The organism is Mesorhizobium sp. WSM3862 (assembly GCF_002294985.1).
GTDB lineage: Bacteria > Pseudomonadota > Alphaproteobacteria > Rhizobiales > Rhizobiaceae > Mesorhizobium.
Genome location: NZ_NSGE01000002.1, coordinates 514234 through 628398, shown reverse-complemented (window position 1 = coordinate 628398; position 114165 = coordinate 514234). Strand labels below are relative to the sequence as shown.

General features: G+C 63.3%; 102 protein-coding genes, 1 tRNA gene and 1 pseudogene (2 of these 104 cut by a window edge). 52 read left to right on the top strand and 52 right to left on the bottom strand.

Features of this window, described 5'->3' with window-relative positions; genetic code table 11:
- The 3 genes in view from CK224_RS07255 to CK224_RS07245 are tightly spaced (each overlapping or abutting the next) and all read right to left on the bottom strand, a layout consistent with a single transcriptional unit that may run on beyond the window.
- Positions 1-743 carry the 5' portion of a CCA tRNA nucleotidyltransferase gene (locus CK224_RS07255; RefSeq protein ID WP_066994305.1) on the bottom strand. It extends 526 nt beyond the left edge of the window, so the window shows 743 of its 1269 coding nt (coding positions 1-743); it begins with the start codon at positions 741-743; its stop codon lies off the left edge, out of view.
- Complete coding sequence (locus CK224_RS07250) at positions 740-1372, bottom strand: CoA pyrophosphatase (RefSeq protein ID WP_095781271.1); 633 nt, start codon at positions 1370-1372, stop codon at positions 740-742. Before CK224_RS07250 ends, CK224_RS07255 begins: the two co-directional genes overlap by 4 nt.
- On the bottom strand, positions 1372-2001 hold the full coding sequence (locus tag CK224_RS07245; RefSeq protein WP_066994892.1) for a DUF1285 domain-containing protein: 630 nt from the start codon (positions 1999-2001) through the stop codon (positions 1372-1374). Before CK224_RS07245 ends, CK224_RS07250 begins: the two co-directional genes overlap by 1 nt.
- Before the next feature lie 153 nt (positions 2002-2154).
- On the opposite strand from CK224_RS07245, the gene CK224_RS07240 reads away from it, so the two are divergent.
- The 4 genes from CK224_RS07240 to CK224_RS07225 are packed head-to-tail and all read left to right on the top strand — an operon-like array spanning position 2155 to position 9022.
- Positions 2155-3159 carry a MoxR family ATPase gene (locus tag CK224_RS07240; protein WP_095781270.1) on the top strand — a complete coding sequence of 335 codons (1005 nt, stop codon included), beginning with the start codon at positions 2155-2157 and terminating at the stop codon, positions 3157-3159.
- On the top strand, positions 3159-4118 hold the full coding sequence (locus tag CK224_RS07235) for a DUF58 domain-containing protein (protein ID WP_095781269.1): 960 nt from the start codon (positions 3159-3161) through the stop codon (positions 4116-4118). The genes CK224_RS07240 and CK224_RS07235 overlap by 1 nt, the downstream gene beginning before the upstream one ends.
- Positions 4115-6931, top strand: coding sequence for a DUF4159 domain-containing protein (locus CK224_RS07230; protein WP_095781268.1), 2817 nt, complete (start codon positions 4115-4117; stop codon positions 6929-6931). The genes CK224_RS07235 and CK224_RS07230 overlap by 4 nt, the downstream gene beginning before the upstream one ends.
- A gap of 3 nt (positions 6932-6934) precedes the next feature.
- Positions 6935-9022, top strand: coding sequence for a hypothetical protein (locus tag CK224_RS07225; protein WP_095781267.1), 2088 nt, complete (start codon positions 6935-6937; stop codon positions 9020-9022).
- Positions 9023-9176: 154 nt separating this feature from the next.
- On the opposite strand, the gene clpS is transcribed toward CK224_RS07225, so the two are convergent.
- Positions 9177-9482, bottom strand: coding sequence for an ATP-dependent Clp protease adapter ClpS (gene clpS, locus CK224_RS07220; protein WP_040989718.1), 306 nt, complete (start codon positions 9480-9482; stop codon positions 9177-9179).
- A gap of 105 nt (positions 9483-9587) precedes the next feature.
- The gene (locus tag CK224_RS07215; RefSeq protein WP_245425763.1) at positions 9588-9908 is read right to left on the bottom strand and encodes a hypothetical protein; all 321 of its coding nucleotides are present in this window, start codon (positions 9906-9908) and stop codon (positions 9588-9590) included.
- On the opposite strand from CK224_RS07215, the gene CK224_RS31200 reads away from it, so the two are divergent.
- Positions 9907-10077, top strand: a complete 171-nt coding sequence (locus CK224_RS31200) for a hypothetical protein (protein ID WP_170950257.1) — start codon at positions 9907-9909, stop codon at positions 10075-10077. The two genes, CK224_RS07215 and CK224_RS31200, sit on opposite strands and share 2 nt — an antisense overlap.
- On the opposite strand, the gene CK224_RS07210 is transcribed toward CK224_RS31200, so the two are convergent.
- Together CK224_RS07210 and CK224_RS07205 are read right to left on the bottom strand one after the other, a co-directional pair.
- Positions 10074-10322 (bottom strand): hypothetical protein, encoded by a 249-nt coding sequence (locus CK224_RS07210; RefSeq protein ID WP_066994288.1) that lies wholly within the window; start codon positions 10320-10322, stop codon positions 10074-10076. The two genes, CK224_RS31200 and CK224_RS07210, sit on opposite strands and share 4 nt — an antisense overlap.
- 40 nt (positions 10323-10362) lie before the next feature.
- Positions 10363-10665: a hypothetical protein gene (locus tag CK224_RS07205; protein ID WP_066994286.1), complete on the bottom strand. Its 303-nt coding sequence runs from the start codon at positions 10663-10665 to the stop codon at positions 10363-10365.
- Positions 10666-10903: 238 nt separating this feature from the next.
- On the opposite strand from CK224_RS07205, the gene CK224_RS07200 reads away from it, so the two are divergent.
- The 3 genes and pseudogenes from CK224_RS07200 to CK224_RS07190 all read left to right on the top strand — a co-directional run bounded on the left by CK224_RS07200 (position 10904) and on the right by CK224_RS07190 (position 13602).
- Positions 10904-11620: a response regulator transcription factor gene (locus tag CK224_RS07200; protein WP_066994281.1), complete on the top strand. Its 717-nt coding sequence runs from the start codon at positions 10904-10906 to the stop codon at positions 11618-11620.
- Complete coding sequence (locus CK224_RS07195; RefSeq protein WP_095781266.1) at positions 11617-13026, top strand: ATP-binding protein; 1410 nt, start codon at positions 11617-11619, stop codon at positions 13024-13026. The genes CK224_RS07200 and CK224_RS07195 overlap by 4 nt, the downstream gene beginning before the upstream one ends.
- Before the next feature lie 206 nt (positions 13027-13232).
- Positions 13233-13602 (top strand): annotated as a pseudogene (locus CK224_RS07190) (YciI family protein).
- A gap of 21 nt (positions 13603-13623) precedes the next feature.
- Here the strand turns inward: CK224_RS07190 and CK224_RS07185 are convergent.
- The gene (locus CK224_RS07185) at positions 13624-13860 is read right to left on the bottom strand and encodes a hypothetical protein (protein ID WP_040996927.1); all 237 of its coding nucleotides are present in this window, start codon (positions 13858-13860) and stop codon (positions 13624-13626) included.
- A 160-nt stretch (positions 13861-14020) separates the two neighbouring features.
- Here CK224_RS07185 and CK224_RS07180 point away from each other — a divergent pair, with 160 nt between their 5' ends.
- Positions 14021-16033 carry a BTAD domain-containing putative transcriptional regulator gene (locus CK224_RS07180; RefSeq protein WP_095781265.1) on the top strand — a complete coding sequence of 671 codons (2013 nt, stop codon included), beginning with the start codon at positions 14021-14023 and terminating at the stop codon, positions 16031-16033.
- 20 nt (positions 16034-16053) lie between these two features.
- Here CK224_RS07180 and CK224_RS07175 read toward each other — a convergent pair whose 3' ends face one another.
- Together CK224_RS07175 and CK224_RS07170 are read right to left on the bottom strand one after the other, a co-directional pair.
- Positions 16054-17535, bottom strand: a complete 1482-nt coding sequence (locus CK224_RS07175) for an aspartate aminotransferase family protein (RefSeq protein WP_095781264.1) — start codon at positions 17533-17535, stop codon at positions 16054-16056.
- Positions 17536-17624: 89 nt separating this feature from the next.
- Positions 17625-18710: a pyridoxal-phosphate dependent enzyme gene (locus CK224_RS07170; RefSeq protein ID WP_095781263.1), complete on the bottom strand. Its 1086-nt coding sequence runs from the start codon at positions 18708-18710 to the stop codon at positions 17625-17627.
- Between the two features lie 171 nt (positions 18711-18881).
- On the opposite strand from CK224_RS07170, the gene CK224_RS07165 reads away from it, so the two are divergent.
- Positions 18882-20948 carry a BTAD domain-containing putative transcriptional regulator gene (locus CK224_RS07165; RefSeq protein ID WP_095781262.1) on the top strand — a complete coding sequence of 689 codons (2067 nt, stop codon included), beginning with the start codon at positions 18882-18884 and terminating at the stop codon, positions 20946-20948.
- A 146-nt stretch (positions 20949-21094) separates the two neighbouring features.
- On the opposite strand, the gene CK224_RS07160 is transcribed toward CK224_RS07165, so the two are convergent.
- The 5 genes from CK224_RS07160 to CK224_RS32315 form a co-directional block, all read right to left on the bottom strand.
- Positions 21095-22132, bottom strand: a complete 1038-nt coding sequence (locus CK224_RS07160; RefSeq protein ID WP_066994883.1) for an MBL fold metallo-hydrolase — start codon at positions 22130-22132, stop codon at positions 21095-21097.
- Positions 22133-22239: 107 nt separating this feature from the next.
- Complete coding sequence (gene choV / locus CK224_RS07155; RefSeq protein WP_095777280.1) at positions 22240-23421, bottom strand: choline ABC transporter ATP-binding protein; 1182 nt, start codon at positions 23419-23421, stop codon at positions 22240-22242.
- On the bottom strand, positions 23418-24272 hold the full coding sequence (gene choW / locus CK224_RS07150) for a choline ABC transporter permease subunit (RefSeq protein WP_066994259.1): 855 nt from the start codon (positions 24270-24272) through the stop codon (positions 23418-23420). The genes choV and choW overlap by 4 nt, the downstream gene beginning before the upstream one ends.
- A gap of 121 nt (positions 24273-24393) precedes the next feature.
- Complete coding sequence (locus CK224_RS07145) at positions 24394-25329, bottom strand: choline ABC transporter substrate-binding protein (RefSeq protein WP_066994256.1); 936 nt, start codon at positions 25327-25329, stop codon at positions 24394-24396.
- 23 nt (positions 25330-25352) lie between these two features.
- Positions 25353-25475 carry a hypothetical protein gene (locus tag CK224_RS32315; RefSeq protein ID WP_259979959.1) on the bottom strand — a complete coding sequence of 41 codons (123 nt, stop codon included), beginning with the start codon at positions 25473-25475 and terminating at the stop codon, positions 25353-25355.
- A gap of 87 nt (positions 25476-25562) precedes the next feature.
- Between CK224_RS32315 and CK224_RS07140 the strand changes: the two genes are divergently transcribed.
- The 8 genes from CK224_RS07140 to CK224_RS07110 all read left to right on the top strand — a co-directional run bounded on the left by CK224_RS07140 (position 25563) and on the right by CK224_RS07110 (position 35436).
- Positions 25563-26174, top strand: a complete 612-nt coding sequence (locus CK224_RS07140) for a thymidine kinase (protein ID WP_066994253.1) — start codon at positions 25563-25565, stop codon at positions 26172-26174.
- A gap of 64 nt (positions 26175-26238) precedes the next feature.
- A complete protein-coding gene (locus CK224_RS30665; protein WP_141245784.1) occupies positions 26239-26448 on the top strand; it encodes a hypothetical protein in 210 nt (69 codons plus the stop codon).
- 60 nt (positions 26449-26508) lie between these two features.
- Positions 26509-27597 carry a hypothetical protein gene (locus CK224_RS07135; RefSeq protein ID WP_095781261.1) on the top strand — a complete coding sequence of 363 codons (1089 nt, stop codon included), beginning with the start codon at positions 26509-26511 and terminating at the stop codon, positions 27595-27597.
- 34 nt (positions 27598-27631) lie between these two features.
- Positions 27632-28777: a hypothetical protein gene (locus CK224_RS07130; protein WP_095781260.1), complete on the top strand. Its 1146-nt coding sequence runs from the start codon at positions 27632-27634 to the stop codon at positions 28775-28777.
- 24 nt (positions 28778-28801) lie between these two features.
- On the top strand, positions 28802-30712 hold the full coding sequence (locus tag CK224_RS07125; protein ID WP_095781259.1) for an ATP-binding protein: 1911 nt from the start codon (positions 28802-28804) through the stop codon (positions 30710-30712).
- A 220-nt stretch (positions 30713-30932) separates the two neighbouring features.
- Positions 30933-32240, top strand: coding sequence for a DUF6638 family protein (locus CK224_RS07120; protein ID WP_095781258.1), 1308 nt, complete (start codon positions 30933-30935; stop codon positions 32238-32240).
- Between the two features lie 15 nt (positions 32241-32255).
- Positions 32256-33380, top strand: a complete 1125-nt coding sequence (locus CK224_RS07115) for a DUF2333 family protein (RefSeq protein WP_095781257.1) — start codon at positions 32256-32258, stop codon at positions 33378-33380.
- Positions 33381-33756: 376 nt separating this feature from the next.
- Positions 33757-35436, top strand: coding sequence for a formate--tetrahydrofolate ligase (locus tag CK224_RS07110; RefSeq protein WP_095781256.1), 1680 nt, complete (start codon positions 33757-33759; stop codon positions 35434-35436).
- A 174-nt stretch (positions 35437-35610) separates the two neighbouring features.
- On the opposite strand, the gene CK224_RS07105 is transcribed toward CK224_RS07110, so the two are convergent.
- Positions 35611-36246 carry a cysteine hydrolase family protein gene (locus CK224_RS07105; protein WP_095781255.1) on the bottom strand — a complete coding sequence of 212 codons (636 nt, stop codon included), beginning with the start codon at positions 36244-36246 and terminating at the stop codon, positions 35611-35613.
- A 128-nt stretch (positions 36247-36374) separates the two neighbouring features.
- Here CK224_RS07105 and CK224_RS07100 point away from each other — a divergent pair, with 128 nt between their 5' ends.
- Complete coding sequence (locus CK224_RS07100; protein ID WP_095781464.1) at positions 36375-37358, top strand: helix-turn-helix domain-containing protein; 984 nt, start codon at positions 36375-36377, stop codon at positions 37356-37358.
- Here CK224_RS07100 and CK224_RS07095 read toward each other — a convergent pair.
- The gene (locus CK224_RS07095; RefSeq protein WP_095781254.1) at positions 37345-37902 is read right to left on the bottom strand and encodes a sugar O-acetyltransferase; all 558 of its coding nucleotides are present in this window, start codon (positions 37900-37902) and stop codon (positions 37345-37347) included. The two genes, CK224_RS07100 and CK224_RS07095, sit on opposite strands and share 14 nt — an antisense overlap.
- A gap of 133 nt (positions 37903-38035) precedes the next feature.
- On the opposite strand from CK224_RS07095, the gene CK224_RS07090 reads away from it, so the two are divergent.
- From CK224_RS07090 to CK224_RS07070, 5 genes are all read left to right on the top strand, one after another.
- On the top strand, positions 38036-38497 hold the full coding sequence (locus tag CK224_RS07090) for a DUF4126 family protein (RefSeq protein ID WP_095781463.1): 462 nt from the start codon (positions 38036-38038) through the stop codon (positions 38495-38497).
- A complete protein-coding gene (locus tag CK224_RS07085; RefSeq protein ID WP_095781253.1) occupies positions 38494-39870 on the top strand; it encodes an FAD-containing oxidoreductase in 1377 nt (458 codons plus the stop codon). The genes CK224_RS07090 and CK224_RS07085 overlap by 4 nt, the downstream gene beginning before the upstream one ends.
- Positions 39871-40023: 153 nt before the next feature.
- On the top strand, positions 40024-41079 hold the full coding sequence (locus CK224_RS07080; protein ID WP_095781252.1) for a succinylglutamate desuccinylase/aspartoacylase family protein: 1056 nt from the start codon (positions 40024-40026) through the stop codon (positions 41077-41079).
- A 235-nt stretch (positions 41080-41314) separates the two neighbouring features.
- Complete coding sequence (locus CK224_RS07075; RefSeq protein ID WP_095781251.1) at positions 41315-43504, top strand: anthranilate synthase; 2190 nt, start codon at positions 41315-41317, stop codon at positions 43502-43504.
- A 5-nt stretch (positions 43505-43509) separates the two neighbouring features.
- Positions 43510-44457, top strand: a complete 948-nt coding sequence (locus CK224_RS07070; RefSeq protein WP_095781250.1) for a cation diffusion facilitator family transporter — start codon at positions 43510-43512, stop codon at positions 44455-44457.
- Positions 44458-44722: 265 nt separating this feature from the next.
- Here the strand turns inward: CK224_RS07070 and CK224_RS07065 are convergent, their stop codons facing one another.
- Positions 44723-45805 carry a hypothetical protein gene (locus tag CK224_RS07065; RefSeq protein ID WP_095781249.1) on the bottom strand — a complete coding sequence of 361 codons (1083 nt, stop codon included), beginning with the start codon at positions 45803-45805 and terminating at the stop codon, positions 44723-44725.
- A gap of 107 nt (positions 45806-45912) precedes the next feature.
- Here CK224_RS07065 and CK224_RS07060 point away from each other — a divergent pair, with 107 nt between their 5' ends.
- The 5 genes from CK224_RS07060 to CK224_RS07040 all read left to right on the top strand — a co-directional run bounded on the left by CK224_RS07060 (position 45913) and on the right by CK224_RS07040 (position 49565).
- Entirely contained in the window at positions 45913-46347 is a 435-nt protein-coding gene (locus tag CK224_RS07060; RefSeq protein ID WP_095781248.1) for a DsrE family protein, read from the top strand.
- Positions 46348-46430: 83 nt separating this feature from the next.
- Positions 46431-47216, top strand: coding sequence for an SDR family oxidoreductase (locus CK224_RS07055; protein WP_095781247.1), 786 nt, complete (start codon positions 46431-46433; stop codon positions 47214-47216).
- Between the two features lie 52 nt (positions 47217-47268).
- On the top strand, positions 47269-47580 hold the full coding sequence (locus CK224_RS07050; protein ID WP_095781246.1) for a putative quinol monooxygenase: 312 nt from the start codon (positions 47269-47271) through the stop codon (positions 47578-47580).
- Positions 47581-47656: 76 nt separating this feature from the next.
- Entirely contained in the window at positions 47657-48760 is a 1104-nt protein-coding gene (locus tag CK224_RS07045; RefSeq protein ID WP_095781245.1) for an AbrB family transcriptional regulator, read from the top strand.
- Between the two features lie 52 nt (positions 48761-48812).
- Entirely contained in the window at positions 48813-49565 is a 753-nt protein-coding gene (locus CK224_RS07040) for an SDR family NAD(P)-dependent oxidoreductase (RefSeq protein WP_066994875.1), read from the top strand.
- Here CK224_RS07040 and CK224_RS31195 read toward each other — a convergent pair.
- From CK224_RS31195 to CK224_RS07025, 3 genes are read right to left on the bottom strand one after another with little or no spacing between them, the layout of a single operon-like run.
- Positions 49559-49816: a hypothetical protein gene (locus CK224_RS31195; RefSeq protein WP_176477868.1), complete on the bottom strand. Its 258-nt coding sequence runs from the start codon at positions 49814-49816 to the stop codon at positions 49559-49561. The two genes, CK224_RS07040 and CK224_RS31195, sit on opposite strands and share 7 nt — an antisense overlap.
- Positions 49816-50592: an alpha/beta hydrolase-fold protein gene (locus CK224_RS07030; RefSeq protein WP_095781244.1), complete on the bottom strand. Its 777-nt coding sequence runs from the start codon at positions 50590-50592 to the stop codon at positions 49816-49818. Before CK224_RS07030 ends, CK224_RS31195 begins: the two co-directional genes overlap by 1 nt.
- 4 nt (positions 50593-50596) lie before the next feature.
- Positions 50597-51763 carry an ATP-grasp domain-containing protein gene (locus CK224_RS07025; protein WP_095781243.1) on the bottom strand — a complete coding sequence of 389 codons (1167 nt, stop codon included), beginning with the start codon at positions 51761-51763 and terminating at the stop codon, positions 50597-50599.
- A gap of 525 nt (positions 51764-52288) precedes the next feature.
- Here CK224_RS07025 and leuA point away from each other — a divergent pair.
- From leuA to CK224_RS07000, 4 genes are all read left to right on the top strand, one after another.
- A complete protein-coding gene (gene leuA, locus CK224_RS07015; RefSeq protein WP_066994872.1) occupies positions 52289-53965 on the top strand; it encodes a 2-isopropylmalate synthase in 1677 nt (558 codons plus the stop codon).
- Between the two features lie 197 nt (positions 53966-54162).
- The gene (locus CK224_RS07010) at positions 54163-55950 is read left to right on the top strand and encodes a tetratricopeptide repeat protein (protein WP_095781242.1); all 1788 of its coding nucleotides are present in this window, start codon (positions 54163-54165) and stop codon (positions 55948-55950) included.
- A gap of 227 nt (positions 55951-56177) precedes the next feature.
- Entirely contained in the window at positions 56178-56978 is an 801-nt protein-coding gene (locus tag CK224_RS07005; protein ID WP_095781241.1) for an alpha/beta fold hydrolase, read from the top strand.
- A 68-nt stretch (positions 56979-57046) separates the two neighbouring features.
- Positions 57047-57664 carry a hypothetical protein gene (locus tag CK224_RS07000; protein WP_095781240.1) on the top strand — a complete coding sequence of 206 codons (618 nt, stop codon included), beginning with the start codon at positions 57047-57049 and terminating at the stop codon, positions 57662-57664.
- On the opposite strand, the gene CK224_RS06995 is transcribed toward CK224_RS07000, so the two are convergent.
- The gene (locus CK224_RS06995; protein ID WP_095781239.1) at positions 57654-58592 is read right to left on the bottom strand and encodes a metallophosphoesterase; all 939 of its coding nucleotides are present in this window, start codon (positions 58590-58592) and stop codon (positions 57654-57656) included. The two genes, CK224_RS07000 and CK224_RS06995, sit on opposite strands and share 11 nt — an antisense overlap.
- A 68-nt stretch (positions 58593-58660) precedes the next feature.
- Here CK224_RS06995 and CK224_RS06990 point away from each other — a divergent pair, with 68 nt between their 5' ends.
- The gene (locus CK224_RS06990; RefSeq protein WP_095781238.1) at positions 58661-59161 is read left to right on the top strand and encodes an NUDIX domain-containing protein; all 501 of its coding nucleotides are present in this window, start codon (positions 58661-58663) and stop codon (positions 59159-59161) included.
- 1 nt (position 59162) lies between these two features.
- On the opposite strand, the gene CK224_RS06985 is transcribed toward CK224_RS06990, so the two are convergent.
- On the bottom strand, positions 59163-60149 hold the full coding sequence (locus CK224_RS06985; RefSeq protein WP_095777265.1) for a glutathione S-transferase family protein: 987 nt from the start codon (positions 60147-60149) through the stop codon (positions 59163-59165).
- A gap of 273 nt (positions 60150-60422) precedes the next feature.
- Here CK224_RS06985 and CK224_RS06980 point away from each other — a divergent pair, with 273 nt between their 5' ends.
- From CK224_RS06980 to CK224_RS06955, 6 genes are all read left to right on the top strand, one after another.
- Positions 60423-61028 carry an N-acetyltransferase gene (locus CK224_RS06980; RefSeq protein ID WP_095777264.1) on the top strand — a complete coding sequence of 202 codons (606 nt, stop codon included), beginning with the start codon at positions 60423-60425 and terminating at the stop codon, positions 61026-61028.
- A gap of 30 nt (positions 61029-61058) precedes the next feature.
- Positions 61059-61820: a 3-hydroxyacyl-CoA dehydrogenase gene (locus tag CK224_RS06975; protein ID WP_095781237.1), complete on the top strand. Its 762-nt coding sequence runs from the start codon at positions 61059-61061 to the stop codon at positions 61818-61820.
- Between the two features lie 6 nt (positions 61821-61826).
- The gene (locus CK224_RS06970; protein WP_095781236.1) at positions 61827-63002 is read left to right on the top strand and encodes a CaiB/BaiF CoA-transferase family protein; all 1176 of its coding nucleotides are present in this window, start codon (positions 61827-61829) and stop codon (positions 63000-63002) included.
- Positions 63003-63038: 36 nt separating this feature from the next.
- On the top strand, positions 63039-63809 hold the full coding sequence (locus CK224_RS06965) for a HugZ family protein (protein WP_095781235.1): 771 nt from the start codon (positions 63039-63041) through the stop codon (positions 63807-63809).
- A 165-nt stretch (positions 63810-63974) separates the two neighbouring features.
- Entirely contained in the window at positions 63975-64313 is a 339-nt protein-coding gene (locus tag CK224_RS06960; RefSeq protein ID WP_066994170.1) for a metalloregulator ArsR/SmtB family transcription factor, read from the top strand.
- A 56-nt stretch (positions 64314-64369) separates the two neighbouring features.
- Entirely contained in the window at positions 64370-65167 is a 798-nt protein-coding gene (locus CK224_RS06955; protein WP_095781234.1) for an RNA methyltransferase, read from the top strand.
- A gap of 42 nt (positions 65168-65209) precedes the next feature.
- Here the strand turns inward: CK224_RS06955 and CK224_RS06950 are convergent, their stop codons facing one another.
- Positions 65210-66355, bottom strand: coding sequence for a hypothetical protein (locus CK224_RS06950; protein WP_095777259.1), 1146 nt, complete (start codon positions 66353-66355; stop codon positions 65210-65212).
- Positions 66356-66492: 137 nt separating this feature from the next.
- On the bottom strand, positions 66493-67029 hold the full coding sequence (locus tag CK224_RS06945; RefSeq protein WP_245299591.1) for an EipA family protein: 537 nt from the start codon (positions 67027-67029) through the stop codon (positions 66493-66495).
- A gap of 386 nt (positions 67030-67415) precedes the next feature.
- On the opposite strand from CK224_RS06945, the gene CK224_RS06940 reads away from it, so the two are divergent.
- Both CK224_RS06940 and CK224_RS06935 read left to right on the top strand, forming a co-directional pair.
- Positions 67416-68045, top strand: coding sequence for a histidine phosphotransferase family protein (locus tag CK224_RS06940; protein WP_067326376.1), 630 nt, complete (start codon positions 67416-67418; stop codon positions 68043-68045).
- 232 nt (positions 68046-68277) lie between these two features.
- A complete protein-coding gene (locus CK224_RS06935; RefSeq protein ID WP_095781233.1) occupies positions 68278-68646 on the top strand; it encodes a response regulator in 369 nt (122 codons plus the stop codon).
- Between the two features lie 62 nt (positions 68647-68708).
- Here CK224_RS06935 and ctrA read toward each other — a convergent pair whose 3' ends face one another.
- Positions 68709-69404: a cell cycle two-component system response regulator CtrA gene (gene ctrA / locus CK224_RS06930; protein ID WP_006203583.1), complete on the bottom strand. Its 696-nt coding sequence runs from the start codon at positions 69402-69404 to the stop codon at positions 68709-68711.
- Between the two features lie 449 nt (positions 69405-69853).
- Here ctrA and CK224_RS06925 point away from each other — a divergent pair, with 449 nt between their 5' ends.
- A complete protein-coding gene (locus tag CK224_RS06925; RefSeq protein WP_095777257.1) occupies positions 69854-70231 on the top strand; it encodes a flagellar export protein FliJ in 378 nt (125 codons plus the stop codon).
- A 79-nt stretch (positions 70232-70310) separates the two neighbouring features.
- On the opposite strand, the gene CK224_RS06920 is transcribed toward CK224_RS06925, so the two are convergent.
- Positions 70311-70718 carry a helix-turn-helix domain-containing protein gene (locus tag CK224_RS06920; protein ID WP_095781232.1) on the bottom strand — a complete coding sequence of 136 codons (408 nt, stop codon included), beginning with the start codon at positions 70716-70718 and terminating at the stop codon, positions 70311-70313.
- A 90-nt stretch (positions 70719-70808) separates the two neighbouring features.
- On the opposite strand from CK224_RS06920, the gene CK224_RS06915 reads away from it, so the two are divergent.
- Positions 70809-71735, top strand: a complete 927-nt coding sequence (locus CK224_RS06915; protein ID WP_095781231.1) for an NADP-dependent oxidoreductase — start codon at positions 70809-70811, stop codon at positions 71733-71735.
- A gap of 69 nt (positions 71736-71804) precedes the next feature.
- On the opposite strand, the gene CK224_RS06910 is transcribed toward CK224_RS06915, so the two are convergent.
- The gene (locus CK224_RS06910; RefSeq protein WP_006203587.1) at positions 71805-72080 is read right to left on the bottom strand and encodes a DUF1153 domain-containing protein; all 276 of its coding nucleotides are present in this window, start codon (positions 72078-72080) and stop codon (positions 71805-71807) included.
- A gap of 85 nt (positions 72081-72165) precedes the next feature.
- Positions 72166-72351: a hypothetical protein gene (locus CK224_RS30660; protein WP_127246013.1), complete on the bottom strand. Its 186-nt coding sequence runs from the start codon at positions 72349-72351 to the stop codon at positions 72166-72168.
- Between CK224_RS30660 and mnmA the strand changes: the two genes are divergently transcribed.
- Positions 72350-73540 carry a tRNA 2-thiouridine(34) synthase MnmA gene (gene mnmA / locus CK224_RS06905; RefSeq protein ID WP_095781230.1) on the top strand — a complete coding sequence of 397 codons (1191 nt, stop codon included), beginning with the start codon at positions 72350-72352 and terminating at the stop codon, positions 73538-73540. The two genes, CK224_RS30660 and mnmA, sit on opposite strands and share 2 nt — an antisense overlap.
- Before the next feature lie 53 nt (positions 73541-73593).
- Here the strand turns inward: mnmA and CK224_RS06900 are convergent, their stop codons facing one another.
- Positions 73594-74559, bottom strand: a complete 966-nt coding sequence (locus CK224_RS06900; RefSeq protein WP_095777253.1) for a Gfo/Idh/MocA family oxidoreductase — start codon at positions 74557-74559, stop codon at positions 73594-73596.
- A gap of 229 nt (positions 74560-74788) precedes the next feature.
- On the opposite strand from CK224_RS06900, the gene CK224_RS06895 reads away from it, so the two are divergent.
- Positions 74789-74865: transfer RNA gene (locus CK224_RS06895), tRNA-Met, on the top strand.
- 88 nt (positions 74866-74953) lie between these two features.
- Here the strand turns inward: CK224_RS06895 and CK224_RS06890 are convergent.
- Positions 74954-77419, bottom strand: a complete 2466-nt coding sequence (locus tag CK224_RS06890) for an adenylate/guanylate cyclase domain-containing protein (RefSeq protein ID WP_095781229.1) — start codon at positions 77417-77419, stop codon at positions 74954-74956.
- 80 nt (positions 77420-77499) lie between these two features.
- Positions 77500-78594 carry a branched-chain amino acid ABC transporter substrate-binding protein gene (locus CK224_RS06885; RefSeq protein WP_095781228.1) on the bottom strand — a complete coding sequence of 365 codons (1095 nt, stop codon included), beginning with the start codon at positions 78592-78594 and terminating at the stop codon, positions 77500-77502.
- A gap of 245 nt (positions 78595-78839) precedes the next feature.
- On the opposite strand from CK224_RS06885, the gene CK224_RS06880 reads away from it, so the two are divergent.
- Positions 78840-81737, top strand: a complete 2898-nt coding sequence (locus tag CK224_RS06880) for a trifunctional glycosyltransferase/class I SAM-dependent methyltransferase/polysaccharide deacetylase (RefSeq protein WP_095781227.1) — start codon at positions 78840-78842, stop codon at positions 81735-81737.
- Between the two features lie 63 nt (positions 81738-81800).
- Here the strand turns inward: CK224_RS06880 and CK224_RS06875 are convergent, their stop codons facing one another.
- Both CK224_RS06875 and CK224_RS06870 read right to left on the bottom strand, forming a co-directional pair.
- Entirely contained in the window at positions 81801-82481 is a 681-nt protein-coding gene (locus tag CK224_RS06875; protein WP_066994127.1) for a redoxin domain-containing protein, read from the bottom strand.
- A 19-nt stretch (positions 82482-82500) separates the two neighbouring features.
- Positions 82501-85803 carry an adenylate/guanylate cyclase domain-containing protein gene (locus CK224_RS06870; protein ID WP_176477867.1) on the bottom strand — a complete coding sequence of 1101 codons (3303 nt, stop codon included), beginning with the start codon at positions 85801-85803 and terminating at the stop codon, positions 82501-82503.
- A gap of 244 nt (positions 85804-86047) precedes the next feature.
- Between CK224_RS06870 and CK224_RS06865 the strand changes: the two genes are divergently transcribed.
- Complete coding sequence (locus CK224_RS06865; protein ID WP_095781225.1) at positions 86048-87820, top strand: adenylate/guanylate cyclase domain-containing protein; 1773 nt, start codon at positions 86048-86050, stop codon at positions 87818-87820.
- Positions 87821-87899: 79 nt separating this feature from the next.
- Here the strand turns inward: CK224_RS06865 and CK224_RS06860 are convergent, their stop codons facing one another.
- The 3 genes from CK224_RS06860 to CK224_RS06850 all read right to left on the bottom strand — a co-directional run bounded on the left by CK224_RS06860 (position 87900) and on the right by CK224_RS06850 (position 90907).
- Entirely contained in the window at positions 87900-89285 is a 1386-nt protein-coding gene (locus CK224_RS06860) for a hypothetical protein (protein ID WP_095781224.1), read from the bottom strand.
- Positions 89286-89483: 198 nt separating this feature from the next.
- Entirely contained in the window at positions 89484-90008 is a 525-nt protein-coding gene (locus CK224_RS06855) for a GNAT family N-acetyltransferase (protein ID WP_095781223.1), read from the bottom strand.
- A 74-nt stretch (positions 90009-90082) separates the two neighbouring features.
- The gene (locus CK224_RS06850; RefSeq protein WP_095781222.1) at positions 90083-90907 is read right to left on the bottom strand and encodes a hypothetical protein; all 825 of its coding nucleotides are present in this window, start codon (positions 90905-90907) and stop codon (positions 90083-90085) included.
- A gap of 203 nt (positions 90908-91110) precedes the next feature.
- Between CK224_RS06850 and CK224_RS06845 the strand changes: the two genes are divergently transcribed.
- Positions 91111-92526: an adenylate/guanylate cyclase domain-containing protein gene (locus CK224_RS06845; protein WP_095781221.1), complete on the top strand. Its 1416-nt coding sequence runs from the start codon at positions 91111-91113 to the stop codon at positions 92524-92526.
- 21 nt (positions 92527-92547) lie between these two features.
- Here the strand turns inward: CK224_RS06845 and CK224_RS06840 are convergent, their stop codons facing one another.
- The 8 genes from CK224_RS06840 to CK224_RS06805 all read right to left on the bottom strand — a co-directional run bounded on the left by CK224_RS06840 (position 92548) and on the right by CK224_RS06805 (position 103565).
- Entirely contained in the window at positions 92548-93027 is a 480-nt protein-coding gene (locus CK224_RS06840) for a class I SAM-dependent methyltransferase (protein WP_095781220.1), read from the bottom strand.
- Between the two features lie 188 nt (positions 93028-93215).
- Positions 93216-94397, bottom strand: a complete 1182-nt coding sequence (locus tag CK224_RS06835; protein ID WP_095781219.1) for an ABC transporter permease — start codon at positions 94395-94397, stop codon at positions 93216-93218.
- Positions 94394-95392 (bottom strand): ABC transporter permease, encoded by a 999-nt coding sequence (locus CK224_RS06830; protein ID WP_066994096.1) that lies wholly within the window; start codon positions 95390-95392, stop codon positions 94394-94396. The genes CK224_RS06835 and CK224_RS06830 overlap by 4 nt, the downstream gene beginning before the upstream one ends.
- Before the next feature lie 2 nt (positions 95393-95394).
- Positions 95395-97293: an ABC transporter substrate-binding protein gene (locus CK224_RS06825; protein WP_095781218.1), complete on the bottom strand. Its 1899-nt coding sequence runs from the start codon at positions 97291-97293 to the stop codon at positions 95395-95397.
- Positions 97290-99185 carry an ABC transporter ATP-binding protein gene (locus CK224_RS06820; RefSeq protein ID WP_066994090.1) on the bottom strand — a complete coding sequence of 632 codons (1896 nt, stop codon included), beginning with the start codon at positions 99183-99185 and terminating at the stop codon, positions 97290-97292. Before CK224_RS06820 ends, CK224_RS06825 begins: the two co-directional genes overlap by 4 nt.
- Before the next feature lie 141 nt (positions 99186-99326).
- Positions 99327-100667: an adenylate/guanylate cyclase domain-containing protein gene (locus tag CK224_RS06815; protein ID WP_095781217.1), complete on the bottom strand. Its 1341-nt coding sequence runs from the start codon at positions 100665-100667 to the stop codon at positions 99327-99329.
- 267 nt (positions 100668-100934) lie between these two features.
- A complete protein-coding gene (locus CK224_RS06810) occupies positions 100935-102278 on the bottom strand; it encodes a nucleotide sugar dehydrogenase (protein WP_066994083.1) in 1344 nt (447 codons plus the stop codon).
- Positions 102279-102386: 108 nt separating this feature from the next.
- On the bottom strand, positions 102387-103565 hold the full coding sequence (locus CK224_RS06805) for a DUF3095 domain-containing protein (RefSeq protein ID WP_066994080.1): 1179 nt from the start codon (positions 103563-103565) through the stop codon (positions 102387-102389).
- A 75-nt stretch (positions 103566-103640) separates the two neighbouring features.
- Here CK224_RS06805 and CK224_RS06800 point away from each other — a divergent pair, with 75 nt between their 5' ends.
- Complete coding sequence (locus tag CK224_RS06800) at positions 103641-104729, top strand: glycosyltransferase family 4 protein (RefSeq protein WP_095781216.1); 1089 nt, start codon at positions 103641-103643, stop codon at positions 104727-104729.
- A complete protein-coding gene (locus tag CK224_RS06795) occupies positions 104726-105502 on the top strand; it encodes a polysaccharide deacetylase family protein (protein WP_095781215.1) in 777 nt (258 codons plus the stop codon). Before CK224_RS06800 ends, CK224_RS06795 begins: the two co-directional genes overlap by 4 nt.
- 51 nt (positions 105503-105553) lie before the next feature.
- Here the strand turns inward: CK224_RS06795 and CK224_RS06790 are convergent, their stop codons facing one another.
- The 4 genes from CK224_RS06790 to CK224_RS06775 all read right to left on the bottom strand — a co-directional run bounded on the left by CK224_RS06790 (position 105554) and on the right by CK224_RS06775 (position 110067).
- Positions 105554-106399 (bottom strand): MBL fold metallo-hydrolase, encoded by an 846-nt coding sequence (locus tag CK224_RS06790; protein ID WP_095781214.1) that lies wholly within the window; start codon positions 106397-106399, stop codon positions 105554-105556.
- Positions 106400-106434: 35 nt separating this feature from the next.
- The gene (locus CK224_RS06785) at positions 106435-106881 is read right to left on the bottom strand and encodes a cyclic nucleotide-binding domain-containing protein (RefSeq protein WP_066994067.1); all 447 of its coding nucleotides are present in this window, start codon (positions 106879-106881) and stop codon (positions 106435-106437) included.
- A gap of 102 nt (positions 106882-106983) precedes the next feature.
- Positions 106984-109698 carry an ABC transporter ATP-binding protein gene (locus CK224_RS06780; RefSeq protein ID WP_095781213.1) on the bottom strand — a complete coding sequence of 905 codons (2715 nt, stop codon included), beginning with the start codon at positions 109696-109698 and terminating at the stop codon, positions 106984-106986.
- A gap of 15 nt (positions 109699-109713) precedes the next feature.
- Entirely contained in the window at positions 109714-110067 is a 354-nt protein-coding gene (locus CK224_RS06775) for a hypothetical protein (RefSeq protein ID WP_095800379.1), read from the bottom strand.
- Positions 110068-110150: 83 nt separating this feature from the next.
- Here CK224_RS06775 and CK224_RS06770 point away from each other — a divergent pair, with 83 nt between their 5' ends.
- Positions 110151-110822 carry an SAM-dependent methyltransferase gene (locus CK224_RS06770; RefSeq protein ID WP_095781462.1) on the top strand — a complete coding sequence of 224 codons (672 nt, stop codon included), beginning with the start codon at positions 110151-110153 and terminating at the stop codon, positions 110820-110822.
- A gap of 73 nt (positions 110823-110895) precedes the next feature.
- Here the strand turns inward: CK224_RS06770 and CK224_RS06765 are convergent, their stop codons facing one another.
- The 3 genes in view from CK224_RS06765 to CK224_RS06755 are tightly spaced (at most 1 nt apart) and all read right to left on the bottom strand, a layout consistent with a single transcriptional unit that may run on beyond the window.
- The gene (locus CK224_RS06765) at positions 110896-112053 is read right to left on the bottom strand and encodes a glycosyltransferase family protein (RefSeq protein WP_095781212.1); all 1158 of its coding nucleotides are present in this window, start codon (positions 112051-112053) and stop codon (positions 110896-110898) included.
- The gene (locus tag CK224_RS06760) at positions 112050-113294 is read right to left on the bottom strand and encodes a glycosyltransferase (protein ID WP_095781211.1); all 1245 of its coding nucleotides are present in this window, start codon (positions 113292-113294) and stop codon (positions 112050-112052) included. The genes CK224_RS06765 and CK224_RS06760 overlap by 4 nt, the downstream gene beginning before the upstream one ends.
- A gap of 1 nt (position 113295) precedes the next feature.
- A protein-coding gene (locus CK224_RS06755; RefSeq protein ID WP_066994049.1) for a glycosyltransferase family protein crosses the window boundary here: on the bottom strand, positions 113296-114165 show its 3' portion. 345 nt of this gene lie beyond the right edge of the window; only the last 870 of its 1215 coding nucleotides appear in the window; its start codon lies off the right edge, out of view; the stop codon is at positions 113296-113298.

Genomic DNA, 114165 nt, shown 5'->3' with positions numbered 1-114165 from the left:
TCGATGCCCCATTTCTCGCTCTCCGGCAGCACGGCGGTGAGGACGCCGGCCTGGCGCATCCACAGCAGGGCGCGCGAGGGGTCGGGCGCCGAAAGCAGCTTCTTCAGTTCGGACCACACGCGTTCGGCCGAAAGCCTGCCGAGCCCGTCCTTCAGCCTGGCGCAGGCCTTCAAGCCCTCGGCGTCCGGCCGGCCGTCGCCATACCAGGCGAAGAAGCGGAAGAAGCGCAGGATACGAAGATAATCCTCGCGGATGCGCGCTTCCGGATCGCCGATGAAGCGCAGCCGCCGCGCCTCGATATCGGCGACGCCGCCGACAAGGTCGACGATGGCGCCGTCGGCTTCGGCATAAAGCGCATTGATGGTGAAGTCGCGCCGCGCGGCGTCGGCTTTCCAGTCGCGCCCGAAGATGACTTTCGCCCGCCGACCGTCGGTCTCGATGTCGGCCCTGAGCGTCGTGACCTCATAGGCCTTGCCGCCGGCGATTGCCGTGACGGTGCCGTGCTCGATCCCTGTCGGCACGGTCTTGAAGCCGGCGGCCTGCGCGCGGTGGATCGTGTCCTCGGGCACCGTCGTGGTGGCAATGTCAATGTCGGCGACCGGCTGGCCGATCAGCGCATTGCGCACCGCTCCACCGGCCACCCGCGCCTCCTCGCCGCCCTCCTTCAGCGCGGCAAGCAGCTTCTGCAGATGCTTTTCGCCCAGCCAATCGGCCCTGCCCGAGAGAGACACCTCAGCGCTCACGCATAGAGCCTTTCATAGAGTGTGCGGATGATACCGGCGGTGACGCCCCAGATCCGCTGGCCGCCATAGGGCATCTCGTAGAAGAACCATTCGAGGTCGTTCCACATGCGGCTGTCGCGCGCGTGGTTGACAGGGTCCATCAGGAAGCGCAGCGGCACCTCGAAGGCGGCGTCGACCTCGTCGGCGTTGAGCATCAGCGAAAAGCCGGGCCGCACCACCGAAAGCACCGGCACGATGCGGTAGCCGCTGCCGGAGACATAGTCGGGCATGCGGCCGACAATTTCGATGTGATCGCGGTCGAGGCCGATCTCCTCGAATGTCTCCCGCAGCGCTGTGGCCTCAGGACTGGGATCGGTCGGATCGATGGTGCCGCCGGGAAAGGCGACCTGGCCGGAATGGCTGCGCAGCTTCTCGGCCCGCTTGGTGAGCAGCACCGTGGCGCCGTCGGCGTGATCGACGACCGGGATCAGCACCGCGGCGTCGCGCAGCGGTTCTATATGCTTCAGCCTGGGATGCCCTGGATTGAAGCGGTGGTCGCCGAACTCGTCGCCGGATTGCACCTCGGCCTGCGCCGCTGCGCGGGCGCGAAAATCCGCGATCGAGAACGGCACCGGAGCCACCTGGTCCATCACGCGCTTAGCCGCTCGAGCTTTTCGGCCGGCATGATCGGATAGACTTCGCCGCCGGAGCGGACGGCGAACATTGCCCTGCCGCCGACGTCGATCACCTCTCCATGCTCGACCAATTCGTACATCACCGGCCGCGCCACCAAGGCTTCCAGCCGCCCGCGCACCAGCACATAAGGCTTGAGCCCGCCGGTGGCGTCCTCGTCGACGAAGCGCAGCGGATGGCCGGGCCCGGCGGTGACCACGTCCCCGACATTGGTGCGGAACGTGATGAGCTGGCCGTTGCCGGTCCCGGACACGTTCATCTCGACGGCGATGAAAGGCGCGTCGGCGACGCGGATGCCGACGCGCTCCACCGGCGTCACCAGATAGGTCTTGCCGTCGGCGTCCTTGCGCAACACGCTGGAAAAGAGCTGCACCAGCGGCATGCGCCCGATCGGCGTGCCGAGGTAGAACCAGGTGCCGTCGGCCCTGATCTCCATATCGAGGTCGCCGCAGAAGTCCGGATTCCAGCGCTCCACCGGAGCCGGCCCCTTGCCGGCGCGCGCCGCGCGCGAGATCAGCGCCTCCAGCCCGCGCGCCTCGGTGGCGCTGGTCAGGCCCTTTTCACCGGATTCTGTGCGATGCGTCATGGTCACGAAATAGTCACTGTTGTCCGGATTGTCAGCCTTGTCAGCCCAAGCCTGTGATTTAAGTTCAATCGCAGGCGCCGGGCGAGGCCGAATCGCGGCATTCTGCGAATCGAGAATGCAAGCCGGTATTTCCAACCACAAGGATCGAACGGCATGAGCGTGATGATCAAGGAAAGCCCGTTGAGCGACAAGGCGATGATCGAGCAGGCCGAGAAGGCGCTGTCCGACATCTCCAAGGTCCGCGACGCCGTAGGCCGCGTGATCTTCGGCCAGGAAGCCGTTGTCGAGCGCACGCTGGTTGCGCTGCTTGCCGGCGGGCATGCGCTCCTCGTCGGCGTGCCAGGCCTCGCCAAGACCAAGCTGGTCGAGACACTGGGCATCGTGCTCGGCCTCGATTCCCGCCGCATCCAGTTCACGCCCGACCTGATGCCGTCCGACATCCTCGGCTCCGAAGTCATGGAGCAGGATGAGCTTGGCAAACGATCCTTCCGCTTCCTCCGCGGGCCTATCTTTTCGCAGCTTTTGATGGCCGACGAGATCAACCGTGCCTCGCCGCGCACCCAGTCGGCGCTGCTGCAGGCGATGCAGGAATATCACGTCACCATCGCCGGCGTTCGCCACGACCTGCCCTCGCCCTTCCACGTGCTGGCGACGCAGAACCCGCTGGAGCAGGAAGGCACCTATCCGCTGCCGGAAGCGCAGCTCGATCGTTTCCTGATGCAGGTCGACATCCTCTATCCGGAGATCGAGGCCGAACGCCGCATCCTGCTCGAAACCACCGGCGTCGAGGAGGCCAGGGCCGACAATGTGCTGCAGCCAGCCAGGCTGAGGGAGATTCAGACGCTGATCCGCCGCATGCCGGTGCCCGAAAGCGTCGTCGAAGCGATCCTCAAGCTGGTGCGCTCGGCTCGTCCCGGTCAGGGGATTGCCGACACCGACAAGCATGTCGCCTGGGGCCCTGGTCCGCGCGCCAGCCAGGCGCTGACCCTGTGCGCCCGAGCACGCGCTCTATATGATGGCAGGCTGGCGCCGTCGGTCGACGACATCCGTGCCCTCGCCGAGCCGGTGCTGCAGCACCGCATGGCGCTGACCTTCGCCGCCCGCGCCGAAGGCACATCCGTGCGCGACGTGGTGTCGAAACTGGCAAAAGGCATCTGATGGGTCGAATAGGCGAGGTCCAGGCACCGGTTGCGACGCGCGACGCGCTCGCCCGTGGCCGGTTGCGGGCCTCTCTGGTGCCGGATCTGCTGGTCGAGGCGCGCCGCATCGTCAACACGGTGATCGCCGGCTGGCATGGCCGCCGCAAGCGCGGCATCGGCGAGAATTTCTGGCAGTTCCGCCCCTATGTCGAAGGCGATGCCTCACGCATCGACTGGCGCCGCTCGGCCCGCGACGACCACACCTATGTGCGCGACCGCGAGTGGGAGGCGGCCCATACCGTCTGGCTCTGGTCGGATCCCTCCCCGTCCATGCTCTACAAATCCTCGGGAGCCGGCGTTTCCAAGGAATCGCGCGCGCTGGTGCTGGCGCTTGGGTTGGCCGAGCTCCTGTCGCGCAGCGGCGAGCGCATCGCCTGGCCGGGCCTCACCGACCCGTTCACCGCCCGCAACGGCGCCGAACGCATCGCGGCCCAGCTCAGCCATGCCGGCAACCTTGCGGCGAAGCCCGATCTCTCCACCATCCGCCGCTTCTGCGACATCGTCATCGTCAGCGACTTTCTCGATCCGGTCGAGGAGACCATGGCCTGGCTCGACGTGCTCGCCCGTCACGGCGTGCGCGCGCATCTGATCGAGGTCGCCGACCCGGCCGAGGAGACCTTCCCCTATGCCGGCCGCACCGAATTCACCGATCCCGAGACCGGCGACAAGCTGACCGCCGGCCGCGCCGAAACGCTCAAAGACGAATACCGCCTGCTCTATATCGCTCGCCGCCAGGAACTCGCCGGCTGGTGCAAGCGCCTCGGCTGGAGCTTTACCGTCAATCATACCGACCGCCTCGCCTCCGAGGCGCTCGTGCGCGTCCACATGGCGATGACCGCCGACAGCAGCCGTCCGGGTCTGACCTCGGGTCATGCAGGGCTGACCGCTGGCGGTGATGCCGGAAAGGCGGTCGCATGAGTTGGCTGCCGCTTTCCTTCGGCGCGCCGATGGTGCTGTGGGGGCTGCTGGCCCTGCCGGTGATCTGGTACCTGCTGAGGCTGACGCCGCCCAGGCCGCGGACTGAGGTCTTTCCGCCGCTGAGGATCCTCGCCCGCGTCCTGAGGCGCGAAGAGACGCCGCATCAAAGCCCCTGGTGGCTGACGCTGCTCCGCCTGCTGATGGCCGCCCTTGTCGTCACGGCGCTCGCCGAGCCGATCTTCAATCCGCGCGAAAAGCTGCCGGCCGAGGGCTCGGCTCTCGCGCTGGTCGTCGACAATGACTGGGCAAGCGCCGTCGACTGGGGCAAGCGCGTCGCCACCGCCGAGCGGCTGATTGCCGACGCCGGCTCGAACGGCGTGCCGGTCGTCATCGCCTTTACCGCCGAGAAGCCGAATGCCGAGATCGGCCCCTTCGATGCATCGGCCGCGCTCGACCGCCTGCGCGCGGCAAAGCCGCGCCCGATCCCGACCGACCGCCCCGCCGTCTATGCCCGCGTCGCAGCCACTTTGGAGCGCCTGCCCGGCGCGAGCGTTGCCGTGCTTGCCGATGGCCTTGCCGCCACCGGCGACGAAGCGGCGTTCAAGACGCTCCTGGAAAAGAATGCCGCGAGGCTGGTCTGGGTCACCTCGGACCGGCTTTCGCTCACCGGCCTGACCGGCGCCGACAATCAGGTCGACGGCTTCACGCTGACCGCCATCCGCGCGCCGGGCGACCCGGCGCCGGCGCAGGTCACCGCGGGCGCCTTCGACGACAAGGGCCGCCGCATCGCCGACGCGACTCTGACCTTCGCGCCGGGTCAGGCCACCGCCACCGGAACGATGAAGGTGCCGTTCGAATTGCGCAACGACTTCGCCTCGATAGCACTCGATGGCGAGCACCAGGCCGGTGCCGTTCGCGTGCTGGACGAGAGCTCCAAGCGCCGCCGCGTCGGTCTGCTTTCGCAGGCCGAGGCAGACCAGGCGCAGCCGCTGCTGTCGCCGCTCTATTACATTCGCCGCGCCCTGCAGCCTTTCGCCGATCTGGTGGAGCCGTCGAGCGCCGATCTGGCCGATGCCATTCCGCAGCTTCTCGACCAGAAGCCGGCGATGATCATCATGGCCGATGTCGGCACCATCCCTGCGCAGGTCCGGCAACGGCTGGTCGACTGGGTGAACAATGGCGGCACGCTGGTGCGTTTTGCCGGTTCAAGGCTGGCTGCCGCCGGCAACGACGATGATCTCTTGCCGGTCCGGCTGCGCAGCGGCGAGCGCGCGCTGGGCGGCGCGCTTTCGTGGACGACGCCGCAACCGGTCACCGAATTCCCGAAGAACGGCCCGTTCGCCGACCTCGCGCCGCCGACGGAGGTGACGGTCAGCCGGCAGGTGCTGGCCGAGCCGACGCCCGACATCGTCGAGCGCACCTGGGCGACGCTTGCCGACGGCACGCCGCTGGTCACGGGCATGAAGAAGGACAAGGGAACGCTGGTACTCTTCCACGTGACACCGGAGGCGACCTGGTCGAACCTGCCGATCTCCGGCAGCTTCGTCGAGATGCTGAGACGCATAGTGCAATTGTCGCGCAACCAGGGCGCCGCGGTCGCCAATGCCGAGGCGGCCGCAGCATCGCTGGCGCCCTATCGCATGATCGGCGCCGACGGCGCGCTGGTGCCGCCGACACCCGATGCGCGGCCGCTCGTGCCCGCCGCCGGCCCGCTTCCGGTGACGCTGGAAAACCCGCCCGGCCTCTACGGTTCGGAAACCGGCGTTTTCGCGCATAACCTGCTCAACGCCTCGAGCACATTCACGCCGCTTGCTCGGCCACAGGTCTCGCTGCCGGTGACGGCCATCCCTTACGCCTTCGACGAATCGGAGAACCTGAAAGGCCCGCTGGTCACATTGGCCCTCTTGCTGATGGTGCTCGACACGCTTGCCGTGTTCTGGATGGGTGGGCTGTTCTCGCGCCGGCCGCGCCGCGCCGCGGCGACCGCCGCTGCCCTGCTGATCGTGTTCGGCGGGCTCTTCGGCCACGCCGACTTTGCCCGCGCCGATGATTCGAAGCCGGGCGATGCCCAGGCCATCGAGGACATTTCGAAAACTCGCATCGCCTATGTCATCACCGGCGAGCCCGGCGTCGATTCAATCAGCCGCGCCGGCCTTGAGGGCCTCACCCGCTTCCTCATCGAGAAGACCGCGCTGGAACCCGGCCCGCCGGCGGGTGTCGACATCTCCAAGGACGAACTGACCTTCTATCCGCTGATCTACTGGCCAATCGACGCTACCGCGCCGATGCCCAGCGAAGCCGCGATCGCCCGCATCGACGCCTATATGCAGCAGGGCGGCACGGTTCTCTTCGACACGCGCGACCAGTTCTCCAACGGCATCGGCGGCGGCTCGGCAAGCCCGGCCACCGAGCGGCTGCGCGATATTCTCGGCAATCTGAACGTGCCGCCGCTGGAGCCGGTGCCCTCGGACCATGTGCTGACGAAGTCCTTCTTCATCCTTCCCGAGTTTCCCGGCCGCTTCAACGGCAGTCCGCTCTGGGTCGAAGCCTCGCTCGATGCCAGCAACACCGAGAACCGTCCCGTGCGCACCGGCGACGGCGTCTCCCCGATCATGATCACCGGTAATGATTTCGCCGGCGCCTGGGCGGTCGACGAGAACGGCGATCCGATGCTGCCGACCGTGCCGCCGGATCCGATGCAGCGCGTCTACGCGCTGCGCGCCGGCGTCAACATCATGATGTACATGCTGACCGGCAACTACAAATCCGACCAGGTGCATGTGCCCGTCCTGCTCGAACGGCTGGGACAGTAGTTCATGAACTGGTCGATCTCCTTCGAGCCGCTCGTTTCCTGGCCGCTGTTCTGGGTCGTCATCGTGCCGCTCGCGCTGCTCGCGCTGGCCGGCCTGTGGTTCCGTCAGCGCGGCTCTGTCCTGCGCTTCATCGCCCTGCTGGCGCTGGGCGCGGCACTGCTCAATCCCGTTTTCCTCGACGAGGAACGCGAGGCATTGAAGAGCGTCGTCGCGGTCATCGTCGATCGCAGCCAGAGCCAGGACATCGGCGACCGCACCAAGCAGACCGACGAAGCGCTGACGGGCCTTCAGCAGCGCCTCGGCCGTTTCAAGCAATTCGACGTCCGCGTCGTCGAGGCCGGCAAATCCGAGGCCGCCGATGAGCGCACGGAAACCAGGCTGTTCGGCGCGCTGGAAAGCGCTTTCCGCGATGTGCCGCCCTCGCGCATCGGCGGCGCCATCATGATCACCGATGGCGAGGTGCATGACGCGCCGGCCGGCGCTCCGGAATTCAACGCGCCGCTCCATGCGCTGATCACCGGCAACGAGCACGAGAAGGACCGCCGCATCCGCTTCGAGAACGCGCCGCGCTTTGGCCTCGTCGGCAAGCCGCTCGACATGAGCTATCGGGTGCTTTCCATGGAAGGCCAGGGCGGCCCGGTCGACGTGCGGGTCTCGGTCAATGGCGAGCAGGTCTCTGTCGAGCATGCGACCATCGGTCAGCCGATGAAGCTTGAAGTCACCATTCCCAACGCGGGCCGCAACATCGTCCAGCTTTCGATCGACCACGAGCCGGGCGAGTTGACCGACACCAACAACCGCGCCATCGCGCTGGTCGACGGCATTCGCGATCATCTGCGCGTGCTTCTGGTCTCCGGCGAGCCGCATGCCGGCGAGCGCACCTGGCGCAACCTGTTGAAATCCGACGCTTCGGTCGACCTCGTCCACTTCACCATTCTGCGACCGCCGGAAAAGCAGGACGGCACCCCGATCAACGAGCTGTCGCTGATCGCCTTCCCGACGCGCGAGCTGTTCGTCGAGAAAATCAAGGATTTCGATCTGATCATCTTCGACCGCTATCAGCACCGCGACGTGCTGCCGATCCTGTATTACGACTACATCTCCGAATATGTCGAAAAGGGCGGCGCGCTGCTGATTGCCGCCGGGCCCGAATATGCCGGCGAAAGCTCCATCGCCCGAACGCCGCTGATGTCGGCCCTGCCCGCGATGCCGAGCGGCGAGGTCGTCGATAAGGCCTTCTATCCGCGTCTCACCGATCTCGGCCAGCGCCACCCGGTCACGCGCGGGCTCGACGGCTCCGCCGCCGATCCGCCGCGCTGGAGCCGCTGGTTCCGCACCATCGGCGTCAAGAACCCCGAGGGCGCGGTGGTGATGAAAGGGGCCGACGACCGCCCCCTGCTTGTGCTCGACCGCAAGGGCGAAGGCCGGGTCGGCATGCTGCTTTCCGATCAGGGCTGGCTGTGGGCGCGCGGCTTCGAAGGCGGCGGGCCGCATGTCCAGCTCTATCGGCGCATCGCCCATTGGCTGATGAAGGAACCCGAACTTGAAGAAGAACGGCTAACCGCCGACGGTCGCGGCATGGTGCTGGAAATCCGCCGCCAGACGATGAGCGACGATCCCGGCCCCGCTCAGGTGATCACGCCTTCCGGCAAGACGATGACCGTCAAGCTGGAAAAAGCCGAACCAGGGATTTTCACGGGCAGCCTGCAGACCAGCGAGATCGGCCTCTATCAGGTCGGCAACGGCGACCTCTCCGCGCTTGCCCATGTCGGCCCGATCAATGCGCCTGAATTCGCCGATGTCGTTTCCACCGAGGACAGGCTGAAGGCGCCGGCCGAGGCGACCGGCGGCAGCGTGCGCCGGCTCGCGCCATCCTCCATGCTTGGCGATCTTGCCGGCGGTGTGGCATTGCCTTCGATCGTACCGGTCCGCTCCTCGGGGGCGGCATCGGGGAACGATTGGATCGGGCTGCGCACCACCGACGACAGCACGCTGAAGGCCGTCTCGCGCGTGCCGCTGTTCGGCGGCTTCCTCGGCCTCGGCTTGCTGCTCCTGGCCATCGGCTCCATGTGGTATCGAGAAGGAAGGTAGAGCCTTTTCCGTCTCCCCCTTCCGGGGAAAGGTGCCCGAAGCGCCGATGAGGGGCGTCGTCCACCAATCGAATATGGCGGCTTGGTCCCACCCTCACCCTGCTCGGCCGGCGGCCTCGCTTTCCCTCTCAGTACACGGGCGAGGCAGAGCTGCCCTACTCTTCCGGCTCGGTCGTGAACAGCAGCGGATAGCCCTTGGCCTTACCGGCGTCGGTTGCTCGCGCGGCCTTGGTCTCGGCAACGTCGCGCGTGAAGACGGCGACCACGCAGACGCCGCGTGTATGCGCGGTGATCATCACGCGATGCGCCTGATCCTCGCTGAGCTTGAACTCGCCTTTAAGCACCGTCACCACGAACTCCCGCGGCGTGAAGTCGTCATTGACCAGGATGACCTTGTAGAGCTTCGGCCGCTCGGTCTTCGGCTGCGTCTTGGTACGCGGTTTGAGGACGGTCTCAGGCATTGGAATTCACCAGTTGGAAACTGGGTCTGGCTTGCACTTCCTCAGGCAGGGAAGCATTTGTCCATTTGTCCGCTGGAGGGCGGAGAATCGAGGGACGATGAAGGCTTATGTGGGATAGCGTTGTTTGCGCTTCAACGCCCCTGCCGACCGATCGTGCGACGCACCGTCGTCCATGTTGGAACCGCGCTCCATGAACGCGCCAATCATCCAGGCGACGAAGCCGATCAGCGTCGCGCCCGTCAGCACTATCAGGACCCAGCTCTGTGCCGGCGTGATGTAGTCGAAGCTCGATGAGATGGCCGGCGCGAAAAGTTCCGGCTCGGTCCTGCCGCTGGCGGGATCCGGCACTGGGCTGGCTGTCAAGATGATCAGCGCTCTTGCTGCCGCGGTGGCAACCAAGCCGCCGAGAGCCAGCGAGCGCATCATGGACGAAAGCCGCTTCTTCATGCGGATTGTCCTACGGCACCGGCATTGCGATCGGGTTAAGGAAGTGGCGCGGCGCAAGCTGCCGGTGTCAGGATTCGGCCGCTGGAAGCCGCCCCGGCCGGTTTCGGCCGGAGCGGTCTTGAAAGATCAGGATCGAAGCCTGGATTAGGACTTCTTCGCGTCCTTCTTCGGGGCCTTCTTGACCGGGCACTTGTGGGTCTTGGTCACCTTGCAGGCCTTCTTGGCGGCGACCTTCTTCGGAGCGGTCTTCGCCGTAGCGTCAGCGGCCGGAGCCGTGGTCGTGGTCGAGGCGGCCGGAGCGGCGGTCGTCGTGGCGGCGGCGTTGCTGACAGCCGGCATCGAGAAAGCGAGAGCAACAGCGAGGCCGAGGGCGGAGAGGAGGGACTTTGTCATGGCTTCATTTCCTTTTTCATGCGGGTCGAGGAGTTGAGCGTCACTGAACCGGGTCGATCGGTGTCACTCCAAGGAGCTTCAAAGCGTTTGCGAGCATCCGGATGCCCTGCGCCTGTTTCTTGGCAGCGCAGAACCGGTTTCCCTTTCTTTGAAGCGCCTTCGCCGCGGTGACCTGCGTTGCCGCGGCATGGGTTTCGAGGGCTTCGTCAACTTGACGGTTGAGATTGGTGCAGCGCTCGGTCCGGGTCAGCGGCGTTACCTTTGCGTTGGAGGCCCCGACTGCGGCTGTGATGAGGGACATGCTGAGCAAAGCACCCATCACGCTGATCCAGAACCTCTGCATCGGTCTTGCCCGTTACTCCGGAAACTTGCGTCGCAGCCGATGACCTGACCGCCACGGCAGCAGTTATGCCCTTGAAATTTTTCACGAGTTTTTCCCGACTGTAGAATTTTGTTTCTGAATTGTTTCTGGGGAAGCCATTCCGTCCCACGTCGCCGCCACTGGCCAAGATATGGCCCGAATTCTATCGTGTTGGTGCTCACCGAAGGGCGGCTTGGCTACAGCAAATCGCGGGGTTCTCGTGAAATCCGACTCGCACATATTGATCGTCGATGACGACAAGGGCATACGCGACCTGCTTCAGGAATTTTTCCAGAAGCGGGGGCTGCGCACGACGGTGGCCGCCGACGGCACCGAGATGGAGTCGATTCTCCGCCGGGCGCAGGTCGACCTGATCGTGCTCGATGTGATGCTTCCCGGTAAAAGCGGGCTGGAACTGTGCCGCGAGATCCGCGCCAATCACACCACACCGATCATCATGCTGACCGCGGTGACCGAGACGACGGATCGCGTCGTCGGCCTCGAGATGGGGGCTGATGACTATGTGCCGAAACCCTTCGATCCGCGCGAATTGCTCGCCCGCATCCGAGCGGTGCTGAGGCGCAACGGCACGGCCGAGCCGCGCCGGCCCACAGCCAAGCAGATCTACCGCTTTGCCGGCTGGACCATGGATTGCTCGCGCCGCCGGCTGACGGCGCCCGACGACGTGCGGGTGGAACTGACGATGGCGGAGTTCAACCTGCTGCAGACCTTCGTCAAGAGCGCGCAACGCGTTCTCACCCGCGAGCAGCTCATCGAGTTGTCCGGCGGCGACACCGGTTACAGCTTCGATCGCAGCGTCGACATCCTGGTCAGCCGCCTGCGCCGCAAGATGGAGGACGATCCCAAGACGCCGAAGCTGATCTTGACGGTGCGCAGCGGCGGCTATCAGTTTCTGCCCGAAACGACCTCCGAATGAGACGCTTGCTGCCGCAAACCCTGCCTGTCTGGGTTCTGCTCATCGTCATTGCCGGCCTGATGATCAGCCAGGTCGCGACGCTTTATATCGTGGCGCGCGACCGCGCCGCTGCCAACGATGTGGTTGATCTCTACCGGCTGAACGACCGCGCCTATTCGCTGGTGCAGCTGATGCATGACGCCACGCCTGAAGAACGCAAGACGACCGCGTCCGGCCTGTTCAATGCCACCTACGCATTGACCGTTTCGGACACCCCCGCCGTCACTTCCTCGATCGCCGGCGATGACCAGCTAGCCGAGCTGGAGGACATCCTGGTCGGCCGCCTGTCCAAGTTCGGCATCACCGACGCGCGTGTGCGGCGCGATCCGGCAACGCAGGAAGCCGATGTCCCGGACGGTCAGGTGATGAACAAGGATGTCGGCCAGGTCGAGCGCGATCTGCTGGTGCTGGCCGCGGATTTCGCCCAGAGCGACAAGCTGACGGCATCGCTGCGCTTTTCCGACGGCCAGTGGCTGAACTTCACCGAGCCGATCACGCCGGCTGGGCCGATCCTGAGTTGGGATAGCCTGCCGCTCTATTCGCTGATAGCGGGACTGATCATCGTGATGTCGATCTGGTCGCTGCGCCGGCTGACCGCACCCTATCGCATGATGGAGACCGCGGTGAACCGCATCGGCAAGGACCTCAAAAGCCCGCCCATCGCCGAGACCGGCAGCCGCGAGATCCGCGCCGCGGCAAAGGCGGTCAACGCCATGCAGATGCGCCTGCGCGACTATGTCGAGGACCGCGAGCACCTGGCGGCGGCACTGGCGCATGATCTGCGCACGCCGCTGACCAGGATGCGATTGCGTCTCGAGCTGCTGCGCAAATCGCCGGCCCGTGAAGCGCTGGCGCATGACCTTGCCGACATCGAGAGCATCGCAAGCTCGGTGATCGACTTCGCCAAATTCGAGGTCACCGAGGAAAAGGCCGAGCGGATCGACTTCTGGTCGCTGGTGGAGGCGGTCGCCGACATGTTCGAGGACGCTTCGTTCGACGAGGACGCCACGCCTTCGCGCGGCCTGGTCTGCATCGCGCGGCCGGTGGCGCTGCGCCGCTGCATCACCAATCTAGTCCAGAACGCCGTCACCTATGGCAAGAAGGCGCATATCGGCGTGCAGCGCTCTGGCGACACAATCACGCTCAGCATCCGCGATGAAGGGCCGGGCATTCCGCAGGCAAAGCTGGATCAGGTGTTCGGTTCCTTCGTGCGCCTCGAACAGTCGCGCAACCGCGAGACCGGCGGGCTTGGCCTCGGCTTGACCATCGCCCGCAACATCGCCCGCGGCGCCGGCGGCGAGATCAGCCTTTCCAACCATCCCGGCGGCGGCCTGCTGACGGAGCTGCGCCTGCCGCTGGCAGCTTGAGTCAGCAAGCGCTTTCCCGGCTGCTCCAGAGGACTGGATCAGCCGCGCCATCCTTGTGATAGTGCAGCCCGCCCTAAAGCGCCGTGCGTCCTCCAGGACGCGGGATGCCGTAGCACTTCAATTTGGTGCATGACCCTTACCGAACCGAAGGTCAGCGACGCAAAAATCGATTCTGATTTTCGGATCCCCGCACGAGGAACCGAACCATGTTCTACGCAATCCTTGCCTATCACGTCGAAGAGACCGTCCAGTCCTGGACGCCCGACGAGGATGCAGCCGTCATGAAAGACCTGCTCGAGATCAACGACAGGCTGACCCGCGCCGGCAAGCTGGGCCCGGCGGCAAGGCTGGGCGAGACGGCGAAAGCCGTCACGCTGCGCGGTCCGGGCGACGGCATGGTGATCGACGGCCCCTTTGCCGAGACCAAGGAGCAGTTGCTGGGCCTCTATGTGCTGGATTGCGCCAACCAGGACGAGGCGATAGCGGTGGGCGCGCGATCTCAGGCGCGTCAATCCCACCGCCGTCTACGAGATCCGGCCGATTGCGCTTTATCTGCCGGGCGCGCCGCTGGCCTGAATTCCGGGAGAAGCGACGGATTCACCGCAGCGGGCGGCGCCCGGCGGTGCGGCTGCGCGCCGCAGCATCCGCGGGGGCTTCATCGGCCGGATAGCCGAAATCCTTCAGCTCCGAAATGGACAGACCGGCCAAAGCCCTGCGCTGCATGGCGTCCTGATACCGGCGCTGGAACCCGGCGAAGATTAACGCGATCTTGGCGGCGAGCGTGCCGGCAACTCGGGTGCTCGGCTGGCAGGTTCTGATATTGATGTAGGTCATTGTCATTCTCCCTCGTTCGAACTCACGAGGGCAGTGTCTCATCGGCGCGCTTTGGCAACGTTCGTCCAGGCGTGAAACCGCAGGAAAAACCCCGCAAAATCGTCGTTAAGTCGGCGGCGGGACATGGTATTCTGCTTAACGCTGTTTCACGGGGCCCCGGATGCACATTCGATTGCTTGGCGGCATCGAGGTTGTCTCCGCAGGCGGGCAACCTCTGCACTTCGCGACGCGCAAGACGTCGCTGCTCTTTGCCGCGCTGGTTCTGGCCGGCCCGAAAGGGCTTCGCCGCGAGAAGGTGGGGGCGATGCTGTGGACCGACAGCGGCGAGCAGCAGGCGCGAAACAGCCTGCGCCAGGCCCTGGTCGACATCAGGCGGCTGTTTCCGTCCACCGGCAACGAGGCCATTCGCATCGAAGGCAATGCCGACACCATCTGGCTGGTGGCGAATGACAACGAGGCCGACATCTGGATTTTCGACCGGAACAGCCAGGCCGATGACGGCGCGAGCCTCGCTGCAGCTGCCGACCTGTACCGGGGCGACCTGCTCGACGGACTGCCATCCCCCGGCGAAATCGACGAATGGCTTGCGCCGCTTCGGGCGAACTACACCCGCAAGGCGTCGGACCTGGCCGAACGGCTGAGCCTCCTGCCGGAACTCGGTGAACGCGAGGAGCAGGCCTGCGAAAGACTGGCTGAGCGGCTAGTGACGTCCGACCCATGCGCCGAGCAGGCCCACCGCGCCCTGATCCGCGTCTTCCGCCGCCACGGCCGGACCAACGACGCCTTTCGTCAGTTCCTGGCCTGTAAGGAAGCGCTCAAGCGCGAGCTCGGCGTCGAGCCTGAGGAAGCGACGCGGGCGCTGATCGAACGCATCGAGGCGCCAATGGCGCTGAAGGGTTCGATAGCCGACTATGGCCAGCCCGAGGCCGAACTGTCCCGCCCGGAAGCGAAGGCGCCTCGTCCTGTCGTTTCGGTGCCGGAAAAGCCGTCGATCGCGGTCCTGCCGTTCCAGAACATGAGCGGCGATGCCGAGCAGGAATACTTCACTGACGGCGTTGTCGAGGAGATCACGACGGCGCTGTCGCATGTCAGCTGGCTGTTCGTGATCGCGCGGAATTCCGCCTTCGCCTACAAGGGCCAGGCGGTCGACGTCACCCGCGTGGCACGCGAGCTCGGGGTGCGCTATGTGCTGGAGGGCAGTGTCCGCAAGGCCGGCAGCCGGCTTCGGGTGGCAGGTCAGCTTATCGAGGCGTCGGCGGGAGTAAATCTCTGGGCCGACCGCTTCGAAGGCGATGTCTCGGAGGTGTTCGAACTGCAGGACCTCGTTGCCTCCAGTGTCATCGGCGCAATTTCACCAAGACTCGAACAGGCCGAGATGGCGCGCGCCAAGCGCAAGCCGACCGAGAGCCTCGACGCTTATGACCACTATCTGCGCGGCATGGCGAGCCTTTACCGCTGGACGAGAGAAGGGCTGGAGGAGGCGTTGCCACAGTTCTACAGGGCCATCCAGCTCGACCCCGATTTTGCCGCCGCGGAAGGCGCTGCCGCCTGGTGCTATTTCTGGCGCATGGCGAATGGCTGGATGACCGACCGGCAGAAGGAAACAGCCGAGGTATCCAGGCTGGTCGGCGACGTGGCTATCGCCGGCAAGGACGATGCGGTGGCGCTGGCTTTCAGCGGCCTGGCGCTGGGTTATGTCACCGGCGATTACGAGGCCGGATCGGCACTGGCCGACCGCGCGCTCGTGCTCAACCCGAACTGCGCAGCCGCCTGGAGCGCCAGCGGCTGCCTCAAGGCCTGCCATGGCGACCCGGACATCGCAATCGAGCACATGTCGCGGGCAAGGCGGCTGAGCCCGCTCGATCCGCTGACCTTCTTCATGCAGACCTTCACTGCCTTCGCTCACTTCGTGGCCGGCCGCTACGACGCCGCCTGGCCGCTCGCCGAGGCGGCGTCGCGCGCGCAGCCCTATTATCTCACCGGCCTGCGTGTGGCGGCCGCCAGCAACGCCATGGCCGGCAGGCTGGATGCCGCGAGCAGGCACATCGCGCGCTCGCTGGAGCTCGACCCGCAACTGAAGCTTTCCAACCTCAAGCATCGGGTAGGGCAGATCAGGCCAGAATATTTCGCCAAATATGTTGAGGCGCTACGGCTGGCCGGCCTCCCGGAATGACATGTCTTGGCGCTCTCTCGTCAGTCTGGTAGCGCCGCGGTCTTGATTTCCAATCCGATGCGAAGCGTCTCACGCAGCAGGAGGTCGAGGTCGTCGCGGCGGGTGCGGTGGTTGGTGATCGCGACCCGCAGGCAATGCTGCCCGTGCACCGTGGTGTCGGACACGGCTGCAATGCCTTCTTCCTGCAGCCTGAGCATGATTTCGGTGTTGAACGCCTTGAGCCGTTCCTCGGAGGCGCCGTCCAGGCGATGGCGGAAGCAGACGATGTTGATGGTGGTCGGCGCCGTCAGCTCGAGCGCCGGCTCGGCCCGGATCAGCTCGGTCAGATAACCGGCCTGGGCGATGTTCTGGTCGATCAGCCGCCCGAATTTCTCGACGCCTTGCTCCTTGAGCGCCATCCAGATCTTGAGCGCGCGAAAACCGCGCGATGTCTGCAGGCCGTAGTCGTGCAGCCATTGCCCGGAAGCGAGGCCGCGCGGCGTCGATTCCAGATATTCCGGCGTGACGGCGAAGGTGTTGCGGTGGGCGACGGCGTCGCGAACCAGCGCACAGCCCGCTTCGAAGGGCGCGTGCAGCCATTTGTGCGGGTCGAGCGCGATGGAATGGGCGCGTTCGATGCCGGCAACGAGCGATCTGTTTTCAGGCGCGATGGCGATCAGGGCGCCGATGCAGCCATCGACATGAAACCAGAGGTCTTCCTCTGCCGCCAACACGGCCAGCGCCCTCAAGTCGTCGATCGCGCCCGTGTTGACGGTTCCTGCGGTGCCGATGATGCAAGCCGGCTTGAAACCTGCCGCGCGGTCTCCCGCGATGGCGGTCTTGAGCGCATCGACATCGATGCGCAGATCGGCGTCGGTCGCGACCCGCCGCAGCGCCCGGTTGCCGAGGCCGAGCGCTTCCATGGCCTTGCGGTGGCAGGAATGGACCTGGTCCGAGGCGTAGAAGCGCAACGGTTTTGGGATCGCCCCGACACCCCTTTCGCGCACGTCGACGCCTGCTTTGGCATTGCGCGCGACGGTCAGACCGATGAGGTTGGCCATCGAGCCGCCGCTGACAAGCGTGCCGCTGGCCGAAGCCGGGAAGCCCACCATCTCCTTGCACCAGTCGACCACCTGGCTGTCCATCAGCCCGGCGGCGTGATTGCCGCCGCCGAGGTTCGAGCCCTGGATCGCCGCCAGGAAATCGCCCAGCGCGCCCGTGAAATTGCTTGAGCCCATATACCAGGACCAGAAGCGCGGATGGATGTTGCCCATCGGATAGGCCATGACGTTGCGGGCGACATCGCCATAGACGTCGGCTATCGGCGCCGGCGAGCGCGGCAGCGGCGCCGAAAAGAAGGCGCGAACCTCGGCCGGCATTTGGCGCCACACCGGACGATCCCGGACATCCTTGAGATAAGCGACGGCATCCTCGACGATCCGATGCGACAGGGCCTGCATCTCGGCCCAGTCTGGCGGGTCGAGCGTCTCATCCATCACCGCTGTTTCCTGCAAAGTGTCCATACGCTCCTCCCCCCAAAAGGCACGCCATAATTTCCTGGATCGTCGCGCGGCGCCGCCATCCGAGTGGACGGCAGCGCCGCGATTTGTCTTCAGGCGTCGAACCGGCAGCTTGGTGTCGAGCGCGACAGTGCCATCTCCTCGGCATCCATCTCAGCCTCGATGCCGTCGAAGAGCGGGGTCGACATGTAGCGCTCGCCGGTGTCGGGCAGCATGCACAAGATCACCGAGCCAGCCGGAGCGGTGCCCGCGATCTGGCGCGCGACGGCGAAGGTGGCGCCGCCTGAAATGCCGGTGAAGATGCCTTCCTGCTGCGCCAGGGCCTTGGCCCATTTAATGCCTTCCGGGCCGGCGATCGGCACCACATCGTCATAGTAGCGCTTGTCGATCGCCTCCTGCAGCACGTTGGGGATGAAGTCCGGCGTCCAGCCCTGGATCGGATGCGGCTCGAAGGCCGGATGGCTGGCGGACGGCGCACCGCCCTGGCCACGCTCCTGCGGCTTGCCGCTGCCGATAAGCTGCGCGTTCGCCGGTTCGGCAAGCACGATGCGGACATCCGGCCGCTCGCGGCGCAGCACCCGGCCGACGCCGGCGACGGTCCCGCCGGTGCCGTAGCCGGTGACCAGCACGTCGAGGCGCGACCCTGCGAAATCGTTGATGATCTCGCGCGCCGTGGTCGCCTCGTGGATGGCGGCATTGGCTTCCGTCTCGAACTGGCGCGCCAGGAACCAGCCGTTGGCGTCGGCGAGTTCCACCGCCTTCTTGTACATCCCGAAACCCTTCTGGGCGCGCGGCGTCAGCACCACCTTGGCGCCAAGCATGCGCATCAGCTTGCGGCGCTCGATCGAGAAGCTGTCGGCCATCGTCACCACCAGCGGGTAGCCCTTCTGCGCGCAGACCATGGCAAGGCCGATGCCGGTGTTGCCACTGGTCGCCTCGACGACGGTCTGGCCCGGCTTCAGCTTGCCGCTGCGCTCGCCTTCCTCGATGATGTTGAGCGCCAGCCGGTCCTTCACCGAGGCCGCCGGATTGAAGAACTCGGCCTTCACATAGATGGTCGCGTGGCCGGGGCCGAGATTGTTGATACGGATGACCGGCGTGTCGCCGACGGTGTCGAGAATGCTGTCGAACAGCCGGCCGCGACCGGCAGTGGTCCTGATTTTCAACTTCTGCAACATGGGCTTTGCTCCTCGCGATCTCACGCGCCGGTTACAGACCGGCGACTTGGGCGGCGCGGTTTCGACACCTTGCCGCGTTAGGTTGCTTGACCTGCCGCGAATGCGGCAACGGCGGCATTCCGGCATGGAATTGGGCTGCCGGATGCTTCCTGTCGTCTTTGGTGATAGAACATGGACCAACTGGTGAGCGTTGGAGAAAGCGTGGGAACATACGTGGAATCCAGCCGATCGAGCCCGAACGACACTGCCGCCGCCCTGTCCTTGCGACTGCTTGGGCAACTGACGATCGCGCGTGGCGGCGAGCCGGTTAAATTGCCCTCTTCGCGCAAGTTGCGCGCGCTGCTGGCCTATCTGGCGCTCGCGCCACATCCCGTCAGCCGCAGCCGGCTTTGCGAGCTTCTGTGGGATGTGCCGAACGATCCGCGCGGCGAGCTTCGCTGGTGCCTGAGCAAGCTTCGCGGCGCGCTGGACCAACCGGGCCTGCACCGGATCGAGACCGAGGGCGACACCGTGGCGCTTCGTCTTGCCGATACGAACGTCGATGCCGTCGAAGCCGCCGCAGCGGTCGCCGAAGGGATCGAGACGCTCAGCCTCGGGCGTCTTCGGACGCTTGCGCAGCTCTTCGCCGGCGATTTCCTTGACGGGCTGGAGCTCGATCGGAGCCCGCATTTCACCAGTTGGCTGACCGCGCAACGCCGCCGTTTCAGCTCGTGCCACGTCGCCGTTCTGGAGCACATCATCGGCCTGCTCCCCCAGGGAGCCGATGAAGCGGGCGCCTATCTGGACAGATGGCTGGAACTCGCGCCCTTCGATGGCCGCGCCCATGTGGCGCTGCTGGAAAACCTTGCGCGGCGGGGACAGATCGGCGCCGGTGAGGAGCATATTGCAACCGCGGCGGAACTCTTCCGCTCCGAGGAGCTGGATGTCGCTCCGTTGCGGGAAGCATGGCACGAGATCAAGGCACGCCATTCCAGCGCAACGCCATGCGCGCGATCCGGACTAGCTCTTCCGGCCCCGCAAGCACCGATCGTTGCCGTCGAATCCGAACCCGCATCGGTGCGCCGGGCCTCGTTGGCGGTGATGCCGTTCGCGGAAAGCGCCGTCAATTTCCGTGGCGGGCTTGCCGACGGCCTGACCCACGACATCATAACGCGGCTCGCCAAGCTTCGCGATTTCTTCGTCATTGCCCGCGGATCGGTCTTCGCGCTTGCCGAGAAGGACATCGCACCGGAGGACGCCGGTCGCCGGCTGAATGTCGATTATGTGGCGACGGGCTCGGTCCGCAGCCTTTCAGGCAGGGTCATCGTCTCGGTCGAGCTCGTCGAGGTCCGCACCGCGAGGATCGTGTGGGCCGAGACCTTCGAGCACAGGCCGGACGAGATCTTCACGGTGATAGACGACATCGGCAACAGCATCGTTTCTTCGATCGCCGCCGAGATCGCGACCGTCGAGCGAAACCGGGCAATGCTGAAGGCGCCGAATTCGCTGAATGCGTGGGAAGCCTATCATCGCGGGCTCTGGCACATGTACCGCTTCACCCGCCAGGAAAACGAACTGGCGCAGCAGTTCTTCAATGACGCCCTGAAGCTCGACCCGACCTTCGCCCGAGCCTATGCAGGCCTCTCCTTCACGCATTGGCAGAATGCCTTTCAGCGTTGGGGCGATCGCGACCGTGAGGCGTCGCTGGCTTTCGCAACTGCCGGTCACAGCCTCCTGGTCGATGACCGCAATCCGGCCGCGCACTGGGCGATGGGCCGCGCCTTGTGGCTGCGCGGCGAGCAGGACGGCTCGCTGCTCGAACTGGCAAAGGCCGTCGACCTCAGCCCGAACTTCGCGCTCGGCCACTATGCCCTGTCCTTTGTCCATTCGCAGTCGGGCGATCCGCAATCGGCGATCGGCTCCTCCGATCACTCGCGCCATCTCAGCCCCTTTGACCCACTGCTGTTCGGTATGATGGGCGCGCGGGCCATGGCCCATGCGCGGCTGGGCGAATACGATGAAGCCGCCGAATGGGCGCTGAAAGCTGCGGCCAGGCCCAACGCCCATGTCATCATCCTGGCGATCGCCGCGCATTGCTTGGCGCTGGCCGGCCGCCAGGACGAGGCACGAAACTTCGCCGCCGCGATCCGCACCACGTGGCCCGACTATCGGGCGGACGATTTCATCGCCACCTTCCGCTTCGACCGGGACGGCGAGGCCCTGTTCCGCAGAGGCGCGAAGCTGATCGGATTGAATTGATTTCTGGCACGTCCAAAGGCGTATTGCGATTGAGGTCAGGCCGAGCCGAGAATTGCGGGTTCCGAGAACCTGAGCGGAGCGTAGTTGAAGTACACGAGCACCAGGAAACGCGCGTTCGCAGGCCGGCGCCTGAATATCAACAGGTCTCAGTGCATCAGCGGACCGCTGGCCTTCCGCCACGCATCGATGCCGCCCTGGATGTGGCGGGCGCTCGATATCCCGCGATCCTGCGCCGCCTGCACGGCCATCGCCGAGCGCTCGCCGAAGGCGCAATAGAACAGGATCTGCTTGGCTGTCGATTTCGCCAGCTCGTGCAGCATGCCGCCGGCGGCGATATTCTCCTGCAGCCGCGCATAGGGCAGATGGATCGCGCCGGGGATGACGCCGTGACGATCCCGTTCGGATTGCTCGCGCAGGTCGATCAGCGCCACGTCGGGCCGACCGACCAGTGCCAGCGCCTGTTCGGCGGTCACTGCCCAGCCGCGGCTGGCGATGTCGTCCTGATGCAGCCCCACCCGCATGTTGGCCGGCACGGCCACGTCCATCATCTTCGGATTGGACAGCTTCAGGTTGTTCATGATGTTCACGTATTCGTCCGCCGACTTCACTTGCAGGCGCGGATTGAAGGCCTTTTCCTCGCCGATCGTCGACACGGTTTCGCCCTTGTAGTCGTGTGCCGGAAAGATCAGCGTCTCGTCGGGAAGCTTGAGCAGTCGGCCGAAGATCGAGTCATATTGCTGGCGCGGATCGCCGTTCTGGAAGTCGGTGCGGCCGGTGCCGCGAATGAGCAGCGTGTCGCCGGTGAAGACGCGGTCCGGCAGGACGAAGCTGTAGGAATCGTCGGTGTGGCCGGGCGTATAGACGACGTCCAGCGCCAGGCCCTCGATGGCAAGCTTGTCGCCGTCGGCAAGCCGCATCGACACGACGTCGGCCTTGGTCTGCTCACCCATCACGGTGACGCAATGCGTCCTGTCGCGCAACGCGCCGAGCCCGGTGATGTGGTCGGCATGAAGATGTGTGTCGACCGCTTTGACCAGTCTGAGGTCGAGCTCGTTGACCAGCTGCAGGTAGCGTTCGACCTTCTCCAGCACCGGATCGATGATCAGTGCCTCGCCGCCGCGGCGGCTGGCGAGGAGATAGGAATAAGTGCCCGAAACGGAATCGAAAAGCTGACGGAAGATCATTTTGTCGGCCCCATGCGCGAGCGGCCCACCCCGGCTGCCGACCAAGTCTAGATCAAGCATGAGGTGCCCGCCAGCGAACACTTCATGCTTGAGCTAAGGCCGAGCTCCTACCGCCTGAGCACCGCGCTCAGCACGTCGCGGATGCCGATCGCGCCGACGAAGCGCGAGCCTTCGTCGAACAGCGCCACCGGTGCCGTCTGCGAGCGGTGCATGGCGAGCATCACCGTCTTCAGCGACGTGCCGGGATTGGCCCAGAACACCTGCGCACCCTCCTCCGGCTGCCTCTCGACCTCGGCGCAGGATACCCACACCGCCGGCTTGCCGTCGCGTTCGGCCGCCGCCACCAGGCCATGCTCGTCGATCTTGAAGCGCGTTGTCTTGCGCCGGTCGAGCCAGACCCAGCCATTCTCGCCCTGCTCGAGATCGCGGCGGTCGCGCATCACGTTCCAGGCGGTAAGCACCGAGAGCGGATTCACATTGGCGATGAAGTCGCGGACATAGTCGTTGGCCGGCCTGAGCACGATGTCTTCCGGCGCGCCGGTCTGGACGATGCGCCCGCCTTCCATGATGGTGATGTGGCTGCCGATCTTCAGCGCCTCCTCGAGGTCGTGGCTGACGAAGATGATGGTCTTCTTCAGTGCCGCCTGGAGCTGCAGGAGCTCGTCCTGCAGCTTGGTGCGGATCAGCGGATCGAGGGCCGAGAACGGCTCGTCCATCAACAGGATCGGCGCCTCGGTGGCGAAGGCGCGGGCGAGGCCGACGCGCTGCTGCATGCCGCCCGAAAGTTCATGCGCGTATTTCTTCGACCACTGGTCGAGATGGACCAGCTGGAGCTGCTTCTGCACCCGTGCCTTGCGCTCGGCCTCCGGCACGCCGGCGAGCTCCAGACCGAAGCCGACATTCTCCTCGACCGTTCGCCACGGTAGCAGGCCGAACTGTTGGAACACCATCGCCACCTGCTTCTGCCGCAGGCGTCTCAGCGTCGGCTCATCGCAGGTGACCACGTCGACCGTGCGGTCGCCGTCATTGACCAGCACCTGGCCGCGCGACACCACGTTCAACCGGTTGACGGCTCTCAGCAGCGTCGACTTGCCGGAGCCGGAAAGCCCCATCAGCACCGAGATCTCGCCCTCATGCACGGTGAGGTTGGCGCCGGCGCAGCCCAGCACGTTGCCGGTCTTTTCGAGGATTTCGGCGCGGGTTGCGCCCTGGTCGATCAGCGCGAGGGATTGCGCCTGGTCGGCACCGAAGACGATATCGACATTCTTGAAATCGACGGCGACGGTCATTTCTTGCCTCCAACGCCGATGCGGGTCATGCGATCGAGCACGATGGCGAGCACGACGATGGCAAGGCCTGCTTCAAGCCCGAGGTCGATCTTGCGGGAGCCCAGCGCGCGGTTGATTTCGGTGCCCAGACCGCCGGCGCCGATCAGCGCCGCGAACACCACCATCGACAGCGACAGCATGATCGACTGGGTCAGCCCCGCCATGATCGTGGGCAGCGCCGAGGGCAATTCGACCTTCCACAGAAGCTGGTTCTTGGTGGCGCCGAAGGACTCGCCCGCCTCGATGATCGCCTTGGGCACCGAGACGATGCCAAGATGGGTGAGACGCACCGCCGTCGGGATGACGAAGATGATGGTGACGATGAGGCCGGGCGCGTTGCCCAGCCCGAACAGCGTCAGCACCGGGATCAGGTAGACGAAGGTCGGCAGCGTCTGCATCAGGTCAAGGACCGGCAGCATCACGCGGTAGACCTTCGGCTTGTGCGCCGCCCAGATGCCGAGCGGCACGCCGATCGCCATTGCCATGGCGGCGGCGGCCACCACCAGCACCAGTGTCTGCACCGTCTGCTTCCAGAGGTTCTGGTTGATGATGAAGATGAGGCCGATGAAGACCCCGATGGCGAGCGGCCGGGAGCGTTGCAGGAACCAGGCGATGACGGCGACGACCAGCGCCAGCAGCACCGGCGGCAGCATCAGCAGGAGGTCCACCGCCCCGTCGAGGATGAAGTTCAGGCCGTTCGAAAAGGCCCTGAAGACGGTGTCGAAATTCTCGGTGAGGAAGCCGAAGAAGGCCTTGCCCCATGGACCTATGGGGATCTTGTAGGCGACCAGAAATTTCGAGATCGGATCCATCTTTCCCCTCTTTGATCCTTGCCGCCCTTGCCGAGCGGTCACCTTCTCACAGCATATGAAAAAGGGCAGCCTTTTCCAGCGGCTGCCCCTTTCCGGAGATCATGCCGGACTCAAAGCCGGCTCAGCTCCCGAGCGCGGTCTTGATGGCCGCAGCCGCATCGCCGCCGTCGAAGGTGGTCACGCCGGCGATCCAGGGCGCGATCGCGTCCGGATGCTTCTTCAGCCAGTCGGTGGCGACCGTCTGGGCATCGCCGCCTTTCAGGATCGCGTCCATCATCTCGCCTTCCATGTCGAGATTGAATTTCAGGTTGGAGATGAACTTGCCGGCATTCGGGCACTCGGTGGTGTAGCCCTTGCGCGTGTTGGTATAGACGGTGGCGGCGCCGAAACCGCTGTCGCCCATCCCGTCGAGATAGGTGATCTTCATGGCGCCCATCACCGGATGCGGCGTCCAGCCGAGGAAGGCGATCCACTCATTGTTCTTCATCGACTGCTCGGCTTGCGTCAGCATGCCGGCTTCCGAGGACTCGACCAGCTCGAAGCCTTCGAGATTGTCCTTCGGGTTCTTGATCATGTCGAGGATGATGCGGTTGCCGTCATTGCCGGCCTCGATGCCGTAGATCTTGCCATTGAACTTGTCCTTGAACTTGCCGAGATCGGTCAGCGTCTTGACGCCCGCATCTGCGACATAGGTCGGCACCACGATGCCGTAGCCGGCGCCGGTCAGGTTGGTGCTTACCGTCTCGACCGAGCCGTCGGCGGTATAGTCCTTGATGTCATTGGTCATCGACGGCATCCAGTTGCCGAGAAAGACGTCGAGGTCCTTGTTCTTCAGCGACGCATAAGTTACCGGCACCGAAAGCTGGATCACCTGCGGCTCGTAGCCGAGCGCGGTGAGCAGCACCGAAGCCACCCCGGTGGTTGCCTGGATATCGGTCCAGCCGACATCGGACAGACGCACGGCCTTGCAGCTCGCCGGATCGCCGGCATAGGCCGCGGTCGTGGACAGAAGCGCCGCCAGCCCGAGGCCGGCGACGAAGGATTTCATACGCGACATGAACTTTCTCCCATTGCGGTTTTTTAAAGCGGCGCGAAGTCACGGTTCTTGCGCCCGCCTTGTTTCGCCAGCCAAACACCATTTTGATGCGGTTTCAAGCGGTTCCACACCGCGATCAACGGCGCGCGCTTGCCATTCAGCGACATGCCGCGCTTTCCGGCGGGCCCGCTTTTTTGGTGGAAGGAGCCCGCGGCCCCTTCCCCGCGCCGCGGCAATTGAGCTTAAACACCCATATGGCCAAGCTCTACTTCAACTACGCAACGATGAATGCCGGCAAGACGACGATGCTCCTGCAAGCATCCTACAACTATCGCGAACGCGGCATGACGACGATGCTGTTCGTCGCCGGCCATTATCGCAACGGCGACAAGGGACTGATCTCGTCGCGCATCGGTCTCGAAACCGAGGCCGAGATGTTCCGCGACGGCGACGATCTCTACGCCCGCGTCGCCGAGCATCATGAGCATACCACCGTGCATTGCATCTTCGTCGACGAGGCGCAGTTCCTCGAGGAGGAGCAGGTCTGGCAGCTGGCCCGCATCGCCGACCGGCTGAACATCCCGGTCATGTGCTACGGCCTGCGCACCGATTTCCAGGGCAAGTTGTTTTCCGGCTCGCGCGCGCTGCTCGCCATCGCCGACGATCTGCGCGAAGTGCGCACCATCTGCCGCTGCGGCCGCAAGGCGACGATGGTCGTTCGCCTCGGTCCCGACGGCAAGGTGGCAAAGCAAGGCGAGCAGGTGGCGATCGGCAAGGACGTCTATGTCTCGCTCTGCCGCCGGCACTGGGAAGAGGAAATGGGCAGGGCTGCGCCCGACGACTTCATCGGCTTTGCCCGCAACTGAGACGGGAGCCTCGCGACTTCCGACTAAGTTGGGCAATCGCTGCCATGCACCGGCTGATGGCCGCTTGATTGCCACGATCCGCCACAAGAGATTTGGCACACTTCCCAGCGCCGCAGCTTGTCCGCAAAAACAAGAGCTTAAGGCATACCAGCTAAAGCTGCCTGAAGGCGGCGCGCATTACTCCGGCATGAGCATGCTTGCCTTATCTTTCAAGGACCTGGCCAATTCTTTTGTTTTGCCACGTCTCCCTGTCTTCCTTCTTTCAATCGCTTGAGCCCCCACATATATTCGGCGACGTGCGACACGAAACCGGATGCCGAAGCGGGAGGCCCCTATGGCGACGTTGCAGAATTTCGATGCCGAAATTGCCAAGACCAAGCAGGTCGTTGAGGACATGCGCACCAAGATCGAGCAGTCCGGAACCGTGCTCGACACGCTGGCGCAGGCCGACAGGAAGATCGGCGATGCCAATTTCGACCTCGAGAACGCCCGCATCGAGGACGTCCTGAAACAGCAGAAGGTCATGGAAGGCAATATCGCCGACCTGATCATCGGGCTGGAGGACGCCACCAATGTCTTCGGCGCCGAATTCGAGAGCATGAAGAGCTACACCGGCTGGGAAAATCTCGTCGGCGTCTTCTCCGAGCAGCGCAAACAGCGCATGCGCACCGACCGCGTGCGCAACATGTCGCTCGCCGGCAATTTGCAGGAGCTGCTGGCGAAATCGGACACCATCGTCGGCATCCTGAAAGCCCAGAAGCAGATCCTAGACCAGCGTTACAAGACCTCCGAAGCAAGCCTGTCGCAGGTGATCGAGCGCCGCAAGGCGACCATGACCAATCTCGAGGCGGTGCAGAAACGCATCGAGGAACTCAACCCGATGCTGCTCGACGTCGAGAACAAGATCGCCGCCTCGACCAGCCAGAAGGAGCGCACCCAGCTCGAGGGCGAGCGTTCGAAGATGGCGACCGAATACAACGAGAAGCAGGCCAAGGAGCAGGAGCTGCTGGCCGAAAGCCAGACGCTGGAGCGCTACACCTCGATGTTTCAGACGTTTGTCGATTCCCTCAACAACCAGATCGCCGCGCAGTCGACGCTGATCAACAAGCTGACAATCGACACCGAGCAGCGCATCGTGCTCTACAAAGCTCTGGAAGACTCGCTGAAGACGGCCGCCCAGCAGGACGTCGCCCACAAGATCAACACGCTGGGCAGCCAGGTCGACAACACGGCCGAGGAGACGATGGCCGGCATCGGCGCCGCTTCGCAGAAGCACATCGGCGATCTCTTGGAGATGCACGAGAAGAATATGGTGGCCACCGCTGACATCCAGCGCCGCAAGAAACTCGCCGACGACGCCTTCGCCCGCCGCTTCGACGAGGTGATGAAGAAGCACAATTCGGCGAACTACGTGCAGCAGTAGGCGGTGTGACGGCATTCTTCGACACGGCGGTGCCATGACCCCCGAAAATGAAGCGGCGGCGCGCTACTTCTTCGCCATCACCGCGGCGCTGAGCGGGCTGGAAGTGTTCATGCGCGACGACCGCTCGCCGCTCTACCGGCACGGCATCATCGCCAAGATCGTCGCCGAATACATCGCCCGCTTGGAAAATTCATTCGACTGCTGGCGCAACCGGCTGGGCTTCATGGATACGTTCCGCATTTCGCGCGCCGACAGCGGCTATCCGGTGTTCCAGAACCTGCTCGAATTGGAGAACGACCGCCGACAGGCGGATAGCCGGCTGGCCAACATTCCGCAGGCCGGCGAGTTGCGCGAGGAGATGGCCGACTTCATCCTGCGCCACAAGGAATTTCCTGTGGCGCTGCAAAGGTCGATGGCCGAGCGGCTCTACCTGGAGGGCGTCAAGAGCGAGACCACCTTCGGTCCGTTCACCCTGGCGCAGACGGCCAAAGTCTCGGTCAATCCCAAGACCATGCGGCCTTACTACCTCGTCCACTGGGCCTCGTTCGACGGCAGCGCCAACCTGCCGCTGATCTATATGGTGACGGTCGAGGACTCCTCCGAGAGCATGGTGCGACAGCTCGTCGACGCGAACGGCAAGCTGAACGAGAAGATCGACATTCCGCTTCCCGTCGATGGCCTGCTCAACCCCGAGCTTGCCCACCGCTTCGACGATTTCACCGAGAAGAATTCCGCGTACACGCTGTCGCCGGCGACCATCGCGGTCAATCTCGACAAGGATTTCGAGCCGCTGCACCCGAAGCAGTTGCGGCGCGTCGTGCTCGGCCCGTTCTATTCGGCCGGGATCACCGAGAACAATTCGACGGTGACCGAGGTTCTGGCCAAGGTGCGCAAGCCGGAGAACGCCTGGCTGCTCACCTGGACCATCCAGGAAGTCTTTTCCAAGTCCGAGAAGCCCGGCCGCAAGGGGCTGTTCTCCAGCGAAAAGTCTACGCAGGAATTCTTCATCAACACCGACGACCTCGAAGCCGCGCGCCAAGGCGTCTCCAGCTACGAGAACCACGCGCTGATCCCGCACGAGGCCTATCAGGCGCTCTATGCCGCGGGCGAAGCGCAGAAGATCTTTTCCGGCTACAAGGTCCACATCCTGTCCAAAGGGCAGGTCATCAGCGATGTGTGACCGTCGAATCGCGGAGTATCCGTAATGGACACCGGGCTGACCACGATCTCGGAATCGACAATCGAAAAGCATCGCGCCACCGCGCAGAGCTTCATCACCCGCATCGTCGTGCTGGAGGATCCATCGCGCGAGTCCGGCACCGCGCTCGCCGGCACCAACCGGCGCTTCGTCTCGACCGTCTCGGCCGGTTCAGTGCGCCGCACGCGCGAGGTCGAACTGTCGAAAACGGTCGCCGCGATCCATCCCGACGACCAGCTGATGAGCATCCCCCAGCACATGCTTCTCTACCGCGCCCGCCGCGGCCTGGCGATCGCGCTGGCCATATCGGATGTCTTTGCCGAGGGATCCGATCTCGAAAGCCTGCAGGCCAAGAACGCGCGTGCCCCGCTCGAAGGCGACGAGGCGGCGACATTCAAGAAGCTGCTGTCGGCCTCCGCCTACGTTTCGGCTTTCAGCTTCGCCTCCTACCTGTTCCAGCTGATCGACAGCGACGGCGAGGCGCCGAACGACAGTCCCGAACCCGACTTCCTGTTCGACACGCCGCAGGACGCGGTGAAGTCGATCGTGGCAGGCCTCGACAAGGCGATTGCCGGCTCCAAGGACGATGCCGATCTGATGACCAGGGCGCGCGCATTCGCCCGCGTCGCCATCGACGGGCTGCTCGCGCGCAAGGGGCGCTTCGACGGCATCGGTCCGTTCGAGAACGCGCATATCCGCATTGATGCCGACGACTTCACCCTCGACGGTTTCGACGTCGCGCCCGGCAAGCGCTTGAAGCCGCTGGTGATGACCTTCAAGAGGCCGGAAGAGGTCGTCGGCAATCACATTGCCAAATACCAGTCGGTGAAGCTCGCCAAGATGCTGATGGCCTATGATTTCGAACGCGAGCTGAACCCCTTCGTCGAGCTCGGCGGCTTTCTGTTCACCTTCATCGGCGATGGCGCGCCAGGCACAGGCAAGACGACGCTGATCCAAATGATCGCCGGCCTCGTCAACAACTACTGTCAGGTGGCCGGCTATCCCTTCGTCTACGAGAATTTCGGGGTCGACCAGATTTCTTCCTACCAGGGCAAGTCCGGCCAGAACTGCCGGCAGTTCATCAACAACGTGCTCAATCCGCGGGCCATCGGTTTCGGCACCATCGACGACATCGACCAGGTTGCGGCGCGCCGCTCCGATGACCGCGCATCCGCCGGCCAGCAGGAGATCACGGGCGTCCTCATGGACGCATTCGCCGGCGCTTCCACCGTGGTGCGCGGCAACTGCTCCTTCGGCATGTTTTCCAACTACCCCGAAAATGTCGACGATGCGCTGCGCCAGCGCGCCGGCGCCCGCTGGCTGGTCGACGGCCCGCAGAGCCGCGACGACTACATCGACATCTTCGTGCTGCTCGCCGGCAAGAACCACAAGATCCCGCTGGGCAAGCACGAGCTCTATGCCGCGCAGGAAATCCAGCGCGCGGTGACTGCGGCTTATGAGGAGCACGAGAAGCCGCAGGAAGATGGGCTGATGAAGGTCTATGAGCGCTACATGAAGGAAAACGGCGCGCCGAAGACGATGGCCGATATCGGCACCTACCTGCACATGATCAAGGATGCCGAACCGCGCTTCACCGGCCGCGCCATCAAGAACGTCACCGACGCCATCAAGATGCGCGCCATGGACATCGAGCTGCCGGACGACTGGTTCGAGAAGCCGGAAGCCTTCATGCACAAGAGCTACGACGACAAGAAGGCGATGATCGAGGAGTTGCGCGGGCCGTTCTCGATGGACATGGTCATGCAGGAGATCAACCGCTACGCCGATTCCGAATTCCGCTACTCCGACAAGTCCGACGACGCGGCGGTCGAGAAGCTTTTGCGCGATGCGCGTCTGCGCGAACGCGCCGTGCGCGAGATGGAGGAGCTGAAGAAAAGGGGGCTTTGGAATGCGTAACTTGCGCCAACACCCCCTTCTCCCCTTGCGGGAGAAGGTGTCGCCGCAGGCGACGGTTGAGGGGTGTTCCAGCTTGGCATCGACGGCATTCCGGCCAACACCCCTCATCCGTCTCGGCGCTGCGCGCCGATCCACCTTCTCCCACAAGGGGAGAAGGAGGGTCTGCGTCCCTCGTCCGCCCTTCAGGCACCTTCTCCCCGTGAACGGGGAGAAGGCATAGATGACCCGTCCCGCCAAAAAGCCCGACCTTCTGCGCGACAACGAGCTGATCTATGGTAGGCTGCTCGTGGTCGACGAGCCGCATCTCATCCAGCGCTACAACAAGGCTCTCGTCGCCTTCGGCCTCGAGCCGACCAAGCTGACGAGCTTCCAGATCGACCGCACTGGTTTCTCGCCCGAGGTGGCCGAGGAATGCGGCGACTACGGCTATCTCGATCCCAACGAGGTCAACCGGCGCTTCATCATCCTGACGCCGTCCCAGATCGACCTGCCGGTCGTGCACACCGCCTTCTCCAACACCTCGCAGCTGATGTTCGAGTTCATGTCCAAGAACCAGCGCGCCATCGACGCGCTGACCATCAAGGACGTCATCTACGGCGAGATCGAGGACTCCGTCCCCAAGGTCGACGACATCGAGGACCTGCTGTCGATCAATCAGGTCGAGTTCAAGGTATTGTCGGCCGAGGACGTGCTCGGCAAGGCGGCCGAGCTCGGCAAGCTGGTCGACCGGCTGAAGCAGGAACCCGACGCCTGGCGCGACAACGCCATGCTCGAGCGCATGGTCGGCCTCGCCAAGGTCTGCGGCGACATCCGCGAGAACGCCCTGGTGCCCGATCAGGTGATCTTCCGCCACAACGCCTACTGGACCAGCCATTTCGGCGGGCTGTACGTCTTCGTCGACCCCGAGATGACGACGGTGATCAGCGATCCGGCTGCGCCCGGCTTCCGCCGCTCGCGGCCCTGGCAGGTGAGCTATCTGTCGATTAACGACGCCGACAGGGTGTTCCGCTTCCTCGCCGCCACCGGCCGTCTTGACCTGCCGCGCGCTTCCTGGATCGAGACCTCGGGCTATCTGGAGCACCGCGCCGAGATGGTGGTCCGGGCGCTGATCCGCGATGCCGAGCCCAACCGCAACCTGACGGACGTCGACAAGGTCTGGCTGCAGACCTGGATCCACGGCCATGCCGACCTGATTGCCAGCGACGGCAATTTCCCCTTCCTCAACGCCGCCAAGCGCGAGATCGCCCAGTTCGGCCACCTCAAGCTTGAAGATGTGCCGCCGCGCCAGCGCTTCCTGGTTGTGCGCGCCAAGCCCGATCATCCCGATGCTTGGCTCACCAATCAGTTGATCTCGGATTTCGTGCCGCAGGACTTCGTCTCGCGCTACGTCTTCAATAAACCGGGCTTCTACAAGGACTTCGACGGCTTCAGCGATGCATGGCGATCGCATGTTGTGGACGTTCTGAAAACCACATATTTGAAGGACAAGGCTGCATTCCGCGCGCGCCTTTACGGCTTGACGGACTGAGGGGGGACGAGAGCCATGCTTGATCCGATCGTGAATTTCTTCACCCGGATTTTCCAGTGGATCGGCCGCGGCATAGGCTTCGTCGTCGGCATTATTCTCTGGCCGTTCATATGGGCCGGCCGCTGGTACGGCCAGCGCGGCTGGATCCTGAAGGCGGTGGTCGGCCTTGCCTTGCTGGTTTTGATCGGCCTTTACGCCAACTTCTTCTACGCCACCCAGTGGTGGAACAATTTCGACCCGAACTATCCCGACAAATACACCTTCGAGAAGCGCAGCGTCTCGGCCGGCGAGCAGGTCTCCGCCGGCACTGGCACCGACACCGCCAAGACCTGCGGCAACTCAGGGATAGCCCAGGTGGCTGCCGATCTGACGGACTTCAACGTCAACCAGAATGCCTGGGTCTCCTCGATGATCCTTTACAAGCTCGGCTTGTTCGGCATCGACTGGGACCATACGCCGTGGATGGACAACAAGGCCTCCTTCCAGCGCGGCATCAACCAGGCGGTCCGGCGCACCGCCACCGAGCTTGCCGACAATCTCGGCCGCGTGCGCACCACCTCGCAGATCGACGCCGACCTGCAGGATGCACGCGGCAATCTGCAATTCGACGAAGAGACCTGGTATTTCGGCCTCAACCCGTTCGGCCCAAAGACGCCGACGCCGAGCTACTACCGCGATGCCGTGCGCAAGCTGCGCTCCTTCAACGCTCGCCTTGCCAGCTGTCAGGCGACGTTCGATGCCCGCGCCGACAATCTGAAGCAATATATCGACCGCATCGCCAGCGACATCGGCTCGACCTCCGCGATCTTGAAGGAGCGCGCCGAGAACCATAATGACGGCTGGTTCGACTTCCGCGCCGACGACCGCTTCTGGTTCGCCTATGGCCAGCTCTACGCCTATTACGGCCTGATGAAAGCGGCGCAGGCCGACTTCGAGGACGTGATCAAGGAAAAGCACCTGCAGAATTTGTGGGACACCATGGACGCGCAATTCGTCTCGGCACTGCGCATCCAGCCCTTCATCATCGCCAACGGCCGCGAGGACGGCTGGCTGTTGCCGACGCATCTGACGACCATGGGCTTCTATATCCTGCGCGTGCGCTCCAACATGGTCGAGATCAGCAACGTGCTCAGCCAATAGCGCTGCCGCCACAGCAGGAGGGTGGCGGATTTGCGCCGTCGCGTCTGTCGCATTCCGCGCATTGCGCGGCTGTTTTGAGACGGCGGAACGATCCCTGCTCTGGCTTCTATACGCTCGCAACGACCGGGCGCCAAAGACCCTTGGAAGGTCGGCCGGGAACGCAGTAATTTCTTCACAGGAAACATAGTTGCATGAAAGTTGACGCCGTGACAGCGACAGGGTTAGAACATGCCCTTGCGTCCGGGCGGAAACGCAGAACCGCCCTGTTTCCTCGTTTTAACGCAATTCCGGACGGCAGACCGGCTCACACTTTTCCTGGAATTGCTGTAGTGATCGAACCCCTCCCCTCCACCGCCCAATCCAGAGGAAAGCCGTCATGGCCGAAGTGAAGTCCGACATCGAGATCGCGCGCGCCGCCAGGAAGAAACCGATCCAGGAGATCGGCGCCAAGATCGGCATCCCTTACGAGCACCTGCTGCCCTATGGCCACGACAAGGCGAAGGTCTCGGCCGAATTCATCAAATCGGTGCGGGGCAACAAGGACGGCAAGCTGATCCTGGTCACCGCCATCAACCCGACGCCTGCCGGCGAAGGCAAGACGACCACCACGGTCGGCCTCGGCGACGGCCTGAACCGCATCGGCAAGAAGGCGATCGTGTGCATCCGCGAAGCCTCGCTCGGCCCGAACTTCGGCATGAAGGGTGGCGCCGCCGGCGGCGGCCTGGCCCAGGTGGTGCCGATGGACGATATGAACCTCCACTTCACCGGCGACTTCCACGCGATCACCACGGCCCACAACCTGCTTTCGGCGCTGATCGACAACCACATCTACTGGGGCAACGAGCTCGGCATCGATACCCGCCGTGTCGCCTGGCGCCGCGTCATGGACATGAACGACCGGGCGCTGCGCGAGATCATCTGTTCGCTGGGCGGCGTCGCCAACGGCTTCCCTCGCGAGGCCGGCTTCGACATCACCGTCGCTTCGGAAGTCATGGCGATCCTGTGCCTTGCCACCGACCTCAAGGATCTCGAGAAGCGCCTCGGCGACATCATCGTCGCCTACCGCCGCGACAAGTCGCCGGTCTATGCCCGCGACCTCAAGGCCGACGGCGCCATGGCCGTGCTTTTGAAGGACGCCATCCAGCCCAACCTGGTGCAGACGCTGGAGAACAACCCGGCCTTCGTGCATGGCGGCCCGTTCGCCAACATCGCGCATGGCTGCAACTCGGTCGTCGCCACCACGACGGCGCTGAAGCTTGCCGACTACGTCGTGACCGAAGCCGGCTTCGGCGCCGACCTGGGAGCCGAAAAATTCTTCGACATCAAGTGCCGCAAGGCCGGGCTCCAGCCGGCGGCCGCCGTGATCGTCGCCACCGTGCGCGCCATGAAGATGAATGGCGGCATCAAGAAGGAAGATCTCGGCAAGGAAAACATCGAAGCGGTCAAGAAGGGCTGCCTCAACCTCGGCCGTCACATCGAGAACGTGAAGCAGTTCGGCGTGCCGGCGGTGGTGGCGATCAACCACTTCACCACCGACACCGACGCCGAGATCCAGGCGATGAAGGACTTCGTCAAGGCGCAGGGCGCCGAGGCGATCCTGTGCAAGCACTGGGCTCAAGGCTCGGCCGGCATCGAGGACCTGGCGAAGAAGGTCGTCGAGATCGCCGAATCCGGCGCTTCGCAGTTCTCGCCGCTTTACCCGGACGAGATGCCGCTGTTCGAGAAGGTCAACACCATCGTCAAGCGCATCTATCGCGGCGACGAGGCGATCGCCGACAAGTCGATCCGCGACCAGTTGCATGCGTGGGAACAGGCAGGCTACGGCAATCTGCCGGTCTGCATGGCCAAGACCCAGTACTCCTTCTCGACCGACCCGAATCTGCGCGGCGCGCCGACCGGCCATACCGTGCCGGTGCGCGAGGTCAGGCTCTCGGCCGGCGCCGGCTTCGTCGTCATCATCTGCGGCGAGATCATGACCATGCCCGGCCTGCCCAAGTCGCCCTCCTCGGAGAAGATCTTCCTCAATGAGCAGGGCCAGATCGAGGGCCTGTTCTAGGCAGCGTTGGGAGCTGAAACGACCAAGGGCGCCGCACTGCTGCGGCGCCCTTTTTCTTTCGGAGTTGGTGCGGCTAGAGCAGTTCCAGGAAAAGTGTGAGCGGTTTTCCGTCCGGAATTGCGTCAAAAACAAAAAGCCAGAGCATTTCGCCTTTTCCGTGAAACGGTGAATGCTTTAGGCAGCGTTCCGCTTCAGCGCCCGCTGGTTCGACGCATAGATCGTGTCGCGCTCCGGCAGGGCGCCGGTCTTCAGGCAATCGATCCATTCGGCGGTCTTGAGCACCGCGGCGAAGCGCGACTGCAGCACCACGCTCACCACGCGATGGATGTCTTCGGCAGACGCGTAGCCGGCGCTGTTGGCGTAGGGAACCGAGCCGCTGGCATCCGAGAGGAACTCGACGGCAAAGCCCATATGCACCGCATGGATGATGGTCGACAGGTCGCAATTATGCGTCATGTAGCCGACGACCGCGATCGTATCGATGTGGTTGGCGCGCAGCCAGTTCTCGAGGTCGGTGCCTGTGAAGGCGGAGGGCAGCGTCTTCTCGACATAGTGGTCGCGGGCGCGCCCGGCGATCTCGGGATGCAGTTCGCCGCCATGGCTGCCCTTGGCGAAGATCGGCGAAGTCTCCGGCGCCATCTGCTTCACGACAACGACCTTGATGCCGGCAGCAGTGGCGGCGTCCATGGCGCGCGCCACGTTGGCGACGCTGTCGGCGAAGGGCGGATGCTGGATGGCGAGATTGCCGCCATTGTAGTCGTTCTGGACATCGACGACGACGAGTGCGCGGCGTGGCTGGGTGGCTGACATGGCGGTTCCTTTCGAGCGGGTTGATAGGTGGCGAAGCTAGGCCGAACATCTATTCCCAGAAAGCGGCCCAATTGACATTATTCGAAAGAATTGGGACACTCTTTGCCGTAACCCGGTGAATGTCTGCCATGCGCAATCCGATCGTCGCCGTCGTCGCCTTCGACGGCATCAGCCCGTTCCACCTTTCCGTGCCTTGCCTGGTCTTCGGCGCGGACCGCACCAAGCTCGGTCTGCCGCGCTTCGACTTCAGCGTCTGCGCGGCGGAGCAAGGACTTATCCATACCGATGCCGGTTTGAGCATTTCGGTCCCGCACGATCTTTCGGCGCTCGACGAGGCCGACATCGTCATCATCCCAAGCTGGAAGGATCTCGATGCTCCTCTGGCCGCGCCGCTCAAGCATGCGCTCGAACGGGCACATAAGCGCGGCGCGCTGATCGTCGGCCTCTGCCTCGGCACCTTCGCCATCGCCGCCGCCGGACTGCTGGCGGGACGCAAGGCGACCACGCATTGGGCCTATACCGACCAGTTGCGGACGCTGCACCCCGACATCGCCGTCGACGCCGATGTGCTCTATGTCGATGAAGGCGACATCGTCACCTCGGCCGGCGTCGCCGCCGGGCTGGACTGCTGCCTGCACATTGTGCGCGCCCGCTACGGCGCCGAGGCAGCGCTTCGGCTCGCCCGCCACGTCGTGCTGTCGCCGCACCGGCAGGGCGGACAGGCTCAGTTCATCGAGCGCCCGCTCGCGCCGACGCCAAACGCCGACCGGTTCACAAAAGCCCTTGACGGGGTGCGGGCAACGCTTGGCGAAGCTCACACTCTGGACAGCGTCGCCGAAGCAGCTGGCCTCACCCGCCGCACCTTCACGCGTCGCTTCCAGAAGACGACCGGCACCAGCTTTGGCAACTGGCTGGCCGAACAGCGCGTGGCGCTGGCGCAGAGGCTGCTGGAACAGACCGACAAGTCGATGGACATGGTGGCCTTCGAGGCCGGCTTCGGCAGCGCCACGTCGCTGCGCCAGCATTTCGCGGCGCGGCTCAGAACCTCGCCGATGCAGTACCGGCGCGAATTCTCGAAGGGCAGCGCGCAGGTCGCCCTCAGCGGCGTGTAACCACCCGCGCCGGGTTGCCGACCACGGTCGCATCGGCCGGAACGTCGCGCGTCACCACCGCGCCGGCGCCGACGATGGCGCCTTCGCCGATGCTGACGCCGGCGAGGATCACCGCGCTGCCGCCGATCCACGCGTTATCGCCGATCGTCACCGGTTTGGCGATCTCCAATCCGGCCAGCCGCCCGGCGGCCTCGCGGTGATGCTCGGCGCAATAGATCTGCACATTGGGACCAAGCAGCGTCCTCCTGCCGATCTTCACCGGAGCGGTATCGAGAATGGTGCAACCGGCGTTCAGGAAGGCGCCCTCGCCGAGGAACAGGTTGAAGCCGTAAGCGCAGTGGAACGGCGCCTCGATGCGCGCGCCCTCGCCTAGGCCGCCGAGCAGCGCTTGCAGGGCCGCGCCGATGTCGCCGCGCTGTCGGGGCGGCATGCTGTTGTGCTCGAACACCGCATCGCCGGCGGCCACCCGCAGCGCTTCCAGCTCCGGATCGATGCAGCTGTACCATTCACCCGCCGCCATCTTCATGCGCTCGCTTGTCGTCATGGCTGCTCCTCCATTCCCGTCCCGCTGCCAAAGCACAATCCGCCCGACCGGAAAAGCCCATGGCCAAACGCCAGGCCTATGCTAGCTTGCCATCCGCGGAACCGTGCGGGGCTCCGAATTTGAGGGGGTGATGATGCTCTACATTCTGGCATTGCTGATTGGCGTCGTCGCCGGCCTTCGCGCCATGACCGCGCCGGCCGCCGTCGCCTGGGGTTCGTATCTCGGCTGGATCCCGGTCGCCGGCACCTGGGCAAGCTTCATGGGCCACTGGATCGCGGTCGGCATCTTCACCGTCCTGGCGATCGTCGAGCTCGTCACCGACCAGTTGCCGGCGACGCCGAGCCGCAAGGTGCCGCAGCAGTTTGGCGCGCGCATCGTCACGGGCGCCTTCTGCGGCGCAGTGATCGGCGCCACGGCCGGCGCCACCATCGGCGGCCTCATCGCCGGCGCGATCGGCGCGGTGATGGGCACGCTGGGCGGCGCCGAAGCACGCGCAAGGATGGCTGCCGCCTTCGGCAAGGATCCGCCCGCCGCCTTCATCGAGGACGCGGTGGCGATCTTCGGCGGCCTGCTGATCGTGGCGGCGGTCGCATGAGCGCGAAGAACTTCGACGCCATCGTCATCGGCGCCGGCCAGGCCGGCCCTTCGCTCGCCGGCCGGCTCGACGCCGCCGGCATGAGCGTTGCCCTGATCGAGCGCAAGCTTATTGGCGGAACCTGTGTCAACACCGGCTGCATGCCGACCAAGGCGATGGTGGCGAGCGCCTACGCCGCGCATCTTGCCCGCCGCGCCGCCGACTATGGCGTCGCGCTCTCCGGTCCGGTCGGGGTCGACTATCAAAGAATCAAGGCACGCAAGGACAAGGTGACCAACGACGCCCGCGGCAATCTCGAAAGCTGGATCGCGGGGATGAAGGGCTGCACGCTTTATCGCGGCCATGCCAGATTCGAATCCGCTAATACAGTGCGCGTCGGCGACGACCTGCTGACCGCGCCAAAAATCTTCCTCAACACCGGCGGCCGCGCCTCCGTGCCGGACCTGCCCGGCGTCAACGACGTCCCCTATCTCACCAACTCCTCGATGATGGATCTCGATGTGCTGCCCAGCCATCTGGTCGTCGTCGGCGGCAGCTACATCTCGCTCGAATTCGCCCAGATGTTCCGCCGTTTCGGCTCCGAGGTCACGGTGATCGAGAAAGCGCCGCGGCTGACGGGCCGTGAGGACGAAGAGGTCTCGGCCGCGATCCAGTCCATCCTCGAAAACGAAGGCGTCACCGTCCATGTCGGCGCCGAGGACATCGGCTTTGCCAGGCAGGGCAACGGTATCGCCGTGACCTTCTCTGCCGGCAAGCCGCCGGCGGTCGGCTCGCATGTGCTGCTGGCACTCGGCCGTGTCCCCAACACCGACGACCTCGGCCTCGACAAGGCCGGCGTCGAGGTCGACAAGCGCGGCTACATCGTCGTCGACGACCAGTTGCGCACCAATGTGCCCGGCATCTGGGCTATGGGCGACTGCAACGGCAAGGGCGCCTTCACCCACACCTCCTACAACGACTACGAGATCGTCGCCGCCAATCTGCTCGACAACGATCCGCGCAAGGTCAGCGACCGCATCGAGGCCTATGCGCTCTACATCGATCCGCCGCTCGGCCGCTGCGGCATGACCGAGACCGCTGTCAAGAAATCCGGCCGCCGCGCGCTTGTCGGCCAGCGGCCGATGACCCGTGTCGGCCGCGCCGTCGAAAAGGGCGAGACGCAAGGCTTCATGAAGATCCTGGCCGACGCCGACACCGGCGAGATCCTCGGCTGTTCGGTGCTCGGACCGGGCGGCGACGAGGCGATCCACTCTGTGCTCGACCTGATGTATGCCAAGGCGCCGATCTCGACGCTGGCGCGCGCCATGCACATCCACCCCAACGTCTCGGAGCTTCTGCCGACCATCGCCCAGGACTTGAAGCCGCTGGCGTAACGGCAGATCGCCGCTCCACGTCGGGGCTTCTCGATCTTGGCAAACAGTGCTCAAGGCGTCCGACGGTCGGCTTGCGCCTATCGCGCGGGCGGACTGGACCACTGACACCCTGGCCGTAACCATGCATGTCTGGCCACCCAACGGAGGAACCCCATGCAAAAGACCATCGAGCGCATCGCAGGCGACAGCGAAGGCGTTGCTTATGAGTTCCCAGTTTTCCGCTTCGAGGGCACGGACAAGTCGGCGCCCTCGGTCTATCTGCAGGCGGCGCTTCATGCCGGAGAATTGCCGGGTGTCGTCGCCATCGACGCGCTGATGCCGATGCTTGCCAAGGCGGAAGCGGAAGGCCGCATTAGAGGCGCCATCACGTTGGTGCCCTGGGCCAATCCAATCGGTCGGGCGCAATACCATTTCGGCGAGCACCAGGGCCGCTTCAATCTCGGCACCCGCACCAACTTCAACCGTGCCTTCCCGCTGCTTGCCGCGCCGGACGCCAGGCTTTTAGCGGATGTCAACCTCGGCGGCGCCGACCGCCGGCTGAAGAAGCGGCTCGTCGAACTCTCGCTCGGCAACGACATCGTGCTCGATCTCCACTGCGACGATGAAGGCCTTGCCTATCTCTACATTCACACCAGCCTGTGGCCGCATATGGCCGACTGCGCGGCTGCGATGGGCATCGATGCCGTCTTGCTGTGGAGCGAGGACAGTAGCGGCACCTTCGAGGGCGCCTCGATTATGCCCTATCAAAACGTGCCTGCGAGCGTCGCGCGCTTCGACCGGCGCGTCGTCACCACGGTCGAATATCGCGGCATGCTGGATGTCGACAGCAGCTTGGCCGCCTCCGATGCCGCCGGCCTCTACCGCTTGCTGGTGACGCGCGGCGTCATCCGGGACCCTTCCGTCCCGAAGGCGAGCAGCTTCTCCGGCGCCGTCGTACCGCTGGAAAACATCGAAATGATGCCTTCGCCCAAGGCCGGCGCCATCCTTTACGACGTCAAGCCCGGCGACCGCGTCAACAAGGGCGACCGGCTGGCGACGATCGTCCATGCGCCCGGCGAAGCCGGCGGCCGCACCGAGGTGTTCGCGCCCCAGTCGGGCTTCATCCTGACCCGTCGTTCGCGCCGCATCATCCGGGCCGGCGAGGATCTTTTGAAGCTTGCCGGCGACAAGAGGAGCGCCGACGCGCGCTCCGGCACGCTGGAGGACTGACGGGCCGGCTTTACCGTTCGCGTGAAATCCAGTTGCGCGGGCCGTCATTCGCCGCTATGGGAGTCGCCATGAACATGCGTTCGAACAAGACCGTTTGGTGGTGGGCTCGCTGACAGCGGCCGGTTCGAACGCGCATGCGTGAAAATGAGGGTGGCCGCAGCGGAATGTCCGGGCGGCCATTTGTTTTTCCAAGCCATTCCCGGGTCCGTTGCCCAAAACGCTGGTGGAGACGGCAATGACGACTACAGTTCTGGACAACGGGGCGGAGCGCTTCGTCACCGCGGGCGGGGTGACGATCACCCGAGAACGCCATGACCAGCCTTATGAAGGCGCGATCGACGCCTATGTCGACGGCCTGAATTCGCGCCGCGGCGCGGTGTTCTCCTCGAACTATGAATATCCAGGCCGTTACACGCGCTGGGACACGGCCATCATCGATCCGCCGCTGGTGATCTCGGCGCGCGGCCGCGCCATGCGCATCGAGGCGCTGAACCAGCGCGGCGAAGTGCTGCTGCCGGTGATCGGCAAGGCGCTTGCCGAGCTGAGCGAGGTGGCGATTGCCGAGAGCTCGAAAAAGCTGATCCGCCTCGATGTCGCCAAGCCCGGCCGCGTCTTCACCGAGGAAGAGCGCAGCCGCGTGCCGTCCGTCTTCACGGTGCTGCGCGCCATCACGGCTTTGTTCAAGACTGCCGAGGACGCCAATCTCGGCCTTTACGGCGCCTTCGGCTACGATCTCGCCTTCCAGTTCGACCCGGTCGACTACAAGCTCGAGCGTAAGCAGAGCCAGCGCGACCTGGTGCTGTTCCTGCCTGACGAGATCCTCGTCGTCGACCACTATTCGACCAAGGCCTGGACCGACCGCTACGACTATTCCGGCGAAGGGTTTTCCACGGAAGGCTTGGTGCGCGATGCTCATGTCGAGCCGTTCAGGACCGCCGACCGTATCCCGCCGCGCGGCGATCACGAACCCGGCGAATATGCCAATTTGGTGCGCCGGGCGATGGAGAGCTTCAAGCGCGGCGACCTGTTCGAGGTTGTGCCTGGACAGATGTTCTACGAGCGCTGCGAGACCCAGCCCTCGGAGATTTCCCGCAAGCTGAAGTCGATCAACCCCTCACCTTATTCCTTCTTCATCAATCTCGGCGAAAACGAGTACCTGATCGGCGCCTCGCCGGAGATGTTCGTGCGCGTCAACGGCCGTCGGGTCGAGACCTGCCCGATCTCCGGCACCATCAAGCGCGGCGACGACGCCATCTCCGACAGCGAGCAGATCCTCAAGCTGCTCAACTCCAAGAAGGACGAGTCCGAGCTCACCATGTGCTCGGACGTCGACCGCAACGACAAGTCGCGCGTCTGCGAGCCGGGCTCGGTGCGCGTCATCGGCCGCCGCCAGATCGAGATGTATTCGCGCCTGATCCACACCGTCGATCACATCGAGGGACGGCTGCGCGAAGGCATGGACGCCTTCGACGCCTTCCTGTCGCACGCCTGGGCGGTCACCGTCACCGGCGCGCCGAAGCTGTGGGCCATGCGCTTCATCGAGCAGAACGAAAAGAGCCCGCGCGCCTGGTATGGCGGGGCGATCGGCATGGTCAATTTCAACGGCGACATGAACACCGGGCTGACGCTGCGCACCATCCGCATCAAGGACGGTATCGCCGAAGTGCGCGCCGGCGCCACATTGCTTTTCGACAGCGTTCCTGAGGAAGAAGAAGCCGAAACCGAACTGAAGGCATCCGCCATGCTCTCCGCCATACGCGACGCCAAGACCGGCAACGCCGCAGGCACCGAACGCACCACCGCGCGCGTCGGCGACGGCGTCAACATCCTGCTCGTCGACCACGAGGACTCGTTCGTCCACACGCTGGCCAACTACTTCCGCCAGACCGGCGCCACTGTTTCCACCGTGCGCACGCCGGTGCCGGAAGAGGTGTTCGAGCGGTTGAAGCCCGATCTCGTCGTGCTCTCCCCCGGCCCGGGTACGCCGAAGGATTTCGATTGCGCCGCGACCATCAGACGAGCGCGCGCCCGCGACCTGCCGGTCTTCGGCGTCTGTCTCGGCCTGCAGGCGCTGGCCGAAGCCTATGGCGGCGAGTTGCGGCAGTTGCACATTCCGATGCACGGCAAGCCCTCGCGCATCCGTGTCTCGAATCCGGGCATCATCTTCTCGGGGCTGCCCAAGGAAGTGACCGTCGGCCGCTATCATTCGATCTTCGCCGATCCGGTGCGCCTGCCCGAAGGTTTCGTGGTGACGGCCGAGACCGAGGACGGCGTCATCATGGCCTTCGAGCACCGCAAGGAGCCGATCGCCGCCGTTCAGTTCCACCCGGAATCGATCATGACGCTCGGCCACAATGCCGGCATGCGCATCATCGAGAACATCGTTGCGCATCTGCCGCGCAAGGCCAAGGAAAAGGCTGCCTAGCAACGATGGCCGCGGTGGAAGACACGGCGACGGCGGCCGCAAGAGCCGCCGCGAAGCGCAAGATCGCCAGCCTCGCTTTCTGGTCGATCGTCATCGCCTTCCTGGTGATGGGGCTGAAATTCGTTGCCTGGCAGATGACCGGCTCCGTGGCCCTCTATTCCGATGCTTTGGAATCCATCGTCAACGTCATCACTGCGGCAGCCGCTCTCTGGGCGATCCGCATCAGCCATAAGCCGGCCGATAGCGACCATCCCTTCGGCCATCACAAGGCCGAGTATTTTTCTGCGGTGCTCGAGGGTGTTCTGATCGTCGTTGCGGCGCTGCTGATCATCGCCAAGGTGTGGCAATCGCTGCAGAGCCCCGCATCGCTCGAACAGCCCTGGCAGGGCTTGGCGATCAATGCCGGCGCGGCGCTCGTCAATGCCGTCTGGGCATTCGTGCTGATCCGCAACGGCCGCAGCGAACGATCGCCGGCCCTGGTCGCCGACGGCCAGCACATCATGACCGACGTGCTTACCTCGGTCGGCGTCATCGTGGGCCTTGTCGCCGCGGTGATGACTGGATGGCATATCCTCGACCCGCTGCTTGCGCTCCTTGTTGCACTGAACATTCTCTATCAAGGCTGGAAGCTTACCGGAGAGTCGCTGAGCGGATTGATGGATCGTGCCGTCGACACCCAGGAGCACATGCAGATCCGCGATATCATCTCGGCCAATTCGAAGGGTGCGCTGGAGGTGCATGACCTGAAAACCCGCATCGCCGGGCGAGCGACCTTCATCGAGTTCCACCTCGTCGTCGACGCCGACATGACGGTCGGCGCCAGCCATGTCATTTGCGACCGCATCGAGGACGCGCTGAAGGCCGAGATCCCATCGGTGCGCGTCACCATCCATGTCGAGCCGGACGACGAGGCGAAGCTGCCGAAAGGCACGGCGGCAGTGCCTTTCGCCTGAAGCGATTTCCAGGCACGCCTTGGAAAATTGGCCGGGCCTCCGCGGTGCCGTCATCCGTGGGCGAAGCCGGAGCGAAGCTCCGTCGCGGAGACCCTGGGACCCATGTCGTGACCTTGGCCGAAGCATGCAGCGGAGCAGAATTCTACACCGTTTCAACGCCTTAGCATATCGGGCATGGATTCTATGGTCTGTGCCGCGTCCCTTCGCTCCCTGCTCCGCCATAGGATGACGAAGCGCCACACTTCAGAGTGGCGAAGTGACACACTCACGGCGTGCAGGCCGACTGCGGCATCGGATTGAGCCTGTACACCTTGTCGTCGGACTTGGTCTTGCCGCCCGCCATCTTCGAGCAGAGGTCGACGATGGCGAGCGCATTGTTGGGGTTAGCCAGCAGCATCGTGCCGCTGGCGCCGCGCTTGAGAAAAATCTCCTTCTGCGAGATGTCGCAGGCAAAGTCGCTCATCTTGGAGCTGGCCGAGCAGCGCCACTGATCGGCCTCGCCCTGGCAGGAATAGGTCTGCGTAACCTTGGCCTCTTTCTGCCTGGTCGTCACCGAGATGGCGATGTCGGCGCCGTCTGGCCAGTTGGCGGCATCGCCACCGGCGGCGAAGGAAGCAAGCTCGATCGGCCCGCGGAAGACGCGGATCGACTGCGTCATCTGGTCCGGATGGGATTTCAGATGCGCGTCGTCATAGTCGCGGCCGTAGCAGAAGGGCTGGTCCGGCTTCAGCCGCTCGCGCAGCGGGGCCCCGAGCGCCGGGTCGATCGGATCGATGCGCGCGAACTCCGCCTTGCAGGTGTCGGCCGGCATCGGATCGAGACGGAAATTGTCGTCTTCGCTGCCCAGCGCCTGCTCGTCGTATTTCGCCTTGCCGAGATCCTCCTCCGCGCCGGCGTCGAGATAGACGTCAGGCTGCACGTTGGAGAGGATCAGCCGGCCCTTGTCGTCGACTTTCAGCGAGGCGAGCGTGCGGTCGCATTCCATGCCGCAGCGAATGCCGCTCGCCTTGTCGCTCGGATCCTCCTTGTTGCACCAGCCAGCCGCCCATTCCGGCTTCTTGGCGCCGCGCACCGTGGTGGTGAGAAAGCCGTTATAGGCAGCGTCGGACATCGAGCTCGGCTCCTCGTTCGGCCGGCTGACCGGATCGTGGCCATGGTAGAAGAAGATGCGCGCCACCTTCTGGTGCGGATGCGCCTTGAGATGGGCGGCATCATAGACCCGGCCGAAGCAGACGTCGGCGCCGCTCGGGCTGAGTTCGGTCAGCCTGGGGGCATCATCTGCGAGCGCCGCGCCGGCAAAGAACAGTGCGGCACCCAGCACCGCGCCTGCCACCATCCTCGACGTCATGTGATCCTCTCCTCGCACCGACAGGACGTGATTGCGATTCATGCTAGTCTAGGCACGAAGGCTGGGCCACGCAAACTTGCGAGGGCCGCCGGATCGAGGAGGATGCGATGCTGCGCCGTGACGTTTTCCGCGCCGGTCTTGCCGGAGTGGGCGGTTTTTTCGGTCTGCGACAGGCGAGCGCCGCCGCCGCCGAAGACAGGCTGAAGGTCGCCTACCATCTCAGCGACCCCGACAAGGTCAACTTCGTCCTCGGCAACATCAAGAACCACTATGAGGGCACCGGCGGCAATGTCGAGGTCGTGCTGGTCGTCCACGGGCCGGCGCTTGCGGCCTTCAAGGCAAAGAGCGCTTCCGGAGCGACCTCCAGCCGCTTTGCCGGCCTCGTCCAGCAGGGACTTGTTCCGCAGGCCTGCGGCAACACAATGCATGGCATGGACATCGCACTGACCGACCTGCTTGCCGGCTTCCAGGTCGCGGAGAGAGGCGGCGTGGTCAAGCTCGCGGAGCTGCAGCGCCAGGGCTATGTCTATCTGCGGCCCTGAATTCGCGCCCTGATCTTGCCTTGACTTGAACACCTGGCCGGGAAGCGTCTACCAATTGCCAGCGCAATCCTGGAGATATCGACGTGCCAACTGACTCGACCACGCTTGTCATTCCCGATCTTGCCGGCAAGGCGGTGCTGGTCACCGGCGCGTCGACCGGGATCGGAGCAGCCCTCGCCCTCGCCTATGCCCGGCAGAAATGCCGCGTTGCGCTGCATTACAATTCAAGCCGGGAAGCCGCCGAAGAGGTCGCCAAAACCATCCGCGACGACGGCGGCGAGGTGTTTTTGACGCAGGGCGATTTTTCGGTTCCCGCCGACGTCGAGCGTGTGGTCGAGGAGAGCGCTGAACATTTCGGCCGGCTCGACGGGCTGGTCAACAATGCCGGCGGCATGCTCGGCCGCGTTGCCTATGCCGACCAGACCGAGGCGCATTACGATGCGGTGATGGATCTCAACGCGCGCTCGGTGCTGACGGCCTCGCGCAGAGCGATCCCATGGCTGAAGCGCCAGGGCGGCTTCATCATCAACACCACCTCGATCGCCGCCCGCAACGGCGCCGGCGGCGGCGCCGGCCTCTATGGCTCGTCCAAGGCCTTCGTCTCCAACGTGACGCGCGGCATGGCCAAGGAGCTGATCGGCTTTGGCATCCGCGTCAACGCCGTGGCGCCCGGCACCATCCTGACCCCGTTCCACGAGCGCTATTCCACCGCCGAGCAGATGAAGGGCATGGTTGCCACCATTCCGCAGGGTCGCGCCGGAACGGCCGAAGATTGCGTCGGCGCTTACCTGTTCCTGTCTTCCGACCGCTTGAGCGGCTACATCATCGGCCAGGTGATCGAGGTCAATGGTGGCCAGTTGATGCCGTGAGCTGGCGATTGCATACTCAGCTCAGCGTGCAACCTGGAGGGAGAGGAAGGGAATGTTCGGACTGATCGGCAAGATGCGGGCGGCACGCGGCCAGCGCGATGCAGTCATGGACGTGCTGCGTGAGACGACCGGTGCCCTGCCCGGCTGCCTGAGCTACATCATCGCCACCGATCCGGCCGATGCCGACGCGATCTGGGTCACCGAAGTGTGGACCGATCAGGCAAGCCATAAGGCGTCCCTGCAACTGCCCGAAGTCCAGGCGGCAATCGCCAAGGCGCGTCCTTTCATCGCCGGCTTCGAATTCCAGGTCGAGACCCATCCTGTCGGCGGCTTCGGCCTTCCGGCCCCCGAGAAGGGCAGCTGAGCGCGAGACCGTCGCCAACGGCATTTCCGCGGGAAAATGGGTTCGCATTTGTCCGTGCCCGGGCTAAGAGCCGGATATGGACTCTTCATCAGAAGGACCGTCACTGGAGCAACCGTCTGTTCAACGCATGACGCGATTGCGCCCGCTGCAGCAGTGGCTGGCGCTGGTGGTGCTCTCGCTGCTCTTTGCCGGCGCGCTGGAATTGGCCGCCTTGCCTGCGGCGCTGCTGATCGGCCCGATGCTTGCCGCGATCCTGGCCGGCACCAACGGCGCCACGGTGCGCGTACCCCGCGCGCTGTTCAGTTCCGCTCAGGCCGTGGTCGGCTGCCTGGTGGCGAATTCGATCTCGGTCGACATATTTCCGGTCTTCTACGCCGAATGGGCGCTCTTCTTCGGGACGGTGGTGGCGACGCTCACCGCCTCCAGCCTGCTAGGCTGGCTGATCAGTCGCTGGCGCATCCTGCCAGCCACCACGGCGGTCTGGGGTTCCTCGCCGGGCGCCGCCACCGCCATGGTGCTGATGGCCGGCGCCTTCGGTGCCGACCAGCGCCTCGTCGCCTTCATGCAATATCTGCGCGTCATCTTCGTTTCGGTGACGGCGGCGCTCGTCGCCAAGATGTGGGTCGACACGTCGGGCGTCGAAGTGCCGCCCATCATCTGGTTTCCGCCGATCGATCCATTGGCCTTTGGCGCCACCCTTGGCATCGCGGTCGTCGGCGGCCTGCTCGGCAAGCTGCTCAGGCTGCCCTCGCCCTTCTTCCTTGGCACCTTCATCTTTGGCGCGGTAATCCATCTCGGCTTCAGCGTGCCGATGCAATTGCCGCCCTGGCTGCTGGCCGTCAGCTACGCCATGGTCGGCTGGTCGATCGGGCTGAACTTCACCCGGCCGATCCTGCGCCACGCGGCACGCGCCCTGCCGCAGATCATCGCCTCGATCGTAGCGCTGATCGCCTTCTGCGGCGGCATGGCTTTCGTCATCAGCCGCGTGCTCGGGATCGATCCGCTGACCGCCTATCTGGCGACCAGCCCCGGCGGCATGGACAGCGTCGCCATCATCGCCGCCGCCGCGCAGAACGTCGACATCTCCTTCGTCATGGCGCTGCAATCGGCCCGTTTCCTCGTCGTGCTGCTTGTTGGGCCAAGCGTCGCCAAGCTTGTGGCGCGAAACGTCATAGACTGATCCGCGCTACCAAGTGCATGGAGAAGCAGAGGAAATGGCCATGAACCGTCGTTTGAATGCTGTCGATCTCTCTGGCCGCGTCGGGGTCGTGACGGGCGGCGCGCAAGGCATCGGCCTTGCGGTCGCCCGACGCCTGCTGTCGTCGGGCGCAAGCGTCGCCATCTGGGACATCGACCAGGCCGCGATGGCGAGCGCTGTGGCCGAGCTTGCTCCCTTGGGCCGGGTCGAAGCCTTGCTTTGCGACCAGTCGCAGATCGAGGCCGTCGACCGCGCCGCCATCGAGACCGAGCAGGCGCTCGGGCCTGTCGATCTCCTTGTCAACAATGCCGGCATTGCCGGGCCGGCCGCGACCGTGGTGGACTATGACCCCGCCGCCTGGCGGCAGATCATCGAAATCGACCTCAACGGCGTCTTTTACTGCTGCCGCCGCCTGGTGCCCGGCATGATCGCGCGCAACTACGGCCGCATCGTCAATGTCGCTTCGGTGGCCGGCAAGGAAGGCAATCCCAACGCCGCCGCTTATTCGGCCGCCAAAGCCGGCGTGCTTGCGCTGACCAAGTCGCTCGGCAAGGAACTCGCCGGCCGCGACATCGCCGTCAACGCGCTGACCCCCTCGCCCGCCCGCACCCGTATCCTCGAACAGCTCACCGAGGCCCAGGTGACCTATATGCTCAGCAAGGTGCCGCGCGGTCGATTCGTCGAGGTGGAGGAGGCTGCAGCCATGGTCGCCTTCATGCTGTCGGACGAGAATTCCTTCACCACTGGCGCCACCTTCGATCTGTCCGGCGGGCGCGCGACCTACTGAGTGAGGGTCGCGACAGCGCGCCCACGCCGCCATTCCACATGGCCCGAGGTGGCGGCCAACCCCGCGACGCGCATCAAAAGGGATTGCAGGCCGATACTGTCGGATTGGTTCCAGCGCGCGGTCTGCTCGCGTCCGCGGAAGGAACGGCCCCAATCGGTGAGCAAGGCATCGGCGGTGAGGGTTCGAGAAAGGCCCCGGGTCGCCGGCATTGGTGGCTTCGACAAGCGGCGGATCGGGTCGGGCGCGGTCATCAGTCGATCCTGTGCATCAGGTCGTCATCGAGCCAGCGGCCAAAGAAATAGACGAGTTGCTTGTGCCACCACGGCCAGTCGTGGCTGACGTCGCCGCCCCAATAGTCGACCCAGGCCGCAATGGATTTCTCGCGCAGCACCTGCTCCAGTTCGCGCGTTTCGACGAGCATTCGTTCTTCCCAGGCGCCCTGCCCGCAGCAGAAGATCAGCCTCAGCGCCCTCAGCCGCCCGAGCAGCTTCTGGTCGACGATGCCCGGCAGATAGTCGAGCGGCGAATTGTAGAAGATGCTGCCCTCCAGCGCCCGACCGAAAAAGTCGCGGGTCGAATAGACGCCGGATAGCGAGATCACGCCGCTCGCCAGCTCCGGAAAGCGGAACACGAAATTCGACGAGTGGTAGCCGCCCATCGAGCAGCCGCAGAACAGCGGCTTGAGGGCGCGTCCGCCATTGGCCTTGGCGGCAACCGCCTGCAGCTCCGGCAGCGCCTCCTCGCGCACATAGCGGAAATAGGCTTCGTGGCGGGCGATGCGACTGATGGGATCGCCATGCTTGTCGCAGAAGGATTCCGAATCGATGCCGTCGAGCGTGAACAGCTGGATGCGGCCGGTGTCGACGAATTCGGCGAGTGCTGCGACGCCTCCCGAATCCTCGAACTGGTAAAAACGCCCCTGCGAGGTGGGAAACACCACCACCGGCCGCCCGGCATGGCCGTAGCGCTTGTATTCCATGTCGCGGCCGAGATTGCGGGCATGGGCCTTGTGATAGGAGACGTCCATCGGCTCACGCCTTTTCCGCGTGGATATAGTCAACCGCCTGACGCAGCGCCTTCTGGTCCTTCGAGCGCATCTGGTAGGCGTAGTTCCCCATGGCGCGGCTGAAAACCTCTTCGATGGCCTGATGGTGGACGATCTTGTCGCCGTGGGCGGCTAGCACGTCCTCATGGCTGTGCAAATAGTCGAGGTGCCGCTTGCGGCTGGCATAGGCCGTGAAATACTTGCCCTTGTAGGGCCCGCCGGCCACGTCCTTCACCACCATGTTGGCCCATTCGGCATAGACGTCGATGTCGAAGGTGTAGTTGATCGCATCCGTCATCCAGGCGCCTGGCGGCCGCATGTTGACCTCCAGCGCAATGATGCGCTTGTCCCTGGTCTCGAACAGTTCGATGTGGAAGAAGCGCTCGCGTACGTCGAACGCCATGAGGATCTTGCGGCCTGCCTCCTCGACCCCGGGCGTGATCTCGGGGAAGCAGGTGTAGCTCATATGGCGGTCGCGGTTGACCACCTCCATGACGCTCTGGTCGTAGCGGTGGCTCGCCGCCAGCACCACCTCGCCGTCGCGGTTGACCAGCCCGTCGAAGGTCACCACCAGCCCCTCGATGAACTGCTCCATGACGAAGGTCACGCCTTCGGGCTTGTCCTTGAAGAATTGGTCGAGCTCCTTCGCGTTGGAGATCTTGAACGTGTTCGAGGCGCCGGAGCCCGAATCCGGTTTCACCACCACCGGATAGCCGACCCGGCGGATGAAGGTCATGGCGCCGGCGCGATCGGAGCATTTGCGTTGCGGGATTGTCTCGACGCCGCTCTTGCGGAAGAAGGCCCGCATGCGGCTCTTGCGCTTCAAATTCTTCACGAAGTCGAGCTTGGTGCCGAAGATGTTGAAGTCGGTGCGGATATTGGCCTCGAGCTCCAGCCAGTGCTCGTTCAACGACTCGAAGCGGTCGATGCGGCCCCATTTGTGGATGAAATGGCCCATCGCCCGGAATACGGCATCGTAGTTCTCCATGTCCGCGACCCGATAATATTCCGAAAGCGCCGCCTTGAGCTTGCTGCTCAGCGTCTCATAGGGCGCGTCGCCGATGCCGAGCACGGTGGCGCCGGCCTTCTTCAGCCGGTCGCAGAAATCGGCGCCGTTGGCCGGAAAATGCGGCGAGAAGAACACGAAATTCATGCACGACCTCCCCCTCGGATCAGGTCCTCCGGAAGCGAGTGTGGCGCATTTGGCTGATGCGGGGAAGAGCCGCGCCAAGGCATGCCGCGCAAAACTGTGCAGCGGTTTTGGGAAGACGATATGCATGAAACCAAAGACTTAAAGCCCCCGGCACTTGCCTCCGGATGCCCGCTCCTGTAAGAGAGCCGGCATGACCACGCGCACCCGCTCCGTCGCTTCTCCTCGCCCCGGCTTTGCCGGCGAGACCGTGCGCGCGCTTGCTTCGACCCTGCTCCTTCTCGGCCTTATTGGCGATCGCCGGGTTCGCTGAAGGAGCGCCCGGCGGTCGAAAACCGCCGCTTTGGGCGCCTGCTCCTTGGCTAGATTGGCAAGTCACATCAAGCGAACGAAACTCTTTGGTAAGGCGCCGCTCGGCACCGATCCGCCTGAAGGCGGTCCCACGAGCCGCCGGGAGAAACGACGATGAATAGAAGAGAAGCAATCCGCGCCGGCGAGGCCGAAACGGGCGCGCAAGCGCCCGGCCACATGGCCGATGCCGCCCGCAAATATCAGCCCTACCCGACCGTCAACCTCGCCGATCGCACCTGGCCGTCCAAGGTGATCGACAAGGCGCCGATCTGGTGCTCGGTCGACCTGCGCGACGGCAACCAGGCGCTGATCGACCCGATGGGCCATGAGCGCAAGGCGCGCATGTTCGCGCTGCTGCTCGACATGGGCTTCAAGGAGATCGAGATCGGCTTCCCGTCGGCCTCGCAGACCGACTTCGACTTTGCCCGCTGGTGCGTCGAGGAGGGCGGCGTGCCCAAGGACGTGTCGCTGCAGGTTCTGGTGCAGTGCCGGCCCGAGCTGATCACGCGGACCTTCGAGGCGCTCGAGGGCGCCCACCGCCCGATCGTGCATTTCTACAACTCGACCAGCGAACTGCAGCGCCGCGTCGTCTTCGAAAAGGACGTCGCCGGCATCAAGCGCATCGCCACGGATGCCGCCAAGATGATCACCGACATGGCCGCCAAGGCCGGCGGCGGCTTCCGTTTCGAATATTCGCCGGAGAGCTTCACCGGTACCGAGCTCGAGGTCGCGCTGGAGATCTGCAACGCCGTCACCGAGATCGTGAAGCCGACGGCCGACAACAAGCTGATCGTCAACCTGCCGTCGACGGTCGAGATGTCGACGCCCAACGTCTACGCCGACCGCATCGAGTGGATGTGCCGCAATCTCGACAACCGCGACAAGCTGATCATCTCGCTGCATCCGCACAACGACCGCGGTACCGGCATCGCCACCACCGAGCTCGGCCTGATGGCCGGCGCCGACCGCGTCGAGGGCACGCTGTTCGGCAATGGCGAGCGGACCGGCAATGTCGACATCGTGACGCTGGCGCTCAACATGTACACGCAAGGCGTCGATCCCGAGCTGGACTGCTCCGACATCAACCGGATGAAGGACGTCTACGAATATTCGAACCAGCTGAAGATCCCGGAACGCCACCCCTATGTCGGCGAGCTCGTCTACACCGCTTTCTCCGGCTCGCACCAGGATGCCATCAACAAGGGCATGAAGGCGCTGCGCAAAGCCAACACGCCGGTGTGGGAAGTGCCCTACCTGCCGATCGACCCCGCCGATGTCGGCCGCACCTATGAGGCGATCATCCGCATCAATTCGCAGTCGGGCAAGGGCGGCATCGCCTACGTGCTGCAGGCCGACTATGGCCTCAATCTGCCGCGAAACCTGCAGATCGAGTTCAGCCAGGACATCCAGGCGATCACCGACGCCGAAGGCAAGGAAGTGCCGGCCAAGCGCATCCACGAGCGCTTCCTCGAAGCCTATGTCGACCAGCCAGGCGCCAGGCTGAAATTCCTCGACCATCGCACCTATCCGGACACCGCGGTAAAGGGCCGTCGCGTGGTCGAGGCCGAAATCGTCGACAAAGGCAAGGAAGTCACCATCACCGGCACCGGTACCGGCCCGATCGACGGCTTCGTCGATGCCCTTTCGCGCCATATCGGCGTCGACATGTCGGTGCTCGACTATTCCGAACATTCCTTGCAGCGCGGCTCGAACGCCTCGGCCATTTCCTATGTCGAGATGGAATATCCCGGCGGCAAGCTGTTCGGCGCAGGCATAAACACCAACATCGTCGCCGCCTCGCTGGAGGCCGTGGTCTCGGCCGCCAACCGCATCCTGGGCCGCAAGCCCGCCTGATTGTTCGATTGATAAAGCGTGGCGCGTTCATCGGACGTGCCACGCTTCATGGCAGGCGCGAGCCGCGTTCAAATTCGTTAACCGGCCGGTAAATTTCCCGTGGCTTACGCGATCACATAACAGAAGGTTCCTTGTGCGCTGGAGCGCGCGCTATATTATCGCGTCCTAACCTGTGCCGACTCTGAAAGGTCCGACACTTGGAGCCTGCCACGCCTGCCGCCCCCGCAGTGCGCGAGACATTGGAGCGACTGCTTGCCAGCGAAACGTTCGGACGATCCGAGCGGGCCCGCAGGCTGTTACGCTATCTCGTCGAACGTGAGCAGGCAGGCGAAGCCGACCGGCTGAAGGGTGTATCCATTGCCATGGATGTCTTCGGCAAGGACGGCGATTTCGACGGATCGACCGACGCGGTCGTCAGGGTCCAGGCGGGGCGGCTGCGCGAGCTTTTGGATCAATATTTCGCCAGCGAAGGTATTGGCGAGCCGGTGCGCATCGCCATTCCGCGCGGCGGCTATGTGCCTTCCTACGAGCTGAACGCCATACGGCTCCCAGCCGACGCCGAACCCGCGGATGCCGCCCCGATCGCCCGGCCATCCAAGCATTTCGAGAAGCCCGAGGCCGCCGCCGCTCCGGTCGACGCCGTGCCGCTGACGACGACCCGGGCACCGACCGAATCCGCGTCATTGCTGACGCGCCAGTTGCGGTTCTTCTGGGCCGCCATGGTGCTGGTCATCGCCATGCTGGGTATCCTTGTCGTCCGCCAGGGTAACGCCTTTCTTCATGGTGACGACGCGGCCGCGCCGGTCGAAGTCGAAACGGCAGGCGCGACCGGCAGCGTCGCTTCCCAAACGTTCGACGGCCTGCCTTTGATCTACTTGGCCATCAAAGCCGACGGACCCGAGGCGGCCCGTGTTGCTTCCTCGCTGCGCGCCGGTCTGGCCGGCTTCGATACAATAGACTTCATCGGACGCGACGCCGACGCTACGCGCAATCGTTCCGCCGATCCGATCAGCTTCGTTTTCGATCTTATCCCCGGGACAGCCGCCGGCGACGTCATGATTGAGCTGCAGAGCGTCGCGACGGGACGGGTTCTCCTGTCACGCAACCTGACACCGGCCGAAAGCGCGCCTGGTGCGGTCGAAAGCAACATCGCCAATCTCCTCACCTCTACCGTCCCCGCTTCGGGCGCGATCTACAGCTATATCGACCAGAGCGATATCCGGACCAGCCAGATCGGATGTCTGGTGCTCGACGACCTCTACTATCTCGACCAGAGCGCCAAGGCGCACGAAGCTGCGTATCGCTGTCTGGAGAAGCTGGTCAGGGAAAGCACCAAATCATCGCTCGTCTACTCGGAACTGGCTTCCCTGCATCTGGAAGCCGTCAACAACCGCTACGCCTATCCGCCCGGCGCAACGGTCGAGCAGGCCATGTCGTTTGCCCACCGCGCCATTCAGATGGCACCGATGAGCCCGCACGCGCATCGCGCCTATGGCTACCTCAACTCGCGCCTCGGCAACACCGACGAAGCGATCCGCTGGATGCGCAAGGCTTATGAGCTCAACCCCTACGATCTCGGCATGGCCGCCGCTTATGGCTATGGCCTGATCTTCGCTGGCAGATACCAGGAAGGGACGCCGATCCTGGGCCATGCCGTCGAGGCCTTCGGCGGTCATCCGACCTGGTGGGACTATGGCCTGTTTGTCGGAGCCTTCATGCAAGGCGACACTCAGAGGGCAGCGATTGCCAGCGAGTCGCTGCGGACCACCGCGTCCAAGTCGCATTATTTGGCGGCACGCCTGATCGGCGCCAAGATCTCAGGCCGCGACAAGCTCGCAAACGAATTGGCGAACGAGCTCACGGCCGAATTCCCGAAATTCGCCGCCAATCCGCGCGCCACTTTTGTTGACAGGAAGTACCCCGCCGATCTCATCGACCGGCTGGTGCAATCCTTGCGCTCTGCGGGCATCGGCAATCCGAGCTGAGCGAACGTGGAGCATTCGCCGACGCGTGCGAGCCTGTTGAATTCGCTCGCCGGATCTGCTCGGCACAGCGGGCGTCGACACTCAACGAGTCTTAGGCCTGCTTACGCGTTCGATTGGGGCGCGCACGGCGAATTCGCGAAGATTTTACTGGCTATCGACCTGCTCAGGGAGCAATTCAGCCACAATCTTGAATTGCCCCTCATACTGCTTCACAGCCAACAATCTCGATGTTTAACTCTCTTCACGTCGCCGAAAGCGGTGCTGGCTCGAAGACAATCGTCTTCCTGCACGGCTTCGGCGCTTGCCATTCGATCTGGCGCGACGTGATTGCGGGAGTGACGCCCGATGTGAGGACACTGGCCTACGACCTGCCGGGCCACGGAAACTCCCTGGAGTGCCAGGCGGCAGGAGTCAAGCAGGCCGCTGGGGTTATCCTGACCGATCTGGGCAAGCGCCGCCTGGGCAAAGTTCACGTCGTCGGCCATTCCATGGGCGGCGCGATCGCGACATTGATGGCATCTGCCGATCCCGAAAGGGTGGCCTCGCTGACCTTGCTGGCGCCCGGCGGCTTCGGCCCCGAGATCAACGGTCCGTTGCTGCGGCGCTATGCGGCCGCGGCCGATCGAGATGAGATCTGCGCCTGTCTTGCCGCCATGTCGGGGCCGCAAAGTTCTCCTCCTCAACACGTGGTGGAGGCGCTGTGCGGCATGCGCAAACGGCCGGGCCAGTTGCGGACCCTCGTCGGTGCTGCAGCCGTGATCACCAGGGAAGACCGACAAGGTATCATCCCGAGCGAACGGCTGGAAACCCTGAGCATGCCGGTGATGGTGCTTTGGGGAACGGACGATCCCGTCCTGCCCGTCGCCCAGGCCGAGGACTTGCCGCCGCATTTCCACCTGCACCACGTGCTGGAGGCGGGCCACATGCTGGTCGAGGAGGCGCCTGACCTGATTGCAGAGGCCGTGCGCCGCAACACGCGTCGCCGCGGCAGAATCCGGAGACCGGTGTTCAGCGCAGCCGCAAGCTGAGCCCATCTCGCAGTGCATTTTGCCGGCGACTGTGTTAACTCGCTGTTTACCAACAGCGAGGCAGCGCCATGAAGGATGCAGGCGACAAAATCACCCCGATCGAGCCATCGCGAAAGCTCGCGGACGCGATCCGCGACGTCAAGAACGCCTTCGCCGACCGCGATGATGTGGTGGTCGACATGCGCGAGGCGCACCGCATGCGGCTCGAGTTGCTGGCCGCGGAGCTCGCCCCCGTTTTCGCCGACGTGCCGGCGGACATCGACAATTTCGACTTCGCCGTCTCCTCCGGCCTGCAGCCGCGGCTGTGGGTCGATGCCGTCAGCCATGTCGCCATGGGGCGGGATCGCCGCACCTTCCGCTTCCTTAAGGACACGCGCATCGGCCGCGTGGTGCTGGCCGAATCGACCGACATGAAGCCCGTCGCCGATGCCGTGACGCGATACGTGGCCGAGCGTGTCGTCGAGCGGCAGCGGATGATGGAAGGCGCGGTCGAGAGCGCGGTGACTGGCCTGCATCGAGCCGAGGTCCGGGAAGCCGAGCCGCCCCTGCAGGTTGCAACGCGCCGCAACGGCTGGACGACCTTCTTCGCCGGCCTTGGCTTGATCGCCGCCGGCGCCCTGGTCGGCCTGGCGGTATCGCTGGTGCTGTTCTGGGACCGCATCGCCCAGATGAAGATCAGCTTCTGACGACGGGCTCGCGCACCACCGGCATATCGGCACCGAGCTCGATCACCTGAATGTCCGACGGCGGCAGTGCCGGACCGGTCAGGCCGCGCCGTGTCAGGCGGATGATCCAACCACCTTTTTTTCCGCCGATCTCGAACAGATTGTACTGAGCGGCGGGATGATCGCCGCCCGGCGCCTGACCGGCGGCGGCCACGCCGACCACCGGCACCTTGACGCCGCGCGGACCGATGGTGAACAGCGAAGGCAAGTGCGAGTGGCCGTGCAGCACAAGCTCGGCGCCATACCGGCGAATGACTTTGTGGAAGCGCGCGATACCGAACAGCCGCTTATGCTGCGAGACCGCGCCACGCACCGGCGGATGATGGATCATGATGGCGCGAAACAGCCCCTGTCTGGCCGTCGCGTCGAGGATGTTGCCGAGCCGCTCCGCCTGGCCCTCCATGAAGAAGCCGTTGGCCATGAAGGGCGCCGTGGCCCGCGCCGTCGTGACGCCGATCAAAGCGACATCACCGCGAACCCGCAAATAGGGAAAGGAATTGCGGTCGATCGGGCTGTTGATGCCGTCGCCCGTCATCCACGGCGCCCATGACCGGCAGACCTTGTCGAAGGCGCCCGGCACATAGGCATCGTGATTGCCCGGCACCACGGATACGTCGTTCGCAGAGCCCAGCGTCTCCAGCCAATGTTTCGCCATCTCGATCTCGCCATCGAGCGCCAGGTTGACGAGATCGCCGGTGACCGCGAGGTGGTCGGGGGCGTTGGCTTTGATATCGCCGACAATCGTGTCGATCACCGCATCGTGCATATGACGGCGGCGGTTGCGCTGCCAGTTGACGTAACCCAGCACGCGCTTGGACGCGAGATCGCGATAGGTTACATCGGGCAGCGGCCCCAGATGGACATCGGAAATATGTGCAAGCCTGAGCATAGCCCCTTCTTAAGCGACCCGGTCCGGGCTTTCTACTCAACGTTTCCTGTCCGCTCGCGGTTTCGTGGATGACTGGCGCCGATCCGGAACAGGCGTTCCGCCAGACCGGCTGGGCGGGACTGCGGGCAAGGCTGTTCCATCTCTATTTCCTGCTGCGGCGCCCGATGACGCTTGGCGTGCGCGGCTTGATCTACGACCGCGCATCCAACTCCGTCTTCCTCATCCGTCACACCTATGTTCCGGGTTGGCAGTTGCCTGGCGGCGGCGTCGAGGTCGGCGAGACGCTTGTCGAGGCGCTGGCGCGCGAGCTCGCCGAGGAGGGCAACATCGCATTGACCGCGTCCCCGGTGCTGAGATCGATGCACTTCAACCGCCGCGCCAGCACACGCGACCATGTCGGCCTCTATCTGGTCGAAGCCTTCAACCAGACGGCGCCGAAATTGGCGGATCACGAGATCGCCGAGGCGGCGTTCTTTCCGCTCGACCGTTTGCCGGAAGATGCGACGCCGGCGACGCGACGTCGGATTGCCGAAATTTTCGGCGGCGAGCAGGTCTCGCCCTACTGGTAACTCATGCCGCCTTCCTGAACCGGCCGCGATCATGTGGCGCGGCATAGTCGAGTTCAGGTCCCACCGGGATGATCCCCGTCGGATTGATCGATTTGTGGCTGCCGTAGTAATGCGACTTGATGTGATGCAGGCTGACCGTGCCTGACACGCCAGGCACCTGGTAGAGGTCGCGCAGATAGTTCGACAGGTTCGGATAGTCGGCGACCCGGCGCAGATTGCATTTGAAATGGCCGACATAGACCGGATCGAAGCGCACCAGCGTGGTGAATAGACGCCAGTCAGCTTCGGTGATCCGCTCGCCGACAAGATAGCGCTGCTTTGACAGCCGCTCTTCCAACGTGTCGAGTGCTGCGAAGAGCTCGCCGAACGCTTCCTCATAGGCTTCCTGCGAGGTGGCGAAGCCGGCGCGATAGACGCCGTTGTTGATCGCCGGATAGACCAGCGCATTGATCCTGTCGATCTCGGAACGCAACGCCGGCGGATAGAAGTCCAGGCTCGCATCACCCCATTCGTCGAAGCCGGAATTGAGCATGCGGATGATTTCTGACGACTCGTTGCTGACGATGGTTTCCTGTCTTTTGTCCCACAGCACCGGTACGGACGCCCGGCCCGAATAGCCGCGATCGGCCTTGGCATAGATCTGGTGCAGGAAGTCGAGGCCGTAGAGCGTGTCGCCGGTTGCGCCGTCCTCGGCTGTGAAGGTCCAGCCGTTCTCGCCCATGAAATGGTGCACCACGGAGACGGAGATGATGTCTTCCAACTTCTTCAAGACGCGGAAGATCAAGGTCCGGTGCGCCCAGGGGCAGGCGAGCGAGACGTAAAGGTGATAGCGCCCGGGCTCCCCCTTGAAACCGCGTTTGCGCCCTTGCGCCGGCGCACCGTCGCGCGTCACCCAGTCGCGCCATTGCGCTTCGGCACGCACGAACCTGCCGCTGCTGTCGGCAACGGTCGAGCGGTCCTGCCATTTGCCTTCAACCAGCAATCCCATGCGAAATCTCCCTGAGGTTCCAACAGACATCTAGGCGCTTACCCGGAATGTCGAAGCCCTCAGGCGCTGAACAGTTCGTCAAACGACGAAAAGAAAGGTGAAAAGGGCCGATTGCAGCCGGGAACAATTGATGCTAGCGGAAGCGCCCATGTTTGACTTTGCCACGATCCGGTTCGACCGACGACGAAAGGACGCCCGCGCTTGATGAAGCGCTGACTGGCGAACGCTGCCGCTTGCAGCAAACCTTTCCTCGCATACCGGAACGCAAAGACCATGAGCCTTGCCGACGTGAAATATCTGCCGGAGACCCCGGCGCACGATCCTGAAATCGAAGCCATCAACGACGAGGCCTTCGGGCCGGGCCGTTTCGTGCTGGCCGCCTATAAGATCCGCGAGGCGGGCGGGCACGACCGCTCGATGTCCTTTGTCGCCGTCAAGGACGAGACGGTGATCGCCTCGGTGCGCATGACGCGCGTGGCGGCAGGCGCCGGACGCGCCATGATGCTTGGCCCGCTTGCCGTCCGGCCCGCCTTCAAGAATCTCGGCATAGGCCGCAGGCTGGTCGCGATCGCGCTCGAAGCCGCCGCGAAGGCCGGCGCGCCGGCCGTCATGCTGGTCGGTGACGAGCCCTACTACGGGCCGCTCGGCTTCAAGCGCTTCCCGCGTGGGCAGATCACCATGCCGCGTCCGGTCGATCTCGACCGGCTGCTCCATCACGAAATCAGGCCTGGCGCGGTGGCCCGGTTCGTCGGTGAGGTCTGTCATGCGGATACGGCGCGGGTTGCCGACCTGGCCCAGGTCGCGGTCCGCGCCTCGGCCAATCCGCAGTCCTCGATCGATCCGGTCATTCAGGTTGCGCCGCAGCAGCGCGCTTCGTAGCATGATCCGAAATTCTGGGAGGACGCCACCATGACCCCGAACGGCCAGATCGCGATCGTCACTGGCGGTGGCTCCGGCCTTGGCGAAGCGACGGCGCGCGCCCTGGCCGCCAGGGGCGCCAAGATAGCGATACTCGATATCGGTATCGATCGCGCGGCCAAGGTTGCCGCCGATATCGGCGGCATCGCGGTTCAATGCGATGTCAGCAGCGCAGACAGTGGCAGCGCGGCGATCGCCGAAGTGGCGGCAAAGCTCGGCGAACCGCGCATCCTGGTCAATTGCGCCGGCATTGCCATTGGAGTGAAGACGGTCGGCAAGGATGGCCCGCACCCGCTGGATCAATACCGCAAGGTGATCGAGATCAACCTGATCGGCACCTTCAACATGATCCGCCTGGTCGCCGACCGGGCGGCGAAACTCGACCCGCTCGCCGGCGGCGAACGCGGCGTCATCGTCAACACGGCGTCGGTCGCCGCCTATGACGGCCAGATCGGCCAGGCTGCCTATTCGGCGTCCAAGGGCGGCGTCGTCGGCATGACATTGCCGGTGGCGCGCGACCTGTCGCGCTCAGGCATTCGCGTCTGCACCATCGCCCCAGGGATCTTCAAGACCCCGATGATGGCCGGCATGCCGCAAGAGGTGCAGGATTCGCTCGGCGCTTCGGTGCCCTTCCCGCCTCGCCTCGGCGAGCCCTCGGAATATGCAGCACTCGCGCTCCACATCATCGAGAACCAGATGCTGAACGGCGAGACCATCCGCCTCGACGGCGCGATCCGCATGGCGCCCAAATAAAAGCGAATGAGCACGCCCCCGACAGCCGCCGACAAGACAGGGCCGTTGGCTGGCCTCAGGCTGATCGAGATGGCGGGCCTCGGCCCGGTGCCGCTCGCCGCCTTGATGCTATCGGAGATGGGCGCAGACGTCCTGCGCATCGAGCGGGCGGACGCCAAAGAGCCGCTTCTGTCCTTGCCCGAGGCCCACGACCTCGACCGCCACGGCCGCTCCATCCTCAGGCTCGACCTGAAGCGGCCGGACGGCGCGGAGCTTCTGCTGCGCCTTGCGGAAAAGGCCGACGTTCTCATCGAAGGTTTTCGCCCAGGCGTCATGGAGCGGCTGGGCCTCGGGCCTGATGTCGTGCTGGAAGGCAATCCTGCGCTGATCTACGGCCGCCTCACGGGTTTCGGCCAGGACGGGCCGCTATCGCGCCGCGCCGGTCATGACATCATCTACCTCGCCTATGCCGGCCTGCTGCATGCCGTCGGCCGGCAGGGAGCGCCGCCCGTGCCGCCGCTGAACCTTGTCGCCGACCAGGGCGGCGGCGCCATGATGCTGATCGCCGGCGTGCTGGCGGCCCTGTTCCAGCGCTCGCGCACCGGCAAAGGTCAGGTGATCGATGCCGCCATGGTCGAGGGTGCATCGATGCTCGCGGCTCCGATCCATGCCTTCATGGCGCCCGGCCTCTGGACCGAGCGACGCGGTGAGAACCTGCTCGATTCCGGGGCCCCCTTCTACGACGTTTACGAGGCGGCGGACGGACGGCATGTCGCCATCGGCTGCCTCGAACCGCAATTCTTTGCCGAGTTCGCCCGATTGTTGCCGCTCGACCGGCGTTTTGTCGGCGGTCAATATGACAGGACATCGTGGCCCGACATGCGCGCTGCCATTGCCGCGAGAATCAGAGCGAAGACACGCGACGAGTGGGCCGAGGTGTTTGGACCGACCGACGCGTGCGTCGCTCCGGTCCTGTCGCTGACCGAAGCCAGGGATCATCCGCAGAGCCGCGCCCGGCAAAATTTTGCAAGATCGGGCGAGCTCGAACGTCCGACGCCGGCGCCGCGCTTCTCCAACGCCGCGTCGCCGCTCGCCGCGGCGCCCACGGTCGCCGACCGCCGGCATTCGGCTGTGCTGGCACGCTTCGGCATCGACGAGACTGAAATTGAAGCCCTTGTCAGGTCCGGCCTGTTTGGCCGATAGCCGGAGAGTAGAAATCAACTTATCGCGGTGAGCGCTGTGACCGAGACCAGGAAGGATGTCATCCGCGAGACCGACACCGAGGCCGTCAGGCTGGCGAAGACTCTGGTCCGCTCGGCCCGCTTCGGCGCGCTTGCGGCGATCGAGCCCGGCACCGGGGCGCCGCTGGCAAGCCGGGTCGGCGTGGCGACCGACATCGACGGCGCGCCGCTGACCCTGGTCTCGATGCTGTCGGCGCATACCGGCGCGATTCTCGCCGACCCGCGCTGCTCGCTGCTCGTCGGCGAACCCGGCAAGGGCGATCCGCTCGCGCATCCCCGCATCTCGCTTGTATGCCAGGCGCTGCGGTTGGAGCGCGGATCGGCGGGTCACGCCCGCGCCGAACGGCGCTATCTCAACCGCAATCCGAAGGCGAAACTCTATGCCGGGCTCGGCGACTTCTCGATATTCCGGCTCGAGCCTGAACGCGCCAGTCTCAATGGCGGCTTCGGCAAAGCCTATCTTCTGGATCGCGCCGACCTGATCGCCGGCGGCCCGATCGTCGAGGAGCTGGCGGCCAGCGAACAGTCGACGCTGGACCACATGAATGCCGACCATCGCGATGCGCTTTGCATTTATGCGCGCCATTTCGGCCGGGCCGAAGGCGATGGCTGGATCGCTACGGGTTTCGATGCGGACGGCATGGATCTGGCTTCTCCGGATGCCACCTGCAGGGTCTTCTTCCCTCGGCCTCTCGGCACTGCCGGCGAGTTGCGGTCCGTGCTGGTCGAGATGGCAAAGGCCGGGCGCGCCGCAGGCCGGGCACAGTAGCGAAAGTTAATCGTCCCGGATCGAAAGCAACTCTTGAGATTTAGGTAAAATGATCTACCTTTTGTTGCAGCGCCGATTCAGCGGCGCTCCCTGACCTGAATATCGTGGAAATCAGCCGCCATTGCCCCCATGGCAGCTGGATGAGCCAGAAAACATGGGGGATCCATGATCTCAAGCAAGCTAGTCGCCAACGCCGAATCGGCTGCCGCGTTTCTGACGCTCATGGGCAATGAAAAGCGGCTGCTGATCGTCAGCTATCTGATCGAGGGCGAAATGTCCGTCGGCGCAATCGCCGAGAAAGTCCAGTTGAGCCAGTCCGCTCTGTCGCAGCATTTGGCCAAGCTGAGAGCGCTTGATATCGTCGAGACGCGTCGCGATCGCCAGATGATCTATTATTCCTGCAACTCCGACGCGGTGCGCGAGCTGCTTCGCACGCTGGAAGGCATTTTCGGCGACGGCGACCTGTCTCAGATGGCCTACAGGATGCGCCGCGCCGGGACTTGACCCGGGCTCTGCAAAGCCCCTTACCTTGCTGACGATCGTTCGCCGGCGAGATTTCTATGAACCTCATCCCTGTCGACGACCCGCGGGATCCGCGTGTCGCCGCCTATCTCGATATCCGCGAGCGCGATCTCGTCGGACGACATGGGCGCTTCGTCGCCGAAGGCAAGGTCGTGCTGGATCTTCTGCTGTCGGCCGGACGCTTCGCGGCGGAATCGGCCCTCATTCTGGAGAACAGGCGGGCAAACCTTGAAGGTGTCTTGCGCAAGGCGCCAGCCGACTTCCCGATCTATGTCGTCAACGGCGACGTCATGGACCGGATCGCCGGCTTCCACATGCATCGCGGCGTATTGGCGATTGGCGTTCGGGGCTCTCCTCGACCGGCCGAGGTGCTGCTCGAAAGCTTGCCGGCAAGCGCGTTGGTCGTGGTTCTGGTCGGCATATCCAATCACGACAATATGGGCTCGATCTTCCGCAACGCCGCAGCCTTTGGCGCGGACGCCGTGCTTCTCGATCCCACCTGCTGTGATCCGCTTTACCGCAAGGCGATCCGCGTTTCGGTCGGCGCGGCGCTGAAGGTGCCCTTCGGCTCCTTCGACGATGCGATGAGCGTGACCGCAACGCTTGACCGGATGGGTTTCGGCCAGTTCGCGCTCTCGCCGCGCGGCGAAACGGACATCCGCGCTGCGGAAAGAACGTCTCGGCTGGCCCTCTTTCTCGGCACGGAAGGCGAAGGCCTGCCCGAGACCCTGCTCAGTCGCCTGCGGACCGTACGGATCGGCATGGCGGAGGGATTCGACAGCCTGAACGTTGCAGCCGCATCGGCCATTGCCCTGCATCACTTCTCGAAACGATAGCGGCGCAGCGACCAAGACGCTCCGCTCGCCACGGCATTCGGATCAGTTGCTTGCGTTGGCCTTCTGCAAGGCCCTGACACGGTCCGCGAGGCTGATGCCGCGCTCGCCAATATCTTGCCGCTCGTCGCGAGGGGTCGCCAAGGCCTTGGCGATCGGAGAATCCGGCCCTTCCAGCCTCATCGTCAGGTTGACGACCTCGGCGGCCAGTTCGTTCATTTGTTCGCGAAGCGCCGCACCGGCGCGCGGTGCCTCGCCTGCCTGTTCGGGCTGTGCCGTTTCGAGCGCGGCAAGATCGGTCTTGAGCCGCTTGTTCTCCCGCGCAAGCGCCGTCAGCCGCGCCTCTAGCCGCTCGCGATCGCCTTCGAGCTTGGCGATGGCATTGTCGATCCCTTGGACTTCGTCGGCCTTATGCGTTCCGCCATTTACCGCATGATCTTTGCTTGGGCGTTCGCGCATCCGCGCAAGCTCCTTTTCGCGCCTGTCCAGCTTTTCCTCGCGGTCGGCAAGGGTTGCAAGCAGCCGTTCGACCTTCTTGTCCAGCTCGGCCGTCCGCTTCTTCTCCGCCTTGAGCGCGTCCCTGGCGGCTTTGCTTTCCGCTGCCAGTTCCTGATTGCGCCGGTCCGCTTCCTTGCGCTGGCTGCGCAGCACCGCAATGTCATTGGCAAGCTTGTCCAGTTCCGATTCGCGGGCGACGAGCTCGATCTGGCGGTTTGAGGAAGAAAAGCTGGCTTCGTCATACATCTGCTCGAGCTTTTGCAGCTCCAGCGCGCGCTTCTCCAGCGAGCGCTCCGCCTGCGCCAGCTTTTCCGTAAGCTTGTGCAACTCTTCCTCGCGCAGCCTGAGCTCCGCGTTCTTGGCCTGCAGATCGGAAAGCGCCTGAGTCTTGTCCTTCTTCTCGACCGCCAGTCCCTTCAGGGCCTCCTGGGCGCGGCCGATCTCGACCAGTTGCTCGGCCACCTTTTCCTTCAGATTTTTGATGTTCATCTCGAGTCGGCGCGTGTTCATGGCGAACTCGGCGCGGATACGGTCCTTCTCGGCCAGCATCTCGGCAGGCGTCAGCGGCATCGAGGCCTCAAGGCGCCGGCGTGTCAACACGACGGCCCGCCGCCAGACGGCCGGCGCGATCAGCGACACCAGAAAGGCCGCGCAGAGGAAGCCGAGTGCGAAGAACAGGATCGACTGGACCAAGGTGGACTATCCGTATGCGAGGCGGCAACCCGCCATGCCGACTGTGCCACCTTGGCATGGCGGAAATCCAGCGCCGCGGCAAGAGCACGCCGCGGCACGATCAGTCTTATCCGAGCGGCTGTGGCAATCCTGTCCGGTCAGAACGGATTCCACGTCGCCCGCTCGGTCAGCTTCAGATAGCCGAGATTGACGCCGAGCCGGGCACCGACCCCGGTGCGGATCGGAACGAGCAGCACTCTGTTGCTTTGCAGCACGTTGAAGCCGACGCCCGCCACGACATAAGCCGATCCGGCGACGCCGCCGAAGCGGTTGTAGAGGCTGCTGATATCGTCGAGATTGTAGACCAGCATCATCACGCGCGAGCCTTCGCCGCCGAAATCCCAGCCGAGCGATGGGCCTTGCCAGAACACCTTATGGTCGCCGGCGTTCTTGGTGTACAGCGTGCCCTCGCCATAGGTCAGGCCGCCGATCAGCGCGCCGGAACCCTCCTCGCCGAGCAGATAACCGTTTGGCAGGCCGTAGGACGCGAACACCTTTTCGACCACGGTGGCGAGGCCTCCCGACGTCGCGCCGAAGAACTTGTGGCCGGAATCGACAATCTCTTGCGCGGTGTATTCCTGGGCCCGCGACGCCGAGGTTGAGAGGATGAGAGCACCCGAGAGGGCGATCGTCATGGTGAGGACGCGGACGAACATCCGGTCAAAGAATCGGGAAAACATGCTTCCAATCTCCGTCAGGGAGCACTTTCGCCGACGCCTCGTATCCCTACGGCTCTTGGCGGCCGTTTCGAGATGACTGTTACGGGCAAACTATGCCGTAATCCTTTTTCAACCATTAAGCTGGCGCGGGAAGATGGCGGTTCGAGGGCTGAAGAGCCTGACACGATCTCTATCAGCCTCAATTTCGCGGCATCACGCACCATTTTCGCTGTCCGCAGCTGTGGATTTGTTGATGCATGGACGGGCGCTGTGTATTCAGAAGGCCTTGGAAAAGAGCGTGATTCGCGTAGCGGGCGCGACAACGTTCGGCCATGACATGTGAACCAGCAGGGATTTCTCCGATGGCCGAGCTCTTCACCCTCTCCGCCCCCGATCTGGCTGCGCTTTTGTGCAGCCGCGTATGCCACGACATCATTTCGCCGGTCGGCGCCATAAACAACGGCCTCGAACTGCTCGATGAAGGCGGCGCCGATGAAGACGCCATGAAGCTGATTCGCCAGAGCGCCAGGAACGCCTCGGCGCGGCTGCAGTTTGCCCGCATCGCCTTCGGCGCCGCGGGCTCCGCCGGCATGATGATCGATACCGGCGACGCCGAGGCCGTGGCCATTGCCTTCCTGAAGAACGAGAAGCCGGAACTTGTCTGGAACGGCGCCCGCGCGCTGCTGCCCAAGAACAAGGTCAAGCTTCTGCTCAATCTCATTCTTGTCGCCAATGCCGCCATACCGCGTGGCGGCAGGCTGGTTGTCACGCTGGAGAACCTCGAGACCGAACCGCGTTTCTCGCTGTCGGCGAGCGGCCCCATGCTGCGGGTGCCGCCGAAATTCCTCGAGCTGCATTCGGGCCACAAGCCCGAGGAGCCGATCGACGCCCACTCGGTCCAGCCTTATTACACGCTGCTTCTGGCGCGCGAGGCGAACATGACGATCTCGATCCATGCGACGGCCGATGAGATCGTGTTGTCGGCGGCCTGAGGCGACAGCCAAGAACAGGTCAAGTATCCATTGTCACTGATCTTGCATCTGGCAGTGCGATCGAAGCATTGCCTGCCGCTTGGCACTGCAATGCATCGCAGGGCAAAAACGCGCAAAGCGGTTCTTTGGAAAAACTTTACCTAACCGCTTTTCGGCTTCTTTACCAGATTGTTCTAGGGTGCCTCACGGTTACCGGATTGCCGGTTCGGCAGATGGCAAAGAGGACCCGGAAATGAAACGCTGCCTGTTCGTGGACGACTCGAGCGTCATCAGGAAGGTCGCGAAGCGTATCCTTGGCGGCTCGGACATCGTGGTCTTCGAGGCTGCCAGCGGGCTTGATGCGATCGAGATCTGCTCCGGCGACATGCCCGATGTTATTGTTGTCGACGGCGGCCTGCCGGATATGCAGGCGGTCGACCTCATTCGCCGCATCCGTGCCATCGAAAACCCCGTCAAGCCGCAGATCCTGATCTCGCTCGTCGAAGTCGATGTCGGCTCGATCATGCGGGCGAAACGTGCCGGCGCCCAGGGTTACCTGCTGAAGCCCTTCAACCGCGCGCAGTTGCTCGAGAGCTTCCGCTTCCTGAAAATCGCGGCCTGAGCTTTTCGACACCCCAAACAAAAACCCGGCCTGAGCCGGGTTTTGTGTGAATTGGCAGAGGATCAGGCGCTGACGCGGATGTCTTCCGGCTCACGCAGCACATAGCCGCGGCCCCACACCGTCTCGATGTAATTCTGGCCGCCGGACGCTGCGTCGAGCTTCTTGCGCAGCTTGCAGATGAAGACGTCGATGATCTTCAGTTCCGGCTCGTCCATGCCGCCATAGAGGTGGTTGAGGAACATTTCCTTGGTAAGGGTCGTGCCCTTGCGCAGCGAGAGCAGCTCAAGCATCTGATATTCCTTGCCGGTCAGGTGCACGCGCTGGCCGCCCACCTCGACCGTCTTGGCGTCGAGATTGACCACCAGGTCGCCGGTGGTGATGACCGACTGGGCGTGGCCCTTGGAGCGGCGCACGATGGCGTGAATGCGCGCCACCAGCTCGTCCTTGTGGAAAGGCTTGGTCATATAGTCGTCGGCGCCGAAGCCGAGGCCGCGCACCTTATCCTCGATTCCGGCCATGCCGGAGAGGATCAGGATCGGCGTCTTGACCTTGGAGAGGCGAAGCGTGCGCAGCACCTCGTAGCCCGACATGTCGGGAAGGTTAAGATCGAGGAGGATGATGTCGTAATCGTAGAGCTTGCCGAGATCGACCCCTTCTTCACCAAGGTCGGTCGTATAGACGTTAAAGCTTTCCGATTTCAGCATCAACTCGATGCTCTGTGCGGTTGCACTGTCGTCTTCAATCAGCAGAACACGCATTTCATTCCCCTTTTCTGCCGCCGGGTCGCGTCACGACCCGTCCCGAACCCGGAGCAGTGATTGCCTGAACAGAAGGTGCCACCGACTGGTTAACAAATCCTAATTTCGTGTCGGTCACGATATCAGATTTTTTAACCGCTTTCTACACCCACTTGAATCTAATAACGAATCGTAGACCCAAATCGCTCATGTACCACATTAATAAGCAAGCCTAAGTGACTCCAGAGACTGGCAGGCCGCGCTTCCTGCCGCTGTCCGGAATTTTTACCCGGCCTTAAGTCCTCGCCCGTATGATTAACAATGCCCGTAAACGAATGGTTACCGCCGGCAAAAATCTTTAGGGCTTTGTTTCCCATAGAGTGGGGAAAGCCGGTGGAAACGGGCGACGCGTAGGCCTCTCGAGGTCGATGGGACGATATGCAGGTGTGCGTTTTGCGGAGTACCGAGTCATGAAGTCACGTGAAAACCTCGTTCGGCTGAAGCAGTTTCAGGTGAATGAGAAGCGGCGCCAGCTGTTGCAGCTGGACATGATGATCGCCGAATTCGAACGCATGGCCGTCGAGTTGGAGGCGCAAATCGTCGCTGAAGAGAAAAAAGCCGGCATCACCGACATCAATCATTTTGCCTATCCGACCTTCGCCAAGGCGGCACGATTGCGCCGCGACAACCTCAGGAACTCGCAGAACGATCTCGCCCAGCAGCGAACCATGGCCGAATCATTACTCGGCGAAGCTGAAGCGGAGCTTTCCAAGGCGGAGATGCTGGAATCGCGCGACAGCAAGATCCGCGACGCGGAAGTGGGCGGCCGCAGCGCCATGATCGGCTGACCGCCGAGCGCAATTGATCCCTCGGAGCGCTGCCTGATCGCCGTTTCGAACCACAAGCCGAAAAAGCCCGGCCTCCGGCTTAGGGCAGAATCGCCGTTTCATCATCCTGATGGTCCACCGATGCCCGCGCTCGGGCTTCCTTGATGTCGGGGGCATGCTCTTCCGCCCAGGACCTGATCTGGCTGAGAAGTCCCGCAAGGTTCTGGCCGAGCTCCGTCAATTCATACTCGACCCTCGGCGGTATGACCGGATAGACCTCGCGCCGGACGAGCCCGTCGCGCTCCAGCACGCGCAGCGTCTGCGTCAGCATTTTCGGCGTGATGCCTTCCAGCTTGCGGGCGAGCTCGCCATTGCGCAGGCGACCGCGCCGCAACGCGCAAACCGTCAGATAGACCCATTTGCTGGCCAGCATTTCGAGCACCGTATGCGACGGGCATGTGCGCCGGAATGCGTCGTAGCCAAAGGAACCGCTGTCTTCACTATCCATGAGGTATCTATATATCCGAAAGGTGCATACTAGACAAGAGATTGTTACAATCCAAATGATAGCGGCAGCAATCAAGCAGGAGACCATCCAATGCGTGCCGTTACCCAGAATTCCGTTGGCGAACCCGACGTCCTCTTCGTCGCCGAACAGCCGGCCCCCTCGCCCAAGGCCAGCGAAGTTCTGGTCCGCGTCAAGGCCGCGGGCATCAACCCGGTCGATGGCGCGGTGCGCGCCGGCTACTTCCCTCTCATCGGCGAACCACCTTTCATTCTCGGCTGGGATATCTCGGGCACCGTCGAGGCGCTGGGCACCGGCGTGACCGCCTTCAAGGTCGGCGATGCGGTCTTCGGCATGCCGCGCTTCCCCAAGCAGGCCGCCGCCTATGCCGAGTTCGTCGCCACGCCGGTGGACGAGATCGCAGCCAAGCCTGCCGCCATCGACCATGCCCAAGCCGCGGCGCTGCCGCTGGCCGGGCTGACCGCCTGGCAGGGTCTCGTCCGCCACGGCGGCCTGCAATCCGGCCAGCGCGTCCTGATCCACGCCGGCGCCGGCGGCGTCGGCCATCTCGCTGTGCAGATCGCCAAGGCGCGCGGCGCCTGGGTCATCGCCACTGCGAGCCCGGACAAGCTTGATTACGTCCGCTCGATCGGCGCCGATGAGGTCGTCGACTACACCAACGGCGATTTCACCGAACGGGTCCGCGATATCGACCTGGTGCTGGACGCAATGGGCGGTGACCATGCCGACCGGTCGCTGAAAGTGCTGCGCGAAGGCGGCGTGCTGGTGTCGTTGCTCAACGTCCATGATGCGACAAGGGCCAAGGCCGGGGAGCGCAACATCCGCGTCGAGCGCATGTCGGTGGTGCCGGATCGCGAGGGGCTGGTGGAACTCGCCAGGCTAGTCGATGCCAGGAAGCTCGCCGTGCACGTGGCGAAGGCTTTTCCGCTGAACCAGGCAGGTGCCGCCCATGCCTTCCTCGCCACCCGACCGATCGGCAAGGTTGTGCTGACGGTTTGATCAGCGCAGATCCCGGAAGCAAAAGGGCGCGGAGTTCCGCGCCCTTCTTTGGTTTCCGGCAGTCGGAGCCTAGTGGCGATATTGCTGGATCCGGGTCGTGCGCAGCCCGGCAAGGCCATATTCGTCGATCGATGCCTGCCAGGAGAGAAACTCCTCGGTGGTCAGCTTGTAGCGCTGGCAGGCCTCTTCCAGGCTGAGCAGTCCGCCGCGGACCGCCGCGACCACTTCCGCCTTGCGCCGGATAACCCAGCGCCGTGTATTCGTCGGCGGTAGATCGGCTATCGTGAGAGGGCTGCCGTCGGGCCCGATAACATATTTGACTCTAGGTCTAACCAGATCGGTCATCGTACTCTCTACTAAAAACTCAAAGACCCAATCCCCGCCACCGTACCGCCACAGCTTTAAAAATTGCCTAAGCGAAGCCTAATGACTAGGTAAGGATCGTGAACGTCGCGTTAGGTTTTCGTTCGGCATTTGAGATAATCGCGGTCCGGCCCTGATTTTGCCCGGAAATATCGCCGATAAAATCGCTTGAGGAGCCAAGCTGGCGCCGCCGGGATGCTTGACCTATATTCCGGCCATTGGCAGCCAGCGCCACGCAGATTGAAAGAACCATGAACAGCCTCGATCTTCCCGGACGCCCAGAAGACACCCGCGTCGTCGTCGCGATGTCGGGCGGCGTCGATTCATCGGTCGTTGCCGGCATCCTGAAGCGCGAAGGCTATGATGTTGTCGGCGTCACCCTGCAACTTTACGACCACGGCGCGGCAACGCACCGGGCCGGTTCCTGCTGCGCCGGCCAGGACATCGACGACGCCCGCCGGGTTTCCGAGACGCTCGGGATCCCGCATTACGTGCTCGACTATGAAGAGCGCTTCCGCAAGGCCGTCATCGATCCCTTCGCCGAGAGCTACGTCGCCGGGGAGACGCCCATCCCCTGCGTGTCCTGCAACCAAACGGTCAAGTTCGCGGACCTTTTGGCCACCGCCCAGGATCTCGGCGCCGATGCTTTGGCCACGGGCCATTACATCCGCTCGCGCGCCAATGGCGCGCATCGCGCGCTCTACAGGCCGGTCGATGCAGACCGCGACCAGAGCTATTTCCTGTTCGCCACGACCCAGGCGCAGATCGACTATCTGCGCTTCCCGCTCGGCGGACTTCCCAAGCCGCAGGTGCGGGCGATCGCCGAGGAGATGGGGCTGACGGTTGCCGCCAAGCAGGACAGCCAGGACATCTGCTTCGTGCCGCAGGGCAAGTACTCCGACATTATCGCGAAGCTGAAGCCGGCGGCCGCCAATCCGGGCGATATTGTCCATATCGACGGTCGCGTGCTCGGGCGTCACGAAGGTATTTTGCGCTACACGATCGGCCAGCGCCGCGGCATCGGCATCGCTTCGGGCGAGCCGCTCTATGTCGTCCATCTCGACGCCGACCGCGCCCGCGTCATTGTCGGCCCGCGCGAGGCGCTGGAGACGCACAGGATCTACCTGCGCGCCATGAACTGGCTCGGCGACGGCCCGCTCTCCGATGTTCCGGCCGGCGGGATCGAGCTTTTCGCAAAAGTCCGTTCGACCCGGCCGCCGCGCCCGGCCGTGCTGCATCACCGCGACGGCGTGACCTCGGTCGAGCTGGTCGACGGCGAATCCGGCATCGCGCCCGGACAGGCCTGCGTGCTCTATTCCGATGACGGCGATGAGGCGCGAGTCTATGGCGGCGGCTTTATCGAGCGCTCCGAGCGCGGCGCCGAGGCCGAGGCGATGCTGTCCAGGCTTGCGCAACAGCCCGCGCACGTCCCCGCCGAGTAACCCACGCCTTCAATCGGGCGCTTTGCCTCAGGATTCCCTTTTGTGAACGCGCCTTAAGCGGGCGACCCGCTATGCGCCACCGTCCCAGCCGTCAGGATGCGCAGCACCCGGATCGCTTCCTCGCCGTCGGTGCGGGGTTCGGCGCGCGTCTCGATGCACTGCATGAAGTGGGCGAGCTCGCGCGTCAGCGGCATGCCTTCGCCGACCGCAACGTAGGAAGGCTCGTTGGCGGTGAACGCCCACTGGCCGCTGTCCTGCCAGACAGCGTGCCTGTAGACGGCAAGCTTGCGCTCCCAGGGCTCGACATCGTCGAACACCGCCATCGCCTTGGTTCCGACCACGGTCAGCCGGCGCTCGCGATAGGGATTGAGACGAGAAGCGAACAGATGGCTGCGCACGCCGTTCGGAAAGCGCATGTGCAGATGCGCGAAGTCGCTGAGGTTGTCGAGCAGTGCCGCGCCCTCGCCCCTGACCTCGATCGGCTCGGTGCCGGTGATGGCGAGGATCATCGAGAGGTCATGCGGCGCAAGGTCCCAGAGCGCGTCGTTCTCGGTGTGGAACTTGCCGAGGCCGAGCCGGTGCGAGTGGATGTAGCGCACCTCACCAAGCTCGCCATTGTCGATCAGCGCCTTCAGCGTCTCGAAGGCGGGGTGGAAGCGCAGCACGTGGCCCACCATAAAGACGCGGCCATTGTTCCTGGCCGCCTGCACCGAACGCTCGGCGTCCGCGACCGTCAGCGCGATCGGCTTCTCCACCAGCACGTCCTTGCCGCCCTCGATGGCGCGCAGCGCCATGTCGGCATGGAACTGCGGCGGCAGCGCCATGACAATGGCGTCGACATCGGCGCGCTCGAACAACTGGTCCGGCCCGATCGCCAGGCAGTCCTGCTCGCTGGCAAAGCCTTCGGCGCGGGCACGGTTGACGTCGGAAACGGCATGGAGCGCGCCAAGCGCCTTGAGGGTGCGGATGTGGTTGCTGCCCCAGTATCCGCAACCGAGGACGGCGATGCGCGGCTTCATTCGTTCAAACTCTAGAATTTCGTGGCCGAGACATAGCGACGTGCCCCGTCGAACTCAACCCCGATGCATGCGCTTCAGCGTCTGCCCGGCGCGGCTTTTTCGGGATGAGATTATGCTGATGCGTGCGGCTTGACAGCTTTGCCCTGCCAACCTTATATCCGCGCGACCTTGGCGAACGCCTCGAATTGCCCACGACCGGTGTGGTTCTTCGAGCCTCTTCGCCGCTCCTGGCGGAGTAGCTCAGTTGGTTAGAGCACGGGAATCATAATCCTGGGGTCGGGGGTTCAAGTCCCTCCTCCGCTACCACCTCAACCCATGTCCGGCCCGGATACATATGTCGTGACTTGCTCGGACGCGGCTTCGGTGATTTGCCGGCAGGCGCGGCGCCCAACTCCTACTGCCCGGGCTTGTGGGAAAGCCGGTCCAGCGCGTCTCGAAGCGCAGTGGCGGCACCGCCACGCTCATCGGCGGACATCAGCCCCGGTTCAAGTTCCAGCCTGAAGTGCGGCAGCTCGGTTCGAACAACGCGACAGGCGCCCGCTAGATTGGCCTTGATGACGCGGTAGGTGGCGACCGGATAGGCGATGCCCTTGACCTGGACGTGCCCCATCTCCTCACAATCGATCGTGTCCTTCACTTGCGCAAACGTCTCGTAGGAAATGAGGATGGTCCCCGGAGCCGCCTCTTGTTCCAGGCGCGAGGCGAGATTCACGGCGCCGCCGATTATCGTGTAATCCATCCGGTCCTCGCTGCCGAAGTTACCGACGGTGCAGTAGTCGGTATGGATGCCGATGCGGCAGCGCAGCGGTGTTTCGATCCCCATGTCCCGCCAGACCTCCGTAAGCTCGCTGATCCGCTTTTGCATGGCAAGCGCCATCTGCACGCAAGCCAGCGCGTCCTGCTTGACGCCGCGCGTCTCAGGGTCGCCGAAAAACATCAGGATCGCGTCGCCGACGTACTTGTCGATCGTGGCACCATGATCCAACGCGATTTTCGACATTTCCGTCAGGTAGTGATTGAGGAGCTGGGTGAGATCCTCGGATTCCATCTTGTCGGTGGTCTCGGTAAAGCCGGCGATATCGGAGAAGCATATGGTCAGCTTCTTACGCTGGCTGGCGATTCTAACGTCTTGGCGGCCGGTGAATATCGAGCTGTACACTTGGGGCGCCAGATATTTGGCCAGCTTGCTGGAAAGCGCTTCCAGGGCAGCGGACTTCTCGGCGAGGTTCTCCTCCCTTTGCTTCAGCTCGGTGATGTCCGAATAGACGGCGACCGTGCCGCCGGCGCTGATCCGCCGCTCGCTAATCATGATCCATCGTCCGTCGCCCCGCCGCTGCACCCACGGTTCGCCGGGGTTACGGTGCCGCCATAGGCGCTCCGCGACCCACTCATCGACCCGACCCTCGGCATCCCTGATGTAGCCACGCTCCGCGGATCGGCGAATGATCTCCTCGAATGCCATGCCGGGGGTTAGCTCTGCCTCCAGACCGGCGTATAGCAGTTCGCGGTAGCGGCTGTTGCTAAGGACAAGCCAGTCCTCTTTGTCATAGAGAGCGAAACCTTCGGAAATGCTTTCGATGGCATCGACCAGCCTTTGACGCGCTTCTGCAACGTCGCGCAGGTTCTTTTCCTCGACCTCGACAGCGGTATCCCGGAAGAGGCTCAGCGCCTCGGCCATGCGCCCGATTTCGTCGCTGCCCGCCGCCGGCAGCGGCGCACGAAGATCGCCGCCCGCGATCGCGAGCATGCCCTGACTCACCGCTCCCAGACGGGCGAGTAGGCTGCGGTCGACATAGAGCCAGACGACCAGAACCGAGCTCAACAGGCTGAGAAACGCAGAGCCGAGGACAACTCCGGTGCCGTAGCGCTGGACGAGCGCGGCTTCGCGACCGGAGGCAGCGATCTCGCGGTCCGCTGCGGCGACAAGACGGTCGACGGCTGCGGTCAGACTGCGCGACAGCCGATTGTTTTCAGCCAGAAGCTTTTCGCCCTGCGAGAGGACCGCAAGCTCCTCCTCCCGTGCCTTCGGGATGCTGCTCTCACCATCGGTGAGTGCCTCGAACTCGTCCACCCGCAGCCGAAAACGGGTTTGCAGCTTTTCGTCGATCTCCGCGGAAGCCGTTTCCAGAGCGGCGAGCGAGCGGTGCAGCGGAAACAGGATCAACGCCAGGTCGCCTTGCGTCGGCGCGGTCGCGGCCTTCACCAGCGCGTCGTTGACCGCCGAGATCTCCAGCAGCGCCTTCTGCTGGGGGATGTAAGCCGCAATCGCGTGGACCATGTCGGCCATTGCCGCTGCGCGTCGATCGGGCGACAGCGACGTATCGGCCGCGACCGCCCGCCATTGCGGGAGCCTGGAATCCATCACCACGATGCTGGTGGCCAGAAGGCGTTGGCTGCCGGTCGTCGTCGCGGCGAGGCGGTTCAGGAGTTCCTCCTTGCGGGCGACCACATCGAGGCGGGCGACAACAAGAGAGTCGAGCTCCTTCAGGTTGCGCCTCAGGACAACCGCAGCTTCCTCGATCTCAGCTAAAGGCACTGTGCCCAGCGTAACATCTCTGAGATCCGTACGCAGGGCCTCGAGGCGGGACATCTCGAGCGCAACGGCCGCCGAGACCTTGTTGTGCTGAGCCCTGCTTGTCGCCGCCAGCACCGATGGCGCGGCAGCGGCGACCCGTTCGGCCTGGCGCGACAGCTGGAGGGAGGCCAGCGCCGACGGCACCCGATCCCTGGTGATTCGGTCGACGACGTCGCCGACTTCGAGGAAAGCATAAAGCGCCGCGGCGGTAGCCAGCACCGCAAGGCCGCTGATCCCGAAAAAGGCGAGCAACAGCCGACCGCGTATGCCGAGGCGTTCAAGCATCGTGGGGAGTCGGAACAATCCAGCCACACAGGTCTGCATCAGACTAGACGTCTCAGCGTCACGCCGGCGTTCGGCGCACCCTATTCAACCGGCACGTACTCCCCGCCCCGCCAGACGTACCAAACCCAGCTCTGCCTCGTGAGGTCGCCCTTGGCGTCGAAATCGACCCTGCCAATGACGGTGTCGAATTGCTGTTCGCGCAGTGCCGCTATGACCGCCTTTGGCGCCAGCGAACCTGCCTTCGCCACCGCCTGGGCCCAGACCTGCACCGCGCAGTAGCTCAACAGCGTGTAGCCCGCGGGCTCGAAGTTTTGCGCACGGAACTGCTCCACGATCGCGGCCGCGCCGGCGTTTCGCCGCGGGTCCGCCGGGAAGGTGAACAGGGTTCCCTCCGCCGCTGAGCCTGCGATCAGGGCGAATTCCTCGGTAGCCAAAGCATCTCCGGATATGAGCTGAAGCGTGTAGTCCCGGTCGCCTGCAGCGCGAGCGATCAGCGCAACGTCGGCATGATACCCGCCTACATACAAGGCCGAAATGCCGGCGGATTGCAACGCAGCGACCTCGGCTGAATAGTCGTCCTTCCCAGGCCTGTATGCGTCGTAAAAAGCTTCAGTCACGCCCCGTTTGTTCAGCTGCTTCCTGGTCTCGTCGGCGAGACCCTTCCCATAGGTCGAATTGTCGTGAAGGATTGCGATCTTCTTGTCGTCCCAGTGATCGGCAAGGTAGTTGCCGGCGATGAAACCCTGCGCGTCGTCGCGGCCAATGGTGCGGAAGACATTGCCACGGCCCTGTTCGGTCAGCTGCGGATTGGTCGAGCCTGGGGATATTTGCACGACGCCCGCCGCCTCATACACTTTTGATGCGGGGATCGAGGCTCCAGAGCAATAATGCCCGACGACGAGCACCACCCCGTCGGCCACCAGCTTCTGGGCGGCCGCGACCGCCTGCTCGGGATCGCAGAAATCGTCGACCGAGATCAGCCTCACCTTCTGGCCGAGCACGCCACCCGCCGCGTTGAGGTCGGCCACCGCCCTCTCCGCGCCGCGTTGCCCCTGCTCGCCGATCCAGGCAAGCCGCCCTGTCATCGCAGACGAGACCCCGATCAGCACTTCAGCCCTCGCGGAACTGAACACGGCCGCCAGAACTAGGATCGCTAGGGCGATGACACGGTGCATGTTTTGCACCCCCTGTGAACAGTAGCTTACGCTAATCCAGTCTGCCCCGACAGCCCCTTCGGCATGCGCGAGTGTCTCGGATGTGACGCGAAAACACCGCCCCGGCGCACGGGCCTAATTCTAAACCGTCGGGCATGAGCGCTCTCCATTCAAGCCTGTTTTCAAGTCTTGTTTGCGTGCAGGAAATCGCGGGCTATGGTTTGGGACTTTTGTTCTACCTTCGAAGCAGGCGCGGGTAAGACGGCGTGGCGCATAATCCTCTGGTTTCAATCGTGGTTCCTGCGCACAACGCCGAGGCAACGCTGGCGCGCGCACTCGATTGCCTTCTCGATCAGGATATAGCGGATTGGGAGGCGATCATCGTCGATGACGCCTCTACGGATCGCACCCCCGCGATCATCGCCGGTTATGTTGAGCACGATGCCCGATTTCGCACGTTGAGCTCTTGCGCGTATAGCGCCGCCGGTGCGCGCAACAGCGGGATTTCGGTCGCGCGCGGCCAATGGCTCATGTTTCTGGATGCGGACGATTGGGTGGATGCCAGCTTCCTTGCAAAAATGCTGACCGCTCTGAAAACCGCTCCCGATGCGGTGGCCGCCTATTGCGGTTCTCGGCGCGTGATGCCCGACGGCGAACTGACCCCGTCGAGCATCTCAACAGAGGTTGCGATCGAGCCCTTCGAAACTTTCGCGCGCCGGCGCGCCATTCGCACTCACGCGCTGCTGGTCGATCGGAAGACAATTGTCGAGTTGGGCGGTTTCGATGTGTCGCTGCGCACCTGCGAGGACTGGGACCTGTGGCAGCGTCTCGCACGTCTGGGCAAACGTTGGGTGATGGTCGACGAGCCTCTCGCTTTCCATCGGGTCAGCCCCAACTCGCTCTCCTGCAATTCGACGCAGATGCTGGCAGATGCGGCAATCGTGATCGTCCGCGGCTTTTCTCCTGATCCCAGGGTCGAACACCCGGCATCGGTTCACGCCAATGGAGCGATCGACGCGAACGGCTGCTCCGCTGCCGAAGCACTCGCGTGGTTCGAGCTGTGGAACGCCGCGTCGGATTGCGGCCGCGGCGCCTGCTCAATCGACGCGCAGTCCCTGCGCGCGGTCCCGGCAGCACGCAAATGGGCGCGTGAGATCGCCAGGGTGGTCTTCGATGGCCTTATGGTAGGAAGCCTGTCGGTGCCAGCGCAATTGGCTGCCAGGTGGGACAGGTTCGGTGGCCCCCTCACCGAGTTGATCGTCGAACTCGGCAGGGTCTGGGACGATCCCGCAGCGGGTCGCCGCGTCCAGTATCACCTTGAGCAAATGCTTCTCGACTCCGACGATCTCGCCGCGCCGCGCAGATTGGCGCGGACACTCGGAATTCGCGTCGACGCCGGAAATCCGGCCTCCACCGAACTTCCGGAAGGAATCGATCGAATTTATGCCTATCTGATGATGGACGGCCGGATCGAGGCTCGCGTGCAGTTCGGCGCGCTCGGGAAAGTGACAAGGAGCCATTGGATCGAGTTGGCCTCGCAGAGCGGCGTTGCCGACAAGTCAAACATGTCTGAAGCCGGGGCATCGTTGTCCATGGCGGAGCCTCCGTCCGATCCGGACAGCCACTTCGGCAAGCTGGCGCGATTGGCCGCGAAAGCGCAGGAACTGGTTCGGTCGAGCGCCGAACCTGCAGCGCCATTTGCGGCACCGCGCCGTAAACCGGCCGCGGATGACAACGGTACTGATCGCACGTCGTTCTGGAATCGCCGTTTCGCGACCGAGGATCCCTGGAACTATCGTTCGCCCTATGAGCAGGAAAAGTATGAGCGGCAGCTCGAAATTCTGCCTGCCGGTCTCATCGGACGGGCGCTTGAGCTGGCCTGCGCGGAGGGCCACTTCACGCGGCAGCTGGCGCCGCGTGTCGGCCATTTGACCGCAACTGACATCTCCAGCGTAGCCGTCGAGCGGGCGCGCGCGCGATGCAGCGATCAGCCGAATGTCGACTTCGGCGTACTGGATTTCTCCGCGGAAACGCTTCCGGGCAAGATGGATCTGATCGTCTGTTCGGAAGTGCTCTACTACCTGGACGATCTCGCTGAGTTGCGGCGCATCGCCAAGAAATTTGTTGAGGCGTTGACGCCTGGCGGGAGTGTCGTCAGCGCACACGCATTCGTGCTCCGAGACAATGTTGAGAGGACGGGCTTCGACTGGAACACATTCGGCGCACAAGCGATCTCGGAGACGCTGGCGGCGACCGAAGGCCTCGTCCTCGAGCGGTCGATCCAGACCGAGCTCTATCGCATAGACCGCTTCCGCCGCCTGTCACCGGACGGCGTGGCGACGGACCCGGTGATTGATCATGTGCCAATCCACGCGCCCATCGGTGTTGGAGTCGCGCGAAATATCGTCTGGGGCGGGGCACGGGCCTTGCGCCGCGACGTCGCGCGCAGCGAGCGGCGGCAGCATGTCCCTGTCCTCATGTACCACGGCATCGCCGATGATGGTCCAGCCGCGCTCGCCCGTTTTCGGCTCACGCCCGCCGCATTCGACCGCCAGATGGCATGGCTGCGCGCCAATGGCTTTCACGCCATCACGTCCGAGCAACTGGGATGGTCCATCGCCAACCGTGAACCTTTCGTTGGCCGCCCGGTGCTCATCACCTTCGATGACGGCTTCCAGAATTTTGCCGACCATGCTTGGCCGATCTTGCGCGCGAACGACCTGACCGCGGAAGTGTTCCTGGTAACGGACTTGGTAGGGGAAAATGCACGGTGGGACATCGACAGCGGTCCGCCGACGCAGCTTATGGACGCTGGGACGGTGCGACGTCTCGCCGGCGAAGGTGCGTTCTTCGGAAGCCATCTGGCGACGCATCGCGCGATCGATGGTCTGTCGAGTTCTGATTTGGCCGCCGAGCTCCTGCGCTCTCGCATGTTCGTCGAACGGTGGACCGGTCGGCCAACCACGGCGTTCGCGGCACCCTTCTCTGTCACCGACCGACGGCTTGGCCGGCTGGCCAGGGAGTGCGGCTATCGGATCGGCTTCGGCGGCAAACACGGGCCGGCGGATCTCGATTGCGATCCCATCGACCTTCCGCGCATCGAGGTTCGCGGGGATCGCTCGCTCGAAGACTTTGTTGCGCGTGTCGAGGCCGTGCTCGGATGAACGGTGAACAAACCGGGTTCTGCTTTTTTATCGGTGTCCCGCCCGACTACCTTGTTCGCAAGTCTATTGAACGACCTGGGACACGGCTGACATCAGCTCCTGCGGGTTCGGCGCCCCAAACATGTATCGCCCACCCTCTGGAACCTCCGTGAAGCTCCAGCGGACCACCCCCTGCCGGTCCAGCAGGAATTGACCGATCAGTTGTCCGTGTCCCGTTGCCATCATCTGCTGGTCGGCCTCGGTCACTTCGTAGTGGTCCTTCTTGTCGAGGAATTCGCTGGCCGCAAAAGGATCCATGGGAGCGGGCAACTCGCCTGGTATGTCGACCCGCATATCCTTTGCCGCTGCCATCGAGACCTTGTACGGCCAGTTCGTGTCGTCTTGGGTGAATTCGAGATTGGGCAGTCCAAAAGCACGATGCGAAGCGCGTTCAGGGTCGGAAGCCGCAAGCAGATTCGGCATCGGGTGGTAGCGGAAATAGAGGCGCGCCCGTTCGATCGGCGTGTTGACCACCGTCAGGCTTTCCACTCCCTTTTCGCGCAGTTCCGGATCAAGCCGCGCCTGGGCGGCGATATGGCGCCGGCAAAACGCACAATGCAGACCTCGAAACAGGCCAACCAGCACTGGTTTTTGTCCGCGGAAGTCGTCAAGCGCGATCTTGCCTTCCTGGGTAATGGCGTCGAGCACCACGTTCGGCGCACGATCGCCCGGTTGAAGCGGTACCAAGTCAATACGCGCGGACATTGTTCAACCTCCCACCCGGCTAGTCGAGAAAAGGCAGCACCACAAGCGCTTCCGGGTCTAGCCCGTGCTGGGCGCATACACCCTGCGCCAGGGAAAAGTAGCGTTCGGCCTCGGCCAGATTGTCGAGGTCGAGATTAAGCGTTGCCAGACCATCATAGCACGGAAACAGCAGTTGGGGTTCACTCGTTTCGCGCGCTACGTCCAGTGCTTCGTGGAACAAGCCAACCGCCAGTTCCGGACGACCGTTGCACTGGTGGATCTGCGCAAGCACGATCAACGGCACCGGCAGATGCTCGCGCTGGTCGAGTGCCCGGTCGATCTCGATGGCCTTCTCGGCAGCAGGCACGCCCTCCGTTGGGCAGCGATCCGTGAAAGTACAACAAGCAACCGCCAGGTTCGCGAGGAGGCGCGCCTGAAAACCCAAATCACCAATATGGCGCGCCACTTCAAGACCGCGCCGACAGACCTTTATGGCCTGTGCCGGATCGATGGTCGTGTAAAGCACGCCGAGATTGGTGTAGCCGCGGCAGGCCGCGCCCAGCAGGCCGGCGGCTTCGGCCAATTCAATGCTACGCTCGATCTGGCGCACCGCTTCAAGATTTCGCCCAAGGCGAGCCAGCGCGACAGCCTTGGTATTGAGCGCCTCGGCGGTCACAAGAGTGGCGTCACGCCCTTCCTCGGAGACATGCTCCGCTGTCAGAGCGCGTACGCCATCCAGCGCCGCGTCTGCCCATTTTGCTGCGCGAGCGTGATCTCCGCTACGGAACGCCTGTCGGCCACGTTCTTGCCACAGCTGCGCCTGCTCGATCGGGGCATCCGCTCCTTCGAGCAGCGCTGCGGCTTCCGCATAGCGGGATTCTGCGTTGTCCCGCTTGCCGACGTCCCAGAGCAGCCGACCGATCTTGCGCAAAACTCGTGCCGACGCGACGCGATTGCCTGACTCGCGATATGCCTGCAGCACCGTTTCGTAGTGTTGGTGCGCGACCTCGCGGCGGCCTACCGGGCCGCTCAAATCGGCAATGCGCTCCGCGATTGCCAGTTTGAGCGGCGTTTGCCCGATCGCGCTCAACGCAGTCAACGCTCGCTCGTAGAAACGAAGGGCGTCGTCGTTGGCGTATATCATGCGAGCGCGATCGCCCGCCGCCTGCAAGTAATGCGCGCCTTTCTCCCGCTCCGCGCTCTGCGCGAAATGATGACCGAGCACGGTCAAATCCTCGAGCCGTTCCGGCTTGTCGCCACACAGCTGCTCCAAGGCGGCACCGACCCGCCCGTGGATATCGGTCCGGCGTTGCAACAGCAGATTCTGGTAGATCACGTCCTGCAGCAACGTTTGCGTAAAGCGGTAGCTTGGCGTCGAGATCGAGCCTGATCCGGCGACTTCCTCGATGATTTCGGCATCGCAAAGCAGTTCGCAGCCGGCTTCCAAGCGGCCGGGTTCGGCTGTCACGGCTTTCAAAAGTGTGGCATCGAAGCGCGGGCCGATCACCGCGGCTTCCTGGGCCAACCGGCGCACCTCCTGGGGCAGCCGGTCGACCCGGGCAAGCAGCATTGCCTGGATAGTGGCGGGAATGCCGGTTGCGACTTCGCCTGCCGCAGTCCGCCATCGCTGGCCCTCGCGCATCAGCACACCGCGATCGATCAGGCCGCGAACGATCTCCTCTATAAAAAGCGGGTTGCCGCCGGCTCGCTCGAGGATCTGGTCGACAAGCCTGCCTGCGGACTTTACCCAGCTCTCACCGAACAGCGCCGCCAGCAGCCCGCGTCCGTCATCAGTGTTGAGCGGCGAAAGCCTGAGCGCTGTGTGACTGACCCGACTTGAGTCGAGCTGGTCGTTGTCCGGCGCCGGACGATGCGTGACCAGCAACATCAACCGCGTGCGTTCCAACCTGTCCATCACGAAACGCAGCGCCTCGAGCGACACGGCGTCGGCCCAGTGCAGATCTTCGACGACAATCAACAGCGGCGACAAGGCAAGCCGCCTTTCGATGATCGTGCGGACTGCGTAGAGGATTTGCCGCCGCAGCTGCTCGGGCTCGACATGCTGCAAGGTGGCATCGGGGTCGCCAAGGCCAAGCACATGGTAGAGCAAAGGCATCAGCCGCTTCGCCTCCTCGCCCTGCAGGCCGAGGTCGGTCAGCAAGCCTCCGAGCTTCGCCCGCATTTCATCCCCAGTATCGCTTTGCATCATCCCGGCAGCGCTGCGCACCACTGCGCCCAAGGCGCCAAAGGATTGTTCGCCCAGCGGTGAGCATGTGGCCTGCCGCACGGCGACGTTGCGAAAACGATCCTCGTCGCCGACGCGGGCGACGAATTCCTTCACCAGCCTCGATTTCCCAATACCGGCTTCTCCGACGAGGCGAACAAGTTGGGCCGAGCCGCCGCACGCCTGGTCAAGGCTGGCCAGCATTCTATGGAGCTCCGCACCACGACCTATGATCGGCGCGCTGAGGCCGAGCGCCTCGAGCCCACGCGCTGCACGCGGCAACGCAAGCGGTGCGTCCAGTCGATGGACGAGCACACTGCCTGCTTTTCCGCGAAGCACAACATCGCCCAGCGGCTCGAAAGAGAAGGCATGCCGGGTCAGCCTGTGAGTTAGTTCGCCTACCAGAACCTCACCCGGTGCGGCCAGCGATTGCAAGCGTTGCGCCGTATTCACGGTATCGCCAGTCACCGAATAAGATTTGGCGGTGCCGATGCCCAATCCGCCAGTAACGACCGGACCAGTGTTTATGCCGATGTGGAGCAACAGAGGCGAGCCGGAGTGGGGAGCGCTTTCGCCGAGCCGCGTCGTCCGGGCCATCATGTCGAGAGCGGCGCGAAGCGCACGTTCCGGATCGTCCTCATGCGCGACCGGCGCACCGAACAAGGCAAGCAATGCATCGCCGATGAATTTGTCGACGAAACCGCCAAAGTTTCGCACGGCTGCCGTCAATTCCTTGAACAGTTGGTTCTGCAGCGCTTGCATCACCTCGGGGTCGAGCTGCTCGCTGAGTGTCGTGAAGCCGCAAAGGTCGGCGAACAGGACCGTCACCGTCCTGCGATCGGCTTCGGAGACGGGATGCAACCCATCATCCTCGCTTTCGATGTTCGCGAGCAGCGACGGAGTTCGAGAAGGCGGCACAATGGTCCGGCTTGGTGTCGGAGCAGGCCGTTCGACGGCTTTTGCCGTCGCACCGACGCTTGCCCCACATTTCGGACAGAACTCGAAATCGGGTGCGCACAGGTAGCCGCAGCTGGCGCATGGCACGGGCTGGCGCCTGCCACACTTCGGACAGAAAGCGAAACCGCCCTCGACCTCGAAACCGCAGCCCGAGCAGTCCATCGAGCAAGACCTCACTGAAGCCATGACGGCGTGATCCGCCACGCACTTCACGGCCGGGGTATTCAGACAAGAATGAACCGATAGTCGTCGGCCAGCAAGCGGCAGCGCAAATGGGGCACCGAGCGATCGGTCCAGGCCCGGTGGCAGAGCGCTGCCGGCTCGCGGCGGCTCGGTAGCCGTCGTCCACGAAAATTCCCTCTTACCCTCCGCCTTCCTGCTATTATGAAGCCGAGGACACGTGCCCATGAGCGAAAACCGGAAGCTGGCCGCAATCCTGGCTGCAGATGTGGTTGGATACAGCCGGCTCGCGAGCGCGGACGAAGATCGTACTTTGGCGAGGTTGCGGGCACTGCGCAGCGACCTGATTGATCCAATCATCGCAGTGCACAACGGGCGGGTGATCAAGCGCACCGGGGATGGAGCGCTGGTCGAGTTCCGCAGCGTGGTGGATGCCGTGCGCTGCGCCATCGAGGTTCAGAACGGCATGGTCGAGCGCAATGCCGGCGTGCCGCAGGACCGCCGCATCGAGTTCAGGATCGGCATCCATCTGGGCGATGTGGTCGAAGAGAGCGACGGCGACCTGATGGGCGACGGCGTCAACATCGCCTCGCGTTTAGAGGGCGTCGCGGCGCCCGGCGCCATCTGCCTGTCCGAGGATGCCTATCGCCAGGTCAAGGCGCGGCTCGACCTCTCGGTCAGCGATCTCGGCAGCACACAACTCAAGAACATCGCCGAGCCGATCCGGGTCTATTCGCTGCAAGTCGGCAGCGCCGGGACCAAGGCGGCCGCGACCCCGGAAACCGCGGCGAGCCGGCCCGCGACGGCAGCGCCGCCGAAACTGTCGATCGCCGTCCTGCCGTTCGCCAACATGAGCGGTGACGCCGAACAGGATTACTTCGCCGACGGCATTTCTGAGGACATCATCACGGCGCTGTCCAAACTGTCGCAGCTCTTCGTCATCGCACGCAATTCGTCGTTCACCTTCAAGGGCCAGAACGTCCATGTGCAGGAGGTGGGCTCGAAGCTCGGCGTGCGGCATGTACTCGAGGGCAGCGTACGCAAGTCGGGGAACAGGGTGCGCATCACCGCGCAGCTCATCGATGCAACCTCGGGCGGCCATCTTTGGGCGGAGCGGTTCGATCGCGACCTGACCGATATATTCGCCGTGCAGGACGACGTGACGCAGCAGATCGTCGGAGCGTTGGCGCTCAATCTCACCGAAGGCGACCGTCAGCGGCTGGCGCCCGAGTATGCGCGCAACACGCAGGCGTATGACTATTTCCTGCGGGGCCGGGAGCTGTGGCACCGGCTGACGAAGGAGACGAACGTCGCAGCCCGCGACCTCTTGCAACGTGCGATCGAACTGGACCCGAAGTTTGCCTCTGCCCACGCCTTCCTCGCCCTCACGCACGGGCTCGATTACCTGAACAGGTGGAGTGCGTCGCCGCCGGAATCGATGGCGCAAGCGGAAGAGGCTGCAACGCGAGCGGTGACGCTGGATGACAGCGATCCCTGGGCCCACTGGGCGCTGGCTATCGTGAAGCTGTATACACGACGGCACGATGAGGCCATCGACGAGGCCGAGCACGCGATAGCTCTCAACCCGAACTTCGCCGAAGGGCACGTGATCCTCGGCGAGGCGCTGCACTATTCGGGCAGATCCGAAGAGGCGCTCGAGAGTTACGCCCGGGGCAAGACCTTGAATCCATACTTTCCGGATGTGCTTCTGCATTTCCAGGCTTTGGCATCGTTTCAACTCGGAAGGTACGAAGAGGCCGTTGACCTCTTGCTGCAGCGGCTGGCTCGCAACGCTGTCACCGATGTCTCGCGCGCGCTTCTGGCCGCCAGCTACGGCCATCTGGGCCGTTTCGCCGAGGCCCGCGGGGCATGGCAGGAGGTGCTTCGCGTCAATCCCGACTATTCGCTGGACTACCGACGCAAGGTCTTGCCCTACAAGAACCCTGCCGATTTCGAACTCATCGTGGACGGGCTCCGCAAGGCAGGTATCGTGCAATAACAGGTGAGGCCATGTCAGGCAGGCCTTGAACTGCGGCCGATCGCGATGGACTCTCCGCGAATAAAACCTGATGCGAACCTCAGGTCGCCTTGATCTCTGCCTGGCCGACCTTGCGCCATCGGGCGTCTTCTCGAACCAGTTTCAGGTCGTCGGTCGTCTCGGCAAATGTTTGCAAGCGATACTGCCGCAGCAGATCCGCGAAGAGCGCCCCTTGCGGCAGGCCGGCAAGCTGCTCGCGGACCGAGATCTTTTCATCGATGACCCGCACGCCCCAGGCATTTTCCCGAACCTGCAGCTCCTGAGCCAGATCGCGCTCTTCCGGCGCGTTCTCGTCAAGCGCGGCCAGCAGGATCGAGTGGAAAAGCGCCACATAGCCAATCTGTCTCAGGCCGCCCACAACCCGCACGCGCGGCAATATGGCGAGCACGAGGAACGTGAGGAACAAGTTCGGCAGCAGCACGCCTTCCAGTAGCGCCTGCTTGAGATGCGTTCGCTCGAACGGGATGGAAAGACCATGCGGCCTGTCGGGCTCGATCAGGTGTCCGTTCTCGAGGACGAGCTTGCGCACGCGCTCGTCGCGGATGCCCCAGAAATAGGCTGTGGCATTGGGCAGGAATCTGCCAAATGGTCTCGATGCGGTCTCTTGCAGGGCACGTTCGAGACGCTTGCGCCTCGCGGGCTCAAAGAGCAGCTTGGAAAGAAGGCTGCCGTCATATTCCAGATGCCGAGCCATGGCGGCCGCGGCCAGCCGATCATCGATGAAAACCGGCTTGGCCATGCCGGAACAGTCCCAATTGGCGACCAGATCCCCGTTGAGGGTTGTCACCGCGTCGGCCGCGGTTGCAAACATCTTGTCCCGGCTGGCAAGCAGTGTGCCCAGCCAGCGGCTGGCATCCGTTTCATCACCCACCGCTTCGAGCGCGCGTTTGTTGAGGAAGACGGGACCGGCCGCGCAGGCGCTTTTGCGGCACAGCTTGTGGCGTCCCATGCCAAACAGGTTGACCTTGTCGTCGCCGACATCGAGCCATCCGGGCCCCTCCCGGCCGATTGTCTCCATGGTCATCGTCGTTCCCATGAAGCAGAAGAAGGCCGAGAGCCCGCTTTCGACCGCGCCGAGCCAGGCAAGGAGCAGGGCGTCGAAGGTGATCCGGTCCATCAGAAGCAGACAGTGCAGGCCGGACTGAATCACCGGCCTGTGCTCGAACGCTTCGAGGGCCTTGCCGACCTCTTCAGGCTGCATGATCGCACCAAGACGCCGATGCAGCACGTCGCGCAGGATCGAGCGGGCAGCGATCGCCGGGTCCGATGCAGGCCTTGCCACCGGCCGCCACAGATGGCGGGCATAATCGGAAACCGGTGCGTTCCAGTTCTGCTCGATGTCACGCACAACCTCCGGGCAGAGCAGCGACAGCACAGCCAGAATTTCCACTGGAGGCGTAGGGATTGGGTCAGCCACGGCGGTCATCTGTCCCGTCTGGCGGCTCGCGGTGCAAACGCCAAGGGAGACCAGACTTCCTGGATGCCGGCCCACACATGGATCGTCAACTCGATCAGAACGGTGTGAGATGAAATTATCCTACAGAGTTCTCCATCGGCAACCACCAGTTCGCCAACTCGGCTTGATTTGTAGATCGGCTAAACAGTTATGACCGAACAGCGGATTTCAGAATCGCAGCCGGGCCATGCTGAGGAGGTCGTGGTACTGGCCCTCGGTAAAACCGGCCTTCACATGCCGACCTTCGACCTCGAAGCCATGGCTTTTGTAGAGGCGCATGGCCGGTTCGTTGTCGGCATAGACGGTCAATTCGACCCGCTTCAGAGCGCGCCAGTTGTCGGCCACGTCGAGCAGCGCGCCAAGTATGGCAGAGCCGATGCCTTTGCCGACAAAGGCATCGTCAAGACCGATATTGATCTCACCGATATGCGAACGGCGCGGCGAACCGTGCACGACCAGGCTGCCATGGCCGACGACCTTGCCCTCCACCTCCGCAACGATCCAGGTGGTTTCCTGGCCGGACTTGGCGATGCGCCGCTCCACCTGCTCCACCATCTCGAAAGGCATCCTGAGCGTGCCCCAGCGGAAGCCCGGCATGTTGAAGATGGCGCAAAGCGCCTCCGCATCGCTTAGCCGAACGGATCGGAGCTGCGGCTGGATTTTCTCGGAGGATGGCGAGGTTGTGCTGGTCATAACGTTCCCGGCGATGGCAATCGGCACGGTACGATGCACCCTACGTCACCTGAAAATCCAGCCGTCTCTAGAACCTATGATGCCGATTGCGAGCTAAAATACCGAGTGGCGGCGAAAAGTTTGAAGACGCCGCTGATGCCGATCCAGGCGAAAAGGGCAAGCCAGCACAATGTCCCGATCGCCGCCCAGTCGATCCGGTGCACGGCAGCGTCGGTGATGACGAGTCCAACAATGGCAAGCAGGCCAACCAGCAACTGCGCCAAGCCCAGCACCAGCAGTTCCTCGCGCGGCGCGCTTCTCCAGACGACATATATGCCGCCCGCCCCCGCGAGGAAGATGGCGCTGTAGACCTGAGCGTGGAAGCCATCGACCGGCCATGGCCAGAAGCTGCCGAATGTCAGGGGGAACAGCAACAGGCCGACGCCATAGAGTCCAAGGACTGCCGATTCCACCGGCATGTAGCCGCGCCATGCGGGCTGTAAGGTCACGCCTTTTGCAGAAGGACGGGCCCTGGCCCGCCACAAGAACAGCCCGGATACCGCGACCGAACCAAGATAGACCAGAAACCAGAGCCAGGGCGCTTTGCGCCCGAAGTTGAAATAGCCGAGATTGATGAACGACGCCACCGACACGATGACGGTGAAGATGAGCGCCATGACGAGCACCAGCCTGCCAGGCGACCAGCGATTCCAGAACAGCAGCGCCCCCATCACGACCATTTCGGCGGTGTAGAAGCCACCAAGGAAGCGGGCATTGAACGGGGTGACGGCCCACGGCCAGCGCGGCTTGACGAGCAGGGGCGCGAAAAACAGGCCGGCGCCTACGGCCAGGACGATAATGACCACCAAGGAGAAGAGGCGCAGGGTGGCCGGAAGCGGCGGATTGTCGGATGTCGGCATCGGGGAGCCCGCATAGATAAATGGCCATGGATCATCATAGTGCCGGTTGCGGCCGGCGAAAATCCGCCAAATGGACTTGAGCTATCGCCCGGCTTGTCTATTCGAATGGCCGTAGGGTCGGTTTCGAAGTAAAATGGCGCATTCGGACCAAGACCGGTCCGGTCAACACGTTTCGGCGGCGCACTTCTTCCGGAGCCTGCACGATGAACGAAGCTCAGGATCTGTTCTCGCTTCTGCGGCAATCGACCGATGTCGATCCGCGGGCAATCGATGCGATCAAGCGAACCATCGCGGAGGGCAAGGACCGCGAGCTTTGCCGCATCAATGCTCTAGCCTTCGCCAGCAAGCATGGCCTCGACGAGGATCGCGCCATAGGCGCCTTTCTGCATGCGGCGCGCGTGGGCCTCTTCGACATTTCCTGGAATGTTCTATGCCCCGGCTGTGGCGGCGTGCTCGACAGCAACGCCACGCTGAAAACCCTGCAGAAGGACGAATATACCTGCGCGCTGTGTTCCGAAGGCTATTCACCGACCCTCGACGAGATGGTCGAGGTGACATTCACGGTCAGTCCTCGCGTGCGCAAGATTGCCGCCCACAATCCACACGAACTGCCGTTGGTGGAATATTTCCGCCAGATCTACTGGGCGTCCGGCGTCGACCTGCCGGAAGAGGATTTCGCCAAGACGATGGAAGCGTTCTCGCTGGAGGATATCGAGCTTGCGCCCGGTGAAAAGGCTGTTCTGCCCGTACAGCTTCCGTCCGAATTCATCATCGTCTTCGAGCCGGTCACCCATTCAGTGCAGTTCATCGACGTCAAGGGCGAACCGACAAGAGAGCGCCGAAGCCTCTCATTGGTCTTCGACCGCGAGCATATCCAGAACCAGACGCTGGAGATGCAACCCGGCCCGTTGCGCATTTCGCTGGAAAACAGGACCGACACCCGCGTGCTGCCGACGGTCTTCATCGCCGGCCAGGAATTGCATGATCTCCTGGGCAAACGCCGGCCGTTCCTGACAGCCAAGCGCCTGCTCACCAACCAGACCTTCCGCGATCTCTATCGCACCGATACGCTCGACATCAACCAGCGCCTGAAGATCACTAGCCTCACCTTCCTGTTCACCGACCTGCGCGGATCGACCGAGCTTTACGAGCGGGTGGGCGATCTTTCAGCCTTCGATCTCGTGCGCGTGCATTTTCAGGTCCTGCACGAGATCGTTGCGTCGGAGGCAGGCGCGGTGGTGAAGACGATCGGCGATGCGGTGATGGCGACCTTCGCGACGCCGGATCGTGCGATTGCCGCGGCCCTGAGGATGCGCGATGCCATGCGTGCGCTCAATGAGAAGAGCGGGCGCGAGGATCTGCTGCTCAAGATCGGAGTCCATGCCGGCCCGTGCATTGCCGTGTCTATGAACGAGCGACAGGACTATTTCGGCCAGACGGTCAACATTGCTTCGCGGGTTCAGAACCTTGCCAACGCACAGGCGATCTTCGCCACGCGCGCGGTGGTCGACGACAATCTCACCGCCGATCTGTTGCACAGGAACGCGCTGACGCCCGTGCCACACGAGGTCTCGCTGCGCGGCATCGAGAGGGAGATAGCGGTATACACGATCCCCTGAAGACTTGGGCCGTTGCGGACCTCAGACGCGCCTGCAGACAAAATAGCGATCGGCGGGTACCGAAGGCGGCAGTGGAAGGCGTTGCAACTGCGGGTGATCGAGCGGCGTGCCGCTGACCGCAATGCCTCCGACGCGAAGCAGGCGCGCGGTCAGTTCGGGGAGCCAGGTAGAGGTCACTGCATCGCGATCTTCATAGCCGGTGCCGATGTCGGCATGAACAAGAGCGGCGTCGATGCCGATGAACCTGCTCGCCGTCTCGCGGATTTCGCCGAGAACGAGGTTTTCGGCTTCGGGAATTGAGCTGGCGTGTGCGGCAAGTGCGCGGTCGAACGCAACGATCCGTCGGCCGGGCAGACGCTCGCGCAGATGGTGGAACGTCCGGCCATTGCCGAGGCCGAGCTCAAGGATGGGACCCTCGATCTTCGCCACCTCCGCGCAGACTTGATCGAGAATGTCGCGCTGTGCGGTCAGCCTGCGGATGAAACTTTCGAGGCGACTCATATGCGTTTGTGTGTCCTGAACCAGCTCAAGAGACCGGCAATGCCTGCGACCAGGATGAAGCCCGAGAGCAACGTGTTAGCCCGATCCGGCGTCGCCGCATATAGAGGCGAACGGTCAACACAGCAACAGAACAGGCCCCCGACGAACCGGGCGGAGTCTGCGCCTTGAAGCGCGGCGGACTGGCGATGTCATTTGTAGGGGTCCGCCGCGTCCCGCAAGCCGTCGCCCAGGAAATTGAACGCCAGAATGACGAGAATGACGGGGAGGATCGGCAAAAGTAGCCATGGATAAAACGCGATCACGCTGACGCTGCGCGCCTCGGTGAGCAGGATGCCCCAACTGGTTATCGGCGCCCGCAGGCCGAGCCCGAGGAAGCTCAGCGCCGTCTCGCCCAGGATCATGCCGGGTATGGAGATCGTCGCCGTCGCGATCAGATGCGACATGAAGCCCGGAATGAGGTGCCGCCGGATAATGCGGCCGCTGCTGGCGCCCATCAATTGCGCGGCCAGAACGTAATCCTCCTCGCGCAACGCTAAAAGCTTTGAACGCACGGCCCGCGCCAATCCGGTCCAGTCGAGCAGCCCGAGGATGACGGTGATGCCGAAATAGATCAGGATCGGACTCCAGGTTATCGGCATGATCGCTGCCAGAGCCAGCCATAGCGGAATGCTGGGGATCGATTGCAGAACTTCGATTATCCGTTGAACGATCAGATCGAAGATGCCGCCGTGATAGCCGGCCAGTCCGCCGATGACTATACCGAGCAGGAAGCTGAAACTGATGCCGACGAGGCCGATCGTCAGTGAAATGCGTGCACCATAGATGATGCGCGAGAGCACATCGCGCCCCAACCTGTCAGTGCCGGCCAGAAAGAGCTGGCCGTTTTCGGCAGGGCAGACAAAATGCCTGTGACCTTCGATCAGGCCCCAGAACCGGTAGCTGTCGCCCTCGCAGAAGAAACGGATCCGCTGAACATCATCCTGTTTGTCGATGTAGTTCCGCTTCAGCGTGTCCATATCCAGCGTCATTTGGCGGCCGTAGACGAACGGCCCGACGAACTGGCCGTTGTGGAACAGGTGCACCCGCTGCGGCGGCGCATAGATGTAGTCCATGTTGCGCGTGTGCAGATTGTAGGGCGCCAGGAACTCGCAGATCAGTATCGCGAAATAGAGCACCGCCAGGAATATGCCGGATACAAGAGCAAGCCGGTGGCGTCGAAATTTCCACCACATCAGCCGCAACTGCGACGCCTGAAAGACCTTCGACTGCTCCGGCGTCATTGCCTCGACCGACTGCAGGTCAAAGGGCGCGATGGAAACATAGTGTTGCAGCGGAGCACCCGGAGCGGGAAGTGGCGATTGCGTGTTCATTTGGTACTGCCGCCCTGCAAACGAATTCGTGGATCGAGCAGTGCCAGCGCCAGATCGGAAATCAGCACGCCGATGACCGTCAGGAAGGCGAGGAACATCAGGAACGACCCTGCCAGATACATGTCCTGGCTTTGCAGCGCCTTGATCAGCATCGGCCCGGTCGTTTCCAAAGACAGGACGATCGCCGTGATTTCGGCACCGGAAATGATGGCCGGCAGGATAGAGCCGATGTCCGAAATGAAGAAATTGAGCGCCATGCGCAGCGGGTATTTGACCAGGGTCCTGAAGGGATGAAGGCCCTTGGCGCGCGCCGTCACGACATATTGCTTGTGAAGCTCATCGAGCAGATTGGCGCGCAGCCGCCGGATCATGCTTGCCGTGCCCCCGGTGCCGATGATCAAGACCGGGATCCAGAGATGGGCGAGGATCGACTTCGCCTTGGCCCAGCTCATCGGCTCGCCGAGATATTGCTGGTCCATGAGATGGCCGACGGACGTGCCGAACCAGATATTGGCGAAATACATCAGGATCAGCGCCAGCATGAAGTTCGGGATGGCAAGGCCGAGAAGGCCGAAGAAAGTCAGGCCGTAGTCGCCCCAGCTGTATTGATGCGTGGCCGAGTACATGCCGATCGGAAAGGCGATGAGCCAGGTGAAGAGGATCGTGACGAAGGAAACCAGCACGGTCAGCCACATTCGGTCCCCGATCACGTCGCGAACCGGCAGCTCATATTCGAAGGAATAGCCGAAATCGCCGTGCAGCATCCCGCCGACCCAGTAGAAGTAGCGAATGACCGGCGGCTTGTCGAAACCATAGTCCTTCCGCATCATCTCGATGCGGTCGGAATCCACCGCCTCGCCCTGAGCCCGAAGCTCGGCAACATAGCTGTCGAAATAGTCGCCTGGGGGAAGTTCGATGATCGTGAACACAAGCGCCGATATGATCAGCAGCGTTGGAACCATTACGGCAAGGCGCCAGACAATATATCGAAGCACGCTCAGGACTCTCCAAGCCAGAATGTATCGGGCATGTAGACACCGAAATAGGCGGTCGGGTCGTAGCCGTAGAGCGCCTTGTCAGGCAGATTGCGCAGCCGCGAGGAGGCCAGAACCGGCTGATATGTTCCGTTCACCGTGCCGATCGAAAACACCTGATCGGTGTAGATCGACAGCATTGAATTCCAGATTTCAGCGCGCTCCGTGGCTTCGGTCGATGCGTTCCAGCGCTTGAGTAAGGTCATCAACTCGACCACCGGCGGAAGATCGGGCGCCTCGCCGAGCCTGCCACGAGACAAGTAGTGAGCACCCCAGAGCGGCCATTGCAGTTGGTCGTCAATGGTGGGGGCCAGCTGGTACGGGTTCATATCGGCGGTCGGCACGCCATTGTCGATGCCCGACCACATCGACATCATGATCTGGCCGCCAAGCGCGCGACTGCGAAAGATGTCGCGCTGCGAAGTCCGGATGAACAGGGCGATACCGATCTGGCGCCAGTGATCGCTGATGAGCTCGAGCGCATCCGTTTCCAGCGTGCTTTCGCCGGCCGTTTCCACGACGATCTGCGCCGGGCGTCCATCGGGAAGTATCCGCAGGCCGTCATCGTCACGCGTCTGAAGCCCGACCTCGTCGAGTAGGGCATTGGCCTGATCAGGATCGTAGGTAACCCAGGCTTTCGCGAATTCGGGCCGGTAGAGCGGGCTCTCCGGCAGGATCGTATCGGCACTTTCCTGCGCCAATCCATAGAACACGGCCATATTGATCTCGCGCCTGTGCACAGCGAGCGACAGTGCTCGACGCACGCGCACGTCGCGAAAAAGGCCACGCCAGACCTGGTCGGCACAATTCAGATTGGGCAGCAGCGCCAGTCGCGAACCCTGTGTGCGTTTCCAGAGATACATCTTGACCGGGTAGCGCTTCTCCGCGTCCTTCAGGAAGGAGTAATCGCTGAAATCAATTCCCATGCATTGCAGGTCGCTCTCGCCCGCGCCGGTCTTGGCGGAAATAATCGCCGACGAGCTCACATTCATGACAATCCGGTCAACATAGGGCAGTTGCCGGCCATTCTCGTCTATGCGGTGAAAGAACGGATTGCGCTCGAAGACGAACTGCTCAGCCGGCGGCTTGGTCCGGTTCCGCCAGGGATCGAGCGTCGGCAGTTCCGGGTTCTCCGGGCGATACTGCCGCGACATGCGGATATGCAGGAGCGTCCATTTCTTGGCCCTGTTCTCCTCCATCAGGCCGGCGAGCCGGAATGGATCCTGGTATTTCTTGTGGAACTGCTTGAGATAGGCGGCCGGCAGAACAAGCGATAGCGGCGAAGCAGCAGCGAGCTTGGGCAGGAAGTCGGGATTCGGCGCATCCCAACTATAACGGACCGTCAACGGATCGACGATCTCGAAGCGTGGCGGTTTGCCGTCGGCCAGCAGGGCCGGGGCGAGCCCGCCTTGCGAAAGTTCGTCGTTCAGCCAGACATCTTCCCAGCAATAGCGAAAATCCTCCGGCGTCAGCAGGCTACCGTCAGACCATTTATGTCCTTCCCGTATCTTGAAGGTGAAGACGCGATCGTCTGCCACCTCGAAACTTTCAAGAATGTCGGCTTGCAAGTTGAGCTTTTCGTCATAGCCGACCAGGCGAGCATATCCGTAGATCGTCATCATCCGGATATCTTTCTGACTGCCGATGATCGTGCGCAGCGTGCCGCCATACTGGCCGGGCTGCCGCCCGATCGCAGCGAGATTCAACACGCGCGGGCTCTTGGGCAAGCGCTCGGAGAGTGCCGGCAGGGCCAGGGCCTTCAGAAGCGGCTGAAGAAATTCCGGCTCCAGATCGCCTGCGCGCAACGTGCCCGGCACAAACGCCGAAGCCATGAGTCCAAGGACGGTGCGCCGGCTGATCAATGGCGTAGCTCGCTGGCATCGGCCGAACGTCGGGCCAGCACGAGGTGGCCGCCACCAAGATCGAGCGGCGACAGTACATCCTCGTCGCCCTCGTCGCGGAATTGCGGTCCCCATGCGCTGGTGTCGGAAGCGCCGCTGAGCTTCAGCGTCTTGAAATCCATCGGCCTGTCGAGGTCGGGGAAAGGTACTGCGGCGACGAGTGAGCGCGTGTAGGGGTGGATCGGTTTCCTCAGCAGAGTTTCGCGTGGCGCAAGCTCGACGATACGCCCGCCGCACATCACTGCGATTCGGTCTGCCATGTAGTCCACCACCGCCAGATTGTGCGATATGAACAGGTAGGTCAGGCCCAGTTCCTTCTGCAGGTCCTTCAGCAGGTTCAAGATCTGCGCCTGGACAGAGACGTCGAGCGCCGAAACCGGCTCGTCGCAGATCAGCAGTTCAGGGCCCAGCGCCAACGCGCGCGCGATGCCGATACGCTGACGCTGCCCGCCGGAGAAACTGTGGGGATAGCGCTTGATGAAGCGCGGATCGAGCCCGATCGCCTGCATCAGGCTCTTGACAGTGGCGAGTCGGGACGCGGCATCGCCACGTTGATGGATCTCCAGCGGCTCGCTCAGGATGTTCTCCACCGTCATGCGAGGTGACAGCGATGAAACCGGATCCTGGAAGACCATCTGGATTTTGGCGCGCAGCATGCGCAGGGCGTCTCCCTCGCCTTGCAAGACGTCGATCGCTCCATCGCGGCCGTTGAACGTCACTGAGCCGCCGCTAGGGGTGATAGCCCGCATAAGGATCTTGCTGACCGTGGTTTTGCCGGAGCCGCTTTCGCCGACCAGCCCCAGGCACTCGCCGCGCCTGATATCGAAGCTCACGCCGCCCACGGCGCGAACCGTGGTTTGATGATCCCCGCCAAACAATCCGGACTTGCGGATTGTGAAGGTCTTTTTCAGATCCCTGACCGACAACAGGATATCGTCTGGCCCCTTCGACGGCGGCGCCGTCTGCTTGCCGAGCAGGCTCTCGACATTCACCGGCACCTCGCGCAGCGCCTTTAGCCTTTCGCCAGGCTTCAGGTCGAAATGCGGAACGGCTGCCATCAGGCCCTTCAGGTAGGGGTGACCTGGTCGGCGGAATATCGCCTCGACAGGTCCCGCTTCCATGATCTCGCCATGGTACATGACCACGACCTCGTCGGCGACGTTGGCGACCACGCCGAGGTCGTGGGTGATCAGCAACATCGCCATGTTCAGCTTGGTCTGAAGGCCGCGCAGCAAATGGAGGATTTGCGCCTGGATGGTGACGTCCAACGCCGTCGTCGGCTCGTCGGCGATCAACAGGGCGGGCCGGCAGATAAGCGCCATGGCGATCATGGCGCGCTGACGCAATCCTCCTGAAAGCTCAAAGGGATACATATCATAGGCGCGTTTGGGACTCGGAAAGCCGACAAGACCGAGCATTTCCTCGGTCCGCGCCTTGCGCTCCGCCCGAGCCATGGGGGTATGAATCTGCAAGGATTCGCTGACCTGGTTGCCGATCGTGTGCAGCGGCGACAGCGATGTCATCGGCTCCTGAAAGATCTTGCCGATGCGGCTGCCTCTCAATGCCCGGATTTCGGGTCCATCACGTGGCATCTTCAGGATATCTTGCGTGGTGCCGGGCCTTTCGGGATCGGAGAACAGGATACGGCCGCGAACATGGGCTGATCCCGGCAGAATGCCCATCACTGCCTGGCTGAGAACCGATTTTCCGGAGCCGGACTCGCCCACAAGCGCGGTAACCTTGCCGGGCAGGACGCGAAGATTTGCGCGCCTGACGGCATGCAACGGTCCCCCGATGATGGCAAAAGAGATGCCAACATCCTCGATCCGCAGCAGATCAACACCCGAATTCATTCCACACCAGCCCCAATCTGGCAGGTTCGGAAGCGAGACTAACCTATTGCCAGCTTAGAGCAACTTGGATTCGGAAAGGTCGCCAGTGGCGGAACTGGCGACCGGACTGTCTACCGGAAACTTCGGATCAGGTCGTGGCGGTTACTGGAGCTTGCTCGGGTCGCCCGCCGACAGCCGCGCGGCATCGCGGTGAAGCAGCATGACCTGCTCGGCGTCCGATCTTCGGTCATAAACCGGCTCCAGCGCACCGTCTTCATCGACTGCGAGAGCACCCGACAGATCGGGTGAGAGCACCGTCAGCTTCTGCTTGATGCCAGCCAGTTCCTCGCTGCCGAGCGTCAGCCAGTTGCTGGCGCCGCAATAGCTGGCGAAGTCCTTGCTGGCGAGAATGCTGTGCGGATATTTCTTGGTCAGTACCTGGAGACGCTGGACCTCGTTTACAGCCGAGCCGAAGACAGAGAATGTGAGCCGGTCGGTAAGCCCGACATTGCCGAACATCACATTGCCGACATGTAGACCGATACCAAATTTTATGTCGATTAGCCCCTTTTCCTTTCTGCGCAGATTGAGATCCGTCACGCGCGCTGTGGCGCTGCGCGCTGCCGCAAGAGCAGCCTGGCAGGCGATCTCGGACTGCGAGCGATGCCTTTCGCAAGGGTAAACGGCGATGAAGCCATCCCCGATGAAACTCATGATCTGCCCACCTTTGCGATTGAAAGGTGCTGCAACGGCGTCGAAAAACTGGTTCAGCGTATCGATATAGATTTCACGGCCGGAGGTTTCGGCAAGCCTTGACGACCCGCGCATGTCGCCCATGACCAGCGCGGCCCGGATTGTATCGCCCTCGCCGCGCTTGATCTGACCGTCAAGCACGCGCCTGCCGGCGTCGCCGCCGAGATAAGTGGTCATCATGTTGTCGGCGAGCTTGGTGAGCACCGCCATCTTGGTTGCCATAGCGAGATGGTTCTGGATGCGCAGCAGCGCCGAAATCATGCTGTCGCTGAACCCTGCGGCACTGTCGGTGGACCAGGACCCCATCATGCCCTGACTGGCGTTGCCGTTGAAGGAATGCACGAAAGCCAAATAGTCGGTGACGCCTATAAGCCTGAGATCATCGAAAACAGGAAACTCCGATGGCAGCGACGGGTCGAGCCGGCGTCGCAGGTGGTCGAGCTTGTTGCTGAGCAGATGATAGTATGGGCTGGTCAGGAACCTGTCGGACGGCGCGCCGGGCTCATTGCGGAAGCTTTCGATTTCTAAGCCTCGGCCGCGAACCCAGGTGAAGCCAAGCGCATCATAAAGCGGATGAAGCATCGAAAAGCTCAAATGCACCCGCTTCAACGGCAGGCCGGCAGCAGCCAGCCGTTCGCAAAAGCCTTTTACCAATGTTTCCAGGTCGTTGCCGGCAAGTACCGATTGGTTCAGCCAATCGGCTACCTTATCCATGAGGATGGTGGAAATTTCTGCTTGCGTTGTGCTCATGCTATCTCGAAACTCCTCGAAGACGAGGCATTGTCCTTTGATCCGCCCACAACACAGTCCGCCAACGACCCCAAGAAGAGATCCCCGAAGTCAATGAAGCCAGCTTTGGCAGGAAAAGCCGGCGAAGAACTTCGCAACTGGCTGTCCGTGCGGGCGAGCGACAGGCTAACTGTATCTATTTACTCGCGGCATTATGTGTCGACGCTGCCGGCCGAGTGCAACCACGATCCTGACATCGAGCAAAGAATTCGCCGGCTCAGACCGCCGTCAGGCCTTTACCACCGTCTCTCGGGCTAGCCCGAGGCGGCCGAAAACATTGCGCGTGTCGACGATCAGAAGGGCGTGATCGGCGATCGCCTGATAGTCGATCGCGTCGTGGTCGGTTGCAACGACGACAGCATCGAAATCCTTCAAGGTCCCCTCGCTCAATTCGACAGACCGACGCCCCTTGATCGGCATATGCTCCCGTGTCGCCGGAATTTCTCTGACGTGCGGATCGTGGAATTCGGCCTTGCCGCCCCATTCCTCGATGAGTTCAATGAGCCGCAATGAAGGGCTCTCGCGGATGTCCGGCACATTCTTCTTATAGGCGAGCCCAATGATGAGAATGCGCGAGCGGCTGAGAGCCTTGCCGCAACGCCGGTCCAGCGCCCTGGCCAGTTGATCGACCACATGACGCGGCATAGCCGTGTTGATCTCTGCCGCCAGCTCGATGAAGCGGGTCGGCAGTTCGTATTCGCGCGCCTTCCACGTCAGGTAGAAAGGATCGATGGGGACGCAGTGCCCGCCAAGTCCGGGCCCAGGATAGAAAGGCATGTAGCCGAAGGGCTTGCTCTTTGCCGCCTCGATCACCTCCCAGATGTCGATGCCCATCGCACCGAGCACGACCTTCAACTCGTTGACCAGGGCTATGTTGACCGAGCGAAAGATGTTTTCCGTCAGCTTGACCGCCTCGGCGGTCGCGGTGGTGGAAACCGGAACGACGGTCTTGACCACACCTTGGTAGAAGGCCTTCACGAGCGCCGCCGCTTCAATGCCGTCGCCTGCCACGACCTTGGGGATCGTCGCGACTTCAAAGCTGCGGTTGCCGGGATCCTCGCGTTCGGGCGAGAAGCCAAGGAAGAAGTCTATTGTCGACTGCAAGCCGGTTTGTTCCAGGATGGGCTTGATCACGTCGTCGGTGGTGCCGGGATAGGTGGTCGATTCCAGCACGACCAGCTGGCCGAGACGCAGATGCTTCGCGATGGTGCCTGCCGTGTTCCTGACAAAGGAGAGGTCTGGCTCGCGGTTTTTCGTCAGCGGCGTCGGAACGCAGATGATGATGACATCGCAGACGGCCAGTTCGGCAAAATCCGCAGTGGCGCGAAACCGTCCGCTCGACACCTCGACGGCAAGGGCAGTGGACGTCACCGCCTCGATGTAGGATTGCCCGCTGTTCAGATTCTCGACCTTCTGGGCTTCGATGTCGAAGCCGAAAACCGGGGAGCCGGCGCGTGCTACCGCGACCGCCAGCGGCAATCCGACATAACCCAGTCCGATCACCCCGACTTGCGCGGTGCGCGTCGAAATCCGGTTCAGCAGACTGTCATATGTCGATCGTGAGGCGTCCAAAAATCTGTTTTCCTCAATATGGACAGACTGCCCGCTTCCACGGCGAGGCTCATGTGGGCCCAACAACCCCGAGGCATATTGCGGAAAATGGATCTCCGCAAGCCGTCGTCAGGCCGACACCTTCGCCTTCAGGCTTGCGGCAGCCATCGCATAACCGCCGGCGGCGCCGTCGATGAAATGAACGTGATCGCGCTGCAGCGGCGAGGCGACGAGGCAAGTCATCAAGGCCGATTGCTGGCGGTGCAGGCCATAGGTGCAAATGCCCGCCTCTTCCGCCTGCTGCAGCCGGTGCTCGATCCGCTGCAACAAATCCGCATCTACATCGATGGTCATCTTCAAGCCGTCATCGAACTTCCGGAAATCCGAATTGCTGGCCACGTCGCGTTTGTAGATCTTCGGATCGAACCTCCCGATCGTCCAGCCATATCGATCGGTCACAGCCGCAAGCGACAACAAGAACACTATCCACAGCTTCGACAACCACCGCCTTCCCGCCGGCGCGACGGCCCGGGCCTCGAGATCGAGGCCGGCGGGCGAAAAACCGTAGGCCGGCCCGTTCACCGGCACCGGATGGCCATCGCGTTCCTGTCGACCGACAAGGGCGATGATGTCGGAAGCCAGAACCTGAAAGCCGCGCACATCGCGCGAGGCCCCCGGAACGGCTATGATCGAGACGATTTCGCCATGCCGGGCTTCGATCGGGCTCCAGCGGCAGGAGAGACCGGTCAAATCCGGCCGCGCGTTGGCCGGCGCAGGATCGATCAGGTAGCGCCCCGCTTTCATCTCGGCTTCCGCCCAACTGCCGCCGCCGCCGGCAAACATGGCATAGAACACCGCTTCGGAGGCCCGGAACCTCGCTACCCGAACGTCGAGGCCTTGCGCTCTTATATCCTCTATCGGCACGATTGCGGCGCGCAGGGTCAGGGCCAACTCGTCCGCCACCCATCGCTGGACCGCCGCCAGGGCGTTGCGCGTTATCTCCAGGGCCGAGCTCGGAAACGCCACGAGCGCGCCGTCGCCGCCGAAGACAAAGGGAAGATCTTGCCGACCCAGCGCATTGAGCAGCGCCGAAATGACGCTGGCGCCGGCCATATTCACGGTTTTATAGCGCCCGGCCCCGATCGCCTTGGTCGAGCCGACGATGTCGGCGGTGGCCAGCGCCCAGCCATCGGGGAGCGGCCGATAGTTGTCGATGTCGGCAACGCTTTCGAACTTCGCGAACACCGGCAAGGAAGCGACGAACGGGTCGGACGCTGCGGCTGTTTCCATGAGCATGCAATAGCACATTCCACTGCTTGAAGGTGAAACTCGATCATGCTTCGAAATTGACTTGCGCAGGCTTTCCAATGATAGGCTCCGGCGATGCGAATTGCCTTCTACGCGCCGCTGAAGTCGCCCAATCATGCCGTTGCCTCTGGCGACCGTCAGATGGCACGGATGTTGATCAAGGCGCTTGAGCATGGAGGGCATCGCGTCGATCTGGCATCCGAATTGCGCTTCTATCTACGCGAACCGGAGTCGAAAAGTTTCGATGCGCTCAAGGTCGAAGCCCGACAGGAAGTCGCGCGGCTGACAGAGCTTTGGCAGCGTGACGGCAAGCCCGACCTCTGGTTCTCCTATCATCTCTATTACAAGGCGCCCGACCTGATCGGGCCCGAGCTGGCGTCGGCCTTTGCCATCCCCTATGTGACCGCGGAAGCCTCCTATTCGAAGCGGCGCAACGTCGGTTTTTGGGCCGATATGCAAGCCTTGGTGGCGCGAGCCGTCGAACAGGCGGCGCTGAACATCTGCTTCACGCAAAGGGATCGTCGGGGACTGACAGACGCTCTTCCAGACGCCGTTTTCGGCATGCTTTCGCCCTTCATCGACACATCGGTATTCCGGGAACTGCCGGCGCGTGGTTGTCCGACGCGTCTCGTTACCGTCGCCATGATGCGACCGGGCGACAAGGTCGATAGCTATCGCATGCTCGCGCACGCCCTCGCTCCGATCGGCCACCTGCCCTGGACCATGTCGGTCGTCGGGGACGGGCCTGCCCGTGACGAGGTCAAAGCGCAATTCGCCGGCCTTCCCGCCGACCGGATCGAATGGCTTGGCGCGATCGAGCCAGCCGCCGTGCCGGATGTCCTCTACAGTGGAGGGATTTACGTCTGGCCGGGTTGCGGCGAAGCTTATGGCGTTGCCTATCTTGAAGCACAAGCTGCCGGCCTTCCGGTGGTGGCGCAGGACATCGCCGGCGTGCCGGAGGTCGTGCGGGATGGCCAAACCGGATTTCTCACCCCGCCGGGCGATGTGGCGGCGTTCACGTCTGCCATCGAAAGGCTTCTGGTCCGTGGCGAGGAAAGAACCGTCATGGCCGGCAACGCCAGACGTTTCATCCTCGAAGAACGCTCCCTCGCTACTGCAGCGGCGCGTCTTTCCGAACTTCTTGCGAAGATCGCGGTTGCATGACAGTCGATCAGATCTGGCAGCCCTTCGTGGAAGAACTGGCGTGCTGGCGACGGGCGGACCGCAAGGCGGAGTTCTGGTTGCGCGACGACGACGCTGTGGATCCGACGGCTGCGCTTGATCGGCTGCTGGAACTCACCCGTGCATTCGAGGTTCCGCTCACTCTGGCCGTCATTCCGGCGCTGACCGACGAGAGGCTTGTCGTCCGGCTTGACGAGGCGCCGCATGCCTCGGTCGCCATCCATGGCTGGGCGCACCGAAACTATGCGCCGCAGGACCAGAAAAAGCAGGAACTCGGCGCCCATCGGCCACGCCAGGCGGTGCTCGATGAGATGGCTCGCGGGCTGTCGCGCCTAACCGGGCTGCACGGCGCGCGTGCCGTTCCGATGCTGGTGCCACCCTGGAACAGAATCGACGCCGGCTTGGTATCGCAGCTTGGATCGGTAGGATTTGCGGCATTGTCGGTCTTTGGGCCGCCGAAGCCGGCCCCAGTGCCGGTCATCAACAGCAATGTCGACATCGTCGATTGGCATGGCACGCGCGGCTGTCGCGATCATGGGTCCTTGGTTCAGGCCATCATTGCGCAATTGCGGCATGCATTCGACGGTGGCGAACCGGTCGGCCTGCTCACGCACCATCTCGTACACGATGAATCGGCCTGGCTTTTTCTCGAACGGCTGTTCACAGTCGCCGCACAGACTAAAGCCTGCGCATGGCTTCCGATCAGGACATTGATCGGGCGTAGCGGCGGTAGAGCAATTCCAGGAAAAGTGTGAGCGGATTTCCGTCCGGAATTGCGTCAAAACAATAAGATAGAGCAAAATAGCTCAGCGCTTTTTGTGCAATGAGACTGGAAATTTAAGCGTCTGGCCGTCCCGCGCGGCAAAAGCGCCGGCAAACCTGGCTTTGGCCAGTTTCTCGATCTCATCCAATTGCTCATCGGTGCGTGTCGGATCGTGGTGGAACAGCCCAAGCCCTCGGGCACCGGCTGCCTCACACAGTTTGACGCCCTGCTGCCATGTCGAGTGCCCGTTGCCACGGCGGTCTTCCATTTCGTCCTCGGTGTAGGTGCAATCGTAGATGACGAGGTCGGCGTCTTCGATCAGGTCGAGCACCGCCTGATCGAGCGTACCCGGGTCGTGCTCAGTGTCTGTGATCACCGCCACGATGCGGCCGCCCCATTCGACGCGGTAGCCTATGCAGCCTCCCGGATGGTTGAGACTGCCGGTTCGGACCACCACTCCTTCGCGCGGCCTTAGAACGTCTCCGGATACGAAATCGCGGCAGTCGATGCTTGCCTTGCAGATGTCGAGCTTGGCCGGAAACCACGGCGGCCGCATGAATTCATCGACCATCTGACGGGTCGTCATGCGTCCTGCAAGATGGCCGGACCAAAGCCTGACCTTGACGCTCCGGTCATAGATCGGTTTGAAGGCCGGCAGCCCGATGATGTGATCGTAATGGCAATGGGTGAAAAACAGCTCGAAATCGGTCACGCCCGAGGCCCGAAACGCTCTGCCGGCAAGCCCTAGACCAGAGCCGGCGTCGAACAGAAGCATATGCTTGCCGCATCGCATCTCAATGCAGCTCGTGTTGCCGCCATAGCGAGAGAATTCTGGTCCCGATACCGAAATGCTGCCCCGCACGCCCCAAAACCTGACCAGGAAATCCATGCTGCTCCTTCGCCCGTCGTGGCCAACAACTGCTGCTAGGCGTTTCGTGCGTCGATCAGGTCCGCGGTCGTATGGCTTAGACGATCGGCAAGAACCCGCAATATCTCGATGGTCATCTCCGGGAACTCCTTCATAAGCCTCAGGAAATGATCCTTGCTGATTTTCAAGGCTTCCAGCGGACTTGCCGCTCTGACGGTGGCAGTGCGGGAGCTGTTGCACAATATGGCGATCTCGCCAACGATCGAATTTGGCGCCAGTTCGGCAACTTTTATCGGCCCGCTGTCGGAATCGACCAGAACATCCGCCCTGCCTGAAAGGATGACATAGGCGGCGTCTCCCTCGTCGCCCTGCCGGAAAAGGATCTGGCCGGCGCTGTAGCTCACGCGATCGGATGTGAACGCAAGCAGCTTGAGCTTTGTCGGTTCGATGCCGGAGAACAAGGGAACGCGTTGCAGCATTCCAACTTCATCCTTGAGCAGCATTGTCGCAAACCTTCTCAAAATTCGCGTTTGCCAGGCGCCGTATCCCGTGGCCTTGCAGCCAATTCCCACCGACAGAACGATCCCATCTCAATGCCCGTTGGTCTAAGACAGCAGTTCCTTGAAGATACCCTTCCCTGCCAAAAGTGTCTCGAGCGTTCCGTCTTCCACCAATTTACCCGAGTCGAAGACGATAACGCGATCGAACATCATCCCCATTGCCGGATTCGTCACGACCCACACAATTGCCGGCGAATGGCCGTCGCACCTGGCTTCGTCGAGCACGTTTCGCAGCACCTTGTCCTGCGCACGCTGGTCGAGCGCCGACAGCGGCCGGTTGAGAATGAGAAAATCGGGACGCTTGAGCAGGGCCCGGGCAACATCGAGCTTCTGTCGCTGTCCAGCGGTCAGCCGCCTGCCGCCGGCGCCGACGTTGAAGTCCAGGCCAACATCCAGAAGTTCGGCATAAAGCCCCAATTCGTCGAGAATGTCATAGACGATGGAGCGGATGCGATCCGGCGCGTCGGGATGGTTGTTGCCCACACGCCCGAACAGGACATTATCCATGACGCTGGCCGCGGCAATGTATTTGGCAGGATCATAACGTTCGATCGCATTTTGCAGCTCGGACGGCAGGGTTTCATAGAACCGGTTGCGTGCAGCGACGATCTTGCTCATCAGATCCTCGCTCAGCAGGCCGAAGCGGTGCCGGGGCTCGATATAGGCAAAGCTCAGTGTAACGATCATGGCGCGATCGTTCTCCGAAACTGCCTCGTAGGGACGGTTCTTGAGCCGTTGTAGCAAGGTTTCGTAGGCGGGTATCTCTTCGGCGCCCATGAAGGCGAGCTGCTGGAAGAACTGGTGATCGGGCGGCAGGTCGGCAAACAGCTCGATCGCCTGTTCGGCGATCTCCATGCCCATTTCGAAAAGCGTGCGGTCGAGCCCGGCTTGTCTCAGCACAGAAGCAAAATAGGGATTGGCCGCTAGCGCCTTGTCGGCCAGTTCGGGGCCGGCGGCGGCGCCGAAGAGCAGGTTTTGGCCGATCGATGCTTCCTTGTTGTAGGCGCCTGGTTCGAAAGGAACCACCAGTCCGCTCAGCCCTTCCTGTTCCAGCCGGGTTCGCAGCGCCGCACGCAGTTCGACGATGCGCCTGGCGAGTTCCGTGTGACGCGTCAGGTCAGCCGAGGAGCGCAAGCCGAGATCCAGAATGTCGCGCGACAGAAGAACCGCGTCGAGCACCCGGCGCACCGCCTCAAAGAGGTCGTGCGGGCCGGTGGCCCCGGCGGAAGCATAGTCGATCCAGTCGCTCCGGATATCGAGGTCCGAATTGCCCGACCGCCGCGCCTCGTGAATGTTCCAGCGCTGCTGGTCTGCCGCAGCACCCTCATAAGGCACCGATGTCAGCGGCGCATGCTTCAACCCGTAGAGCAGGTTATCGCGGAGGCTTGCATGGAACAGGAAAACATCCGACGAGGCGTAGGACATGCGCCGGCCGGTCACCGCTTCGGGAAGTTCAAGCAGGTCGTCGGCGCCCGAAGCGATCTTTCCGCTGTCCGGCCAGTTCAGCCGCGCAAAGGCTTCCGCAAGCGCCTCCGCTCCACCTGTTGCGGTGCTGACCAGCGCCACCGTCTCACCCGGCTTGACCTGGAGCGAGATCCGGTCGAGGAGCATTCCACCGCCATCGTCCGCTATGGACAGATTGATTGCCGACAGAGGGTTGGTCATCGGACCGGGAGCGTCGATCGTCAACGCTCCAATTCTCGGCGCAATGAGACCCTCGACGGTGAATTGCTCAACGACCTGCTGGTATTTGACCTGGACATCCTGGCGAGCCTGATCCCAGTCGATCAGTTCCTTCATCGGTCCGGGCAGGTCCTTGTAGGCGCTGATCACGGCCACCAGCTGGCCGACGTCCAGCCGCCCCCGGATGACCAGGTAGCCGCCGATCATGTAGAACAGAAAGGGCGTGAGCTGCGCCAGAAAATTGTTGAGGAACTTCACCATGAATTTCCATTGGTAAAGATCGAAGCGGATCTTGAAGATGAGGCCGAGCCGAGCAGCTATGTCGGCGCGCTCGTAGTTTGATGTGTCGTGGACGTGAACCGCGCCGATGCCGTCGACGATTTCGCCGACCCGGCCCGAGAGCGCGCGCGCCGTCAACTGCCGTTCGCGCCCGAGCACGATCAGCCGCCGCCGCATGCGCGGGATGAGCACGATCTGGATCACCACGATCACGACCGCAATCGTTCCGAGCCAGAAGTTTTGCACCATGATGAACAGCATGGCCGTCAGCGCCTGACCGCCGAGCAGCACCGGCTGCAGGAAGGCATCGCCGATGAAGCCCCCCAGCGGCTCCACCTCGTCCTTCACCATGGTCGCCACTTCGGCGGATTTCACGCGTTTGAAGTAAATCGGCGGAAACCGCAGCACGCGATCGATCAGATCGAAACGGATACGCCGCAGCATGCGCTCGCCAAGTCGGCCTTTGTATGTGTTGATGTAGAGTTTGAACAGGCCGTTGATGATGACTAGCAAAAGGAAAACAATGCTCAGCGCAAACAGCGTCTCCGTGCGGTCGAGCTGAAAGCCGGAGAAGAACTGCACCTCACCAATGAACGGCAGGTCATAGTGCAGCCTCATGAACGGCTGGGTCGCGCCGGGTTCTCCGAAACCCTTACCTTGGATAGGGCCGTTGACGATCAGCTTCGGCAGATCGAAGGATATGAAATAGGGGATCATCGAAAGCACGACGATCATCAATATCCAGACCTGCTGCTTCTTGGTGTGCGTCCAGATATAGCGGGCTAGACTGGGTTCCATCCGACCGTGGACCGTTCAATTGCAAGGCTGCAGGACATAGAAGCACCTGCTGGCTAATGGCGCATCGGCGATTTCTTCATCGCCAACGACATGCTTCGAGCCACAGTGCACCGTGATTGTCCTGCGCTCAACGATGAAAGGACGCTGCGAGGCGGCGCGATCCAGTTCAGGCGCATGGTCGATGACCGCAACACGGGCATTGTTGATCAGCGAAGAAAGCAGCTGGCCAAACGATTGACGGCTGCCGTGGCGTTTTGGCGAACGGCCGCCACAGCTGCGCTGCTGATGCTGGCGCATGAACGCCGATGGTCCGGACTGATGCGACAGCCCCTCTCCGGCACGGGGCAATGGCGAAGCGGCGTGCAGCATGATCAATGTCCGCGAACCAACCAGCCTTGCCGGGGCAAGATTGCGTTGTGTCGCCCGAAATCCCAACCTACAAGACGAGTATGATGGATGTCACGCAACCACGCAATGCGGGCATGGACGGGCACGAACAGGCCTTGGACCTCACGCGGGGAATTGCCGCCTATGTCAACCACCCTCTCGTGGCAGGGCTGGCGCGCGTCATCGCCAAGCATCCGCAGGCCGATATCGCCAACGCCTTCAACCACAAGCAGGTCGCCTGCAAGATGTGGGCGCTCGACAGGCTGTTCGACAGCTGCGGCGGCCGGTTCGGGCGCATATGTGTTCTGGGTGGATGGTACGGCGTGCTGCCGGCAATGCTTTTCAACGATGCTCGCTTCGACATCGGGGCCATTGATAGCGTCGACCTCGATCCCGAAGTCGCGCCGGTCGCCCGGACCCTCAACCGGGATGCCGTCGACCGGTTCCGCGCGCTGACGGCAGATATGTACGCCGTTGACTATGCGACCGCGCAGCCCGACCTGGTGGTCAATACGAGCTGCGAACACATAGTCGATCTGCGCGCCTGGCTTGCCCTGCTTCCGCGGGGCACGAATGTATTGCTGCAATCCAACGATTATTTCAGCGAGCCGACCCACATCAACTGCGTGGCTTCACTGGCAGCCTTCGAAGCAATGGCGGCGCTACGGGAGGTGCGGTTCGCGGGCGAACTGCCGACCAAAAATTATGCGCGCTTCATGCTGATTGGAACTGTTTAACGCATTTCGCTCAAAGCGTGGCGGCTCTCGAATAACGACGTCGCGCGAATCTCACCGGGGCGACGCGCGTTAGCTAGAGTTCCGTTTTCAGGGACCATGTTCGATGTCGCTCGCGCAGGATTTGCGCCGAGCGACGCGCGCCTTCCAGATCGAGACGATGCGCCGACGGCCTCGGTCCAGCAAGCGCCTGTTCGATCGCTCGCGCCAAACCGTCAGGCGTTAGGTCCTTTTCCGTCAGCACCGTTGCAAGACCCATTTCTTCGAGCATCAGGGCGCGAACCGTCTGTTCGGTTTCCGCACCCGCCGCAAATGGAACGAGTAGGGAGCGACAACCCGCGCGCAGGACGTCGCAGACCGTGTTGTAACCCGCCTGCGAGACCGAGAGGCGGGCGCCGGTCAGCAGGCTGGCGAAATCCTCGCGGAACCGGAAGATCGACAGGCCCGGGGTGGCATCGCGTGCGATCGCGTCGACCTCGCCTTTCGGCAGGTTTGGACCGGTGATCAGACACCATTTCCAAGCGCTGTTGGCATTCCGCGCCGCTGCGACAGTGGCACTGACGAGGCTCTTTCCGGCAGCCCCGCCGCCAACCGACACCAGAACGTCGAAGCGCTCGGAGACCGCGGGCGGTGGCGGCGCGGCAACGAGCCCAGTGTAGGCAACCTTGGCCCTGATCGCCCCAGCCAATGGAAAGGTCTTGTCGATGGTTGCGAAAGCCGGATCGCCGTGGACCATGACAAGGTCGAAATGCCTGTTGATGAGATCGACCGTTTCCTCGTTTCGGCCCGGCTTGACGCGCTCCTGAAGGATATCACGGACGGACGTCGCCAGCAGCGGTCTGGGTGATGTCGCCTCGATGGACTCGATCAGCGGCAGGAGTTCGAAACGCATCTGCCGGCGTCCAAATGGAAACGCCTCGACGATGACGATATCGGGCCCGCAATCCCGATAGGCCTGCAACAGCATCTCCGAACGCCATTTCTTGAAAGCATCGTCGATGGGTTTGCCCTGCAGGTCGACAAGTCCGGAAAATCCTTCATCGCCGGAGGTGACGGGAGGCAGAGATACAGATTTGACGCCCGATCCTGGAAACCCCGCGATCGGCGCGCCGCCCGTCACCACGGTTACGTCAAACCCGTCATCGACCAGAGCCGCCGCAATGCGGCTGGCGCGCGCAAGATGGCCGATACCGAGGAGGTGCTGGACATAGAAGAAGGCGCGCAGTCGCTTCATTCGGCGGCCCGCCACTCCCGCTCGAACAGTTCCTTGAGCTGCCCAATGCTTGTCATATGATCGAAATTGGCGCGCACGCGCCACTCTGCAGCGTCACCGAGGCGGGCGCGCAGCAGGGGATCACGGATAAGGCGCTCCAGCGCCTGTGCCAGGGCAATTGGATTTTCTGTCGGGACCAGCAGCCCGGTTTCATCCGAAGATAAAAGCTCCGGCACGCCGGAAATATCGGTCGACACGCAGGCAAGCCGCTGGCTGGCCGCCTCAACCAGAACATTCGGCAGACCGTCCCGGTCGCCATTTGCGGTGATCCTGCAGGCCAGGGCGAAGATGTCGGCGCGGCGGTAGTGCTCAAGCACCTCCTCCTGAGCAAGCGCGCCTTTCCAAGAGACGCGACCATCCAGGCCGAGCTTTTGCGCCAACGCCTTGAGCCGTTCCAGTTCGTCGCCACCGCCGATATGCTCGAAACGCCACGCCAAATCACCAGGCAGGAGGGCAAGCGCCTCCAGCAACGTATCGTAACCTTTCTTTTCAACGGCGCGCCCGACACTCAGAACGACAACCGGTTCGTCCGGTGCCGAGCCGTCATGCGGTTTCCGCGCCCCGCGGAAGCTGCCGAAGCGATCAAGGTCGAGCCCATGATAGCTCAGATGTAATGACGAGTTGCCGTTAGCGAGTTTTTTTAGACGGTCGAAGCCGGTTTTCGTGCAGGTGACCGTCCAGCGCGCCGAGGAAAGCTTGCCGGCCAGATCCCAGTCAGCCGAAGTCCAGATGTCCTTGGCATGGGCCGAGCAGCTCCAGGGCAGACCGCGAAGCTGGCTGGCATAGCGTGTCACCGATGCCGGTGTGTGCGCGAAATGCGCATGCAGCCAGCCCGCATCTTCCGGCCATTCGGCCGCCAGCACGAGCGCTTGCCCGAAGCGGCGCACGCGATTGCGCGTAAAGTCGCGGGGGATGTCGGCAGCCAGCGATCCGAGCGCGCGCCAGAAGCCTGGCCGCAGCAGACAAGCAAACAGCGAGCGAGCCACGCGCAGCGGTTCTTCATGCAGGTATTCCGGCAGATAATGGACGGGCGCTCTGATCTCGTTATGCACGGGATGGCGTTTTGCGTCGGTCGGCCGCCTCAGCGCGACGAGTATCAGGTCGAACCCCGCTCGCTCCAACCCGAGCAGCTCCTGCGCGATGAAGGTTTCCGACAGCCGCGGATAACCCTTCAGAACCACGACGATCTTGCGATGTTGCAACTCAGTTGATGCCTTCAATGACCGAAAGGTGATGGCCGGCACGCCGGTCGAGCAGTTCCGCGACGATTGCGGAAATATGAGGCAGCCCTTCCAGCCTCAGATGCGGATTGCTCTGCGATGGGCGGGGCCGATCCGGCAGCACCTTCAGTGTATCGGCAAACCGCTGGGAATCCTCAGCTTCTTCCGGGGAAAGCATCTTGATGAGACCGAGTTCGGCTGCTCGCCTTGCGCGGATCAGTTGCTCCTCGCGCGGCTTGACGCGCGGCACAATCAGCGCCGGCTTGTCGAAAGACAGTATCTCGCAATAGGTGTTGTAACCGCCCATCGCCACTACCGCCTTGGCGCCGGCAATCAGCTCTTCCATGCGGTTGTCGAATTCGATGATCTTGATATACGGGATTTTGGACCCCTTCTTAAGAAACTTGTTGCGCTTGCGCGCCGGCATGTAGGGCCCAAGCACGATCAACGCCCTATGCTGCAATTGCGGATCCTGCTGATAGGCATCGATAACGTTGTGGATCAGATCGGCGCCGTCGCCGCCGCCACCGGTCGTAACGAGGATATAGTCGCCCTCGGGGCGGTGGCCGGGCAACTCGTTCTTCTGCAGGCTCCGTTGCAGGAAACCGACGAACTTCATCTTTGCCCTGATAGCCGGCGGCACATCCAGGCCGGTCAACGGATCGTAAAAATCCGGCGGACCGTAGGCCCAGACCTTGTCGTAGAACAGGCCTATCTTGCGCATCACATCCCTGCGTTCCCACTCTGCTTCCAGCAGATGCGGCGCATCCATCACCTCGCGCAGGCCAAGCACCAGCGTAGTGCCTCGCGTCTTGAGGTAGGACAGCGTGTCCTCGATCTCACCGCGCAGCCC

What these genes read in the sequence shown, in the direction of transcription:
- CK224_RS07115 (WP_095781257.1), top strand. Translation starts at nt 32,256, where the DNA reads ATGCTTGATCCGATCGTGAATTTCTTCACCCGGATTTTCCAGTGGATC.
- CK224_RS07180 (WP_095781265.1), top strand. Translation starts at nt 14,021, where the DNA reads ATGCACATTCGATTGCTTGGCGGCATCGAGGTTGTCTCCGCAGGCGGG.
- CK224_RS06940 (WP_067326376.1), top strand. Translation starts at nt 67,416, where the DNA reads ATGGCCGAGCTCTTCACCCTCTCCGCCCCCGATCTGGCTGCGCTTTTG.
- CK224_RS07110 (WP_095781256.1), top strand. Translation starts at nt 33,757, where the DNA reads ATGGCCGAAGTGAAGTCCGACATCGAGATCGCGCGCGCCGCCAGGAAG.
- CK224_RS06990 (WP_095781238.1), top strand. Translation starts at nt 58,661, where the DNA reads ATGACTGGCGCCGATCCGGAACAGGCGTTCCGCCAGACCGGCTGGGCG.
- CK224_RS07070 (WP_095781250.1), top strand. Translation starts at nt 43,510, where the DNA reads ATGGCCGCGGTGGAAGACACGGCGACGGCGGCCGCAAGAGCCGCCGCG.
- CK224_RS30660 (WP_127246013.1), bottom strand. Translation starts at nt 72,351, where the DNA reads ATGGTTCTTTCAATCTGCGTGGCGCTGGCTGCCAATGGCCGGAATATA.
- CK224_RS06890 (WP_095781229.1), bottom strand. Translation starts at nt 77,419, where the DNA reads ATGCTTGAACGCCTCGGCATACGCGGTCGGCTGTTGCTCGCCTTTTTC.
- CK224_RS07215 (WP_245425763.1), bottom strand. Translation starts at nt 9,908, where the DNA reads ATGATGCGCTCGCTGGCTCTCGGCGGCTTGGTTGCCACCGCGGCAGCA.
- CK224_RS07205 (WP_066994286.1), bottom strand. Translation starts at nt 10,665, where the DNA reads ATGCAGAGGTTCTGGATCAGCGTGATGGGTGCTTTGCTCAGCATGTCC.
- CK224_RS06920 (WP_095781232.1), bottom strand. Translation starts at nt 70,718, where the DNA reads ATGGATAGTGAAGACAGCGGTTCCTTTGGCTACGACGCATTCCGGCGC.
- CK224_RS07165 (WP_095781262.1), top strand. Translation starts at nt 18,882, where the DNA reads ATGGACCAACTGGTGAGCGTTGGAGAAAGCGTGGGAACATACGTGGAA.
- ctrA (WP_006203583.1), bottom strand. Translation starts at nt 69,404, where the DNA reads ATGCGTGTTCTGCTGATTGAAGACGACAGTGCAACCGCACAGAGCATC.
- CK224_RS07225 (WP_095781267.1), top strand. Translation starts at nt 6,935, where the DNA reads ATGAACTGGTCGATCTCCTTCGAGCCGCTCGTTTCCTGGCCGCTGTTC.
- CK224_RS06840 (WP_095781220.1), bottom strand. Translation starts at nt 93,027, where the DNA reads ATGAGTCGCCTCGAAAGTTTCATCCGCAGGCTGACCGCACAGCGCGAC.
- CK224_RS07140 (WP_066994253.1), top strand. Translation starts at nt 25,563, where the DNA reads ATGGCCAAGCTCTACTTCAACTACGCAACGATGAATGCCGGCAAGACG.
- CK224_RS06820 (WP_066994090.1), bottom strand. Translation starts at nt 99,185, where the DNA reads ATGAATTCGGGTGTTGATCTGCTGCGGATCGAGGATGTTGGCATCTCT.
- CK224_RS07000 (WP_095781240.1), top strand. Translation starts at nt 57,047, where the DNA reads ATGAAGGATGCAGGCGACAAAATCACCCCGATCGAGCCATCGCGAAAG.
- CK224_RS06775 (WP_095800379.1), bottom strand. Translation starts at nt 110,067, where the DNA reads ATGCTGCACGCCGCTTCGCCATTGCCCCGTGCCGGAGAGGGGCTGTCG.
- CK224_RS31200 (WP_170950257.1), top strand. Translation starts at nt 9,907, where the DNA reads ATGGACGAAAGCCGCTTCTTCATGCGGATTGTCCTACGGCACCGGCAT.
- CK224_RS07065 (WP_095781249.1), bottom strand. Translation starts at nt 45,805, where the DNA reads ATGACGTCGAGGATGGTGGCAGGCGCGGTGCTGGGTGCCGCACTGTTC.
- CK224_RS06850 (WP_095781222.1), bottom strand. Translation starts at nt 90,907, where the DNA reads ATGCCGACATCCGACAATCCGCCGCTTCCGGCCACCCTGCGCCTCTTC.
- CK224_RS06795 (WP_095781215.1), top strand. Translation starts at nt 104,726, where the DNA reads ATGACAGTCGATCAGATCTGGCAGCCCTTCGTGGAAGAACTGGCGTGC.
- CK224_RS07050 (WP_095781246.1), top strand. Translation starts at nt 47,269, where the DNA reads ATGTTCGGACTGATCGGCAAGATGCGGGCGGCACGCGGCCAGCGCGAT.
- CK224_RS07025 (WP_095781243.1), bottom strand. Translation starts at nt 51,763, where the DNA reads ATGAATTTCGTGTTCTTCTCGCCGCATTTTCCGGCCAACGGCGCCGAT.
- CK224_RS06970 (WP_095781236.1), top strand. Translation starts at nt 61,827, where the DNA reads ATGAGCACGCCCCCGACAGCCGCCGACAAGACAGGGCCGTTGGCTGGC.
- CK224_RS07235 (WP_095781269.1), top strand. Translation starts at nt 3,159, where the DNA reads ATGGGTCGAATAGGCGAGGTCCAGGCACCGGTTGCGACGCGCGACGCG.
- CK224_RS06960 (WP_066994170.1), top strand. Translation starts at nt 63,975, where the DNA reads ATGATCTCAAGCAAGCTAGTCGCCAACGCCGAATCGGCTGCCGCGTTT.
- CK224_RS07090 (WP_095781463.1), top strand. Translation starts at nt 38,036, where the DNA reads ATGCTCTACATTCTGGCATTGCTGATTGGCGTCGTCGCCGGCCTTCGC.
- CK224_RS07160 (WP_066994883.1), bottom strand. Translation starts at nt 22,132, where the DNA reads ATGATCTTCCGTCAGCTTTTCGATTCCGTTTCGGGCACTTATTCCTAT.
- CK224_RS06860 (WP_095781224.1), bottom strand. Translation starts at nt 89,285, where the DNA reads ATGACCGCCGTGGCTGACCCAATCCCTACGCCTCCAGTGGAAATTCTG.
- CK224_RS06900 (WP_095777253.1), bottom strand. Translation starts at nt 74,559, where the DNA reads ATGAAGCCGCGCATCGCCGTCCTCGGTTGCGGATACTGGGGCAGCAAC.
- CK224_RS06805 (WP_066994080.1), bottom strand. Translation starts at nt 103,565, where the DNA reads ATGTGCTATTGCATGCTCATGGAAACAGCCGCAGCGTCCGACCCGTTC.
- CK224_RS07130 (WP_095781260.1), top strand. Translation starts at nt 27,632, where the DNA reads ATGACCCCCGAAAATGAAGCGGCGGCGCGCTACTTCTTCGCCATCACC.
- CK224_RS06815 (WP_095781217.1), bottom strand. Translation starts at nt 100,667, where the DNA reads ATGAGCACAACGCAAGCAGAAATTTCCACCATCCTCATGGATAAGGTA.
- CK224_RS06975 (WP_095781237.1), top strand. Translation starts at nt 61,059, where the DNA reads ATGACCCCGAACGGCCAGATCGCGATCGTCACTGGCGGTGGCTCCGGC.
- CK224_RS06910 (WP_006203587.1), bottom strand. Translation starts at nt 72,080, where the DNA reads ATGACCGATCTGGTTAGACCTAGAGTCAAATATGTTATCGGGCCCGAC.
- CK224_RS07105 (WP_095781255.1), bottom strand. Translation starts at nt 36,246, where the DNA reads ATGTCAGCCACCCAGCCACGCCGCGCACTCGTCGTCGTCGATGTCCAG.
- CK224_RS06980 (WP_095777264.1), top strand. Translation starts at nt 60,423, where the DNA reads ATGAGCCTTGCCGACGTGAAATATCTGCCGGAGACCCCGGCGCACGAT.
- CK224_RS32315 (WP_259979959.1), bottom strand. Translation starts at nt 25,475, where the DNA reads ATGTCGCTGAATGGCAAGCGCGCGCCGTTGATCGCGGTGTGGAACCGC.
- CK224_RS06865 (WP_095781225.1), top strand. Translation starts at nt 86,048, where the DNA reads ATGAGCGAAAACCGGAAGCTGGCCGCAATCCTGGCTGCAGATGTGGTT.
- CK224_RS06885 (WP_095781228.1), bottom strand. Translation starts at nt 78,594, where the DNA reads ATGCACCGTGTCATCGCCCTAGCGATCCTAGTTCTGGCGGCCGTGTTC.
- CK224_RS07230 (WP_095781268.1), top strand. Translation starts at nt 4,115, where the DNA reads ATGAGTTGGCTGCCGCTTTCCTTCGGCGCGCCGATGGTGCTGTGGGGG.
- CK224_RS07085 (WP_095781253.1), top strand. Translation starts at nt 38,494, where the DNA reads ATGAGCGCGAAGAACTTCGACGCCATCGTCATCGGCGCCGGCCAGGCC.
- CK224_RS07080 (WP_095781252.1), top strand. Translation starts at nt 40,024, where the DNA reads ATGCAAAAGACCATCGAGCGCATCGCAGGCGACAGCGAAGGCGTTGCT.
- CK224_RS06945 (WP_245299591.1), bottom strand. Translation starts at nt 67,029, where the DNA reads ATGACGATCGCCCTCTCGGGTGCTCTCATCCTCTCAACCTCGGCGTCG.
- mnmA (WP_095781230.1), top strand. Translation starts at nt 72,350, where the DNA reads ATGAACAGCCTCGATCTTCCCGGACGCCCAGAAGACACCCGCGTCGTC.
- CK224_RS07170 (WP_095781263.1), bottom strand. Translation starts at nt 18,710, where the DNA reads ATGTTGCAGAAGTTGAAAATCAGGACCACTGCCGGTCGCGGCCGGCTG.
- CK224_RS06785 (WP_066994067.1), bottom strand. Translation starts at nt 106,881, where the DNA reads ATGCTGCTCAAGGATGAAGTTGGAATGCTGCAACGCGTTCCCTTGTTC.
- CK224_RS07195 (WP_095781266.1), top strand. Translation starts at nt 11,617, where the DNA reads ATGAGACGCTTGCTGCCGCAAACCCTGCCTGTCTGGGTTCTGCTCATC.
- choV (WP_095777280.1), bottom strand. Translation starts at nt 23,421, where the DNA reads ATGACCGTCGCCGTCGATTTCAAGAATGTCGATATCGTCTTCGGTGCC.
- CK224_RS06800 (WP_095781216.1), top strand. Translation starts at nt 103,641, where the DNA reads ATGCGAATTGCCTTCTACGCGCCGCTGAAGTCGCCCAATCATGCCGTT.
- CK224_RS06875 (WP_066994127.1), bottom strand. Translation starts at nt 82,481, where the DNA reads ATGTCCGCGCGTATTGACTTGGTACCGCTTCAACCGGGCGATCGTGCG.
- CK224_RS07125 (WP_095781259.1), top strand. Translation starts at nt 28,802, where the DNA reads ATGGACACCGGGCTGACCACGATCTCGGAATCGACAATCGAAAAGCAT.
- CK224_RS07240 (WP_095781270.1), top strand. Translation starts at nt 2,155, where the DNA reads ATGAGCGTGATGATCAAGGAAAGCCCGTTGAGCGACAAGGCGATGATC.
- CK224_RS06915 (WP_095781231.1), top strand. Translation starts at nt 70,809, where the DNA reads ATGCGTGCCGTTACCCAGAATTCCGTTGGCGAACCCGACGTCCTCTTC.
- CK224_RS07060 (WP_095781248.1), top strand. Translation starts at nt 45,913, where the DNA reads ATGCTGCGCCGTGACGTTTTCCGCGCCGGTCTTGCCGGAGTGGGCGGT.
- CK224_RS07175 (WP_095781264.1), bottom strand. Translation starts at nt 17,535, where the DNA reads ATGGACACTTTGCAGGAAACAGCGGTGATGGATGAGACGCTCGACCCG.
- CK224_RS07030 (WP_095781244.1), bottom strand. Translation starts at nt 50,592, where the DNA reads ATGGACGTCTCCTATCACAAGGCCCATGCCCGCAATCTCGGCCGCGAC.
- CK224_RS06765 (WP_095781212.1), bottom strand. Translation starts at nt 112,053, where the DNA reads ATGAAGCGACTGCGCGCCTTCTTCTATGTCCAGCACCTCCTCGGTATC.
- CK224_RS06955 (WP_095781234.1), top strand. Translation starts at nt 64,370, where the DNA reads ATGAACCTCATCCCTGTCGACGACCCGCGGGATCCGCGTGTCGCCGCC.
- CK224_RS06855 (WP_095781223.1), bottom strand. Translation starts at nt 90,008, where the DNA reads ATGACCAGCACAACCTCGCCATCCTCCGAGAAAATCCAGCCGCAGCTC.
- CK224_RS07145 (WP_066994256.1), bottom strand. Translation starts at nt 25,329, where the DNA reads ATGTCGCGTATGAAATCCTTCGTCGCCGGCCTCGGGCTGGCGGCGCTT.
- CK224_RS07005 (WP_095781241.1), top strand. Translation starts at nt 56,178, where the DNA reads ATGTTTAACTCTCTTCACGTCGCCGAAAGCGGTGCTGGCTCGAAGACA.
- CK224_RS31195 (WP_176477868.1), bottom strand. Translation starts at nt 49,816, where the DNA reads ATGACCGCGCCCGACCCGATCCGCCGCTTGTCGAAGCCACCAATGCCG.
- CK224_RS07250 (WP_095781271.1), bottom strand. Translation starts at nt 1,372, where the DNA reads ATGGACCAGGTGGCTCCGGTGCCGTTCTCGATCGCGGATTTTCGCGCC.
- clpS (WP_040989718.1), bottom strand. Translation starts at nt 9,482, where the DNA reads ATGCCTGAGACCGTCCTCAAACCGCGTACCAAGACGCAGCCGAAGACC.
- CK224_RS07075 (WP_095781251.1), top strand. Translation starts at nt 41,315, where the DNA reads ATGACGACTACAGTTCTGGACAACGGGGCGGAGCGCTTCGTCACCGCG.
- CK224_RS07100 (WP_095781464.1), top strand. Translation starts at nt 36,375, where the DNA reads ATGCGCAATCCGATCGTCGCCGTCGTCGCCTTCGACGGCATCAGCCCG.
- CK224_RS06835 (WP_095781219.1), bottom strand. Translation starts at nt 94,397, where the DNA reads ATGAACACGCAATCGCCACTTCCCGCTCCGGGTGCTCCGCTGCAACAC.
- CK224_RS07245 (WP_066994892.1), bottom strand. Translation starts at nt 2,001, where the DNA reads ATGACGCATCGCACAGAATCCGGTGAAAAGGGCCTGACCAGCGCCACC.
- CK224_RS07095 (WP_095781254.1), bottom strand. Translation starts at nt 37,902, where the DNA reads ATGACGACAAGCGAGCGCATGAAGATGGCGGCGGGTGAATGGTACAGC.
- CK224_RS07210 (WP_066994288.1), bottom strand. Translation starts at nt 10,322, where the DNA reads ATGACAAAGTCCCTCCTCTCCGCCCTCGGCCTCGCTGTTGCTCTCGCT.
- CK224_RS06870 (WP_176477867.1), bottom strand. Translation starts at nt 85,803, where the DNA reads ATGGACTGCTCGGGCTGCGGTTTCGAGGTCGAGGGCGGTTTCGCTTTC.
- CK224_RS06780 (WP_095781213.1), bottom strand. Translation starts at nt 109,698, where the DNA reads ATGGAACCCAGTCTAGCCCGCTATATCTGGACGCACACCAAGAAGCAG.
- CK224_RS06845 (WP_095781221.1), top strand. Translation starts at nt 91,111, where the DNA reads ATGAACGAAGCTCAGGATCTGTTCTCGCTTCTGCGGCAATCGACCGAT.
- leuA (WP_066994872.1), top strand. Translation starts at nt 52,289, where the DNA reads ATGGCCGATGCCGCCCGCAAATATCAGCCCTACCCGACCGTCAACCTC.
- choW (WP_066994259.1), bottom strand. Translation starts at nt 24,272, where the DNA reads ATGGATCCGATCTCGAAATTTCTGGTCGCCTACAAGATCCCCATAGGT.
- CK224_RS07120 (WP_095781258.1), top strand. Translation starts at nt 30,933, where the DNA reads ATGACCCGTCCCGCCAAAAAGCCCGACCTTCTGCGCGACAACGAGCTG.
- CK224_RS06770 (WP_095781462.1), top strand. Translation starts at nt 110,151, where the DNA reads ATGGATGTCACGCAACCACGCAATGCGGGCATGGACGGGCACGAACAG.
- CK224_RS06995 (WP_095781239.1), bottom strand. Translation starts at nt 58,592, where the DNA reads ATGCTCAGGCTTGCACATATTTCCGATGTCCATCTGGGGCCGCTGCCC.
- CK224_RS07045 (WP_095781245.1), top strand. Translation starts at nt 47,657, where the DNA reads ATGGACTCTTCATCAGAAGGACCGTCACTGGAGCAACCGTCTGTTCAA.
- CK224_RS06925 (WP_095777257.1), top strand. Translation starts at nt 69,854, where the DNA reads ATGAAGTCACGTGAAAACCTCGTTCGGCTGAAGCAGTTTCAGGTGAAT.
- CK224_RS07185 (WP_040996927.1), bottom strand. Translation starts at nt 13,860, where the DNA reads ATGACCTACATCAATATCAGAACCTGCCAGCCGAGCACCCGAGTTGCC.
- CK224_RS06790 (WP_095781214.1), bottom strand. Translation starts at nt 106,399, where the DNA reads ATGGATTTCCTGGTCAGGTTTTGGGGCGTGCGGGGCAGCATTTCGGTA.
- CK224_RS06985 (WP_095777265.1), bottom strand. Translation starts at nt 60,149, where the DNA reads ATGGGATTGCTGGTTGAAGGCAAATGGCAGGACCGCTCGACCGTTGCC.
- CK224_RS06935 (WP_095781233.1), top strand. Translation starts at nt 68,278, where the DNA reads ATGAAACGCTGCCTGTTCGTGGACGACTCGAGCGTCATCAGGAAGGTC.
- CK224_RS07135 (WP_095781261.1), top strand. Translation starts at nt 26,509, where the DNA reads ATGGCGACGTTGCAGAATTTCGATGCCGAAATTGCCAAGACCAAGCAG.